The sequence below is a fragment of the Streptomyces sp. NPDC004327 genome, assembly GCF_042873935.1.
Taxonomy (GTDB): Bacteria; Actinomycetota; Actinomycetes; order Streptomycetales; family Streptomycetaceae; genus Streptomyces.
Genome location: NZ_JBIAME010000012.1, coordinates 56146 through 168639 on the forward strand (window position 1 = coordinate 56146; position 112494 = coordinate 168639).

The following is a 112494-nucleotide window of genomic DNA, read 5'->3' on the forward strand; positions in this document are numbered from 1 at the left end:
CCGGCTTGTTCGTCGCCGCGGGGCCGGTGTTCATGGTGAGAGATCTTCCCTTCGGCTTCAGCCGCGCACGGCGGCGATCGAGTCGGCGAGGGCCCTCGCCACGTCCGGCACGAAGGCGTGCGCCCCGTCCCGGACGATCTGGCGCCCGCCCACGACCGTGTGCCGCACGTCCGCGGCCGACGCTGCGAATACCGCCGTCTCGGCTGCCAGACGCGGCACCGGCCCCGCTGTCCTGACGGAGTCGAGCGCGATCGTCGTGAAGTCGGCGAGCGCGCCCGCTTCCAGGCGGCCGGCGTCGGCCCAGCCGAGGGCCGCGTGGCCGTCGGCGGTGGCGGCGCGCAGCAGGGCGGCGGCGGTCCAGTGGCCGCGGGTGCGGGTGCGGAGGCGTTCGTCGAGCTCCATGGCCCGCGCCTCTTCCAGGAGGTCGATGACGGCGTGGCTGTCGCTGCCGAGCGAGAGGGGGGAGCCGGCGCGCTGGAGGGCGACGGCGGGGCCGATCCCGTCGGCGAGGTCGCGTTCGGTGGTCGGGCACATGCAGGTGCCGGTGGACGTGGAGCCGATGAGCGCGATGTCGGCGTCCGTCATGTGGGTGTTGTGGACGCCCACGGTCCGCGCGCCGAGCACGCCGTGGTCGGCGAGCAGCTGGGTCGGGGTGCGGCCGTGCGCCGCGAGACAGGCGTCGTTCTCCGCGGTCTGCTCGGAGAGGTGGACGTGGAGCGGGGCCCGGCGGGCCTCGGCCCACCGGGCCACGGTCGCCAGCTGCTCGGCCGGGACGGCGCGCACGGAGTGGATGGCCGCGCCGAGCCGCACGCCCTCGCGCTCCTTGAGCGCCGACACGCGCTCCGCCCAGGCGTCGGCCGTGCCGTCGCTGAAGCGCAGCTGGTGCTGTTCGGGGGCGGCGCCGAAGCCGGAGGAGAGGTAGGCGGTGTCGAGGAGGGTGATGCGGATGCCGGCCTCGGCGGCGGCCGCGATCAGGGCCTCGCCCATCGCGTTGGGGTCGGCGTAGGGGGTGCCGCCGGGCGCGTGGTGGAGGTAGTGGAATTCGCCGACGGAGGTGATGCCGGCGAGCGCCATCTCCGCGTAGACGGCCCGGGCGAGTGCGAAGTAGCTGTCGGGGGTGAGCTTCTGGGCGACCGTGTACATGACCTCGCGCCAGGTCCAGAAGGTGCCGGAGCCGACCTGGACGGTGCCGCGCAGGGCGCGGTGGAAGGCGTGCGAGTGGGCGTTGGCCAGGCCCGGGATCGTGAAGCCGCGCAGCACGACGGCGCCGGGCGGGGGCGCCTCGGCCCCGGTGCGGACCGCGGTGATGCGGCCGTCGGACGTTTCGAGCAGCACGCCCGGCTCGACGTTCGTGTCGAGCCAGGCATGCTCCAGCCAGTACGTCACCTGCACGCCAGGCCCTCCAGTACGTCGGCGAGTGCGCGGACCCCGGCCAGGCAGTCGTCCTCGGCGGCGAACTCGGCCGGGGAGTGCGAGACGCCCGTGGGGTTGCGTACGAACAGCATGGCGGTCGGGATCGAGGCGGACAAAATACCCGCGTCGTGTCCGGCGCCGGTGCCGAGCACCGGGACCTTGTCGCCGGTCGCCTCGCCGAGCAGCCGGCTCATCTCGTCGCGCAGGGCGTGCCCGAACTCGACGACCGGGGTGAAGGACTCGCGGACGACGGCGAGGTCGACGCCCTGGCGGACGGCGTGCTCGCGGGCCGCGGCCTCGATGCCGGCGACGACGGTGTCCAGGGACTCCTGGTCGGCGGCGCGGGCGTCGAGCCAGCCGCGGACGAGCGAGGGGATGGCGTTGACGCCGTTGGGCTCGACGGCGATCTTGCCGAAGGTGGCGACGGCGCCGGCGAGCTCGGCCTCCTTGCGCGCCGAGAGGACGGTCTCGGCGTACGGGAGCATCGGGTCGCGGCGGTCGACGAGCCGGGTGGTGCCCGCGTGGTTGGCCTCGCCGTGGAAGTCGTACCGCCAGCGGCCGTGCGGCCAGATGGCGGAGGCGATGCCGACGGGGTCGCCGGACAGGTCGAGGGCGCGGCCCTGCTCGACGTGGAGCTCGACGAAGGCGCCGATGCGGGCGAGCCGCTCCGGGTCCGGGCCGATCGCCGACGGGTCGTAGCCGGCCGCCTCCATGGCCTGCGGGAGGCTGATGCCGTCGGCGTCGCGCAGTTCGTACGCCTTCTCCTTGGTCAGCTGGCCGGAGGTGAGCCGGGAGCCGACGCAGGCGAGGCCGAAGCGGGCGCCTTCCTCGTCGCCGAAGTTGACGATGGCGAGGGGGCGCTTGAAGGAGACGCCGCGGGCGCGGAGCTCGTCGAGCGCGGCGAAGGCGGACACCACGCCGAGCGGGCCGTCGAAGGCGCCGCCGTCGGGCACGGAGTCCAGGTGGGAGCCGGTGACGACGGCGTCGCCGGCGGTGCGGTCGCCGAGCCAGGCCCACTGGTTGCCGTTGCGGTCGGTCTCGACGTCGAGGCGGCGGGCCTCCGCCTGCATCCGGAACCAGAGCCGGCAGTCGGCGTCGGCTCCGGTCCAGGCGTAGCGGCGGTAGCCGCCCGAGGCGTCGCTGCGGCCGATGGGCCGCAGCGACGTCCACATGGCGTGGAAGCTCTGGCTCACGCGGAGGCCTCGTCCTCGGAGCCCTCGCGCATCGGGATGCGGACACCGCGCTCGTCGGCGACCGACTCGGCGATGTCGTAGCCGGCGTCGACGTGGCGGATGACGCCCATGCCGGGGTCGTTGGTGAGCACGCGGCGGACCTTCTCGCCGGCGAGCTTGGTGCCGTCGGCGACGGTGACCTGGCCGGCGTGGATGGAGCGGCCCATGCCGACGCCGCCGCCGTGGTGGATGGAGACCCAGGAGGCGCCGGAGGCGACGTTGACCATGGCGTTGAGCAGCGGCCAGTCGGCGATGGCGTCGGAGCCGTCGAGCATGGCCTCGGTCTCGCGGTACGGGGAGGCGACGGAGCCGCAGTCGAGGTGGTCGCGGCCGATGGCGAGCGGGGCGGCGAGCTCGCCGGAGGCGACCATGTCGTTGAAGCGCTCGCCGGCCTTGTCGCGCTCGCCGTAGCCGAGCCAGCAGATGCGGGCGGGCAGGCCCTGGAAGTGGACGCGCTCGCCGGCCATCTTGATCCAGCGGTGCAGGGACTCGTTCTCCGGGAAGAGCTCCAGGATCGCCTTGTCGGTCTTGGCGATGTCGGAGGCCTCGCCGGACAGCGCGGCCCAGCGGAACGGGCCCTTGCCCTCGCAGAACAGCGGGCGGATGTAGGCGGGGACGAAGCCGGGGAAGGCGAAGGCGCGGTCGTAGCCGGCCAGCTGGGCCTCGCCGCGGATGGAGTTGCCGTAGTCGAAGACCTCGGCGCCGGCGTCCATGAAGCCGACCATGGCCTCGACGTGCTTGGCCATCGACTCGCGGGAGCGGGTGGTGAAGCCGGCCGGGTCCTTGGCGGCGGCGTCGGCCATGTCCTCGAAGGCCATGCCGACGGGCAGGTAGGCCAGCGGGTCGTGGGCGGAGGTCTGGTCCGTCACGATGTCGATGGGCGCGCCCTCGGCGAGCATCTGCGGGAGCAGCTCGGCGGCGTTGCCGAGGAGGCCGATGGAGAGCGGGCGGCGGGCGTCGCGGGCCTCGGTGGCGAGCTGGAGGGCGTGGGCCAGGTTGTCGGCCTTGACGTCCAGGTAGCGGTGCTCGATGCGGCGCTCGATGGCGCGCGGGTCGCAGTCGATGCAGATGGCGACGCCGTCGTTCATGGTGACGGCGAGCGGCTGGGCGCCGCCCATGCCGCCGAGGCCGGCGGTGAGGGTGATCGTGCCGGCGAGGGTGCCGTTGAACTTCTTCGCGGCGACGGCGGCGAAGGTCTCGTAGGTGCCCTGGAGGATGCCCTGGGTGCCGATGTAGATCCAGGAGCCGGCGGTCATCTGGCCGTACATGGTGAGGCCGAGGGCCTCCAGACGGCGGAACTCCTCCCAGTTGGCCCAGTCGCCGACCAGGTTGGAGTTGGCGAGGAGGACGCGCGGCGCCCACTCGTGGGTCTGCATGACGCCGACCGGGCGGCCGGACTGGACCAGCATGGTCTCGTCCTGCTTGAGGGTGCGCAGGGTGCGCTGCATGGCGTCGAAGGAGCGCCAGTCGCGGGCGGCCTTGCCGGTGCCGCCGTAGACGACGAGCTTGTCGGGGTGCTCGGCGACCTCGGGGTCGAGGTTGTTCTGCAGCATCCGGAGGGCGGCCTCCTGCTGCCATCCCAGGGCGCTGAGTTCCGTACCGCGCGCGGCCCGTACGGGGCGGGGTCCTGACATGGCGTTGCCTCCTCGGAGTGGGGATCGGACACACGACACGGCATGTGGTCCAGATATTCACATCCTGACCGGCTGAATAGAGTTAGTCAACAGGTGCGCGGCCGCTGCGTCCGCGCCGCACTCGGTGGTGCCATGGATCCATGACCGCGACCCTCCGGGAACACACCCGCGACCAGGCCGTCCGCGCCGCCGTCGAACAAGGGCTCCTCACCGCCGCCGAACCCGTCGTCGCCCTCCTCGACACCGCCGGCATCCGCGCCTCCGCCGCCGCCCTGACCAGCGCCTTCTCCGCCGTCACCGACGCGCCCGTGCTGCACGCCTTCGCCGTGAAGGCGTGCCCGCTGGTGCCCGTGCTCCGCCTCCTGCACGACTGCGGGCTCGGCGCCGAGGTCGCGAGCCCCGGCGAGCTGGCCCTCGCCCGCGCCGCCGGCGTGCCCGCGGCCCGTACCGTCCTCGACTCCCCCGCCAAGACCACCGCCGAGCTGCGCCAGGCCCTCGCGCTGGGCGTCGCCGTCAACGCCGACAACCTCCGGGAACTGGAGAGGATCGACGCCCTGACGCGCGAGGCTCCCACCTCCTCGCCCCTCGGCCTCCGGGTGAATCCGCAGGTCGGAGCCGGTTCCATCGGCGCGCTCTCCACGGCGACCGCCACCTCCAAGTTCGGCGTCGCGCTGCGCGACGAAGGCGCCCGCGAGGCCGTCGTCCAGGCGTACCTGGACCGCCCACGGCTCACCCGGCTGCACACCCACACCGGCTCGCAGGGCGTGCCGCTCGCGCTGATGGCCGAGGGCGTCGGGGCGGCGTACGCGCTGGCCGAGGAGATCAACGCCAAGGCCGGGCGGCAGCAGATCGACACCCTCGACATCGGCGGCGGCCTGCCGGTGAACTTCGACTCCGACGAGGACACCCCCGGCTTCGCCGACTACGCGCGGCTGCTCGCCGCGACCGTGCCCGGGCTGTTCGACGGGCGGTACGCGCTGGTCACCGAGTTCGGCCGGTCGCTCCTGGCCAAGCACGGCACGGTGCTCACCCTCGTCGAGTACGCCAAGACCTCCGGCGGACGCCCGATCGCCGTCACCCACGCCGGCGTCCAGCTCGCCGCCCGGACCGTCTACGCGCCCGCGTCCTGGCCGCTGCGGATCCTCGCCTACGACTCCCGGGGCCGCCCCCGCACCGGCGAACCGGCCGTCATCCAGGACGTCGCCGGGCCCGCCTGCTTCGCCGGCGACCTGCTCGCCGCCGGCCGGGCGCTGCCGCTGCTGCGGCCGGGCGACGTGGTGGCCGTGCCGGACACCGGCGCGTACTACTTCGCCCACCACTACGCGTACAACAGCCTGCCCCGGCCCGCCGTGTACGGATTCACCCGGGCGGAGGACGGCGGGACCGCCTTCCGGGCCGTGCGCCGGGCCCAGACCCTCGACGAGATCGTCGCGGAATCGGGCGGCGACCGCCCCGACGCGCTGCTGCGCCCGCCCGCGACAGGTGCTCCCATGGAGCCATGACAGAAACCTCGGTGGTCGTGGAGCGCAAGGTCGCCGCCTCCCCCGGCCGGGTCTGGGAGTCGATCACGGACCTGCGCGACCTGCCCCGGGTGCTCTCCTCCGTCGAGAAGGTCGAGGTGCTGACCCAGGGCGGTTTCGGCGTGGGCACCCGCTGGCGCGAGACCCGCCGGATGATGGGCCGCGCGGCCACCGAGGAGATGACGGTGACCGTCTGCGAACCGGCCGAGCGGTACGTCACCGTCGCCGACTCGCACGGCATGCACTACGTCTCCGAGCTCTCCCTCGCTCCCGACGGCCCGGCCCTCAGCGCCCGCACCACCACCCTGCGGATGACCTTCACCGCCCGCCCCTCCTACGACCGCCGGCCCGGCGCGCTGACCCGCCTGCTCAGCAGGCTCGGCGCCCGGGCCGTCGCCCGGGCGCTCACGAAGGACCTGAACGAGATCGCCCGGGCGGTGGAGCGGCGCGGGTAGCGGCGGGGCAGCGGCGCGGGCGGATCCGGGCGCGCGGGAGCGGGAGCGGACCCGGGCGCGCCACGGCGGGCCGGAGCGATCCGATCGCGTTCGGCCGGATCCGCACCTCCCCGCGTCAAATTCCCTTGGAAAATGCCAGAACTCCTGCCCGGGCAGGCGACGTTGAGTAGCGTCACCGTTACTGCCGTACGTCCGCACGCCGCGCTCGGGAGGGGATGACGCGTGCCCGGAATCGACGAGTGTCTGCTGGAGGCGATGAGCCTGCCGGGGGCACGCGGAGCCTGGCTGGTCGACTGGACCAGCGGGCTGGCCCTCGGGGCAGCGGGCGAGTCGCCGTCCGGCGACCACGAGACGACGGCCGCGGAGAGCGCCGAACTGGCGCGCGCGGCGGCCGAGTTCGAGTCGCCGGACCCGACCGGCGCCCTGGGCGGCCCGCCCGCCGAGGACCTGATCGTCACCAACCGCGGCGGCTACCACGTGATCCGCTTCGTCGAGACGGCCTTCGACAGCAGCGTCTTCCTCCACCTCTGGCTCGACCGCTCGGCCGGCAACCTCGCCCTCGCCCGCATCCGCCTCGCCGACCTCGCCGAGAGGCTGGTCCTCGGATGACCCCGATACCGGCCCCGCCCCCGCCCACCCCCGTCTCCCCCATGCTGGTCCGCCTCGCCGCCGAGAAGGCCACCGGCGCCCTGCTCCGCGACCACGGCACGCTCTACCTCGTCGACGGCCGGGTCGTGCACGCCGAGAGCCCCAGCGCCCCCGGCGTCGACGTCCTCCTCACCACCGGCGGACGGCTGCCCCGCGAGGGCTGGGACGAGGCCGTGGACCGGGCCGGGGCGCGGGGAGCCGTCGGACGCTTCCTGGTCGACAGCGGCCGGCTGCACGACGGCGAGCTGGAGATATGCCACCTCGGCGCCGTCTTCGACGCGGCCTTCTTCGCCCTCGCGCCCGCTTCCGGCCCGACCCGCTTCCGGTACGGGGTCGCGCACTGGTTCGGCGCGTTACGGCCGGTCGACATCAGGGCCGTCGAGCGCGAGACCCGGCGCCGCCGCGAGCTCCTCGACTCCGTCTGGCCCTACCCGGCCATCGACACCGCGCCCGTCGTGGCCCGCCCCGCCGCCCCCGGCCGGCCCGTCGGCACCCGGCAGCGGGCGCTGCTCGCGGCGGCCGACGGCGTACGGACCCCGGCGGACCTGGCCCGGGTGCTCGGGCGGCCCGCCTTCCACACCCTGCTCGACGTACGGCGCCTCGCCGCGGCCGGCCTGGTCGAGAACCCGTACGAGGCCCCGCCGCCCGCACCGCCGCCCGTACCGGCCTGGGTCGGCGCGGCGGCCGCCACGTCCGACCCCGACGTCGCCCTGCTCCGCCGGCTCCGTGACGCCCTGGAGGCAACCCTGTGATGAGGCGTGCCCTGCGCCTGCGCGCCGAGAGGAGACAACTGATGACCGCAGAAGCCGAGGTGCTCGGCGAGCTCAGACGGCTGCGGGCCCGGCTGCCGCAGCTCACCGGGGCGCTCGCGGCCAGCGCAGACGGCCTGGTGCTCGCCCAGGACGCCGTGGACGGCGAGGCGGAGGGCGTGGCCGCGCTGACGGCGGCCGCGCTCGGTGTCGGACAGCGGCTCGCCGACACCACCGGCCAGGGCGGCTTCCGCGAACTGCTCGTACGCGGCGAGCAGGGCTATGTGGCGACCTACGCGGCAGGTGCCTCGGTCGTCCTCACCCTGCTCGCCGAGCCCCGCATCAACGTCGGCCGGCTCCACCTGGAGGCCCGCCGTTCCAGCGCCCGGATAGCCGAGCTGGTCGACGGTGCCCTGGGCCGCAGCAACCCGAACTGACCCCATCGAGAAGAAGGAAGAACCATGGCGAACACCGAGACCTCCCTCAAGGAAGCCGCCCAGATCGAAGGCGCGATCGGCGCCGCGATCGTCGACTACGGCAGCGGCATGGCCCTCGGCACCATCGGCGGCGGCAAGGAGCTCGACCTGAACGTGGCCGCGGCCGGCAACACGGACGTGGTCCGCGCCAAGGTCCGCGCGATGGAGATGCTGGGCATCAACGACGAGATCGAGGACATCCTGATCACCCTGGGCAGCCAGTACCACCTGATCCGGCTGCTCAGGGCCCGCGGCGGGGCCGGTCTCTTCTTCTACCTGGCCCTGGACCGGAACCGGGCGAACCTGGCGATGGCCCGCCACCAGCTGAAGAAGATCGAGTCCGAGCTGGAGATCTGAGGGGCCGGCTCAGTCCACGAAGAGGCCCCGCGTCGCCGCCTTGGTGTCGAACTCCTCCAGGCGTGCCTGCGCGTCCGGCAGTTCGTCCGCCATCGCCTCGAGGAGCACTCGCCCGAGCAGCATCGGCGCGCACGCCGTGTCGAAGGCGAGGCCGGTGCCGACGGCGGCCGGGATGAGCAGGTCGCTGTGGGCGGCGACCGGGGCGAAGGCCGACTCGGCGACGGTGACCACGGTGAGCCCGGCCCGGCGGGCATAGGCGAGGGCGTCCACGACCTCGCGCGGGTGCCGGGGCAGCGCGAAGCAGAGCAGCGCCGTCGCCCCGGCCCGCACGGCCGCGTCGATGCGGTCGTCGAGCATCGTGCCGCCCTCGTCGAGCAGCCGGACGTCCGGGTGGACCTTGCCGGCGAAGTAGGCGAAGCCGCGGGCCTGTGAGGACGCGGCGCGCAGACCGAGCACGGGCAGCGGGCGGGACGCGGCGAGGAGCCGGCCGGCGCGCTCGACGGGGGCGGGGTCGGCGAGGAGCTCGGCGAGGTGCCGGAGGTTCTCGATCTCGCCGAGCACGGCCTGCTGGTACTCGTTGTACGCGGCGGCCTCCTCGGCCGCCGCGGGCATGCTCTCGCGCAGGTGCCGGCGCAGCGCCGGATAGCCGTCGAAGCCGAGCGCGACGGCGAAGCGGGTGACGGAGGGCTGGCTCACGCCGGCCAGCTCGGCCAGCTCCACGCTGGACAGGAAGGGCACGTCGGCGGCGCGCCGCACCATGCAGTGCGCGATGCGCCGCTGCGTCGGCGTGAGCCGCTGCCCTTCGAGGAGTGCCTGCAGCCGTCCGGCCGGACTGTCGTTCATGCCTGCCGTCCCCCTTCCACCTCACACCACCGGCTATTCATCAACCGGGAACTCTGCATGAGCATATGCAGCCAGGCAAGGGGCGGGCGAGAGGAAGCCCCGGGGAAAGATTGCGCGGGGACCGCCGCACCCCCGTTTCCGGGGGGCGGGACGACGGCGGTCCCCGCGGGGGACACGGGCCCGGGTCAGGGCCGGTCCGCGTCCAACGGCGTGGCCTGGAGGTCCGGGAGCCGCTCCGGAGGTCCGTGACGCCGACGTGGACTACTCTGCCGCCGCCTTGTTAAGGGGGTGCTGCGGGTACGTGTCGCGCGCGTACCGTTTGCGCGAACGTACCCGCGCACCACCCGGCGGTCAGTGCTGCTTGGCGCTGCCGCTCGCGGCCAGGAAGGCGAGCAGGTCCTGGCGGCTGACGACGCCGGTCGGCTTGCCCTCGACCAGGACGATCGCCGCGTCCGCCTCGCCGAGCACCGACATCAGGTCGGCGACCGGCTCGCCCGAGCCGACCTGCGGCAGCGGGGCGGACATGTGGTCCTCCAGCGGGTCCTCCAGGGCCGCCTTCTGGGTGAAGAGCGCGCCGAGGAGCTCGCGCTCCACGACCGAGCCGATGACCTCGGCGGCCATGACGTCGGGGTGGCCGGCGCCCGGCTTCACGATCGGCATCTGGGAGACGCCGTACTCGCGCAGCACCTCGATGGCCTGGCCGACCGTCTCGTCCGGGTGCATGTGGACGAGCGAGGGCACGTCGCCCGACTTGTGGGTGAGGACGTCCGCGACGGTGGCGGAGGTGGTGTCCTCCAGGAAGCCGTAGTCGGCCATCCACTCGTCGTTGAAGATCTTGGACAGGTAGCCGCGGCCGGAGTCCGGCAGCAGCACGACCACGACGTCGTCCGGACCGAGCTCCTTGGCGACCTCCAGCGCGGCGACGACCGCCATGCCGCAGGAGCCGCCGACGAGCAGGCCCTCCTCCTTGGCGAGGCGGCGGGTCATCTGGAAGGAGTCCTTGTCGGAGACCGCGACGATGCGGTCGGCGACGTTCTGGTCGTAGGCGGTCGGCCAGAAGTCCTCGCCGACGCCCTCGACCAGGTACGGGCGGCCGGAGCCGCCGGAGTAGACGGAGCCCTCCGGGTCGGCGCCGATGACCTGGACCTTGCCCTTGGAGGCGTCCTTCAGGTAGTTGCCGGTGCCGGAGATGGTGCCGCCGGTGCCGACGCCCGCGACGAAGTGGGTGATCTTCCCCTCCGTCTGCTCCCACAGCTCGGGACCGGTGGTCTCGTAGTGCGAGCGCGGGTTGTTCGGGTTGGAGTACTGGTCGGGCTTCCAGGCGCCCGGCGTCTCACGGACGAGGCGGTCCGAGACGTTGTAGTACGAGTCCGGGTGCTCCGGGTCGACGGCCGTCGGGCAGACGACGACCTCGGCGCCGTACGCGCGCAGCACGTTGATCTTGTCGGTGGACACCTTGTCCGGGCAGACGAAGATGCACTTGTAGCCCTTCTGCTGGGCCACGATCGCCAGGCCGACGCCGGTGTTGCCGGACGTGGGCTCGACGATGGTGCCGCCGGGCTTGAGCGCGCCGCTCTCCTCGGCCGCCTCGATCATGCGCAGGGCGATGCGGTCCTTGACCGAGCCGCCGGGGTTGAAGTACTCGACCTTGGCGAGGACGGTCGCCTGAATGCCGGCCGTGACGCTGTTGAGCTTCACCAGCGGGGTGTTGCCGACGAGGCTGATCATCGAGTCGTGGAATTGCACCGTAATCTCCGGGGTCTCCGTAATGGTGCTGCCAGCGTATTCCGTGGAATGCGTAGGCGGTGCCGCTTACGGGGCAGTAGACGGCAAGACGGCTTGTTACACCGCTTGGGTGCGACGTACGGGAGGTGACCGCTACCGATGTCCAGGGCGAGGGTGGCGCGGCGGATCGCGGCGGGTGCGGCGTACGGCGGCGGGAGCATCGGACTGCTGGGGGTCGCCGGCGTCGGGGTGCTGCTCGCCGAGGTGGCGCTCGCCAGGAGGTCGGTGGGCGGCGGGGTGGCACCGCTGCCGCCGGGCGCGGACGGGCGCTACGGGCGCGAGTACGGCCCGGAGGAGCCGCTGCGGCTGGCCCTTCTGGGTGATTCCACGGCGGCCGGCCAGGGCGTGCGCCGCACCGGGCAGACCCCGGGCGCGCTGATCGCCTCGGGCCTGGCGGCGGTGGCCGAGCGCCCGGTGGACCTGCGGAACGTGGCGCTGCCCGGGGCGCGCTCCGACGACCTCGACCGGCAGGTGTCGCTGCTGCTCGCCGGCCCGTCCGGCGCGCCCGACGTCTGCGTGATCATGATCGGCGCGAACGACGTCACCCACCGGATGCCCGCCACCCAGTCCGTGCGCTGCCTGACGGCGGCGGTCCGGCGGCTGCGCACGGCGGGCGCGGAGGTGGTGGTCGGCACCTGCCCGGACCTCGGCACCATCGAGCCGGTCTACCAGCCGCTGCGCTGGCTGGCCCGGCGGGCCTCGCGGCAGCTCGCCGCGGCGCAGACGATCGTGGTGGTGGAGCAGGGCGGGCGGACGGTGTCGCTCGGCGACCTGCTCGGTCCCGAGTTCGCGGCCAATCCGCGCGAGATGTTCGGCGTGGACAACTTCCATCCGTCGGCCGAGGGCTACGCGACGGCCGCGATGGCGATCCTGCCGACGGTCTGCGCCGTGCTCGGCGTCTGGCCGGAGCCGGACCGGATCGACGTGGCGCGCAACGAGAACTGGCTGCCGGTGGCGAAGGCGGCGGCCGAGGCGGCCCGGGAGGCCGGTACGGAGGTCACCGCGGCCCGGGCGCCCTGGGCGCTGCTCAAGCACCGCAGGCGGCGCCGGCTGCCCGTCCCCGGGATCTCCCACGTACGGCAGGACGCGGAGGACGATGGGGAGAGGGACGCCACCGCCCCGCTCACCCAGGAGTGACCCGCTCCTGAGCGAGCGCTTAGAAAAGAGGTCCGCATCACACACCGTGGCCGGTGACCCACGCGGTACGTACGGGTAACTTCCCTTTCAGTCCGCCCACTCCGCACCCTTCTGGAGCCGTGATGCCCGAAGCCGTCATCGTCTCGACCGCCCGCTCGCCGATCGGCCGGGCCTTCAAGGGCTCCCTGAAGGACCTGCGGCCCGACGACCTGACCGCCACGATCATCCAGGCCGCGCTCGCCAAGGTCCCCGAGCTGGACCCGCGCGACATCGACGACCTGATGCTCGGCTGCGGTCTGCCCGGCGGCGAGCAGGGCAACAACCTGGGCCGCATCGTGGCCGTGCAGATGGGCATGGACCACCTGCCGGGCTGCACCGTCACCCGCTACTGCTCCTCCTCGCTGCAGACCTCCCGCATGGCCATGCACGCGATCAAGGCGGGCGAGGGCGACGTCTTCATCTCGGCCGGTGTCGAGATGGTGTCGCGCTTCGTGAAGGGCAACTCCGACTCGCTGCCGGACACGCACAACCCGCTCTTCGCCGAGGCCGAGGCCCGTACCGCCGCCGTCGCCGAGTCCGAGGGCTCCACCTGGCACGACCCGCGCGAGGACGGCCTGGTCCCCGACGCGTACATCGCCATGGGCCAGACCGCGGAGAACCTGGCGCGCTGGAAGGGCGTCACCCGCCAGGACATGGACGAGTTCGGCGTCCGCTCGCAGAACCTCGCCGAGCAGGCCATCAAGAACGGCTTCTGGGCGCGCGAGATCACCCCGGTCACGCTGCCCGACGGCACGGTCGTCTCGCAGGACGACGGCCCGCGCGCCGGCGTCACCCTGGAGGGCGTCTCCGGCCTCAAGCCGGTCTTCCGCCCCGACGGCCTGGTCACCGCCGGCAACTGCTGCCCGCTGAACGACGGCGCCGCCGCGCTCGTGATCATGTCCGACACCAAGGCGCGCGAGCTGGGCCTGACCCCGCTGGCCCGGATCGTCTCCACCGGCGTCTCCGGCCTCTCCCCCGAGATCATGGGCCTCGGCCCGGTCGAGGCGTCGAAGCAGGCCCTCAAGCGCGCCGGCCTCACCACCTCCGACATCGACCTGGTCGAGATCAACGAGGCGTTCGCCGCGCAGGTCATCCCGTCCTACCGCGACCTGGGCTTCGACCTGGACAAGGTCAACGTCAACGGTGGCGCCATCGCCGTCGGCCACCCCTTCGGCATGACGGGCGCCCGCATCACCGGCACCCTGATCAACAGCCTCCAGTTCCACGACAAGCAGTTCGGCCTGGAGACCATGTGCGTGGGCGGCGGCCAGGGCATGGCGATGGTCATCGAGCGGCTGAGCTAACCGCCCCGCGTCCAAGCCGTGACCGAATCTCCCCCAGGATGTGACATACATCCCGGGGGAGAGTCGTTTTCGCAGGTCACAGGGGTTTCGGGACTAAACACCCGGCCGAAATACCTGTCCATTTCGTGACGTAATGCACTGACAGGCGGTGCGCCCCCACGACAAGCTGATGTAGGAAGTCGGGGGATCGACTCGGAATCGGGAGTACGTCAGTGAGCGCACTGTCCATTGCCCTGCTGGTGAGCACGGCCGCTGCCACGGTCGTGGGCGCCGCCGCCCTGCACGCTGCCCACGGTCTCCGCAAGCAGGTCACCGCGCTGCGTGGCGAGCTCGCCTCCGCGCACGGCCTCACCGTCCCCCCGGCCCGGCAGGAGTCTCCGGCCGCCGAGATACGGGCCGCTGTCGCCGAGGCCCTGGCCGAGGAGCGGGAGCGCGAGCTCGCCGAGGCGCGCGCCTTCTGGGCGGCGCAGGAGGCGCGGGACGCGGCCGACGCGCCGTCGCTGCTCGGCGGCCTGGCCGGCCCGGCCGAGGAGGGCCCGTACTTCGTGCCGCGCCAGTCCGACTTCGTGGGCCTGGAGGCGATGGCCCTGGAGGCCATGGAGGCGGAGGCCGCCGCGCTGGAGAACCGCGAGTCGCGCGAGGCCCTGGACGTGCCGGGCGCCGTCGACCCGCTGGACATGTTCGACAGCTTCGACACGTTCGAGGACTTCCCGGAGCCGGCCGCAGCCGGCGACTACCCGGAGGACTCCCCCGAGCTGGCCGCGGCCCGCCGCCGCCACCCCTCGCACCCGGACTTCGTGCCGGTCCAGACGCCGGTGGTGACCGACCACGAGCGCACGGTGTCCCGCCTGGAGGAGCTGGCCGACACGCAGACCGCGCTGACCGACGTGCGGCCCGGCCCGCTGGGCACGCTCGACGTGTACGTGTTCGCCGACGGCACCACGCTCTGTATGACCCCCGGCCACCGCGAGACCGCCGAGCGCCTCGCGGACGCCCTGCGCTCGGGCCGCACCCCGGTGCTGCTCGGCGGCTCGGGCGTGTCCGGCGCCTACGCGCTGACGTTCTCCTGCGGCGAGGCCGCCGAGGACAACGTGTACATCCTTGCGGACCGGGTGATCGCCAGCCTGTAGTCCCTCCCCGGCTCCAGGGCCGGGAGCGGCGGCCGCGGGCCGCCGCGGCGCCTGAAAGCCCGCGAGGCCCCCAGGGGCCTGACGGTGCGGCAGGCGCGGTCAGAGTCCGGCGCGGGCCTCCGCCTCCCGTACCAGCCTCACGGCCTCGTGCAGCGCCCCCTCGGTCCCCGGGGCGTCCGCCGGGGCCGTTCGCAGTGTTTCGGCCAGATCCGTGGCGGCGACGGCGAGTTGGTCGGCGACCGCGAAGAGCCCCGCGTCCGGCATGGTCAGCGGCTCCCGGCCGGGGAACTCCCGGCGCTGCGCCCGGGCGGCCAACTCCCTGGCCAGCGCCAGGCCCTCGGCGGCGGCGCCGCGCTGGAGGCGGCTCTGCGGGGCGGCCCGCAGCCGGTCGGCGAAGCGCTCGGCGGCGGCGGTCAGTTCAGTCGTATCAAGCACTCCGCGACCCTATGCGTCGGCCGGGGAGCATTGCCAACGGGCGAACCCTCGGGCACGGTGACGTGAAGGAGCACACGGCACAACGCGTCCGGAGGCGCCGATGTCCCACGTTTTCTCCGAAGAGACCCACCGCAACCTCCTCGCCCGCATCCCCCGCTGCACCGGTCGTGAGATCGCCGACTGGCTGAAAGTCGTGGAGGAGGGGCCCTCCCTGGTCCGTCTGGAGGAGAGGGTCAGCTGGCTGCGCGGCGAGCACGGTCTCGCGTACGGCCACGCCAAGGCGATCGTCCACGAGTACAACCTCCGGCGGGCCGCCCGCCGGATGCTCTGACCGCCGGCCCGCGACGCCCGCCTCCCGGGCCCCGCGGGCCTCACCCGACGTGCCGGCCGAGGAGGTCGCGGACCCGCTCCGCGGTCTCCTCGCCGTGCGTCTCCGGGGCGACGTGCCCGGCGTCGAGCCGGCCGGTGGCCGCACCCGCCGAGCAGGAGAGAACGACCGTTCTCCCCGGGGTGTCGGTAGAGTGGGAGAACGATGGTTCTCCCCGCGGGGGCGCTCTTCGAGGAGTGATCGGTGATGGACGCGGAAACCGCTGAGCTCAAGCTCCTGGAGACGGCCGAGACCCTCTTCGACGAGAAGGGCGTCCAGGCCGTCGGCATGGACGCGATCCGCAGCGGCTCCGGCGTCTCCCTCAAGCGGCTCTACCAGCTCTACCCGTCCAAGGACCATCTGGTCTGGGCGGTCCTCAAGCGCCGCGACGAGGCCGTGCGCTCCGCCATCGCCGCGCACGGCGCCACCCACGCCACCACCCCGTACCAGCGCTGCCTGGCGGTCTTCGACTACCTCGGCGGCTGGTTCGCCGACCCCGGCTTCCGCGGCTGCGCCTTCATCAACACCTTCGGCGAGATGGGCGGCATCTCGCCGGACGTCGCCGAGATCGCCCGCGGCCACAAGCAGGCCCTGCGCGACTACTTCGCCGAGCAGACCGACGCCATGAACGCCCCGTCCTCCCTCGCCGACCAGCTGGCCCTGCTCGCCAACGGCGCCATGGCCGTCGCCGGCATCAGCGGCACCTCGGAGCCGGCCGCGCAGGCGAAGGACGCGGCGCGCATCCTCCTGGACACGTTCGTCTCGTCGTCCGTGTCGTGAACGCGCGAGGGCCCGCCCGGCTGCTGCCGGACGGGCCCTCGCACTGTCAGGGGCCGTGTCAGTCGTCGCCCTGGAGGATCGACAGGAGGCGCAGCGCCTCCAGGTAGATCCACACCAGCGTCATCGTCAGACCGAAGGCCGCCAGCCAGGCCTCCTCGCGCGGGACACCGTAGGTGATGCCGTCCTCGACCTGCTTGAAGTCGAGGGCCAGGAAGCAGGCGCCGATGACGATGCCGACGACGCCGAAGGCGATGCCGAGGCCGCCGGTGCGGAAGCCGAGGCCGTCGCCGCCGCCGAAGACCGAGAACAGCAGGTTGACGGCCATCAGCAGGACGAAGCCGATCGCGGCCGCCATCACGAAGCCGTAGAAGCGGCGGGTGACGCGGATCCAGCGCATCTTGTACGCGATGAGCACGCCGGCGAAGACCGCCATGGTGCCGAGCACGGCCTGGGCGACCACGCCGTCGGCGATGTACGTCGAGACGGCGGCCGACAGCACGCCGAGGAAGACGCCCTCGAAGGCCGCGTAGCCCAGGATCAGCGCCGGGGTCGGCCGGCGCTTGAAGGACTGGATCAGCGACAGGACCATCGCGACCAGACCGGCGCCGACGGCGATGCCGTACGACTTGCCGAGGTTGGCCGGGTCCACGGGCAGCAGCAGCCAGGACAGGACCGCGGTGACGACGACCGTGCCGAGCGTGATGGCCGTGCGGCTCACCACGTCGTCGATCGTCATCGTGCCGGCCTGGACCTGCTGCGGGGCGCCGTACTGCGCGTCCTGCGTCGCGTAGGGGTTGGTCGCGTACGGGTTGCCGGTCGCGTACGGGTTCGCTCCGACGGCGGGGCCCCCGGCCTGCGGCTGCTGCGCGTTGAAGCCCGCGTAGCCGTTGTCGCGGCTGAACCCCCGTCGCGAGAAGACCGGGTTGCTGCTCCTCATCTCACTCCTCCATGGACGGCCGCACTGGCGCGGCCTCGCGTCAAGAGTAATGCGAGGGCAAAAGAAACTCCCTCGTGCGCAAGGAGGATCCTTTATAACGATCAGGTGAGCTGCGGGGAGGAGGCCCGAGGGCTCGGTGCGGCTGGTGCCCGGAGCCGGATTCGAACCGGCACGGCCCGAAGGCCAGCGAGGTTTAAGCTCGCCGTGTCTGCATTCCACCATCCGGGCGTTGCGCGAAGCTCCGCGTTGGCACAGGAGCCTATCGGTGCCCGTTCGCCCGATCAGTCGAACGCTGGCCCGATGTTGTCTTATTTTATTGACACCTGAGGGTGTGTCAGTGCAGGTGAGAGGCCCTGGGGCGAAGTGTGACGGGGATCGCGGCAGCAAAGCCCCCGGCCCCGGATTGACGGAAACTCGCCGCCGGATCGGGTGCAGGTCCGTCACCTCGCCGCCACCCGGCCACCACCGCCCGCACCAGGAATCTCCTCAGGGTCGCCGTCATACCTCAGGATGACGGCCCGCGTTCCTGGTCCGCCTCGAGTCGGCCCCGGGAACGGGCACGTGGACGGACGTTCCGCGCCCTAACGTTCGACACGATGGAGTGGTTCCCGAACAGCCGTAGTACTCAGCAGTGACAGGAGTCCCCTCGTGACCACCTACTCCACCGTGCCCCGCACCACCGCCGCGGTGGCCGCCCGCGCCACCGACCTCTCCAAGGTCTACGGACAGGGCGAGACCCAGGTGGTCGCCCTCGACCGGGTCAGCGTGGACTTCCGGCAGGGCGAGTTCACCGCGATCATGGGCCCGTCCGGCTCCGGCAAGTCGACCCTGATGCACTGCGTCGCCGGCCTCGACTCCTTCAGCTCCGGCTCCGTCCGGATCGGCGAGACCGAGCTCGGCACCCTGAAGGACAAGCAGCTCACCCAGCTGCGCCGGGACAAGATCGGCTTCATCTTCCAGGCGTTCAACCTGCTGCCGACGCTGACCGCCCTGGAGAACATCACGCTGCCGATGGACATCGCGGGCCGCAAGCCCGACAAGCAGTGGGTGCAGCAGGTCATCGACATGATCGGCCTGTCCGGCCGGCTCTCCCACCGCCCCTCGCAGCTCTCCGGCGGCCAGCAGCAGCGCGTCGCCGTGGCCCGCGCGCTCGCCTCCAAGCCGGAGATCATCTTCGGTGACGAGCCGACCGGAAACCTCGACTCGCGCTCCGGCGCCGAGGTCCTCGGCTTCCTGCGCAACTCGGTGCGCGAGCTGGGCCAGACCGTGGTGATGGTGACCCACGACCCGGTCGCCGCCTCCTACGCGGACCGTGTCGTCTTCCTCGCGGACGGCCGGATCGTCGACGAGATGCTCCACCCGACGGCGGACGGCGTGCTCGACCGCATGAAGGCGTTCGACGCCAAGGGCCGCACGAGCTGAGCCGTACGAGCTGAGCCGCACGAGCTGAGCCGCACGAGCTGAGCCTCCCGGAACCCGCGCGGGCTCCGCCCGGCCCCCGGCCCCGTCCTTTCGTCCCACCTTCTCCAGGACCTCCCATGTTCCGTACCGCCCTGCGCAATGTGCTCGCGCACAAGGCCAGGCTGCTGATGACCGTGCTCGCCGTCATGCTCGGCGTGGCCTTCGTCTCCGGCACCCTCGTCTTCACCGACACCCTCTCCAACGCCTTCCGCGGCCAGTCCGCCAAGAGCTACGACGACGTCGCCGTGGCCGTCACGGCCGCGCCGAACCAGCAGGACCCGAACGCCACTCCGGGCCTGTCCGAGCAGACCCGGCAGAAGATCGCCGCTCTCGACGGCGTCGCCTCCGCCACCGGCCGTGTGAACGGCTTCGCGGGCGTGCCGGACAAGGACGGCAAGCTGATCGGCTCCGGCTGGTCCAACAAGGGCACCAACTTCTCGCCCGGCGCCGACGGCAAGGACTCCGCCTACTCCTTCGCCTCCGGCACCGGCCCGGTGAAGGACGACGAGATCGCGCTCGACAAGGAGACCGCCGGCAAGGGCGGCTACCAGGTCGGCGACCAGGTCCGCGTGGCCACCAACGGCCCCGTCGAGACGTACACCCTGACCGGCGTCTTCACCACCGAGGACGGCGCCGTGAACGCCGGCGGCAGCCTGGTGCTGTTCGACACCGAGGTCGCGCAGAAGCTGTTCCTGAAGCCGGGTCACTTCCTCGACATCACCGTGACCGCCAAGCCGGGCGCGGACGCCGACAAGATCCTCGCCGCCGTGAAGCCCGTCGTCGGTGACACCGCGGACGCGCAGACCGGCCAGGAGCTGGCCGACCAGCAGGCCAAGGACATCGAGAACGGCATGAGCGCCGTCAACCAGATGCTGCTCGGCTTCGCCGGCATCGCGCTCTTCGTCGGCATCTTCCTGATCTCCAACACCTTCACCATGCTGGTCGCGCAGCGCACCAAGGAGCTGGCGCTGATGCGCGCCGTCGGCGCCTCGCGCAAGCAGATCACCCGCTCCGTGCTCGCGGAGGCCGGTCTGGTCGGTCTGGTCGCCTCAGTGATCGGCTTCGGGCTCGGCATCGGGCTCGCGGTCGCGCTGCGCTCCGCGATGAGCACCTTCGGTCTGAAGGTCCCGGCCGGCGAACTGGTCGTCACCTCCACCCCGCTGCTCTCGGCGCTCGCCGTCGGTGTCCTCGTCACCATGCTGGCCGCCTGGCTGCCGGGCCGCCGCGCCGCCAAGATCCCGCCGGTCGCCGCGATGAGCAGCGTCCACGCGGTCGCCAGCACCAAGTCGCTGGTCGTGCGCAACTCCATCGGCGCGGTCATCACCGCCCTCGGCGCGGTCGCGATCGCGGGCGGCGCCTCGAAGGGCGGCGACACCGGCCGGATGCTGATCGCGGGCGGCGCGTTCTTCGCCCTCATCGGTGTGATCGTGCTGATCCCGCTGCTGTCCCGCCCGGTCATCGCGCTGGCCCGGCCGCTGCTCAAGCCCTTCGGTGTGGCGGGCGCGCTCGCCGGCCAGAACGCGGTCCGCAACCCGCGCCGCACCGGCGCCACCGCCTCCGCGCTCGCCATCGGCCTCACCCTGGTCACGGGTCTGTCGGTGCTCGGCGCCACGGTCGGCTCGGCCGTGGACCGGATGACGACGGACCAGATCAAGGCCGACTACATGATCACCATGGCGAGCGGCCAGGGCCTCAACCAGGCCGCGCTGGACGCCGTGGCGAAGACCCCGGGCGCGACGGCGGTCTCCCCGCAGCAGTCCGGCTACGTCGACGTGAAGGGCCCGGGCTTCAAGTCCGTCTCCGGTGTCACCCCGGGTGACGTCGACAAGGTCCTCAAGCTCAAGGTCGTGGACGGTTCGCTCGGCTCGCTCGCCGGCGGCGAGGTCGCGGTCGGCGAGGAGACGGCGAAGTCGAACCACTGGAAGGTCGGCTCGACGCTGTCGGTGACCTACGCGGACAAGAAGAAGGGCGAGCTGAAGGTCGGCGCGCTCTTCGAGGAGAGCACCTTCGTCTCGGGGCTCGTGGTGGACGCCAAGGTCCTCAACGCGCACGACCCCAAGCCGTACATCCCGCAGATCTTCGTGAAGATGGACGGCGGCCCGTCGGCGGCGGCCGAGAAGGCGATCCAGAAGTCGCTCGGTGACAACCCGGCGATGACGGTCATGGACCACAAGGCCATCCGCGACGCCCAGGGCGGCGTCATCAACATGATGCTGAACATCATGTACGGCCTGCTCGCGATGGCCCTGCTCATCGCGATCCTCGGTGTCGTCAACACCCTCGCCATGTCGGTGTTCGAGCGGCAGCAGGAGATCGGCATGCTGCGGGCGATCGGTCTCGACCGGCGCCGGGTGAAGCGGATGGTCCGTCTGGAGGCCGTGGTCATCTCGGTCTTCGGCGCGGTGGTCGGCATCGGCCTCGGCTCGTTCCTGGGCTGGGCGATCGGCGAGACGCTGAGGAACAGCCTGCCGGACTACTCCCTCGTCCTGCCGTGGGGCCGCATCGGGCTCTTCCTGGTGCTCGCCGGACTGGTCGGCGTGCTGGCCTCGCTGTGGCCGGCGCGCAGCGCGGCGAAGCTGAACATGCTCCAGGCGATCAAGGCCGAGTAGTCCCTGAAGGGACGAGCGGTGAGGGCCGGACTCCCCCGGGGGAGTCCGGCCCTCTCGTCGTGTGCGGCTACGGGTCAGCTGCCCGCGCAGTACGTCATCAGCTGGTCGTGGTTGGCCCGGTACTGGTCGTAGAGCGCCGCGTCGTCGATCTTCAGCAGCGTCTCGTCGCCGGAGCGCAGCGCCGGGTAGGTGTAGTTGTGGCTGCCGGTGAACACCAGCTTCCTGCCGGCCGCTCCGGCGTACGTGCCCTCCACGAGCAGGTACTTGGAGTGCAGCCCCACCTTGGCGACGCCGGCGCCCCGGTCCTCGTAGCACTGCACGCGCTTGGTGAGCCTGCCGTAGAGGATCGACTCGACGTCCGTGCTCATCGAGCCGGGAGCGCCGTCGTGGGCGAGGATCACCGTGCAGCCGGCGTTCTTCAGCTCGACGAGCCTGGTGGCGACCTCGCGGCGGGTGAAGAGGTTGGCGGCCATCCGGACCTGGGTGGCGCCGCCGGCGCAGTCGACGTTGTCGAGGATCAGCTTGACGGTGTCGGTGCCCGCGTCGGCGTCGTAGGCGGTGCCGGCGGTCTCCTTGCGCGGGAAGAAGTACGCCTTGTACGGGCCGCTGGACGGCGTCCTGTAGTAGTGGTCCAGGCCGGTGGCGGACGTGCCGTAGGCGAGCAGGTCGGTGAAGTAGCTCTGGTAGATGCCGTAGAGGCCGGTGTCGACGATCGTCACGGCGTTGTTGAAGAGGTCGGTGCGCTGGAGGCCGGTCAGGTTGGCCGAGGTCTGCACGACGACGTCCTTCGCCCCGCCGGTGGCGGAGAAGAGGAAGAACTTGTTGTGGTTGATGGCGCCGTCGGCGTCGCCGGGCAGCTGCCGGGTGCCGATGCAGCCGCGGCCGGCCGGGCAGGCGTAGACCCAGGAGCCCTGGGTGCGGTCGGTGCCGAGGTCGCGGACGAGGTTGTCGTACTCGTTGCCGGGGGTGGTGAGGGTGGTGTGGTCGAGGATCACCCGGACGTTCACGCCGCGGGCCCTGGCGGCGGCGAGAGCGGCGGCGACGGTGTCGTCGGTGAAGTTGTAGACGCTGGCCGTGATGGTGGAGCCGGTCTCGGCGCGGCCGATCAGGTCGGCGATGTGGTCGCGGATCCGGTTCTGGGCGGTGGCGTCGCCCGAGGGGTCGTTGAAGGTGGCCGTGGTGGTCACGGGAGCGGGTGCGGCGCCGGCGGGGGCCGGGGCGGCGGTGAGGAGGCCGGCGGCGGCGGCCAGGGCGAGCAGGGGGCGGGCGATGCGGCGGGCGATGCGGCTGCGCGGGCGCAAGGGTTCTCCTCCGGGTCGTAGCGGATCGCCATATGCATGACAATCAGGACACAAGGAAGAACGGGGTGCCGGTTCGCACCGGCACCCCGTTCCGCTCCGCGAACCCTATGCGGACTCGGTCCACGCCCGCGGCCGCAGCGGCAGCCCCGAGCCGCCTCCGGCCGGCGTCTTCACCGCCAGGAACTGGTTCACGCCGATCCGGTTGCGCTCGAACGACACCGCCGAGGCCGCCATGTACAGCCGCCAGATCCTTGCGCGGCCGGGCGAGGTGGCGCGCACCGCCCGGTCCCACTCCCGCTCCAGGTTGTCCACCCAGCGGCGCAGCGTCAGCGCGTAGTGCTCGCGGATCGACTCGACGTCCCGCACCTCGAAGCCCGCTTCCTCAAGGGTCGTCAGGGTGCTGCCCATCGGCGACAGTTCGCCGTCCGGGAAGACGTACGCGTCGATGAAGGCGTCCACCTGGTAGGCGTCCTCGTCGGCCTCCGGGCGGCGGGCGATCTGGTGGTTGAGCAGCCGCCCGCCCGGCTTCAGGAGCCGGTACAGGATGTCGGCGTACTCCCGGTACTGCACGGCGCCGACGTGCTCGGCCATGCCGATCGACGAGATGGCGTCGAACGGGCCGTCCACGACGTCCCGGTAGTCCTGCACCCGGATCTCGATCCGGTCCGTCAGACCCTCCTCGGCGATGCGCTTGCGGGCGAACGCGGCCTGCTCGCGCGAGAGCGTGATGCCGACGACCCGGGCCCCGTACTCCTTGGCCGCGTGGATGGCCATCGAGCCCCAGCCGCAGCCGACGTCGAGCAGCCGGTCGCCCTCCTTGAGGCGCAGCTTGCGGGCGATCAGGTCCAGCTTGTCGCGCTGGGCGTCCTCCAGGGTGCCGCCCTCGGTCCAGTACGCGCACGAGTAGACCATCGACGGGCCGAGCACCAGCTCGTAGAAGTCGTTGCCCACGTCGTAGTGATGGCTGATCGCCTGCTTGTCCCGGCGCCGGGAGTGCCGGGCGCCGCTGCGGCCGCGGATCTCCTCGACCGGCGGCTTCGGCGGCGGGAGGGGGCCGGCCAGCCTGAGCAGCGCCTTGGCCGCCGCCCGCACCTTCGGGTCGCGCACGGTCTCCAGGGCGCCGCGCGACTCCTCCCCGCGCTCCCAGATGAAGCCGGCGAGCTTGTCCAGGACCTCGTACAGATCGCCCTCGACGTCGATCTCGCCGGCCACCCAGGCCCGCGCGAGGCCCAGCTCGCCCGGCTTCCACAGGAGTCGGCGCAGGGCGCGGCGGTCGCGCACGACGAGGACGGGGCCGCCCGCAGGACCTGCTTCACTGCCGTCCCAGGCCCGCAGCCGCACCGGGATCGAAGCTCCCAGCACGTCCTCGGCCAGCGCGGTCAGCCGCGACGCGGCGTCGGCCATGGTGCAACACCTCCGTGATCTCGAAGCCCCAGAAATGCTTGTCACCAAGGGAACACCGTCAGTGGCCGATCCAGTCCCGCCACGTGGAAATCCGTCCGGAAAAACACGCGAAGGGCCGTCCGCACCACGGATGGCGGACGGCCCTTGCGGGGGTACTGCGGGTACTGCGGATACTGCGGGCACTGCCGCGGGGTCAGGCCTTGGCCTTCTCCTGCGCCGGGGCGGCCGGCGCCGGGGCGGGCTTGGCCGCCTCGTAGAACTCCTCGCGCGGCGTCTCCATGGCACCGAGGGAGACGACCTCACGCTTGAGGAACATGCCCAGGGTCCAGTCGGCGAAGACGCGGATCTTGCGGTTGAAGGTCGGCATCGCCATGCCGTGGTAGCCACGGTGCATGTACCAGGCGAGACGGCCCTTGAGCTTGATCTTCGTCTTGCCCAGGACGATCATCGCGACGCCCTTGTGCAGGCCGAGACCCGCGACGGCGCCCTTGTTGGCGTGCGAGTAGTCCTTCTGCGGGAAGCCGCGCATGCCGGACACGACGTTGTCGCCGAGGACCTTGGCCTGACGCAGGGCGTGCTGCGCGTTCGGCGGGCACCAGGCGCGCTCGCGCGGGGTGCCGGCCTTCATCGCGGCCAGGTCCGGGACCTGGGCGTTGTCGCCCGCGGCCCACACGTAGTCGAGGCCGTTGACCTGGAGCTTCTCGTTGCAGTCCACGTGGCCGCGCGGGCCGAGCGGCAGACCGAAGCGGGCGAGGGCCGGGTTCGGCTTGACGCCGGCGGTCCACACGATCGTGTTGGCGTCGACCTCGAGGCCGTTCTTCAGCACGACGTGGCCGTCGACGCAGGAGTCCATCGACGTCTCGAGGTAGATCTCGATGCCGCGGCTCTCCAGGTGCTCCTTGCCGTACAGGCCGAGCTTGGGGCCGACCTCGGGAAGGATCTTGTCGGCGGCGTCGACCAGGACGAAGCGCATGTCCTCGCGCTTGACGTTCTGGTAGTACTTCGCCGCGTCGCGGACCATGTCCTCGACCTCGCCGATGGTCTCCGCGCCGGCGAAGCCGCCGCCCACGAAGACGAAGGTCAGCGCCTTGCGGCGGACCTCCTCGTCGGTCGTCGAGTCGGCCTTGTCGAGCTGCTCGAGGACGTGGTTGCGCAGGCCGATGGCCTCCTCGATGCCCTTCATGCCGATGCCCTGCTCGGCGAGGCCGGGGATCGGGAAGGTGCGGGAGACGGCACCCATCGCGATGACCAGGTAGTCGAACGGCAGCTCGTACGCCTCGCCGACGAGCGGCGCGATCGTGGCGACCTTGCGGTCCTGGTCGATGGTGGTGACCCGGCCGGTGAGCACCTCGGCTCCGCGCACGACGCGTCGCAGCGGGACGACGACGTGGCGCGGCGAGATGCTGCCGGCGGCGGCTTCGGGGAGGAAGGGCTGGTAGGTCATGTACGACCGCGGGTCGACGACCGTGACGGTCGCCTCGCCAAAGCGCATCTTCTTGAGGATGCGCCGAGCTGCGTACAGTCCTACGTACCCACCGCCTACTACGAGGATCCTGGGACGCTCCGTGGTGCTCATGCATCCGAGTATCCACCCCCTCGGAGGGGGTGGCTCGTGCGCCCCTTCACAAGGTTGTGGGGGACCTCTGCTACACTCCGCCGCCCACGTGACCCACGTCATGTTCCAGCAAAGGAACCAAGGGGTCTGCGCGAACGTTGTTCACCCCTTGTGAACTGGCCTGGAGAGCCTTCCTCGACGCCGAACCGCAGGGCACGTTCACACGATGGAAACTTCGAGCGAAGTCGCCCCCGCGCCTGCGAAAGGGCCCTGAGGAGCCCCTCGGAGGGACTAAAGGCCCTCCAGGAGCCTCCGCAGGGCCCATTCTCTTGTGAAGAACTTCACGAAGCTTTTCGACGCGCCGCCCCGAAAGGCACCCCGGAGGGGTATCGGAGGATCCTCAGAGGCCGCTCATCGGGGGTTATAGGCACGCACTATGCGACGGATAGCGCGATGCCATCGAGGATGTCGTGCTCGCTGACGACGACCTCGGCGGCGCCGGTCCGCTCCATGATCTCGACGAGGACGAGCGCGCCCGCGACGATCACGTCGACCCGCCCGGGGTGGATCACCGGGATCGCGGCCCGCTCGTCGTGGGTGGAGGCGAGCAGCCGGGCCACCACCGCGTCGACCTCGGCGCGGGAGATCCGGGAGTGGTGGACGCGCTCGGAGTCGTACTCGGGCAGCCCGAGCGCGATCGCGGCGACCGTGGTGACCGAGCCGGCCAGGCCGACCAGCGTCTCGGCCTCGGTGACCGGCACGGTCTCGGCGGCCAGGTCCAGGGCGGCGCGCACGTCGGCGCGGATCGCGGCGACCTCCTCGGCGGTCGGCGGGTCGTGCCGCACGTGCCGCTCGGTCAGGCGCACGCAGCCGATGTCGACGGACCGGGCGGCCTCGACGTGCCGGTTGCCGACGACGAACTCGGTCGAGCCGCCGCCGATGTCGACGACCAGCCGGCGGTCGTCGCCGTGCAGTTCGCCGGTGGCGCCGGTGAAGGAGAACTCGGCCTCCTGCTCGCCGGTGATGACCTCGGGCTCGACGCCCAGGATCCCGACGACTCCCTTGACGAAGTCCTCGCGGTTCTCGGCGTCGCGGGAGGCGGAGGTGGCGACGAAGCGCAGCCGGTCGGCGCCGACGCCGAACTCCTCGATGACCCGGGCGTACTCGCGGCAGGCGGCGAAGGTGCGCTCCAGCGCCTCGGGCGCGAGCCGGCCCGTCTTGTCGACGCCCTGGCCGAGCCGGACGATCGTCATCCGCCGGTCCAGCTCGATCAGCTCACCGGTCCCGGGGTCGACGTCGGCGACGAGGAGGCGGATGGAGTTCGTGCCGCAGTCGATTCCGGCGACCCGGGTCACTGGCCGTCCTCGCTCTTCTCCGCGCACGGCGTGACGCAGGGGCCCTTCGCCCACCACTCGGGCAGCATCGCGAGCGCCTCGTCGCCGAACGGGTTCACGCCCGGTCCCGCGACCAGCGAGTGGCCGACGAGCACGTGCAGGCACTTGACCCGGTCCGGCATGCCGCCGGCGCTCGGGAAGCCCTCCAGGACCTCGATGGCGTCGCGGCGCGCGATGTAGTCCTCGTGCGCGGCCCGGTAGGCGGCGGCGAGCTCCGGGTCGGTGGCGAGCCGGGCCTGCATCTCCTTCATGACCCCGTTGGCCTCCAGGGTGCCGATGGCGGAGGCGGCACGCGGGCAGGTCAGGTAGTACGTGGTCGGGAACGGCGTGCCGTCGGGCAGCCGGGGCGCGGTCTCGACGACGTCCGGGTTGCCGCACGGGCAGCGGTGCGCGATGGCGCGCAGGCCGCGCGGCGGCCGGCCGAGCTGGGCCTCGAACGCGGCGACGTCGGCGTCGGTGGGCTCGGTGCGTGCGGTCTGCGGAGGGGGCGTTTCCATGTCTGCCTTGCTCGTCGGTGGTTCGGGTGGGTCAGCGTCGGTCGGCGCTGTCGACGCCGTCCCACAGGTTGTCGTACCAGGGGCGGTCGGTGCCGCCCTGGTCGGTGCGCGGCCGGGTCCGCGCGTCGGGGTCGTTCACGGTGAAGCCGGTCTCGCCGGGCAGCACGTAGTGCAGGTGCTCGCGGGCGAGCCGGCGGACGTAGGCCGGGTCCTGGAGGCGGGCCTTCTCGTCGCGCAGTTCCTCGACCCGCTTCGCCGCGTCGGCGGCCTTGCGTTCCTGGTCGGCGATCTCGCCCTGCTGGGAGACGTACTGCCGCATCGGGTAGGCGAGCGCCACCACGAGCGAGCAGACGACGAGCGCGAGGAAGGCCGCGCGGCCGGTGAGCCGGGAGCGGCGGGCCTGGCGGCGGGTCTGGGAGCGGTAGACACGGGCGGCGGTCTGCTCGCCGAGCAGCCTGATCCGGGTCGCGGTCGAGAACCGGTCCCGGTCCTTCACGGCCATGTCCTGCGGCTCCCCTGTGTCGCGTGTCCGGTGCAAACGTGCGTCCCCGCACACGGTACGGGACCGAGTGCGGGGACGTCCGTAACTACAGCGTCAGGGCAGGTCAGCCCTTGTCGCTCAGCCCTTGAAGCGCGGGAAGGCGCTGCGGCCGGCGTAGACCGCGGCGTCGTCGAGGATCTCCTCGATGCGCAGCAGCTGGTTGTACTTGGCGACGCGGTCCGAGCGGGCCGGGGCGCCGGTCTTGATCTGACCGCAGTTCACGGCGACGGCGAGGTCGGCGATGGTGACGTCCTCGGTCTCGCCGGAGCGGTGCGACATCATGCACTTGAAGCCGTTGCGCTGGGCCATCTCGACGGCGTCGAGGGTCTCGGTCAGCGAGCCGATCTGGTTGACCTTGACCAGGAGGGCGTTGGCGCTGCCCTCCTCGATGCCGCGGGCGAGGCGCTCCGGGTTGGTGACGAAGAGGTCGTCGCCGACGATCTGGACCTTGGCGCCGAGGCGGTCGGTGACGACCTTCCAGCCGGCCCAGTCGTCCTCGAACAGCGGGTCCTCGATGGAGACGAGCGGGTACGAGGCGACGAGCTCCTCGTAGTACTCGGTCATCTCGGCGGCCGAGCGGGACTGGCCCTCGAACTGGTACTTGCCGTCCTTGTAGAACTCGGACGCGGCGACGTCGAGCGCGAGCGCGATGTCCTTGCCCGGGGTGTAGCCGGCCTGCTTGATGGCCTCGACGATGAGGTCGAGCGCGGCGCGGTTGGACTCCAGGTTCGGGGCGAAGCCGCCCTCGTCGCCCAGGCCGGTGGACAGGCCCTTGGCGTGCAGGACCTTCTTGAGGGTGTGGTAGACCTCGGCGCCCCAGCGCAGGGCCTCGGAGAAGGACTCCGCGCCGATCGGGGCGATCATGAACTCCTGGATGTCCACGTTGGAGTCGGCGTGCGAGCCGCCGTTCAGGATGTTCATCATCGGAACGGGCAGCAGGTGCGCGTTCGGGCCGCCCAGGTAGCGGAAGAGCGGGAGGTCGGAGGCCTCGGAGGCGGCGTGCGCGACGGCGAGCGAGACGCCGAGGATGGCGTTGGCGCCGAGCGAGCCCTTGTTCTCGGTGGCGTCCAGGTCGAACATCGCCTGGTCGATCAGGCGCTGCTCGGTGGCGTCGTAGCCGACGAGCTCCGGGCCGATCTGCTCGATGACGGCGAGGACGGCCTTCTCGACGCCCTTGCCGAGGTAACGGTTGGGGTCCCCGTCGCGGAGCTCAATGGCCTCGAACGCACCAGTGGAGGCACCGGAGGGAACGGCAGCACGGCCGGTGCTGCCGTCGTCGAGGCCGACCTCGACCTCGACGGTGGGGTTGCCTCGGGAGTCCAGGATTTCCCGGGCTACGACGACGTCGATGGACGGCACGAGCATCTCCTTCTGGGATGTGACGCTGGTTGTGACGCATGCGGCAAGGTCTCGTTCGCCTTGCGACAAGAGCCTAACCGGCTCGGGGGCTCCGGCCAGCCGGGCGCCCGCCCCCTGGGACGAAAAAGGACCCAAGGGCATGCACAAGAGGACGAAAGACCTGGTTACCGATTAGTACGAAACGGCGACGAGACCGGCCCGGGGCGTAGTGCTCCGGGCCGGTCTCTCGTTCACCGCGGGGGGACAGCCGTCATGCTCACTTGAGGTGGAGCTGCTGGCCCGGGTAGATCAGGTCGGCGTCCTGGACGATGTCCTTGTTCAGCTGGAACAGCTTCTGCCAGCCGCCCTTGACGTGGTGCGCCTGGGCGATCTTGCTCAGCGTGTCGCCGGCCACGACCTTGTACTCGCCGTCGCCCTTCTTGACCTTCTTGCCGGTCGGGGTGGTGACGGTCTTGGCCGCGGGCTTCGGCGCGGTGCGCTTCTCGCTGCGGGTGGTCGGCTGCTCGGCGACGCGCTTGGGGGCCGGGGCGGCGGTCTTCGGCGCGGCCGGCTTCGGGGTGGAGACCTCGGCGGAGCCGCCGTCGTAGGAGGCGCCGGACAGGCCCACGCCACAGCTCGGCCAGGCGCCCTTGCCCTGACCCGCGAGGACCTTCTCGGCGACGGAGATCTGCTGCGACTTGGAGGCCAGGTCGGCGCGGGAGGCGTAGGCGGTGCCGCCGTACGCGGCCCAGGTGGAGTTGGTGAACTGCAGGCCGCCGTAGAAGCCGTTGCCCGTGTTGATGGACCAGTTGCCGCCGGACTCGCACTGGGCGACGGCGTCCCACTCGGAGGCGGTGGCGGCCGAGGCGGTGCCCGCGGTCATCAGCGGGGCGGCGACGGCGACGCCGGCGACACCGGCGAGCGTGACGACGCGGGTGGCCTTGGAGGGGCGGCGGTGTTTGCCCTTGCCGGAAAGCAGCATGGAAGTTCTCCTCACCGACGCCTGCGAGGTGAGCTGTCGGGTTCGGGCGAGTGAGTTGCCCGGCCGCGTGTCCTTGCACGCGGCTTCACCCCAAGCCGGTCGTCGGCCGTCTGTCTCAACGGCCGGGGCCGGCACTTACCTTGGGTCCCCCGCTCCTGCCTTCGGCGCTTGCGCGACGACTGTTCCCGGCGTCCGGCGGCAGGATTCGGCGTACCGGTCGGCGGGGCCCGCGGTGGCGAGCGGTCACGACCGTAGACACACGTCCGGGGGAAGTTCAAAGCCCATCAACCCGGAAAAATCGCCCCTACTTGCACTCCGTCAGGTGACGTTTGCGCAGGTGAGGGGCGACTTCAGCAAAGTGTGCGGACGCAATACCGCCGTTCGGCAAGAGAGACTCATGTCTCACTTGCGCATAAACGGACATTCAGGAGCTAATTACCCCTCAGGCGGAGCCTGGGCCGCCGGCGTCCCGAGGTCCAACTCAAGGCTCTGACCAGGCAGGATGAGGTTCGGGTCGGTGCCGACCGTCTTCTTGTTGGCGTCGTAGAGCGCGGTCCAGCCGCCGGGCAGGGCGTTCTGCTGTGCAATGTCCGACAGGCTGTCACCCGGCTTGACGGTGTATTCGTCCCCGTTGCCCGCCTTGTCCGACTCGTCCACCTTGCCGGTGGCGGCGTCACCGGTCGCCCCGTCGGCCGGAGCGGCGTGGCGCCCGGATTCGCGCGCGGTGTCCGTGTTGCCCGCTTCGTCTGTCGCGGCGTCACCGCGGTGCTTGCCCTTGCCCGAAGCGGGCGAGGTGGACGTATCGGGTGTTTCCGGCGTTACGGAGGTGTCGGGCGTGGCGGGAGTGGTGGGCGCGCCGGGAGTCGCCGGGGTCGTCGCCGGGGTCGTCGGCGTGGCCGAGTTCGAGGGGGACGAGGTCGACGGGGAGGCCGGGGCCGACGGGGAGGCCGGCGGCTCGGTGGCCTTCGTGCCCGACTCGGTGGGCAGCCCCTCCGTGCGGTTCGACTCGTGGACGGGGGTCGTGGACTGCTTGGGCGCTCCACCCGGTCCCGGGTCGACGGCGGGCTTCCTGCCGTCGTTCGTCAGGCCGGCGATGGGCGCGCAGGTGGCCCACTGGGTGTCGCCGGCGGCGAGGGCCTTGTCGGCGATCGCGATCTGCTGGGCGCGGCTGGCGAGGTCGGCGCTGGGCGCGTAGGCGAGGCCGCCGTGCCGCTCCCAGCTGTCCTGGGTGAACTGGAGGCCCCCGTAGAGCCCGTTGCCGAAGTTGGCGCTCCAGGCGCCGCCCGACTCGCACTCGGCGACCCGGTCCCAGGTGGGCGCGTCGGCGGCGGAGGCGGAGCCGGTGGCGAGCAGCGGCAGCGCCATGGCCGAGCCGGTGACTCCCGCGGCGACGACGATCGCGGGGGCCTGGCGGGGTCTGCGGTGACGTCCGTTCCCGGAGCGCATGCGGAGTGCCTTTCGCGTGACTGCTGAGACTGCGGGTGAACGTAGCGGCATTCGAACGCACGTCACAAGTCGATGCAGCGGAGATCACGCGAACATCACATTATTGACGCTCCGTCAGTTTCGCGCGGCTTTGTGGGAAGCGCTGAACTCCACCGGAAGCGTGCGCAGGCCACGCATGATGAGCCCGCCGCGCCACCGGAGTTCCGCCGGATCGGCCCCAAGTCGCAGGTCCGGCAGGCGAGTCAGGAGCGTCGCCAGCGCCGTCTGCCCCTCCAGGCGCGCCAGCGGAGCCCCGAGGCAGTAGTGGATGCCGTGCCCGTAGCCCAGGTGCTGGTTGTCGCGGCGCGCCAGATCGAGAGTGTCCGGCTCGTCGAACCGCGCCGGGTCGCGGTCCGCGGCCGCGAGGACCACCAGGACCGGGTCGCCGGCCGGGATCTCCTGCCCGCCGATGGTCAGCGCCTCGGTGGCGAACCTCCAGGTGGCCAGCTCGACCGGCCCGTCGTACCGCAGCAGCTCCTCGATCCCGGTCTCCAGCAGGCCCGTCTCGCCCGCCGCGATCGACTCCTGGAGCCGTGCGCGCTGCCCGGGGTTGCGCAGCAGGGCGTAGACCCCGTTCCCGATCAGGTTGACCGTCGTCTCGAAGCCCGCGAAGAGAAGGATGAAGGCCATCGCGGCGGCCTCGTTCTCGGTGAGGTGCTCGCCGTGGTCGGACGCCTTGATCAGCCCGGAGATCAGGTCGTCGCCCGGCTCCTCGCGCTTGCGGTGGATGAGCTCGGCCAGATAGCCGCGCATCTTCTTCACCGACCGCGCCACGCCGCCGCGCGGCCCGCCGCCGTGCCGGATCATCATCCCGGCCCAGTCGCGGAAGTCGTCCTGGTCCTCGCGGGGCACGCCGAGCATGTCGCAGATCGCGTAGATCGGCAGCGGGAACGCGAACTCGTGGATGAGGTCCGCGCTCCCCTTCTCTCCGTGCTGTTTCGCGATGATGTCGTCGATGAGCCGGTCGGTCAGCTCCTGCACCCGCGGCGCGAACTCCGCGACCCGGCGCGGCGTGAACGCCTTCGACACCAGCCGGCGCAGCCGGGTGTGGTCCGGCGGGTCGATGTTGAGCAGGTGCGTCATCAGCTCGGCCTTGCGCTCGCCCGGGATCCCCGTCTTGCCCTTGGCGTGCGCCGGCTCGTCGTGGTGCGCCGGGTTCTTCGAGAGCCGCTGGTCCGCCAGCGCCTGGCGCGCGTCCGCGTACCGCGTCACCAACCACGCCTCGACCCCGCTCGGCAGCGTGGCCTTGTGCACGGGCGCGTGCTCGCGCAGCCAGGCGTACGCCGGGTACGGATCGGTGGCGAACTCCCAGGTGAAGAGCTCGGGGGCCGGCGGCGGGACGGGGGGTACGGAGGGGGTGGCGCTCACCCTCCGACGGTACAAGGCCGGGGATTGTCAGACCCAACCCGTAGGGTCTTCGGCAAGATCGCAGTCGAGGGGTAAGGGATCTGCCATGACCACGTCCACGACCGAGTCCACGGGCTTCGACACGGTGACCTCCGCCGACGGCACCGTCATCGCCTTCGAGCGGCACGGCTCCGGCGCCGGCCCCACCGTCGTCCTCGTCGGCGGCGCCTTCATGACCCGCGCCGCGTCCGCCGAGCTGGCCGCGCTGCTCGCCGAGCACGTCACCGTGATCACCTACGACCGCCGGGGCCGCGGCGACAGCGGCGACGTCTCCGGTCTCGCCGGGTACGAGGTGCAGCGCGAGGTCGAGGACCTGGACGCGCTGATCCAGGGCCCGGCCGGCGGCTCGGCGATGCTGTTCGGCATGTCGTCCGGCGCGGTCCTCGCCCTGGAGGCCACGGCCCGCGGCAGCGCCGTCTCCCGGCTCGCGCTCTACGAGCCGCCGTTCGTCACGGACGACAGCCGCCCGCCGCTGCCCGACGACTACGTGGCGCACCTGAAGGAGCTGATCGCGAAGGGAGCTCCCGGGGACGCGGCCGCCTACTTCATGACGGCCGCCGTCGGCATGCCCGAGGAGATGGTCGCGGGCATGCGCCAGGCGCCCTTCTGGTCGGGCATGGAGGCCGTCGCCCACACCCTGCCCTACGACGGCACGGTCATGGGCGAGTCCATGTCCGGCCGCCCGCTGCCCCTCGCCCGCTGGGCGTCGGTCACCGTGCCCGTCCTCGTCGGCAGCGGCGACGCCGGCGCGCCGCACATGCTGGCCGGCGCGCGCGAGCTGGCGGAGTCGGGCGACAACTACACGCTCCGGGTCTTCCCGGGCGAGGAGCACACCATCGCCCCGCAGGTCCTGGCCCCGGCCCTCGTCGCCTTCCTCACCGCCGAGGCGTGAGGCTGCGGGCATGAGCACGAAGGCATGAGGCACATGCGCGGTCCCCGCGTGGCCGACTCGTCGAAGGTCGCCCATGCGAAGGACCGCGTCGCCTAGATTCACGGGCGTGGATGCCCAGTTGCCCCCGTTGCTCCGAAGCACGTTCGCGGTCGTCGAGAGACGCGCGGAGCACGCCGTCGCCTTCTTCTACTCGCACCTCTTCTGGCACAACCCGGGCATGCGCGCGCTGTTCCCCGAGAACCTGCGCCCCCAGCGCGACCGGCTGTTCGCCGCGCTCACCCATGTGGTGACCCATCTGGAGGACCCGGACCTGACGGGGTATCTGGGCCGGCTGGGCCGCGACCACCGCAAGTTCCTGGCCACGCCGGCGCTCTACGCTGCGGTCGGCACCAGCCTGCTCGCCGCGTTCGCGCACACGGCGGGCGCGGCCTGGACGATCGAGGCGGAGAAGGCGTGGGCGGAGGCGTACGCGGTCGTCGCCGAGGCGATGCGGGCGGGCGCCGAGGAGTCGGTGCGCGAAGGGCAGCCCGCCTGGTGGGACGCGGACGTGGTCGGGCACGAGCGGTACGGGGACGACCTGACGCTGATCACCCTGCGGCCGCGCCGGCCCTACCCCTATCTCCCCGGGCAGTACGTGAGCGTCAGCACCCTGCACGTCGCCCGGGTCTGGCGCACCTACTCGCTGGCCAACGCGCCGCGCGCCGACGGCACGGTCGAGCTGCACGTCAGCCGCGTCGAGGGCGGTCTGATGAGCACCGCGCTCACCGAGCGGCTCCGGGTCGGCGAGACGGTGCGGCTGTCCACTCCGGGCGGCGGCCTCACCGCCCGTACCCCGCCCGGCAAGCCCCGCACCTACATCGCCGCGGGCACCGGCTGGGCGCCGGTCAGGGCGCTGCTGGAGGAGGCGGCGGCGGACGAGCCGGAGCTGGAGGGGCGGCTCTTCCTGGTGGCCCGCGCGAAGGAGTACCTGTACGGGCGGGCCGACGCCGAACGCTTCCGAGAACGGATACCCGGCCTGCACGTCACCTTCATCACCGCGGCCCCGCGCCGCCCCCGCGACCAGGCCACCGAACGCCTGGTGCAGGCCCTGCGGGCCTCGGTGAACTGGCCGGCCCACGACGTCTACCTCGCCGGACCGCCGGGCTTCCTCGCCGAGGTCGCCGAGGAGCTGGAGGAGCTGGGCGCCGACCCGGCCCGCGTCTTCCACGACCGGCTGCCGGCCGTGGGCCGCTTCACCACCCGCCCCGGCTCCCGCGCCGAGTGGCTGATCGAACCGCCCCCGCTGCACTGGCACGACCCCGAGGCCCGCGCCCCGCGCGCGTACTAGCCGGGACCGGGTGCCTGGACCGGGCGGGGCGCACGGCCCCGACGCCGCTCCGGGCGCGCACCACCCTCTTCTCCTACGCGGACGTGTCGAGCCCCTCCGCCGCGCGGATCGCGTCCCGGTAGATCCGGCCCGCGGCGCGCAGCGCCGCCTCCGGGTCGATGCCGGCGGCCTCCGCCCGTACGGCCAGGGCGAGCAGTTCGTAGCCGATGCCGTCACCGGCCGGCGGCGCCACGTCGAGCCCGGCCGTCCGCACCCGGCCCGCGAGCTTGGCGGCGAGCGCGAGGCCCGGCTGGCCGAGCGGCACGCCGTCCGTCACCGAATCGCGCTGCTTCTCCGCGGCCTTGGTCCGCAGCCAGTGCGCCTTGACGTCCTCGGGCGTCTCGGCGGTCGCGTCGCCGAAGACGTGCGGGTGGCGGTGGACGAGCTTCTCGACGATGGTGGCGGCGACGTCGTCCACGGAGAACGGCTCCTCGGCGTCCTCCTCCGCGATCCGGGCGTGGAAGACGACCTGGAGCAGCACGTCGCCCAGCTCCTCGCGCAGCGCCTCGCGATCGTCCTCCTCGATGGCCTCGACGAGTTCGTACGCCTCCTCGATGCCGTACTTGGCGAGGCCCTTGTGGGTCTGCTGCGAGGTCCACGGGCACTCGCGGCGGATCCGGTCCATGACCTGGACGAGGTCGAGCAGGCGCGCGCCGGGCAGGTCGTAGGAGCCGGGCAGCAGCTCCAGGTCGGGCATGGCGAAGCGGCCGGAGCCGGCCATCCGCGCGAGCCCGTCGGTCAGCGCCCGGTCGCCCTCGCCGGACGGCAGCACGACCACCGTGCGGCCGCCGGCGCACGCCTCGACCAGCTCGTCGGCGGCGGGCCGCAGGATCTCGACGGCGACGCCGGCCTCGCGCAGATAGGGCAGCTGCGGGTGGGCGGCGTCGGGGCTGAGGACCCGGTCGGCCGCGTGCAGCGCCTGCCAGGCGGGCCAGGACAGCAGTCCGGGCGCCACGCGATGGCTGGCGGTGAGCAGGACGATACGACCGGGGTTCTCAGCGTTCACCCCTCGAACCTACCTCGGCCTACGCTCCGGCCTCGGGGGTGGACCGGCTGATCTGCCGCACCCACGGCGGGGTGTAGGCGGCGAGCTGGATCTTGCTGTCGTCCCAGGCACCGAAGCGCGGGTTGACGTCGATCTTCAGCTCCTTGGACGCCCGGCCGAAGGCCTCCTGGAGCTTCTTCTGGCCCTCGGGGGTGTTGGTGACGCCGAGCTTGGCCGCGATCTTGTTCATGAGGACGGCCCGGCGGGCGACGTCGTCGATCTGGTCGGGCGCCACGCTCTGCTGCTGGAGCAGCACGGACGCCATCTGCGCCTCGCCGCCGCTCTGCCGGGCGAACTCCTCGCGGGTCTGCTGGATCTCGGCGCGGCTGGCGCCGACCCCGTTGTTCTCGGCGACCCGGTCGACGACCCGGTCGAAGATCATGCCGTGCAGCTTCTGCCGGCTGAGGTCGCCGGTCTCCTTGACCATGTTCGCGCCCTGCGGTGACGCGGCCTGGGCCGCCCGTACGTCCTTGACCTGCGCCTGCAGGCTGGACACCTCGATCCGCCGGCCGCCGACGACGGCGGCCGCCCCCGGGTGGGCGTCGCTGCCGCAGGCGGTGAGGAGCGGGGTCGCGGCGAGCAGGGCAGCGGCGGCGGAGACGGAGAGCGCAGTGCGGCGGTGCAAAGGAGCCTCCCGGCGTGGGTCGTGCGTCAGTGGGACGACCGTGCGGTGATCGATGTTAGGCAGTCACCGTGGCGCGGGCCACTACTTGGCGGCGACTGTCTCGGTTGATTCCGATGTTTCGGTCAACGACTCACGCGTTCGGGTGGTGTCGGGTCCCAGCATGATCGTCCGGGAGAGGACGAAGGTGATCGGGATCGCGGCCGCGGCGGCGATCAGCGGCGCGTACGTGCTGTCGACGCCCATGAGGTCGACGAGGACGTACACGCCGGCGGTGGTGATGACGAAGTTCGCCGCGTTGGTGAGCGGGAAGAGCAGGAACTTCTTCCAGGTGGGGCGGGTGCGGTAGGTGAAGTACGAGGTGAGGAAGAAGGAGCCGACCATCGACAGCGCGAACGCGAGGACGTGCGCGACGATGTACGGCACCCACTGCCCGAAGAGCAGGTAGAGCCCGAAGTACGTACCGGTGTTGACGACGCCGACCAGGCCGAAACGCACCACCTGCCAGGTCGTCCTCATCGGCGCAGGAGCTCCTTGTCACTGCCGTTGTCACTGCTGCTGCGGGGCCTGGGGACGGCCGCGTTGGTGGCCTTCACCAGGTAGTGCGGCCGCCGCTTCACCTCGTAGTAGATACGGCCGACGTACTCGCCGACCAGTCCCAGCATCACCATCTGCACGCCGGCGAGCGCCGTGACCGTCACGAGCAGCGTGACATATCCGGGCGTCTTCACACCGTTCACCAGGGCGTCACCCACGATCCAGGCGGCGTACGCGAATGCCACGCCGACCAGGATCATTCCGAGATAGACGGCGGCCCTGAGCGGCTTGTTGTTGAAGGAGAGAAGGCCGTCGAGGCCGTAGTTGAGGAGCTTTCCGAACGTCCATTTCGAACGTCCCTCCTCTCGCACCGCATTCTCGTACTCGAAGGTCGTCGTCTTGAATCCGACCCAGGCGAAGATGCCCTTGGAGAAGCGGTTGTATTCGGTCAGTTCGAGAATCGAGTCGACCGTGCGCCGGGAAAGCAGCCGGAAGTCGCCGACGCCGTCGACCAGCTCGACGTCCACCAGGCGGTTGATCGCCCAGTAGTAGGCGCGGGCGGTGACGGTCCGGGTGACCCGGTCGCCGGCGCGGGTGCGCCGGGCGATGACCTGGTCGTATCCCTCGGCGTGCAGGGCGAGCATGCGGTGCACGAGCTCCGGCGGGTGCTGGAGGTCGGCGTCCATGATCACGACGGCGTCGCCGGTCGCGTGCTGGAGTCCGGCCAGCATGCCGGCCTCCTTGCCGAAGTTGCGGCTGAAGGAGACATAGCGCGCCCGGGGATCCTTTTCGGCGATCTCCTCCAGGAGCGGCAGGGTTCGGTCATGGCTTCCGTCGTCCACGTAGACGATCTCGAATTCTCCGTCGATGCGGGAGAGTTCCTTCGTCACATGGTCGTGGAAGCGACCGATGATCTCTTCTTCGTTGAAGCACGGGACCACGATCGAGAGCAGCACGCACGACACGACAACGGCTGCGGATGTCGGTGCCGGATTCGCCTGGTGAAGGGCAGGCGACCATTGCGTGAACTGCCCAACCGGGGACCGTGTTTCGCCATTCTTCCTGTCATATTCGACCCGAGATGAAGACCAGGACCAGATGAAGACCAGGATCACCAGGATCGTGCCCGCCGCGGGCCGGGCGCCCGCCCTGGCGGCGCTGCTCGTCGCCCTCGCCGTGTGCGCCGGGGACGCCGTCGCGACCACCTTCCCGTTCGGGCACCACCGGCGCAGCGTCAACGACCTGGGCAACCAGTTCCTGCCGTTCCACGCCCGGTTGTGGGACCTGCTGCACGGCCGCGCCGACGGCGGGCTGCTGCTCAACTGGCAGTCGGGCTTCGGCACCAGCTTCCTGCCCGACCTGGGCACGTATCTGACCAGCCCGTTCGCGCCGCTGGTCGCGCTGTTCCCGCGCGGCGACCTGGACGGTGCGCTGTACGTCGTCACGATCCTGAAGATGGCGGCCGCGGCGGCCGCGATGGCCTTCGTGCTGCCGAGGCTCCGGCCCGCCGCCGACGCCCGGATGTGGTGGGGCGCGGGGCTGCTCGGCGCCGCGTACGGGCTGTGCGGCTGGGCGATCCTGGAGGCCGTCTACAACCCGATGTGGCTGGACGGCCTGATCGCCTTCCCGCTGCTGTGCCTGGTGGGCGTGTGGGTGCGGGAGGGCCGGCGGCCGCTGCTCGGCCCGCTGGTCGTCGCGGTCTGCTGGATCGCCAACTTCTACACCGCGTACATGGCGACGCTCGGCGCCGCGCTCGTCCTGATCGTGACGGTGCGCCGGTGGCGGGTGGTGCTGCGCGGCGCGGTGACCGTGCTGCTCGGCGTCGGCCTCGCGGCGCCGCTGCTCGTGCCGCTCTTCCTGGGCACCCGGTACGCCTACCCGGGCGTCGTCCGCGACTTCGTGCCGGCGGGCGGGGCGGACCTCGCGGCCCGGCTGATGCCGGCGACGTACGGCTTCTCGACGCCGGCGCTGTTCGTGGCGACGGCGGTGCCGGTGCTCGCGGCCTCGCTGCTCTTCCGGCGGCAGTGGCTGTGGCCGTGCGTGGTGGCGGGCGTGGCGCTGTCGTTCCAGTTCACGCCGACGCACCTGGTGTGGCACATCTTCGCGACGCCGAACGGCAGCCCGTACCGCCAGACCTTCGTCCTCACCGGCGTCATGGTCATCGCCGCGTGGACGGCGATCGCGGACGGCCTGCCCGGCCCGCGCCCGCTCCTCGGCGGCGCGGGCCTGGTGGCCGTGCTCGGCCTGTTCGCGCTGGGCAGCGGGGAGGCGACGCCGGTGGGCTGGGCGCTGTTCGGCGCGGGCCTGGTGGCGGTCCTCCTCGTCGCCTCCTCCCGCCGCGGAGCCGTCCTCGTCCTGGCGGGCGTCCTGGTGGCCCAGGCCGCGGCGACGACGGCCTGGGGCGACAAGGAACGACTGGCGCGCCTCGACGACTATCCGGCCTGGAGCGCCGCCGACACCCGCAAGGCGGCCGCGCTCGCGAAGGCCGACGGCTGGCCGGCGTACCGCACGGACTCCGGCCGCCCGCAGGTCACCGGCAACGAGCCGATGTACATCGGCGGCCAGGGCGGCTCGTACTACAGCAGTCTCACGCCCGACGTCCTCACGCACACCATGGCCGCGCTCGGCGTCGGCTGGACCTCGCGCGGCCGCAACCTCCAGAGCCTCGACAACCCCGTCACCGACGCCCTCTTCGCCGTCGGCGCGCGCTGGCGCGACGGCAAGGTGGTGCGCACGGCCCAGCCGCTGCCCCTGCTGACGGTCCGCCGCCCGGGCCCGGCCCCGGTCTACGGCCCCTCCCCCTTCCGCAACCAGGAACTCCTCCTGGGCGCCCGCGTCTACGAGCCCCCGGCCGCCGACGGCGCCTGCCGCCTCGGCACCGAGGTCTTCTTCTGGTCGCCCGACTACACGGGCAAGGTCCGCTTCGGAGACCGCGCGGTGAAGATGCGCGGCCAGCTGTTGAAGTGGCGCGCCACCCTCACGTCCCTGGGCGTGCAGAAGGTCCCGGGCCTGCGCCCCGCGCTCCCGCCGAAGGGCGAGCTGGCCTGCCTGGACCACACCCGGCTGAGGAAGGCGGTGGACGCCCTGCGCGCACTCGCGCCCACCTCGATCCACGTCACGGACACGGGCGTACGGGCCACCCTGCGGCCGGGCACCACGGGCACGGTCGTCCTCTCCGCCCCGAGGATCCCCGGCTGGACCTGCGACGGCCGGCCGGCCTCCTCGTACGGCGGCCTGGTCGCGACCGAGGTCACGAGTGGACAGCGGGAGGTCGGCTGCTCCTTCCGCCCGCTGGGCCTGAAGGCGGGCCTGGGCGGCGGCGGGGCGGCGGCGCTGCTCCTCGCGCTGTGGGTGGCCCTCGACGTACGGCGCCGGCGGCGCGGCCCGGCGGCGCCCGACGCGCCGGAGCTCCCGGCCCGCACGCTGGTGGCGGCGAACCGGGAGCGGGGCGGGACCGCCTAGCGGTCCGGCGGGGTCAGACCATGCGCCAGTCGAAGTACTGCGAGGGGCTGCCGTTGCAGGTGAAGAGCTGCAGCTTCGTCCCGGAGGCGATGATCCCGTCGGTCACGTCCAGGCACATGTTCGTGCCCAGGTTGCGCAGCCTGTTTCCGGTGCCCTCGTGGACCCAGCGCTGCGCGACCGTGCCGTTGCAGCCGTACACCTGGATCCTGGTGCGCTCGACGGCGACGCCGCCGGCCACGTCGAGGCACTGGCCCAGGGCCCGGAGCTCGAACCCGTCCAGGGAGTCGTCGATGGGCACCCGGCGCCATGCCTGCGAGTTGGACCAGTTGCACCCGTAGAGCTGGACGCGGGTGCCGTCCGCGATGCGGCCGCCTTCGACGTCGAGGCACAGGTTGGTGCTCGCGACGTTCCAGTCGACGGCCCGGTTGGTGTCGTTGACGAAGCGCTCGGCGTCACGGTTGCCGCCGTCGCCGATCCAGTCGGTGGAGATCATGTTCGGCATCCGGCCGAGCGTCTTCGGCTCGCACGCCTTCACCGAGCGGTAGAAGTCGTCGTACGAGCGGGCGTCGAAGTTGTTGTTGAAGAACAGCTTCTGGAACGCGCGGGCGTTGGTGTTGGCGTGGCTGTTGGCGCCTTCGCCCGTGGCCCAGGACGCCTTGCCCAGCTGGGTGGAGATCCCGTCACCCAGGCGGTCGTTACAGGCGCCGACGCCGTCCTTGTAGGTGTTCTGGACGGTCCACTCCTTCATGGGGAAGACGTTCAGGTCCTGCTTGTCGTACCTCCCCGAGAACATCAGCAGGCGCTTGTTCGCGGCCACCATGTCCTCGACCTTCGGCCAGCCCTTGTTCCAGACGTCCCACGCGTTGGGGTTGAAGGCCAGGTCCTGCAGGCCCGGCACCATGTCGAACTCGCTCCGGAGCTGCCCGTTGTCCGTGTAGTCCTCGAAGGTGAGGACGAAGACCTCGTGCGGGTTGTTGCGGAGGAAGTCCACGATGGTCTGCATGTGCAGGAACAGCCGCTTGCCCCCGCTCCAGTCGCCGCCGTGCTGGACCCAGACCCCGTTGCCGCCGTAGATGTCGAGCTCCGTCGCCCGCACGTTCAGGTTGTTGAGCTGATCGCGCAGGGAGAAGCCCTGGTTCCGCCCGATGTTGACGCTGTCGGCGCCGTTGGCGAAGCCGTTGTGGCTGCCGAGCAGCGTGATCTCGTCGAGATGGCGGTTGTTCCAGCCGTCCGGCGGAGCGGCCTGCGCGGGTGTGGGGGCCAGTACGGCCCCGAAGGCGAGCAGGAACGCCACCATGGCCAGCGCCAGGGCCGGCAGCCCCCGCCTTTGCGTCGTCTGCATGTGATGCGACTCCTTGTCCCCCCTCGTCCGCCCTGTTCGGCCGCTGGTGCGGCGTGGGCGGCAAGGACTCGACGAGCTTGCAAAGCGGACGTCAATCTTCAGTAAACGGACGCATGCCGGACCGCGCGGCCCGCGCGCCGCAAGGGCGCCACCCGCGCCAGACCGGGCGCAAAACCATGCGGCGGCGAACGCGGCGACGCTGCATGCTCGGTGATCGGTGATCGGTGATCGGCTGATCAGTGGGACGAGCGGCTGGGGGGACGCGATGTGGTCCGTGGTGTCGTCGGGAGGGTTACCGCCGAGGGAGCGGTTCGAGTGGTTCTCGGACCTCCTCTCGCGGGAGGTGATCCCCACCGCGCTCAGCACCCCGCGCCCCGCCGACTTCGAGGCGGAGGCCGCCGTGCTGGAGCTGGGGGACGTCCGGGTGGCGAGGTTCGCGTTCTCGTCGCTGCGGTCGCGGCGCACACCGGCCCTGATCCGGCAGGGCGACCCCGAGCAGTACCAGCTCGGGCTGATCCGCGCGGGCACGGCGACCTTCTCCCAGCACCGCAACGACTGCGGCGTGGCGGCCGGGGACCTCGTGTTCTGGGACACCTCCCGGCCCTCCGACGCGGAGATACCCGCGCACGCCCGCTCGATGGAGCTGCTCATGCTGCAACTCCCCCGTCACGCTCTCCCGTTGGGCGAGAACCACGCCGACCGCCTGCTCGCCCGCCGCATTCCGGCCGACCGGGGAACGACGGCGGTCCTGGCCGGCTTCCTGCGGTCCCTCGAAGCGCACGCCGCCCAGTGCGCGTCGCGGCGGGAGCTGGAGCGGCTCGGCTCGATCGCCGTCGACCTGCTGGCCGCCGGCCTCGCGCAGCACCTGGACGTCGAGGAACGGCTCCCCGCCGAGGTGCGCAGGCAGGCGCTCCTGCGGCGCGTCCACGCCTTCGTCGACGACCACCTCGGCGATCCCGACCTGACGCCCGCCACGATCGCGGCCGGGCACAACATCTCGGTGCGGACACTCCACCAGCTCTTCCGGGGAACGGGCGAGACCGTCCACGCCCGCATCCGGCGACGCCGTCTGGAGCGCTGCCGGGCCGACCTCGGCAGAGCCGATCTCCACGGGCGTCCGATCGCCGCGATCGCCGCCCGCTGGGGGTTCAGCGGTCCGGCCGTGTTCAGCCGTTCCTTCCGGGAGGCGTACGGGATGAGCCCGACCGAGTTCCGCGCGCCGCGCACCCGGGAGCGGGGCCCCGAGTGAGGAGCGGCCCGGCGGCCAAGGGTCCCGGGCGGCTCCGGCGGGTCCAGGCGGATCCGATGGGCCGCAGGCGGATCCAGGGAAGGGAAGTCCGAAAGGGAAGTCCGAGCCGGGCAGGCCAGTCGCTGACCAGCCACCGCTCACCGGCCTGGCGGCGGGGATATCGGCGAGGGTGGACCGGATGGTGTGAGGGCAGGCGGCCCGGCCCCGCTCGGACTTCGTGAAGGAGCCTAGGCGCCAGCGGAGTGCGGCCGTGTGCACAGCGCGCGACGCTTCTTGACGATGCGTGCGACCGCGCCCGCGGCGGCCCCGGCTCACAGCAGCACGACGCAGCCCCGGCGCTCCAGCTCCGCCACCAACTCCTCCTGCGGCTCGCACCAGTTCCAGCGCAGGTCCAGCTTCTCCAGCGACGGCAGCCCGTCCAGCACCCATTCCGGGAGCCGCGCGATCCGGTTGCCGCGCAGGTCGAGTCCGCGCAGCAGCGGCAGCCCGGCGAGGGCGGCGGGCACGGCGGTCAGGGCGTTCTCGCGGAGTTCGAGGATCCGCAGCTCGCGCAGTCCGGCCACGGAGGCCGGGAGGCCGGTGAGCGCGTTGCCGCGCAGCCACAGCTCGCGCAGCCGCGCGAGCCGGCCGACCGAGTCGGGCAGCGCCGTCAACCGGTTGTTCTGCGCCCGCAGTTCGACGAGCGAGGCCATGTCCCCGAGCGCGTCCGGCAGCGCCGTCAGCCGGTTGTCCCCGACGTTGAGGTACCGCAGCCGGGCGAGCCGGCCCAGCGCCTCGGGCAGCTCGGTCAGCGCGTTGTCGTGCACGTAGAGGTAGGCGTCGAGCCCGGTCAGCTCGCCCAGTTCCTCGGGGAGCGAACCCAGCCGGTTGTGCCCGAGGTCCAGCGTCGACAGCCCGCGCAGCCGCCCGATCCCGGCCGGCAGCTCGGCGATCCCGGTGTCGGCGAGGATCAGCACCCGCAGCTCCGCGCCCCGCTCCCACACCGACTCCGGTACGGCGTCCAGAGGCCGCCGCCACAGGTTCAGTACGCCGTCGGTCACGTCGCCCGTCACGCCGCCCGTCACGTCGTCGGTCACGTCGCCCGTCACGTCGTCGGTCATTCCGCCGCGGCCCTCGCCAGCGTCACGAGCACCTCGCCGAGCGCCCGCTTCACGTCCCCGTCCGCCGGCACCCGCACGCACGCCTCGTCCACGATCCGCGCGCCGGTGTAGCCGAGCACCGTCCGCAGCGTGGCCCCCGCGCCCTCGCCGCGCCCCGGCGCCGCCGCGTTCACCCAGGCCGTCGGCTTGTCACTGATCTCGACGCCGCCGACCGTCCAGTCGAGCAGGTTCTTGAAGGATCCCGGCAGCGTGCCCGCGTACTCCGGCGTGCAGATGAGAATGCCGTCCGCCTTCTCGATCGCCGTACGGAGGGTGGCGACGGCGGGCGGCAGCGGGTCGCGGTCGTCGTCGGGGTTGAAGTGCGGGAGGCCGGCCAGGCCGTCGTAGCGCACGGCCTCCACACCGACGGTCGGCGCCACGTCGTACGCGGTGCGGAGAACGGCTTCGTTGGTGGATGCGGCCCGCAGGCTGCCGGAGAGCAGGAGGATCACCGGTCGCGTCGTCGTCATGCCGACAACGTACGCGACCGAACGCGTGACGCAGGTCACTCCCGGCGACGTCACAACTCGGCGGGCTGCGCCGTCGTACGGGTGAAAGCGAACGGCCCGCACAACACAGAGGAGCCCGCCATGGAAGCCCGCCTCAACCCCTTCGGCAACCCGCTCACCGGCAAGATCTTCAAGCACTTCGCCGCCGCGGGCATGGCCCTGACGGAGACCACCCTGCCCATGGCGACGCAGGAACTGGTCAGGATCCGCGCCAGCCAGATCAACGGCTGCGCCGGCTGCCTCGACATGCACACCAAGGAGGCCGCGGCCGCCGGCGAGACCGCCGTCCGCCTCGCCCTCGTCGCCACCTGGCGCGAGGCCACCGTCTACACCGACGCCGAGCGCGCGGCCCTCGCCCTCACCGAGCACGGCACCCGCCTCGCCGACGGCTACGGCGTGCCGGACGAGGTCTGGGAGAACGCCGCCAAGCACTACGACGAGGACCAGCTCCTCGCCCTCACCTCGCTGATCGCCCTCATCAACGCGTTCAACCGCCTGAACGTCATCCTCCAGACGCCGGCGGGCAACTACGAGGTCGGCCAGTACAAGCACCTCTGACAGCTCACCCCGGCACCACCTCCCTCTCCTTCCCCCCTTCGACGTGCTCCTCCGCCAGATGACGGCGGAGGAGCACGTTCGCGTCGGTCTCCGCGCTGAAGTCGTACGCGAGCCGCGCGGCCCGGCGGCGATCCGCGAGCCCGTCACACTCCGCACACCCGGGTACGGGCACGGGCGGCGCCGGCACCTCCACGTCGAGAAACGCGACGGCCGCGGCGCGCGCCCGCTCGTTGACGGCGCGGATGCCGGCGCTGAGCCGCTCGTCCTGCGTGGCGGGGCGCAGGTGTGCGGGATCGGCCTGCCACTCGCGCCCGCCTCCGAGAGGCCGGAGCATGGCGTACGGCCCGGCGAGGCCGCGGAACTCCCCTACCACACAAGCCACTTCGTCGTACGCAAAATCGCCGCGCTCCATGACAACCCTTCCTGCCGTTGGCTACCCTCCGTGAGGGGGCATGTCGAATATGGACCCGGGGCAGGTAGGGACAGCCGGATTCGCGGTGGTAGTTCCCGTGCTCGTTCCGGTAGTTCCACACGTTCCACGAAGGAGTGTGCGTTGCCACCGAGACGAGTGATCACGGGCCGCAGCCAGGAACCGCGGAAGCGATACGCGGAGGAGCTGAAGCGGTTACGGCTGGAACGGAGGCTGAGCTACCGGGCGCTGGGAGCGGTGGCGGGATGGGACGGCTCGCTGTTCTCGAAGATGGAGAAGGGCGAGACGCTGGGCGGGCCGGAGGTGGTCCAGGCGCTGGAGACGTATTACGGCGTACAGAAGGACATGCTGGTGGCGCTGTGGGAGCTGGCGGCGGGCGACCACACGCAGTTCCGGGCGAAGTACCGCAAGTACTTCGAGCTGGAGGCCGAGGCGGTCAGCGTCTGGCATCACGCGGCCGGCGTGATGCCGGGCCTGTTCCAGACCAAGAACTACGCGCGCACGCTGATGGAAACGGGCCTACTTGAGGGCGACGCGCTTGCCCGCCAGGTCAAGGCGCGCCTGGGGCGTAAGGAGCGGCTGACAGGAGCCAATCCATTTGGCTACCGTGCGGTCCTGTCGGAGGCCGTGCTACGCCGGCCGATGCCGAATCACGCGCATTGGCAGGAGCAGCTGGAGCACCTGCTGGAGATGGGCGACCGCCGGAACGTCACCATCCAGGTGGTGCCGTACTCCGCCGGGCTGTACGCGCTGAGCAGTACCGATGTGACGTTCCTGAGGCTGAAGGACGGCCGCGTGGCGGTCTGGCTGGAGACCAGCTTTTCGGGCAGCCTCATCGAAGGAACGACCGACGTGGACCTCTTGCAGCTCCGATACGATCGAGCTCGCGATCTCGCCCTTTCCCCGGAGGATTCACGGGAGTTCATCATGCGCCTGTTGGAGGAAGCGAAGTGCGAACCGTCGACCTGAGCACCATCACCTGGCGCAAGAGCTCATACAGCAACGACGAGGCGGGCGCCTGCCTGGAGGTCGCCGACAACCTCCCCCTCGTCCCCGTCCGCGACAGCAAGAACCCCACCGGCCCCGCCCTCCTCTTCGCCGCCACCGCCTGGTCCGCGTTCGTCGCCGGGGTCAAGCGCGAGGGCTGAGCCGGGACGTATCTCGCCGGTCCACCTCTCGTTGGGCACGCCGTACCAGTCGTGTCTCTCGGAAGGTGGACCCATGAAGCCCAAGTCCAAGATCGTCAGCGGCGTGCTGTTGGCCGGAGCCATGGCCCTCGGCGCCGCCGGAGCGGCCTCGGCCGCCACGCCCCGGCCGGAGGTCGCGCCGACGCCGACGTCGGCGCAGGGCGTGCCCGGGCTCGACGGGCTGCCGCTGTCGGGCAACCAGCTCTCGCCGCTCGGCACGCTGCTCGGCGCCTGAGCGGACTCGTCGGCGTCAGCCGAAGATCGCGGTGGGGTCGCCGGTGTACCAGGTGTTCTCGATGCGCAGGCGCCGGATGACCCACCGCTCACCGTCCTCGCCGTCCCGCACCAGCTCCACGTCGTAGGGGTTCTTCAGGAGCGCGTGGGTGGCGTGGTCGGCGGTGAGGAGGTGCTGGGCCTCGACCAGGGCGGTGGCGTGGGCGGTGTCGCCGTCGAGGGTGACGCGGATGTTGGTGACCTGGTGGGTGGTGTCCACGCGGCCGGCGAAGAGGGCCAGGATGGTCGTGACGATGGTGTCGCGGCCGACCATGAGCGGCGGTTCGGCGCCCCATTTGGCGGCGGCGGGGCGGAAGTCGAGTTCGGCGTCGGGGGCGAAGGCCGAGGCGAAGAGGTCCTTGTCCTTGATGTCCTGGCCGAGGCCGAAGCGGTAGAGGGCGTCGGCGATCTCGGCGCGGTCCTTGAGTTCGGCGACGAGGGCGGCGACGGCGGCGATGTCGGTCATGATGGCTCCTGTGCGGGTCAGTTGGGGGCTTTCGGTGTCTCCGATCCTGCTGCGGGGCGCACCGCGCATCAACGCGCACCTGCGCAACGATCGTTAAGCGTCGGTTGACGATGGGGGCGGGCCGGGATGCTGGAGCGGCACGAGCTGGAGGCGTTCCTGACGCTCGCCGAGGAGCTGCACTTCGGCCGCACCGCCGAACGCCTGCACGTCTCCACGGCCCGGGTCAGCCAGACGATCGCGAAGCTGGAGCGCCGTATCGGCACCGCGCTCTTCCACCGCACCAGCCGCCGCGTCGAACTGTCACCGCTGGGACGGCAGTTGTACGACGAGGTCCGGCCGGCCTGGTCGCGGATCACCGACGCGGTCGAGCGGGCCGTCGACGCCGGGCGGGGCGTGACGGGGCTGCTGCGGGTGGCGTTCACGGGGCCTGCGGCCGGGCAGTTGCTGATCGGCGCCACGCAGGCGTTCCGGGCCCGGCACCCCGAGTGCGAGGTGCAGATCAGGGAGGCGCGGCCGTCGGACGTGCTGCCGTGGCTGCGCGCGGGCGAGGTGGACCTGGCGCTGGCCGGGCACCCGGTGGGCGAGGCGGACATGGCGACGGGCCCGGTGCTCGTACGGGAGGCCCGGATGCTCGCCGTACCGACCGGACATCCCTTCACCCGCCGCCGTACGCCCCTCTCCGTCGGCGACCTCGCGCGCGTGACGGTGCTGCAGGCTCCGGAGACGGCGTACGGCCCGTCGGCCCGCACGTACAACGAGGTCCTGACGCTCGTCGGCGCCGGCGAGGGCGTCTGCGTCGTCGGCGCCCACGTACGGCGCTACTTCGCGCGCCCCGACGTTGAGTACGTGCTCATCGAAGACGCCGAGCCGGTGGAGTGGGGCCTGCTCTGGCCGGCGGACGGGGCGACGGCGCGGGTGCGGGCGTTCGGGGAGGCGGCGCTCGGCCTGGTGGCCTGATCTCGGCTCACTCGTTCAGGTGCCGCGCCGGGCGTACCCGCGCAATCGGCCGCCCGGCCCACAAGGCTCTCCGTCGGAAGTGCCCTGCATGCACAGATGACGGAGGTATCCCCATGAGTGGCGAGACGTACGAGTCCCTGAACCTCGAACCCAAGCCGATCCGTGCGCACGTCCTCGGCGCCGCGTCCGTGGTCGTCGGCGACGACTACTACAACGGGCGCCGGGAGACGATCACGTTCTCCGGGTTCACCCAGATCAACAAGTGGCCCATGCCGGGCTTCGAGCACCGCGTCGACGACAACGGGTTCGCGTCGTTCGAGACCGAGCTGATCTCCGCGCCCGAGGTCGGGATCAAGGGCTACAGCTATGAGCTGGCGGACCGCGTCCAGCTGCTGACGAACCCGTTCCTGCCGAACACGGGGCACATCAGGCAGATCGCGCCCGGCAGGAACTTCCCGGCCGAGTTCCGCCTCCGCCGGTTCGGGATCCTGGAGACCAGCACGCTGCGGCTGACCCACCGGGGCGTCATCGAGACCGTCGGCGTGGTGGACGGCGTGCCGCCGTTCGCGAAGCCGCAGGCCGGTCTCCCGCTGGGCGTTCCGCGCGGAGCGGCGACGGAGGCCGTGCCGGCACCCGGCGTGCTGCGCGCCACCGGCCTGCCCGAAGCCTGGTACCCGGCGAGCGACGAGAACGAGCCGATCGGCATCACGCCGTCGCTGTTCTTCGGGTCGGGCGCGAGCCCGTTCATGACCATGCTGCTCGACCCGTCGATGATCGTGCAGGCCACGATCGAGGGCTCGCTGACCCTCGCGGTCAACGGCAAGACCGTGAAGGTCGAGCTGAAGGGCGAGCGCAGCCTGGCCGCCGGTGCGGAGATCCTGCTCTTCGGGCCGGAGAAGCACGACGACGGCGCGGGCGTGCGGGCCCGGCTGTCCCGGCTGGCCGTGGTCGGCGAGTGCGCCGAGCTCGGCGGTCGCGTGATGCTGCGGGCGAGCTGGGCGCGGCCCTCGGCCGGCACCTTCGGCAAGGGCGACGAGGACGCCCTCAGCCGCCTGCGCTACCCCGCCGACCTGCACCTCGACGCGCACCTCGAACTGGCCACGCCGCACGGCATCCTCTACGCCACCGCGTCCGCCCCGCTCTCCGGCCGGGCCACCGACCTGGAGGCCAACGGCACGGAGCTGCGCGCCGAGAGCGACGTGCCGCTGGTCGCGGAGGACGGCACGACCAAGGCGCGGCTGACCGACGTCAAGCTGGTCCTGCGCGACACGCAGGTCGGCGAGCAGGCGCCGGTCAGCGACTGACCCGGCTGCGCGCACCTCGTACGCGTGTGCCCTCTCCGGCCGGAGGGGGCATACGCGCGGTCAAGTATTTGACCTTCAGGTCAAGTTGTCATTACCGTGACGACGTGGGAAGACCGAAGAGCTTCGAGCCGGACGTCGTCGTCGCGCAGGCGATGGAGACGTTCTGGACCAAGGGGTACGCCGACACCTCCCCCGCCGACCTGGCCGAGGCCACCGGGGTGGGCAAGGGCAGCCTGTACCACTCCTTCGGTTCCAAGCGGGAGTTGTTCGGCAAGGCGTTGGACCTCTACTGCCGGACCGGGTCGGCCGCGATCGAGGAGTTCCTCGCGCAGCCGGGCACCGCCAGGGAGCGCATCCACGCGTACTTCGTGATGCTCGTGGACACGGACCTGGACGGTCCGGTCCGGCGCGGATGCCTGGTGCAGAACACGGTCGAGGAACTTGCCGGGCGGGACGCCGAGGCGACGCGCGTGGCGCACCGCATGGAGGAGCACCTGATCGGGCTGTTCGCCGCCCGCATCGAGCAGGGCCAGCGGGACGGCGACGTCGACCGGGACCTCGACGCCAAGGCGTGGGCGCTGCTGCTCCAGACCACCCTCGCGGGGCTGCGGGTCATGTCCAAGACGTTCGACCGGCCGGTCCTGTACCGGATCATCGACACGGCCCTGGCGGGTCTCTGAGTCACGACGCCTCCGGCGCCGGCTTTTCTGTACCCACGTTTTAGACCTTCAGTTCAAGAATCCGTCTTCAGGAATGCAGGAATGGGGAGATCATGGACCTCGGCATCAGCGGAAAGACCGCTCTGGTCACCGGCGCGAGTCGCGGCATCGGCCTCGCGATCGCTCGGACCCTCGCCGCGGAGGGGGTCAGGGTGGTCGGTGCCGCCCGGACCGTCACGCCCGAGCTGGAGAAGGTCGCCGCCGCCTCCGTGTCCGTCGACCTGAGCACCCGCGACGGGGCGCGGGCCGTCGTCGCCGAGGCGCTCGCCTCGGTCGGCGGCATCGACTTCCTCGTCAACAACGTCGGCGCGGCCGACCCGGACTGGCTGTCCCTCGGCGGGTTCCTCGACACCGACGACGAGCAGTGGCAGCGGATGTTCGACCTCAACCTGTTCAGCGCGGTGTGGACCACCAAGGCGGCACTGCCGAGCATTCTGGAGCGCTCGGGCGCGATCGTGAACATCTCCTCGATCAACGCCCGCATGCCCGTCGGCTCGCCGGTCGGCTACGGGGAGGCCAAGGCGGCGCTGAGCCAGTTCGGGAAGCGGCTCAGCGAGGAACTGGCGCCGCGCGGCGTCCGCGTGAACACCGTCACCCCGGGCGTCACCGCCACTCCCGCGTGGACCGACCCGAACGGCTTCGGCGGCATGGTGGCCGCCGCGTCCGGAGTGGACCACGGCGACCTCCTCGCGGCCCTGCCCGGGCGGTTCGCCATGGCCTCGGGGCGTCTCACCGAACCGGAGGAGGTGGCCGACCTGGTCGCCTTCCTGCTGTCCGAACGCGCCGGCAACATCCACGGCGCCGACCACGTCATCGACGGCGGCACCCTCAAGACCGCCTGACCGGCCACAGCGCCGGCCGCCGGGCCGCCGGGCCGGCGCGCCGCTCACGCGACGAGCTGCCCCGTCGCGCGGCGGCACGGGTTGCACAGGCCCGGCACGGGTGCGCGGAAGGCGTGGTCGCAGCGGTCGCAGTTCTGGAGCGGGTCGGGCCTCGGCGGCGCCGCCGGCCGCTCCGGTTCACGTTGCGGCGGGAGGATGCCGTCCAGGCGGCTGGCGAGGAGGCCGGCCGGGTACTTCACCTCGGCCGGGAGGCCGTTGGTGAGGCGGCTGCGGACGAAGTCGGGCGCGGCGCCCTGGGCGAGCAGCTCGTCCACGCACGGGGCCAGGCGGTGCACCTCGCGGGACGACAGGGCGAGTCGGGGATCGGTGGCGCCGAGACTGCGGAGGAGGTTGGCGGCGGGGCCCGTCGGCGGCGCCACCGGGGCAGACCGCCGCGGGGCTTCCCGTACGGGCGCGGGTGCGCCGCCGCCCTTCGGCGGGTCGGGGTCCGGGTCCGGCTCCGGGTCGGGGTCGGGGTCGGGGTCGGGGTCGGGCTCCGGGTCGGGCTGCGGGGCCGGGGCCTCAAGGGCCCTGGGCTCCGGCTCCGGCTCCGGCTCCGGCCGCTGTCCCTGCTGCCGCTCCCGCTCCTGCCCCTGCCCCTGCTCCTGCCCCTGCTCCTGCCCCTGTTCCTGAGGTAGGGCCTTCGCCTCCGGGCAGTTGAAGGAGTACGTGTGGGTGACGAGGGGACCGCCGGGGAGTTTGACCTTCAGCCGCGCGAGGTAGCCGTTCGCCTCCAGTTCGCGCAGGGCGGCCGCGATGCGGATCTCGCCCTCGGGGAAGCGGGCGGCGAGGCCCCTGATGGTGATGTCGGTGCCCTCGGGGACGGACTGGATGTGGGCGGCGAGGCCGATGGCGGCGAGCGACAACTTCTCGTGCTGGAGAAGGTGGTTGCCGACGACGGTGAAGCGGCTGGTGTGGCTCACGTTCTGGTGACGGACACCGGAATGGGTGGTGTCGGCCCCGGGAGTCCCGGGCAGGACGCGGCGACGCGCGCTAGGGTGCTGGATATCCATCGGGAAGGTCTTCGCTTCCTCGTTGGTCAGGCCCTCGATCGGGATTGCCGTCCCGGCCGGGGGCCGAACTGTTTTCGGTTGGTCGCCGCGAGCATATGCCAGGCAACCCGGGCCGAATCCAGCCCAGTTGAGATAGTTCGCTCGTGTGGGTGACGGCCCGTGACGCGCCTCGCGCGCGCCCACCCTCGCCCGCCCGTCCGCACACGCGAGGGGTGGGTGGGTGGGTTGGTTCTTTCCCTGGGTACTTATCTTGATCGCGGGCCTCACCATCGAGCTCCCACCCGGCTCGCGCCCTCCCACGACCCGGCGCCCCGGCAGCGGGGCTGCTCCCCGCCCTCCTGACATGTGGAAGGGGCCGGCCCCATCGGGCCGGCCCCTTCCACGCGTCTCGCTGCGAAGAGTTACTTCGCGTTGACGTCCGCGAGGCACAGGACGAACTTGTCCATGTCGTACTGCTGCGACAGCGCCGAGTACTTGTTCTGGTCGCACTTGTTCAGGTCGGTGGTGTCGTCGAACACCTGGGCGACCTTGTACAGGTCCTTCTTGCCCGAGCCGCAGTCCTGGGTGTCGACCTTCGGGTCGTTCTCCGGGCCGCTGACGGTGACGCAGTCGCCGACCGAGGCGTGGACCGGGGTGTCACCGGCGAGGAAGTCGAAGCCGTAGCGGACGCCGTACTTCACGGCGCCGACGACCACGAGGAGCACGACGAAGCCGATGATCGCCTTGAACTTGCCACCCTTCTTCGGGGCGGGCGCGGGCGCGGGCTGCATCGGGGCACCCGGAGCGGCGGCGAACGGGTCGGACGGCGGAGGCGTGGTCATCTCGGAATCCTTGAGCGGCGTGGACACGATCAAACGCGCACGTTACACAGCGCAAAACGACCAAAAAGGATCTCTTCTATCCGTTGCCCAATCAGATGCCGAGTCGTGACTCTGGCGCCACGTCAGACGGAGGGCCCGACGGCCCCTCCAGGAGGGCCGAACGGCCCTCCCCACCTGGGACTTCCGTGCGATTGCCTGATCCGATGACCGGTCACCGCGACGACTACCACGCCCTGCTCGCCCGCCGCGAGGCGATGCGGCTCCGGGACAACCTCCTGCGGCCCGCCCGTACGACCAGAGCCCCCGTGGCGTCGTACGACGGCGCCGCCGGAACCGCCGACCAGGAGACCATCACCCGGCACCTCGCCGCCGTCACGCCCTTCGCCGACCTCATCGACCGCCTCTACGCCGTCATGTTCGGCCGCCACCCCTACCTCCGGCAGCTCTTCCCCGACGCCATGGAGTTCCAGCAGGCGCATCTGGAGCGGGCGTTCTGGTTCATGATCGACGGCCTCGACCGGCCCGACGAGCTCGCCGAGTCCTTCGCCAGGCTCGGCCGCGACCACCGCCGTCTCGGCGTCCTGCCCGTGCACTACGAGGTGTTCGAGGCGTCGCTCGTGGAGGCGCTGCGCGGCCTCGCGGGAGGCGCCTGGAGCACGGAGGCCGAGCGGGCCTGGGTGCGGATGGTGCGGCACGTGTCCGCCGCGATGGTCGACGGCGCCCAACGGGCCGTCGGCGAGCCGGTGTCCTGGCCCGCCACGGTGACCGCGCACGAACGTCGCGGCGCCGACCTCGCCGTCGTACGGGTGCGGCCGGCCGAGCCGTACCCGTATCGCGCCGGGCAGTACGCGCGCGTGGAGTCACCGCTGCTGCCGCACACCTGGCGGCCGTACACGCCCGCCTGCGTGCCCGGCGAGGAGCTGGAGTTCCACGTCCGGCGCACCGCGCCCGGCGGGGTCGCCGACGCGCTCGTCGCGCACACGCGGGTCGGCGACGAGCTGCGGCTCGGCCCGGCACAGGGGCGGACCACGCTCGACGAGGAGCCCACCAGGGACCTGCTCGTCGTCGCTGGCGGAACCGGCTGGGCCACCGCCAAGGCGCTGCTCCAGGAGCTCTCCCACCGCCGCCCGCCCGGCCTCTCGGCCCACCTCTTCCTGGGCGCGCGCACGGCCGGGGACTGGTACGACGGGCCGGGTCTCGAACGGCTGACGGACCGCTGCCCGTGGCTGCGCGTGAGCCTCGTCTTCGGTGACGGCCTCCTCGACGCCGTCCTCGACGCCCGGACGGACTGGACCGGGCACACGGCGTACGTCAGCGGGCCGGCCGGGCTCGTCACCTCCGCCGTCTGGCACCTGGGCGAGGTGGGCATCCCGGCGGAGCGGGTGCGGCACGATCCCCTGCCGGTCACCGCGACCCGCGAACTCGCCTTGCCCCAGCGGTAGGCGGCCCTAGTCAGTCGTATGCGGCCGTCGTCAGTCGTATGCGGCCGTAGTCGGTCGCCGGCAGCCGTTGAAGGGCGCGCGCCGTCACGCCATGATTCCCGGGGGGGCGGAGTCGACCGTGGAGGAAGCGCCGGTGCGAGACCAACTCATGGGAGGCCGTTACCGGTTGGTGCGGCAGCTCGGCGAAGGCGGCATGGGGCAGGTGTGGGAGGCACGCGACGAATCGCTCGACCGGCCCGTCGCGGTCAAGGTGATCTCCCTGCTCGCGGGCGGCGGCAGCCACGGCGGCGAGGCGCGCGCCCGGTTCCTGCGCGAGGCGCGGATCACCGCCCGGCTGCAGCACCCCGGCATCGTGACCATCCACGACCTCGGGGAGACCGGCGACGCGGCCGACCGGGCGCCGTTCCTGGTGATGGAGCTGATCAGGGGCGAGGGCCTGGACGCGATACGGAGCCGGGGCCCCGTCCCGCTGCCCGACGCGGCGCACTGGGGCGCGCAGATCTGCGACGCGCTCGCCGACGCGCACGAGTCCGGCATCCTGCACCGGGACATCAAGCCGTCCAACATCTTCGTCACGCCGTCCGGCACGGTGAAGGTCCTCGACTTCGGCATCGCACGGGCCGCCGACCCGTACGCGACGGCGGACCGCCTGACCCAGACCGGCTTCATCGTCGGCACACCGCCCTACATGGCCCCCGAGCAGGCCCGCGGCTTCCCGGAGCCCCGCAGCGACCTGTACGCGGTCGGCTGCGTCCTCTTCGAGCTGATCACGGGCCGGCTGCCGTTCCAGGCGCCGGACACCGTGGGCTACCTGTCGGCGCACCTCACGCAGGACCCGCCCGCGCCCAGCACCGTGGCCCCGGGCATCCCGCCCGCCTGGGACGAGCTCGTCCTCACGCTGCTGAGCAAGGACCCCGCCCGGCGGCACCCGGACGCGGCCGCGCTCGCCCGGGCACTGCGGCGGCTCGTCCCCGCGGACGGGCCCACGACCGCCGGGCCGGAGCGTGTCCCCTCGGAGGCGGAGACGCGCGCCGAACTCCTCGCCCGGCTCGCCGCCGCGATGCGCGCCGTGCACGACGCCGCCGCGTCCCGTACCCCCGTGGCACGTGCCGCCGCGCCCGCTTCGCGCCCCGCGCCCCGTCCGTCGCCCGTCTCCCCTCCCGTGGCCGCCACGAAGCCGCTCCGGCCGGCGGCTCCCGCGTCCGCTCCCTCCGCACCCTCGAAGGGCCCCGACCGGACGGCGGTCCGCTTCGCCCTCCCGGCGGCCTTGTTCGTGTTCCTCGTCCTGGCGTACCAGCCGCTGTCCGGCCTGGGCGCGCTGAGCTACTGCCTCCTCCAGGCCGTGACCCTGGCGCTCGCGGCGGCCCTCACGCGCCGCTCCGGAAGCGGGGCGCGCGGGGCCGGGTACGCGGCCGCGGCGCTCGACACCCTCGGCACCCTGATCCTGCTGCTCGTGCCCGGGTCCCGCTTCACGTCCTCCGGCACCCCGATGTGGCCCTACGCGCTGATGTCCGCCGCGGTCGTGGCGACGTACCTCTACCGCGAGACCAGCACCCGGACCCGGAAGAGGGCCCTGACCGGCCCCTAAGGGCCCCAGCCGTACGCCCCCTGGGAGCTGCGCGGGTCCATCCGGCCCTGGTGGTCGAGCGCGCGGCGCAGGTCGGCGGCGAGCGGGTGGTACGGGCCGTGGGCGCGCTCCACGTCGAAGAGCAGCGCCCGCAACTCGGCCTGGCCCGCCGCGTGGTCGCCCATCGCGAGCAGCAGCAGGCCGATCCGGTGCCGGATGTCGAAGGCCCGCGAGCCCGGCTCGCCGGACTGCTGGAAGGGCAGCAGCGCGCGGTACTCGGCGAGCGCCGCCGCCGGGTCGCCGAGCTGCTCCAGGCACTGGGCCGCGTCGAAGCGGAACTGCAGCGTCTGCGGGTCCGCCGGGCCCGCCTCCGCCGCGCGGTCGGCCGCGAGCCGGCGCAGCTCGGGCAGCGCGCGGCGGTACTGGCCGTCGTCCATCAGCGTGCTCGCGTACTGCTTGCGCAGGATGCGGACGACCGGCGAGTGCTCGCCGTGCTCGGCGGCGGCCGCGGGCAGGATGCCGCCGAGGATGTCCACGGCCCGGGTGATCGAGCCCTCGCCGAGCAGCCGCTTCACCTCGTCGACGGCCGCCGCCACGTCCGGCTTGGCGGGCGCGGGCGCGGGCGGGGCCACCGGCGGCGGCTGCGACCCGGTCCGCTCCGGCCAGGGCGCGTGCGGGCGGCGGAAGGGGCGGGTCGGGTCGAGCGGACCGGCCGGTCCCGGAGCGCCGCGCGGCGGCAGGAGCGGCAGCAGCTCCTCGTACACCTCCGCCGCGCCCGACGGCCGGGCCTGCGGGTCCTTCGCCAGCAGGCGCAGCACCAGCGACTCCAGGGCCTCGGGCACCTCGGGCCGCAGCCGGCGCACGGGCGCGGGCGGCTCGTACAGGTGGCGGTGGAGCACGCCGAGCGCCGTGGAGCCGGCGAAGGGCACGTCGCCGCTGAGCAGTTCGTGCAGCAGCACGCCGAGCGCGTACAGGTCGGTGTACGGGCCGACGGCGCCGCCCATCGCCTGCTCGGGCGCCATGTAGGCCGGGGTGCCGATCTGCGAGCCGGTGTGCGTGAGGCGGGTGGTGTCGGTGTCGAGGACGGAGGCCACGCCGAGGTCGAGCACGGTGACCGTGCCGTCGGGGCGGACCATCACGTTCCGCGGCTTGAGGTCGCGGTGCACGATCGGCACGGCGTGCACGGCGGCCAGCACCGCGCACAGCTGCGCGGCGACGGACACCGCCCACGGCCACGGGTACGGGTCGTGCTCGGCCAGGTGGTCGGCGAGGTCGGCGCCCTGCACGTACTGCATGACCAGGTACAGCTCGTCGCCGTCGCTGCCCGCGTCGTGCACCGTGACCAGGCCGGGGTGGTCGACCTGCGCCGTCACCCGGCACTCGCGCACGAAGCGGCGGCGCAGCTCCTCGGCGGCCGTCGCCGGACCGGTGAGCCCGGCGGGCCGGAGCAGCTTGACCGCCACGCGCCGGTCGAGCCGGCCGTCGTAGGCCGTCCAGACCTGGCCCATGCCGCCCTGGCCGATGACGGTGGAGAGCTCGTAGCGCCCGCCGACGATCCGGCCGTTCACCGGCCGCCTTCCCGGGGGACCCGGGGATCCCGGGGGTCCCGGGCGTCCTGGCGCAGGAGGTCGCTGAGCTCGTCGAGCTCGGCGCGGACCTGGTGGATGCGCGGGTTCGGGGGCGCCACGGGCTGGGGCCGGGGCTGCGGCCGGGGCTGCGCGGTGGGCGGCGCCACGGGCTGCGGGGCGGGCTGGACCGGCGGGTAGCCGTAGCCGTGGTGGTGCGACGGGACCGTGGCCGCGTACGGGTTGTACGGGGACAAGGCGGGCGCCGGAGCGGCGGGCGCGCGGTCGTGGCGTATGTCCGTCACCAGGAAGTACACCGTGAACGCCACCGCGTTGAGCAGGATCATCCCGACGACCCAGTCGCCGTCGGGCGCGTCCGGGTCGTCCGGCATCAGCACCAGGCCCGCGAAGACCACCGCGACCGAGACCACGAGCAGCAGCCAGTCCCAGACCTTGCGGGTCAGCAGCGCGATGCGCAGCGCCGTCGCCCAGGTGAGGAAGCCGATGCTGAGCAGCGGCAGCACCGCGAACAGCACGCGCAGCACGACGACGGACGCCGGCACCGCGCGCTGCTGCTGCGGCGGCTGCGGCAGGGGCGGCGGATAGCCCTGGCCGTACATTCCTGCTCCCGGGTCACGCTGATCGAACCGACTGTCGGAGACGAGCGTATACACCGACTCCGACAGCCACCCAGGGGTTGTACGGAACGCGGAATCACACGGTCAGGGCGCGACCGTCCCGTCCGCCAGGCCGTCGTACATCCCCTGCACCAGCTGTTCGCCGAGCCGGCCCGCGAGCCGCAGCGCCTCCTCGAACTCCGCGAGGGCGCGGAAGCGGTCCCCGTAGCGCCGCTGTTCGGCGAGCGGCAGCCGGGGCAGCTGGAGGCGGCGGACGTCGAGCCGGGTGGCGGTGGAGGCGTACGAGCTGGCCTGGCGGTTGTTGGCGGTGGCGCGCAGGAAGCCGGCCAGGAACCAGGGGTCGAGGGCCGCCGGGTCGGGGCGGAGCAGGTGGACGTTTCGGCCGAGGGCGGCGCCGACGGTGTGGTGGTCGGCCGCGTCGACGACGCGGGCGACGGAGCCGCCGCCGAGGACCGGGACGACGACGTCGCCAGCGGCGAGCAGCGCCGCCTCCTCGGCGGGTTCGCCGGGCGCGGCCTCGGGCAGCGTGCCGGACGGCGGCTGGGCGGCGAGCACGTCGGTGTCGGTGAGGACGGCGACCGGGGCGGCCCCGGCGGCGGTCGTGCCGGTGCCGCCGGCGCGCAGCGTGAGGGCGCCGGCGCGGGCCAGCTCGCCGACCGTCGTGACGGGCCGGCGGCCGGCCGGCCCGCCGGTGTCGGCGGCGGGCGGCGGGGCCAGCTCCATGGTGCGGCGCAGGGCGGCCGTCAGCCGGTCGCGCACGCCGTCGAGCTGGGCCGCGCCCTCGGCCGCGGCGGGCGGCGGGAGGTGGCGGGCCGGGGCCAGGTCGACGTCGTCGTCGAGGAGTTCGATGACGGGGACGCTGCGGCTCTCGCCGGGCGTCTCGGCGAGCGTGCCGTCGCGGTCGAAGGGGCGCCAGGCGTCGAGGACGGCGGTCTCGACGGCGGGCCAGTCGAGCCGGTCGCGGCCGGTGCCGGTGCCTGCGGCGGCGCTCGTCTCGGTCGCCGTGTCGACGAGGAGCAGCTCGGCGGGCGGCCGTTCGCCGGGGACGGGCCTGCGCAGCACCCACAGGTGCAGCGGGATGCCGTACGGGGGTGCCGCGCCGGCCGGGAGCGCGACGACGGCCCGCAGCGCGCCGCGGCGCAGCAGGTCGGCGCGGATGCGGCGGCCGGAGCGGCGGGAGGCGGCGGCGGGCGGCATGAGCAGGACGGCCGTGCCGCCGGGGCGCAGCCGGGCCAGGGCGTGCTGGACCCAGGCCAGCTCGGACTCCGTGCGGGCCGGGAAGCCGTACTCCCAGCGCGGGTCGTAGGCGAGCTCGTCGTGGCCCCAGTTGCGCTCGTTGAAGGGCGGGTGGCAGACGACGGCGTCGGCGGCGAGGGCGGGGAAGGCGTCGGCGCGCAGGGTGTCGCCGGGCAGGACGCCGACCGCGGGGCCCTTGGCCGTCCGGCCGGCGTCCCCGGCGAGGGCGAGGCGCAGGGAGGTGAGGGCGGCGAGGTCGCGGTCGGCGTCCTGGCCGTACAGGGCGGTGGCGCCGGTGGCCGCGCGCAGGAGGGCACCGGTGCCGCAGGCCGGGTCGAGGACGCGGGCGGCGGGGCCGGCGAGGGCGGCCATGAGGGCGGCGGGGCCGGGCGGGGTGAGCGTGTACTGGCGCGGGTTGGCGTCCAGATGACGGCCGAGCAGGAACTCGAAGGCGTCGGCGGGGCTCGTCTCGGCGGCCAGCTCGGCGGCGGCGCGCAGCAGGGGCACGGACGGGACGAGCTCGTGCGCGGCCGGGGTGCGGACGGACCGGGGGACGCCGAGGCGCTCGGTCAGCGTCTCCTCCAGCGGCACCGGCAGCAGGCCGGCGAGCCGCTCGTCGGGCGCCGCGGCCAGCGCGGGCCAGGCGCCGGCCCGGTCCCGTACGAGGAGGAGGGCGCAGCCCGCGTGCACGAGGGCGGTGACGGGGCCCGCGGGGTGGGCGGCGATCTGCTGCCAGACGCGCTCGCGGAGCGGCACCTCGGCGAGCTTGCCCTGGGCGCGCAGCCACTCCTCGACGTCGGCGAGATCGAAGGACGGGCTGGTCTCGGTGCCGCCGACCGGCTTGGGGAAGTCGGCGTGACGGCGGCGCCAGTTGCTCACGGCCGCCCGGCCGACACCCGCGAGACGGGCGATGCCCGCGGCGGTCACCTCGGCCGCGGTCCCCCCAGCTGCGCTCTCCGGCATGTGCCGCTCCCCTCGTGCCCGTCGTGCCCTCGTGCCTCGTGTGTGACCCCGATCTTACTGACGAACCCTCGCGACACCACTTCACAGCGTGAGCTGACCCAAATTTTGTAAACCGTGTTGACTCGGTTCACAGGCTCTGCTGTGATTGACCCATCGCAAACGGAGTTCACAGCAGCCCCGGAAGGTGCCTAGCCATGTCTCGGAACACGAACGGTCAGCAGCAGGATCAGCGCAACTGGTTCGCCCGCCACAAGGTGCTCACCGCCGTCGGCGCGGTCGTCGCCGTCGTCGTGATCGGCTCGGCGGTGGGCGCCGGCGGCGGCAACGACGACAGCGGCTCCCCGAAGGCCGGCGCCCAGGAGCCGGCGAAGAAGGGCACGGACAAGAAGAGCGGCACCCAGGGCGACGCCGGGAAGGCCGCGGAGAAGAAGGCCGCCACGATCGACGGCGACGGCGACTTCGAGGTCGGCAAGGACGTGAAGCCCGGCCTCTACCGCTCCACCGGGAACGGCGACGACGCCGGCTGCTACTGGGAGCGCGCCAAGGACTCCTCGGGCGACACCGACTCGATCCTCGCCAACGACAACGTGACCGGCACCAGCTACGTCCAGGTGACGGCCAAGGACAAGATCTTCAAGTCCTCCGGCTGCCAGTCCTGGGAGGCCGTGGACGCCAAGGCCACCGGCACCCCGAAGAACGAGCTCAAGGGCCACGGCGGCATGTTCAAGGTGGGCGTCGACATCGCCCCCGGCACGTACAAGTCGACCGGCAACAAGGACGACGCCTGCTACTGGGAGCGGGCGAAGGACGCCAGCCACAGCACGGATGCGATCCTGGCGAACGCCAACGTCACGGGCACGGCGATCGTGAAGGTCTCCGCCTCCGACGCCTACTTCAAGTCCACGGGCTGCGGCGACTGGGTCAAGACCGGCTGACCCGGCCCTCCCCCGGCCCCAGCGCCCCCGCACCCGGCGGGGGCCGCCGCCCACCCGGCGGACCGCCCCGTAACCCCCGTAACTCCCGCAAGCCCATGTAACTCCCGAAACCCATGCATTCCCCGCAACCCCGCACCCCCGCGTACCGCCCCGATCCCCCTCGGAGAACCACCATGCTCGCCACCGCCCGCCCGCGCCGCGCCGCCCTCGCCGCCGCCCTGTGCGCCGCCACCCTCGCCCTCGGCGCGACCGCCTGCGGTCCCTTCTCCGCCTCGGACCCGGGCGCGGACAAGCCGAAGGCCACCGGCCCGTTCGCGGAGCTGACCGGGTCCCAGGTCGCGGACAAGGCGATGAGCACGACGCAGGCCGCCACGTCGCTCAGCCTCGACGTCGACGCCAAGACCACCGACGGCCCGATGAAGGCGTACGTCTCGGCCGACCGCAAGGGCCTGTGCGCCGGCACGATGTCCATCGGCGCCACCGGCACCGCGGAACTCGTCCGCCCCGCCGACAAGGCCGTCTACCTCCGCCTCGACAAGGCGCTCCTGAAGGAGCAGACCAAGGACGAGACGCCCGAGGTCCAGCGCGAGGTCATCAAGCAGCTCAAGGGCCGCTGGATCAAGACCGACGCCAAGGACCCGGACGCCAAGGACATGCTCGACCTGTGCGACCTGAAGTCCCTGCTCAGCGACTTCGAGGGGCCCTACGCGGGCGTGAAGAAGGGCACGGTCACCACGATCGAGGGGCAGAAGGTCCTCCCGCTGACCCAGACGGTCCGCGGCGAGAAGACCACGATCTACGTCGCCACCGAGGGCACTCCGTACGTCCTGCGGCTCGTGACGACGGGCGGCAAGGAGCCCGGCACGATGACCCTCTCCAACTTCGGCAAGCCGGTGGACGCGAAGACGCCGCCGAAGAAGGACGTGCTGGACGAGAAGGACTTCGGCTGACGAGCCGCTGCGCACGCGAAAGGCGTGAGGGCCTCCGGAGGGGGGTGGCCGTCACGCCTTTCGCGTTCTTTGCGCTGTCGTCCGCGCCGGGGGCTCAGAGGCGGTGGCGGACCCAGATGTTGGGCTCGACGTAGACCGCGTAGCCGCGGGACGTGTCGCAGTGGACCGGGACCAGGGCGCCCGGAACCTCGACCGGTCCGTCGGTGTCGAAGGGCAGCCCGGTCCAGGAGCGCCACTGCGCCACCGAGCCGCCGATCGTCATCGACGCCGGCGCCACCTTCTCCACGACGCCCCCGGCCCGCACGTGCACGCGCAGCCACGGGTCGTGCGGCAGGCCGTCCGACTCGCGGGTGCGCCGGGCGTACTCGTGGATGGACGAAGCGGCCTCCAGGTGCTTGCCGTTCGGCCGCAGCGGCGCCACCAGGTCGGAGACACCGAGCCGGCGGGCGTTGTCGCGCATCGCGGCCAGCATGCGGTGCGAGACGCCGTTGCCGAGCGCGCTCGTGTCCACGGTGATCTCGATCGCGCTGACGGTGTCGGGCGTCCGCCCGTGCCGCAGGTCGGAGAACGCCCAGAGCAGGACCTGGTCCCACCCGGTGTCGGGCAGCTCCCCGCGACCCTCCGCCCGCAGCTGGAACGGCACGCTGAAGCCGCGCGCCACGACGTCCTCGCCGTCGGGCCCGTCGGTCGCGACCAGCACGTACTCCGGGAACTCGGCCACGATGCGCCCGATGTGGCTCCACCCGACCGGGTCGTACATCATGAACTCCGGCCAGAGGTCCTTCATCTGCCACAGCTTCCCGGCGAGTGCGGGGCGTTCGGCGAGCGTCGTGATGTGCAGGTCCATGATCGCGAGGCTAGCGGCGGCAGGGCGGCACGGCGAAACGATTTTCCGCAGGCGGGAGCCCGGGTGACGGACTCCCGGACGGGCCTCACACCTTGCCGATGCCCAGCGTGTTCTCCGCCGGCAGCAGGCCCGAGCCCACGATCGTCAGCCACGGGCCGCCCAGCAGCTCGTCGAGCCGCGCCGTCGCCTCGGCGCCCAGCGCGACCCACGGCGCCGCGGCGAGTTCGTCCGTGCGGAGTTCGACCTCGGCGCGCAGGGCGCGGCCGGCGTCGGTCGCCGTGCCGTCGGGGTGGACGAGGCCACGGGCGGCGAGGCGGGCACGGGCGGCCGACCAGTCGGCGGCGGACCAGCCGCGGGTCTCGAAGGTGGCCTCGGCGGCGGCGCCCACCGCGGCGAAGGAGACCAGGGACTCGACGGGATCGAGACCGGCGGTAATAAGGGCGGCGAGGTGGCCGTCGCCGCGGTGTTCGCGCAGGATCGTCGCGGCCTGCCAGAGGACGAGGTGCGGGACCTCGGGCCAGTCGAGTTCGGCGTGGGCGGCGGCCATGGGACGCCCGGCCATCGGGGCGGCCGTGGCGGCGCGGCGGGCGAGGCCGGCGGCCTCGGCGAGCTGGGGGCTCGCGAGGACGTCGTCGCCGAGGAGCGTGCGGTACGCGCGGTCGACGGCACGCAGCCGGGCCGCGAGCACGTCGGCGGGCGCGGCGACCGTCCAGGCGGCGGGGACGTGCCGGGCGACCTTCTCGGGGCTGAACGTGTAGAAGGCGGACGCGACGCGCTCGGCGCCGACGGGACCGAGGGCGGCGGCGCGCCAGGCGAAGTAGCCGGGCCAGCGGTCGGAGACGTCGTAGCCGAGGGCGGCGGCCTCGTCGAAGGCCTCGGGGGCGTAGTAGAGCACCGAGTGCAGGGGCTCCATCAGGTGCCACATCTGGCGGACGCGGGCGGGTTCCACGGCCGTGGCCGTGGCCGAAGTCGCTTCCGCGGCTGCGGACACAGTCGCCCGCGCAGCCGTTCCCGTGGTCGCTTCCGCAGCCGTTCCCGTGGTCGCTTCCGTGGTCTTCTCCTCGGTCATGACGACGTCCCTTCCTCGACCCGCCCACTCATCTTGTCACTGCCTAGATTGCGCCCCTCCGGCAAACTTGTCAACGACTAGATTCCGCGTAACCTGCTGCCATGACCCCAGACAGCCCCCGGCGCACCTACCACCACGGCGATCTCCGACAGGCCGTCCTCGCCGCCGCCCTCGACGTCATCGCGACCGAGGGCCCCGGCGCGCTCAGCCTGCGCGACCTCGCGCGCCGCGCGGGCGTCTCGCACGCCGCGCCCGCGCACCACTTCAAGGACCGCACGGGCCTGCTCACCGCGATCGCCGCCCAGGGATACGACCTGCTCGCCGAGGCCCTCGCGGGCGCGCCCGGCCTGCGGGAGCGCGGAGTGCGGTACGTGCGGTTCGCGGCCGCGCACCCCGCGCACTTCCAGGTCATGTTCCAGCCCGACCTGTACCGGGACCGGGCCGACGACGCCGAGCTGCTCGCCGCGAAGGCGCGCGCCTCCGCCGAGCTCCGCGCCGGCGCCGCCACGCTCGCGCCGGACCCGTCCGCCGCCCGGGACGCCGGCATCGCCGCCTGGTCCCTCGCACACGGTTTCTCGACCCTGCTGCTCACCCACAACCTGGACGACCCGCTGGGCGGGCGGGATCCGGGCGAGGTGTTCCGGACGCTGACCGGACTGCTCGGTTCCGGTCAACTCCCCGCAACGGAAGGGGAATAGCCGGAGTCGATCACGCCTTGTCCCTGTCACACGCAGTCACGCAGACACGCAGTCACGCAGACAACGGGGACCAGACATGATCAGCCGCACCACCTCCCGGCGCGCAGGGCTCGCCCTGCTCGCCGCCCTCACCCTCACCACCCTGCCCGCCACCGCCGCCACCGCGGCCGCGCCGGCCGCCCCCGCCGCCGCGCAGCCCGCCTGGCACGGCGCCTGGGCCGCTTCCCCGCAGTCCCCCACGGCCCCCTTCGGCCCCAACTGGTCCACGTCGGGCTTCGACGACCAGAGCGTGCGCCAGACCGTGCGGGTCACCACGGGCGGCACGAAGGCCCGCATCGAGCTCACCAACCGTTACGGCTCCACGCCGCTGCGGGTCACGGGCGCCACGGTGGCCCGCACGGCCAAGGGCGGTGCCGTGCAGCCCGGTTCGGTGCGCACGCTCACCTTCGGCGGCGGCCGCACGTCCGTCACCGTGCCCGCCGGCGGCACCCTCGTCAGCGACGGCGTGCCCTTCCGCACCCACGCGCTGGAGTCGGTCACCGTCACGCTGTACCTCGCGGGCCCGACCGGACCGGCCACCTTCCACAACTTCGCCTCGGCCACCAGCTACCGCGCCTCCGGCGACCACCGCGCCGACGCGTCCGGCGCGGCGTTCACCGAGACCAGCACGTCCTGGTACTACCTCTCCGGCGTCGAGGTCTCCGGCGGCCCGGCCTCCGCGCAGGGGCACCGCCGCGACGGCATCGTCGCCTTCGGCGACTCCATCACCGACGGCGTCGGCTCCACCCTCGACGCGAACAACCGCTACCCCGACGAGCTGGCCGAGCGCCTCGCCGCCACCGGCCGCCCGCGCGCCGTCCTCGACCACGGCATCGGCGGCAACGAGGTCACCAACGACACCACCTGGGCGGGCGAGAAGGCCGTCGCCCGCTTCGAGAAGGACGTGCTGACGGAGAAGGGCGTCGGCACGGTCATCCTCCTGGAGGGCATCAACGACATCGGCGGCAGCGGTCCGAGCTTCCCCGGCGGCCCGACCCCCGAGGTCTCCGTCGACAAGCTCATCGAGGGCCACCGCACCCTCATCCGCCAGGCCCACGCCCACGGCCTCAAGGTCGTCGGCGCGACGCTCACCCCGATCAAGGGCTCCTTCTACTTCACCCCGGAGAACGAGGCGAAGCGCGAGGCGTTCAACGAGTGGGTGCGCACCTCCGGCGCGTACGACACCGTCGTCGACTTCGACCGCGCCGTCGCCGACCCGGCCGACCCCGACCGCATCCTCCCGGCGTACGACTCCGGCGACCACCTGCACCCGGGCGACGCCGGCTACCGGGCGATGGCCGAGGCGCTGGACACGGACGAGCTCTGACCCATGGCGCGGCACCCGGCGCCACGGCGCCGGGTGCCGCACGGGCCGGTCACGAACCCAGGATCTCCGCCAGGAACTCGCCCGTCCACGCCAGCAGTTCGCGGCCCACCACCGGCTTTCCGCCGATCTTCCCGGTCGTCGGGCGCGGCACCAGGATCTGGTGGACGGCCGGCTTGATGACCGTCTTCGGGTACAGCCGCTTGAGCCGCAGCTCCTGCGACTCGCGCAGCTCCACCGGCGCGAAGCGGATGTTGGGACCCTGCAGCACGATCTCGCCGACACCGCAGGCGCGCGCCAGCATGCGCAGGCCGGCGACGAGGAGCAGGTTCTCGACGGGCTCGGGCAGCTTGCCGTAGCGGTCGGTGAGCTCCTCGCGCACCGCCCTGATGTCCTCCTCCGAGTTGGCGGAGGCGATCGCCCGGTACGCCTGGAGGCGCAGGCGCTCGCCCGGCGCGTAGTCGTGCGGGACGTGCGCGTCGACCGGGAGCTCGATCTTGACCTCCAGCGGCGTCTCCTCCTCCTCGCCGCCCTCCATCTGCGCCCGGTAGTCGGCGACGGCCTCGCCGACCATGCGGACGTACAGGTCGAAGCCGACGCCCGCGATGTGGCCGGACTGCTCGCCGCCGAGCAGGTTGCCCGCGCCGCGGATCTCCAGGTCCTTCATGGCCACGTACATGCCCGCGCCCATCTCGGTGTGCTGGGCGATCGTCGCGAGGCGCTCGTGGGCGGTCTCGGTCAGCGGCTTCTCCGGCGGGTACAGGAAGTAGGCGTAGCCGCGCTCGCGGCCCCGGCCGACCCGGCCGCGCAGCTGGTGCAGCTGGGAGAGGCCGAAGTTGTCGCCGCGCTCGACGATGAGGGTGTTGGCGTTGGAGATGTCGATGCCGGACTCGACGATCGTCGTCGAGACGAGCACGTCGAACTTCTTCTCCCAGAAGTCGACGACGACCTGCTCCAGGGCCTGCTCCGACATCTGCCCGTGCGCGGTCGCGATCCGCGCCTCGGGGACGATCTCGCGCAGCCGGGCCGCCGCGCGGTCGATGGACTCGACACGGTTGTGGATGTAGAACACCTGGCCCTCGCGCAGCAGTTCGCGTCGGACGGCCGCACCGATCTGCTTCTCCTCGTACGGGCCGACGAAGGTGAGGACCGGGTGCCGCTCCTCGGGCGGCGTCGTGATCGTCGACATCTCGCGGATGCCGGTGACCGCCATCTCCAGGGTGCGCGGGATCGGCGTCGCCGACATCGTCAGCACGTCGACGTTGGCCCGGAGCTTCTTCAGCTGCTCCTTGTGCTCGACGCCGAAGCGCTGCTCCTCGTCGACGATGACGAGACCGAGGTCCTTGAACTTCGTCTCGGACGAGAACAGGCGGTGGGTGCCGATGACGACGTCGACGGAGCCCTCCTTCAGGCCCTCCATCGTCGCCTTCGACTCGGTGTCCGTCTGGAAGCGGGACAACGCCCGCACGTTGACGGGGAACTGGGAGTAGCGTTCGGAGAAGGTGCCGAAGTGCTGCTGCACGAGGAGCGTCGTCGGGACGAGGACGGCGACCTGCTTGCCGTCCTGGACGGCCTTGAAGGCGGCCCGCACGGCGATCTCGGTCTTGCCGTAGCCGACGTCGCCGCAGATCAGCCGGTCCATCGGGACCGTCTTCTCCATGTCCTCCTTCACCTCGGCGATCGTCGACAGCTGGTCGGGCGTCTCCGCGTACGGGAAGGCGTCCTCCAGCTCGCGCTGCCAGGGCGTGTCGGGTCCGAAGGCGTGGCCGGGCGCGGCCATCCGGGCGCTGTACAGCTTGATCAGGTCCGCGGCGATCTCCTTGACCGCCTTCTTCGCGCGCGCCTTCGTCTTCGTCCAGTCGGCGCCGCCGAGCCGGTGCAGCGTCGGGGCCTCGCCGCCGACGTACTTGGTGACCTGGTCCAGCTGGTCCGTCGGGATGTAGAGCCGGTCGCCGGGCTGGCCGCGCTTGGCGGGGGCGTACTCGACGAGCAGGTACTCGCGGGTCGCGCCCTGCACGGTCCGCTGCACCATCTCGATGTAGCGGCCGACGCCGTGCTGCTCGTGCACGATGTAGTCGCCGACCTCCAGGGTCAGCGGGTCGATCGTCTTGCGGCGCTTGGCCGGCATCCGCTGGCCGTCCTTGCCGGCGGCCTTCTGGCCCGACAGGTCGGTCTCCGTCAGGACGGCGAGCTTCAGCTCCGCGTCGACGAAGCCGTAGTCGATCGAGCCGCAGGCCACGTGCACGACGGACGGGGCGATCTCGGTGAGGTCGGCGTCGAGACGGGCCGCGATGCCCTCGCCGCCGAGCACCTCGACGGTGCGCGACGCCGGGCCGTGCGCCTCCGTCACGTACACCGTGCGCCAGCCGTCGGCCAGCCAGCCCTTGGTGTCGGCGAGCGCGCGGGCGGTGTCGCCGCGGTACGTCTCCGGGGCGTGCATGCCCAGCTTGAGCGTGTCCCCCGCCGTGTCGGCGGCGAAGGTCTCCGTCGCGGTCTCGTCGGCGGCGAACGGGGACACCGACCACCACATCACGCCGAGCTCGCGCGCCCGGTCGCGGACGTCCGCGATCCCCCACAGCGAGGCCGCGCCGACGTCGATCGGCGCCTCGCCACCGCCCGCCGTAGCCGCCCACGACGCCTGCAGGAACTCCTGCGACGTGGCCACCAGGTCCGCGGCCCGCGTCCGCACCCGCTCCGGGTCGCACACGACCGCCATCGAGCCCTTCGGCAGGACGTCGAGCAGCAGCTCCATGTCGTCGACGAGCACCGGAGCCAGCGACTCCATGCCCTCGACGGCGATGCCCTCGGCGATCTTGCCGAGCAGCTCGCCCAGCTCGGGGTGGGCTTCGGCGAGCGCGGCGGCCCGCTCCCGCACCTCGTCGGTCAGCAGCAGCTCACGGCACGGCGGGGCCCACAGGCCGTGCTCGGCGACCTCCAGGGACCGCTGGTCGGCGACCTTGAAGTACCGGATCTCCTCGACGTCGTCGCCCCAGAACTCGATCCGGAGCGGATGCTCCTCGGTCGGCGGGAAGACGTCCAGGATGCCGCCGCGGACCGCGAACTCGCCGCGCTTCTCGACCAGCTCCACACGGGAGTACGCGGCGGCCGCCAGGCCCTCGACGATCGCGTTCAGGTCCGCCGTCTGACCGGTCCGCAGCGCCACCGGCTCCAGGTCGCCCAGGCCCTTGACCTGCGGCTGGAGCACGGAACGCACCGGTGCGACGACCACGCTGACCGGGCCGGCCGCCGGGTCGTCCGGCGACGGGTGCGCGAGCCGGCGCAGCACGGCGAGCCGGCGGCCGACCGTGTCCGAGCGGGGCGAGAGGCGCTCGTGCGGCAGCGTCTCCCACGACGGGTAGTCCACCACCGTGTCCGGGTCGAGCAGCGAGCGCAGCGCCGCCGCCAGGTCCTCGGCCTCCCGGCCCGTCGCCGTGACCGCGAGCACCGGACGGCCCGCCTCCCGCGCCAGCGCCGCCACGGCGAACGGCCGGGCCGCCGGCGGCCCGACCAGGTCGACGTGCGTGCGGTTGCCGTCCCGCGCGGCCTTCACCGCCTCGGCAAGGGCCGCGTCTCGTACGACGACATCAAGCAGACCGTGCAGGCTCATGGGTCTTCCATCCCGGCAGAGGGCAACGCGAACCGCCCGACACGTCTCACGGGCCGGGGGCTCCAGCGTACGCCGAGGCGGGGCCGGTCGCCGCGCGGTTATGGGCGGGGCGGGGGGTGCGCGCCGCGCCCGGCCGCACCGCGTCCCCCGCCCCGCCCCTGCCGTCCCCCGCTCGCCCGCTACTCGCTCGCGATCGCGTTCAGCACGTTCATCCGGCCGGCCCTGAACGCCGGCACCAGCGCCGCGAACAGGCCCACGAACGCCGAGCCCACGAACACCGCGCCGATCGTCGGCCACGGGACGTCGAGGACGCCGAGGCCCTGGAGGGCCAGCAGCTTCTGGGCCGCGGCGCCCCAGCCCATGCCGAGGCCGAGGCCGAGGAGCGCGCCGAAGAGGGCGATGACGACGGACTCCAGGCGGATCATGCGGCGCAGCTGGCGGCGGGAGAGGCCGATGGCGCGCATGAGGCCGATCTCGCGGGTCCGCTCGACGACCGAGAGGGCGAGCGTGTTCACCACGCCGAGGACGGCGACGATGATCGCGAGGGCGAGGAGGCCGTAGACGATGTCGAGGAGCTGGCCGACCTGGTCCTTCAGCTGCCGCTTGTAGTCGGCCTGGTCGGCGACCTGGTACTGCGGGTAGGGCTTCAGGGCGGTCTTCAGCGCCGCGTACGCCGCGTCCGCGCGGCCGTCCCGGGCCGTGCCGAAGAGGAGGAAGCTCTTCGGCATCCGGTCGGCGGGCACGTACCGCTCCGCCGTCGCCAGGGCGAGGGACATCCGGCCCTTGTCCGTCTGTGTGGCGTCGGACGTGATCGCCGCGACCCGCAGCGTGGCCGGCCGGCCACCGGTGAAGGCGACGGTGAGCCGGTCGCCGACCCTGACGCCGTGCCGGCCGGCGTAGTCGCTGCCGACGGCCATCGCGCCCGGCCCGTACGCGTCCGCGAGCCGGCCCGCGGTGGTCTTGCGGCGCACGTCGCGCGCGTACGACGGGTCGGCGGCGACCAGGCCGGTCTTCTCGGCCTTCCCGCGCCCGTCCGTCACCGTGGCGTCGACCCACTTGTAGCGGGTCGTGTGGTCGAGCCCGGCGGCCTTCGCGACGGCCGCCTCGGCCTGCGGCACGATCGGCTGGCCGTTCGGCGACCGGACGATGAAGTCGGCGCCGACGGACCGGTCGAGCTCCTGTGTGGCGGAGGCGACCATCGACGAGCCGACGACCGACAGACAGGCGACGAGCGCGAGGCCGATCATCAGGGCGGCGCCGGTGGCTCCGGTACGCCGCGGGTTGCGCAGCGCGTTGCGTTCGGCCATGCGGCCGACGGGCCCGAAGACGCGGAGCACGACCGCGCCGAGGACGCGCACGACACCGCCCGCGAGGAGCGGGCCGACGACGACGAAGCCGAGGAGGGACAGGACGACGCCGGCGCCGAGCCACAGGGAGCCCGGGCCGGCCTCGTCGGCCCGGGTCGCGACCCACAGCGCTGCCGCGCCCGCGGCGGTCAGGAGCAGGCCGACTCCGGCGCGCACGGCGCCCGCCGCGCCGTCGGCGGGCGTGCCGGCGTCGCGCAGGGCGGCCATCGGCGAGACCTTGGCGGCCCGCCGGGCCGGCACGAAGGCGGCGACGACGGTGACGACGACCCCGAGGACGATGCCGGCGACGGGCGTGGTCCAGCGGACGGTGAGGTCCTCGGTCGACAGGTTCATGCCGGTCGCCGACATGAGCTTCATCAGCCCGACGGCGAGCCCCACGCCCGCCCCGACACCGGCGGCCGAGCCGACGACGCCGAGCAGCAGGGCCTCGACGAGCACGGAACGGTTGATCTGGCGGCGCGAGGAGCCGATGGCCCGCATCAGGCCGATCTCGCGGGTGCGCTGGGCGACCAGCATCGAGAAGGTGTTGACGATGAGGAAGATGCCGACGAGGAAGGCGATCCCGGCGAAGCCGAGCATCGCGTACTTCATGACGTCGAGGAAGCCCGCGACGTCCTCGCGGCCGGCGTCGGCGGTCTCGGCGGCGGTCTGCAGCCGGTAGCCCGCGCCGATCTCCTCCGCCACGGCCGCCCTCAGCCGCGTGTCGCTCACACCCGGCGCCGCGTCGGCCGTGACGTGCGTGAACACGCCTTCCCGGCCGAGGAGTTCGCGCTGCGCGGTGGCGGTGTCGAACCAGACGAGCGTGGCACCGGGGTTCGTCACCTTGAACGCGGCGATGCCGGAGATCCGCGCCCGGAAGTCACCGGTGACGGCGATCGTGCGCAGCTCGTCACCGATCTCCAGGTGGTGCTTGGCGGCCGTGCCCGCGTCGACGACGACCTCGGTCGGGCCGCGCGGCGGGTGGCCGGAGGCGATCTCGACCGAACGCAGCTCGTTCGGCGTCCAGTTGACGGCGATGGTCGGGGCGCCGGAGGTGGGTCCGACGTTCTCGTCGCGGGAGTCGACGACGGTGACGGCCGTCGAGGTGACCAGCCCCTGGACGTTACGGGCGCCGTCGACGGCCCTCACCCGCGCGACGAGCGAGCCGGGCAGCGCCTCGGGCCGGCCGGTCTGCGGCATCTCGCCGTTCCCGGCGGCGCCTTTCGGGCTGACCGTGACGTCGGACGCGGTGGTGGCGAAGAGCTTGTCGAAGGTGGTGTTCATGGTGTCGCTGAACACCAGGGTGCCGCAGACGAAGGCGACGGAGAGCAGGACGGCGACGGCGGACAGCGCCATCCGGCCCTTGTGCGCGAGGAAGTTGCGCATCGAGGTCCTGAGGACGGCTCCGCTCATGACGTACGCCCCCGCGCGTCGAAGTCCTTCATGCGGTCGAGGACCTGGTCGGCGGTCGGCGAGGTCATCTCGTCGACGATCCGGCCGTCGGCGAGGTAGAGGACGCGGTCGGCGTAGGAGGCGGCGACGGGGTCGTGGGTGACCATGACGATGGTCTGGCCGAGCTCGTCGACGGACTGCCGCAGGAAGCCGAGCACCTCCGCCCCGGCCCGCGAGTCCAGGTTTCCGGTCGGCTCGTCACCGAAGATGATCTCGGGCCGGGCGGCGAGCGCGCGGGCCACGGCGACGCGCTGCTGCTGGCCGCCGGAGAGCTGCGAGGGGCGGTGGGAGAGCCGGCCGGACAGGCCGACGGTCTCGACGACCCGCGCCAGCCACTCGGCGTCCGGCTTGCGGCCGGCGATGTCCATCGGCAGCGTGATGTTCTCCAGGGCGCTCAGCGTCGGCAGCAGGTTGAACGCCTGGAAGACGAACCCGATCCGGTCGCGCCGCAGTCGGGTGAGCTTCTTGTCCTTCAGGGCGGTGATCTCGGTCTCGTCGAGGAAGATCCGGCCGCCGCTGACGGTGTCGAGCCCGGCGAGGCAGTGCATCAGCGTGGACTTGCCGGAGCCCGAGGGCCCCATAATCGCGGTGAACTCGCCGCGGGCGATGTCCACGTCGACGTGGTCGAGCGCGACGACCCGGGTCTCCCCGGACCCGTACGCCTTGACGACCTGCCGCGCCCGCGCGGCGACGGCCGTACGCCCTCCGGTACCCCCGGGCCTGCGGATGGTCACAGCCGAAGTCACGGTGTGTCTCCCCATGTGTCGGTCGGAACGGATGTCCGGCCGGAACGGATGTCCCGGTCGGAACGGATGTCCGGGCGCGCGCTCGCCTCGTAAGAACAAGCTAAGGACGGCGGGCTCGCGGCTCGTCCTCCGCCGGTACGAGCGGGCCCTGGGCTGTATGGGGGAGGGCCCCCTAGGGGTTCCTCCGACCCAGGTACCGGTGAGAGGCTGCCCCGGGCGCACTTAGATGTACGAAGCATCCGCCGCGGCGGGGCGGGAAGAGGGGTGGGCCGGTGTCCGAGACCGGGGCGACCGCGAGACGGGCGACACGAGCGGCGCCGGGGGCCGGCACGACCCGGCGCGGGCCGGTCGTCGCCGCGCTGATGCTGAGCATGGCGCTGGTCTCGCTCGACAGCACGGTCGTCGCCACCGCCGTGCCGCAGATCGTCGGCGACCTCGGCGGACTGTCGGTCTTCTCCTGGCTGTTCTCGGGCTATCTGCTGGCCGTGACGGTCACCCTGCCGGTCTACGGCAAGCTCAGCGACACCTTCGGCCGCAAACCGGTCCTCGTGGCCGGCATCGTGCTCTTCCTCGCCGGCTCCGTCCTGTGCGCCTCCGCCTGGGACATGGGCTCGCTCATCGCCTTCCGCGTCGTGCAGGGCCTGGGCGGCGGCGCCCTCCAGGGCACGGTCCAGACGATCGCCGCCGACCTCTACCCGCTGAAGGAACGCCCCCGCATCCAGGCCCGGCTCTCCTCCGTCTGGGCGACCTCCGCCGTCGCGGGGCCGGCGGCGGGCGGACTGCTCGCCGGGTACGCGGACTGGCGCTGGATCTTCCTGGTCAACCTGCCGCTGGGCGGGGCGGCGCTGTGGCTGATCGGCCGCCACCTGGTGGAGCCCCGCAGATCTGCCCCGGGCGATCCCGTAGGGGACGGGGAACGGGGCAGGGACGGCATACGGGGCGGGGACGGCGTACGGGGCGGGGACGGCGTGCCGGTCGGGGCGCGGGCTCGGCGGCGGGTGAGCGTGGACTGGGCCGGGGCGCTGGCCGTCTTCGGCACCGGGACGCTGCTCCTGTCCGGGCTCGTCCAGGGCGGCGTGGCCTGGCCCTGGCTGTCGGCGCCGTCGCTCGGCCTGTTCGGCGGGGCGGCCGCGCTCGCCGCCCTGACCGTCGTCATCGAACGGCGGGCCGCCGAGCCGATCATCCCCGGCTGGGTCTGGCGCCGCCGCACCATCGCCGCCGTCAACCTGGCGCTCGGCGCGCTCGGCCTGGTGATGGTCGCGCCGACCGTCTTCCTCCCCACGTACGCCCAGGCCGTCCTCGGCCTCGGCCCGATCGCGGCCGGGTTCGTGCTGTCCGCGATGCCGCTCGGCTGGCCGGTCACCGCGGCCCTCGCCAACCGGCTCTACACCCGCATCGGCTTCCGGCAGACCGCGCTGCTCGGCATGACGCTGGCGCTGCTCGTCCTGCTCGCCTTCCCGCTGCTGCCCTTCCCCGGCGAGCCCTGGCAGCCGGCGCTGCTCATGCTGCTGCTCGGCGCGGCGCTCGGCTTCTTCCAGCTGCCGCTGGTGGTGGGCGTGCAGTCGACCGTGCCGTACGAGGAGCGGGGCACGACGACGGCGTCGGTGCTGTTCGTCCGGCAGATCGGGCAGAGCGTGGGCGCGGCCCTGTTCGGGGCCGTCGCCAACGGCGTGCTGGCCGCCCGGGTGGGCGGCGGGCACGAAAACGGACACGGGGACGGGAGCGGGAGCGGCGGCGGGGACCTGGACCGTCTCGTCCACGACCTGAACACGCCGGGCGTGCTGACCGAGGCGGCCGCCGACCGGCTGCGGCACGCGGTCGCCACCGCCGTCGACTCCGTCTACCTGGGCGCGGCGGTCGCGGCCGCCCTCGCCGTCGTGGTCCTGCTGACGATCGCCCCGCGCCGCTTCCCGGTCCTGAAGGAGGAGCCCGAGGCGGACGAGGGCGAGCCCGTGAACCCCTAGGGGACGGCCTCCGGCACCCGGACCGCGACCCGGACCGGGCCGACGACGGTGAACGGGATCCGCAGGTTCTCGCAGAGCCGGCGGGCCCGGCACAGCGCGCTCAGGCTGGCCGGGGACGGATCCGCGGTGGGGAGCTGGACGCGGACGAGGCGCGGCCGGTGGGAGTGGACGAGGGCTTCGGTCTCCAGGAAGGCGGCGCCGCGGCTGGTGACGTCGAGGTCGCGCAGGAGCGACACGTGCAGGACGCCGTCCTCGAAGGCGTGGTCAACGATCATCACGATCTCCTTCCCCCGCACGACGGGCCGGCGCGCACCGCGGGGTCCAGGAGGACGAGCGGGGCGGACGACGGCCCGCACAACGGCGGGCGGATCTCCGGCACGTGCCGCCGGGGGCGGCGGACGGGGCCGCGTCGCGACCACGTCCGGCCTGGCCGGGGAACCTCGCCGGGCTCGTACGGACCAGGCTAGGCGGACCTGCCCGTTGATCGCACCCGAAGGGCGGACACGGTCACGGCGAGCGGGACGACGGCGAGGAGTTCGCCGGTCGCGCCCGTCCACAGGGCCGCCCGCACGCCCAGGTGCTCGCCGATCAGCCCGCCCGCCAGGGCGCCCAGCGGCATGCAGCCCCACACCACGAACCGCACGGTCGCCGTCACCCGGCCCAGCAGGGCCGGCGGGCAGATCCGCTGCCGCAGCGCCACCGAACCGATCTTGAAGGGCATGAAGGCGGTCCAGCCGAGCCCCTGGAGCGCCACGGCGACCGCGAAACGCCAGTCCGCCTGGAAGAACGGCAGCGCCGCCAGCCACAGCACCCCGCTGAGGACCACCGAGGCCCCCATCGCCCGCAGCTCGCCGAACCGCTCGGACACCCGGGCCGTCAGCAGGCTGCCGAGGAGGCCGCCGATCGCCTCCGCCATGAAGACGAGCCCGCACAGGAACGGCGAGAGCCGCAGCTCCCCCGCGAGCAGCACGAGCAGCATGGACGCGCCGACCGTGCCGCACAGATTGGAGATCGCGGCGGTGAGGGTGAGCCCGCGCAGCACCGGCGTGCGGAACACGAACCGCAGCCCCTCGCCGATCTCGTCCCGCAGCCGCGCCTGTGCCGGCCGGGCCTCCGGGCGCGGATCGGGGCGCGAGATCCGGCCGAGGAGGAGGGCGGAGCCGAGGTAGGTGGCCGCGTTCACGACGATCGCGACCGGCGCCGTGACGGCCGCGATCAGCGCGCCGCCGAGCCCCGGGCCGCCGGCGGCGGTGATCGTACGGGTCGACTCCAGGGCCGCGTTGGCGGCCATCAGCCGCTCCTCGTCGACGAGTCGGGGCAGCAGGCTCTGGTACGCGATGTCGAAGAACGCGGTGCTGACGGAGAGCCCGAAGGCGACCGCGTACAGCTGCGGCAGGCCGAGCACGCCGAGCCAGGCGGCGACCGGCAGGGTCGCCAGGAGCAGGGCGCGGACCAGGTCGTTCACGATCATCACGCGGCGCCGGCGCATCCGGTCCACCCAGGCCCCGGCGGGCAGCCCGACCAGCAGGAAGCCCAGGTACTCGCACATGACGAGCAGCCCCGCCTGGAACGGGGAGGCGCCGAGCGGGCCGATCGCGACGAGCGGCAGCGCGAGGACGGTGACCGCCGTGCCGGCCTGGCTGACGGTGTCGCCGATCCACAGCCTGCGGAAGTCCGCGATCCGGTGCAGCCCGGGCGGGGAGGGGGTGAGGGTGGTCGTCATGCGGGGGACCTCATCACCCGGCGCGGCCCGCACCCATTGTTTTAGCCTGGGCTAAAAGGAAGCAGCGGGGGAAGAGGGGGCCGGGCGGTTGGGCGGCATACGGTTCGGGGCGGACGATCTCGCCCAGCTGAGGTTCGCGATCTCACCGCTGTGGGAGACGGTCGCCGCGCTGCGGGCGGTCGCCGACCCGGGCGGCCACGCCCTCCATCTGCCCTGGATCAAACGGGCGTTGGCGCTTCCCCGGCCGGCCCTCCCGGCCGGGCTCGCCGTCCCGGCGCCGCGATGTCCGCTCGCCGAGTTCGAGGAGGAGCTCTCGGCGCTGGACGGGCCGGGCGGCGAGGCGCTGCGCGCCTGGTGGGAGGCGGCCGTCCGGCCGCACTGGCCGCGCGTCCGGGCCGCACTGGAGGCCGATCTCGCCCACAGGACACGGCAGTTGGCCGAGGACGGCATCCAGGAGATGCTGACCCGGCTGCACCCGAACCTGCGCTGGACCGGCGAACGCCTTGAGTCCCCGGAGCTCGACCGAGGCGAACTCACCCTGGACGGCGGCGGGCTGACTCTCGCACCGAGCGCCTTCGCGGCTCGCTGCGTACTGCTGCCGGGCCGGCCCGGCACGCCGCCGTGCCTGGTGTACCCGGCCCGCGCGGTGGGGCTGCTGTGGGAACGCGGGGCCGCGGCCGGTGACGGGCTCGCCCGGCTCCTCGGCCGCACCAGGGCGGAGCTGCTGACCCGTACGACCACCCCGTCCACGACCACGGCCCTCGCCGCGCAGACCGGCCTGACGCCGGGCGCGGTCTCGCAGCATCTGGCGGTGCTGCGCGACACGGGCCTGGTGACCGGCCACCGCTACCGGCGCGAGGTGTACTACCGGGCGAGCGAGCTGGGCCGTTCGCTGCTCGCGGGCGCGGCCTGACCGTCCTCGGGGTCGGGCTCGGGGCCGGACGGGCGCTAGCCGGCCTCGGGGCCGGCCTCGGGGTCGGGCTCGGGGCCGGGCTCGGGGCCGGACGGGCGCTAGCCGTCCTCGGGGTCGGGGGCGTCGGTCCCGGCGACGCGGCCCGTCAGGGCCGCCAGCGAGGCGCGGATGTGTTCCATGTGGGAGTGGATCTCGTCGCGGGCCTCCTCGTGCTCGCGCAGCACCCGCTCCGTCTCGCGCTCGATCCGCTCCTGCTTCAGGCGCGCCTCGGCGAGCAGCGCCGCCGCCTTCGCCTCGGCGTCCTCCTGGCCGTGCCGGGCGGCCTCCTCGGTCTCGGCGAGGGCCCGCCGGTCCTCGTCGAGCGCGGCCTCGGCCAGCGCGGTCGACTCGTCGTGGCGGGCGGTCTGTTCGGCCACGCGCGCCGCTTCCTCGCGGTCGGCCGTCTCGCGCCGTGCCGACTGCTCCTCGTGCTGCCGCGCGAGCAGGGCGGCGGCCTCGCGCTCGACGGCCTCGAAGGCGGTACGGGCCTCGGCGCGCTGTTCGTCGGCGTCTCGCCGCGCGTCGGCGCGCAGTTCCTCGGCGCGCTCGCCGGCCGCCGCCAGGTGCGCGCGGGCCGCCGTCTCGGCCGCGGTCCGCACGCCCTGCGCGTACGCCCCGGCCGCGGCCGCCGCCTCCTGGCCGGCCTCTTCCGCCGCCGCCGCGAGCGACTGCGCCTCGGCCTCCGCGGCCCGTACGAGCGCGTCCTCCTCGGCCTCCGCGAGCTCCAGGATCCGCTGGGCGCGCTCGCCCAGGGACTCGTAACGCTGCGGCGCGAGCGCGGCGACGACCTCGCGGAGCCGGGCCGCCTCCGCCTCCGTCTCCTCGGCCAGGACGGTCAGTCGTGCCGCCCGCTCCCGGGCGGCGTCGCGCTCTGACAAGAGCGCGGCCACGTACCGGTCGACCTGCTCCGGGCGATAGCCGCGGCGGCCGAAGGATCCCGTGGAGAAGCTCATGTAATAAGAATGCGGCATCAGAACGGACAAAAGGCGCCCGACGTGAATACACGTCGAGCGCCTTTGGTCACATTGCACGAGGCCGCTCAGGGGCGAACCGAAACGGCCGGACCAGAGCCGCGGCCAGGCGCCGCGCCAGGCGTCGCGGCCCCGGCCATGATCCGCCGGACAGGCCCTAGAGCAGACCGTCCCACATCTGCTCCAGCAGGACCGACCACCAGTTCTCCGGCGACGACAGCGCCGCCGGGTCCAGCATCGCCAGCTGCGCCTGGAAGTCCACCGTCCAGCGGCCCGCCTGCTCCGGGTTGAGCCCGAAACGCAGCCGCCACATCCGGCCCAGCAGCGCCAGGCAGCGCACGAACTCCGGCAGCCCCGAGTTCACGAACTGCGGCGGCACCGACTGCCCGCCCGGACCCGCCTCCACCGGCACGGCCACGATGTTCGCCGTCCCGTACTGCACGCAGATCGCCCGGCCGAAGTCCGAACCCAGCACGAGGTACGAACTCGCGTCCGCCGCCGGCTGGACCTGCCGCTGGGCCGCCAGCTCCGCGAGCGTCGGGATCACCGGCATCGCCGGCTGCGCCCAGAAGAACGGTCCGAAGTCCGCCGGCAGCCCCGCCCACAGGAGCGTGACCGCCACCACCTCCGGCACGCCCTGCCGGGACACCGCACGCTGGTCGAAGCGCAGGAGCCCCGGCCCGAACGCCCCCGCCAGCTCCTGCGCGACCCCGTCCGGCGGCAGCGGCGGCGCCGGCTGCACCTGCGGCAGCGGCGCACGGACCGGAGCCGGACGCGCCGGACCGTCCGCGACCTGGTGCAGCTCGCCCTGGTGGGTGAGGAGTTGCCGCATGCCCTGCTGACGGCCCGCGTGATCACGGCCGTACGGCGCGATGTTGGTCACCCGCGCCTGCGGCCACGTCTCCCGGATCATCCGCGCGCAGTAACCGCCCGGCAGCTCGCACGACTCCAACTCCGTGTGCAGTTCCAGCACTTGCTGCGGCGGCACGTTCAGCGCGCGCAGCTCGTGCAGGATCTGCCACTCGGGGTGCGGCGTGCCCGGCGCGGAACGGCGGATGATCTGCTGCTCCGAACCGTCGGGCGCACGGTAGCGCAGCACGGCCTGGTAGCCCGGACCGACGGTCGGCTGACCGGTCGGCTGCGGCTGCGGATAGCCGTACGCGGGCGCCTGGCCCTGTACGGGCGCGGGCGCCGGCCCCGGCGGCGGAGGCGGCCCGGCCGGACCGGGCTGCGCCAGCATCGTCGCCGCGTGCGCGACCCCACCGGGCGGCGTGCCCGCCCCGGGCACACCCGGCGGCGGAGGCGGCGGCGGAGGCGCGCCGGGACCGCCCTGGTTCGGGTGCGCCAGCATCGTCGCCGCGTGCGCGACCCCGCCCGGCGGCGTCCCCGCGCCCGTGCCCGTGCCCGCCCCCGGCATGCCCGGCGGCGGAGGCGGGGGCGGCGGCGCGCCCGGACCGCCCTGGTTCGGATGCGCGAGCATCGTCGCCGCGTGGTGCACGGCGGGCGGCGGAGTCGGCGTCCCGGGAGGCCCGGGCGGCGCCGGCGGGCCGTCCGGCAGCTGCGACACCAACTGCGTGCGCACGTAGCCACCGGGCGGCGGCGGCGCCTTGCTCGTCGCGGCGGCCGCGATGTCCGCCGCCCCGGACGCCGGCGCCGGCGAGGAGGGCGCGGGCGGCGGAGTCGGCGCGGACGGCGGCGCGGACGGAGCATTCGGGGCCGACGGCGGCGCGGACGGCGGCATCGGCGCGGAGGGAGGAGCCGGCGGCGTGGCGGGCGCGCCCTGGCCGAACGTCCCGTCCGCGTTCATCCGCGGCGCGATCGCCGTCGCCGGCAGCGCGCTCCCGCCCTTCATCAGCGCGGTCGGCGCGTCCGCCCCCACCGCCGGCGGCGGCGTGTCCTCGTCGTCCGCCCCGGACAACGGCGGCGCGAACACCGTCGCGGGCAGCGGCACGGCTCCGTCGGCCCCGCCGGCACTGGCGTTGGCATCGGCCCAGGGGCTCGGGGCGGCGGCACCGGCCTCGGGAGCGGGCACGGGCGCGGGTGCGGGAACGGGCGCGGCCTCGGGAACGGGTGCGGGCGCGGGCGCGGGCGCGGGTGCGGGCGCGGCCTCGGGAACGGGTGCGGGTGCGGGCGCGGGCGCGGGAACGGCCCCGAGCACGGCGGTGGCCGCGGAGGCCCCGACGCCGGGCGTGCCGGCGGGCGCGGAGGGCGCCGCGTCGGCAGGGGCGGCGCCCGGCACGGGCGGAACGGCGTCCGCCGTGGCCGAAGCGGCCTCCGGCGCGGACGGCACGGCCGGAGCCGCGGCCCCGGATCCGGCCGCGTCGGCGGGCATGCCGCCCGGCGCCGACGGCGTACCGGCAGAGCCCGCACCCGCGTCCGCGTCCGCTTCCGTCTCGGCGGCGGACGAGTCGTTCTTCGCCGCGCCGGCGGCGACACCGGACTCCGCGGCGGAGCCCGTACCCGAAGCCTCGTCGGAGCCGACAGCGCCGGGGCCACCGGCGGACGCACCCGCGCCCTCGGACCCGGCCGAGCCGGAGCCCGCCGCCGAGGCGTCCGCCGGCGTGGCGTCCGCGGACGCCGCCCACGGCGACGCCGACCCCTCGGCCGAGGCATCCGGCGCACCGGCACCGGCACCGGCCGAAGCACCGGCACCAGCCGGGGCTCCCGCGCCCAGCCCCGTCGACGCCTCCGCGCCCGTCGACTCACCCGTCGCCTGCGACGCGTTCGACGACACCGGCGGCAGACCGATCTTGTCCGCGGCCTCCTGGAGCCATTCCGGAGGGCTCAACAGGAAGGACGTCTGATTGAGGTCGATACGGGGCGCCGCCTGGGCCGGAACCGACGGGGCCGACTCGGCGGCCGCGCCGTACTCCTCCTCGTAACGGCGGATGACCTCACCCACCGGAAGCCCCGGCCACAGCGTCGCCTCACCGCTGTCACGGGCGATGACGAGACGCAGCCGGTCGCCGTCCGGCGTCCGCGTCGCCTCCCGGTCCTCGGCCCACACCACGAAACCGAGCGCGAACTCGCGCACCCGCACCTCGCGGTGCAGATACGCCGGCACATCGCCGTTGATCCATTCCTCGGCGCGCTCCTGCGCCTGCGCGAAGGTCACCACAGCCAGTTCACTCCCCCACCGGGACCACGGGAACGGCGCGCGCGAAGCCGCCGTCCACCATCAGGTTCGCCACCGTCTCCAGCTCCGGCGGATTTCCCGCGAGACGCTGCAGGAACTCGTCGAAGTCCGCGCCACAGGGCAGCAGCAGACGCTCGACGCGCTCGTTCACGCTCCAGCCGGCCGCCGTCGCACCCGCGTCGCGCGCGTCGTCGTACGGGCAGAACCACACCGACCCGACCGCCTCGCCCCGCACCTTCACCGCGAGGATCCCGCCCTGCGCGAACGCCACGCCCAGGTAGTCCTTGGTGAGATGGTCGCGCAGACACTTGTTGACGTAGACGAGGTCATTGATCCCCGCCTCCTCGCGCACCGTGAAGAACGGCTGGTCGACCAGGAGCCCCAGCTCCGCGTCGAGCGCCGTGCCCACCGGGGCGCAGCCGCCCGCGGCCTTCAGGAAGGAGCGGTACGCGCCCGGAAGCCGGTAGCCGAGATCCTCCTCGAGCCCCTGCACCTGCTGCTCCGACACCGACACCACCCGCTTCGGCAGCCCGAAGTGCGCGGGACGGGTCTCCTGCAGCGGACGGGTGCCGCGCTTCGCCTGGTCGACGCCCACCGCCGTCGCGATGCCGCCGTGATGGCGCAGCAGCGCCTTCACCTCGACGGGCACGAGCTCCAGACGGCGCGAGTGCGCCGCGTGGTGCCACGTCCAGCCGTGCGGCGTCGCGACCGCCGGAATCGTGTCCCACAGCTCGTGGCCCGTCGCGGCGAGCGCCGCGTTCGCCGACACGTAATCCGTCAGGCGCAGTTCGTCGACGCCGAAACCCTCCGGCGGATCGGCGATCTCCGCCGCCGCGCGCGCGTACGGAGAGAAGTCCGGGTAGCCGCGCTCGTCCACCCGCACCCCTCGGGGGTGACGGGAGGCCCGGACCGGGTCCGGGAAGTGCACGACCTGCCCGGCGTACGCCGCGTTCGGCGGCGCGGTGTCCTGGCCGAGCCGACCTGTCGTCATGGCGGTTGCCCCCTGAGTGGCTGCTGCTGGCTGCGTCCGGCTTGCTTCTGCCCTGCGGCTTCTGCCCTGCGGCTTCCACCTTCTGGCTTCCGCCCTGCGGCTTCCGCCGACCGGTCCGCACAGCCTATGCGGTGCCACAAGGGCACGATCAGGTCCGCTCCGGCCACCGGTCACTTGGTGACCAACTGTCACGACGGCATGACAGAACCGCCATGGTTCCGACACGCCGATTGCACGTTTCCGCGCCCCAGCTTCCCCATCGGGCACGGCGTTTGGCAGGCTGTTCACGCAACTCGGGGGATTGCAGGAGGGGAAGAACAACACGATGCAAGCAACCGCAACACAGGCACCCATGCCCACTCAGGGTGACCCACGCCTCAGCTGGGGCAGCCACGCCGACACCCGCCGCGCCCCCTTACTGCGACACCGCCGCGACGGCATCCTGCCCACCGTCGGCGCCGCCCTCTCCGTCCGCGGCGAGACCCTCACCTGCACCGCCGCACGCGGCGACCTCGCGCCCGCGCTCCACCCGCTCGTGCAGGACTTCCTCGACACCCTCACCAGCGGCCAGCGCGAACGCTTCACCGGACGCTGCCCCGAGGCCATCCTGCTCTCGCGGCACCTCACCGCCACCGACAACGCCCGCTCCAAGCGCGCCCAGCGCAAGCCGCTCACCCACGGCGAGGCCCGCCGCTCCCTCAAGCACGCCAAACTCACCGCCCGCCGCATCCGCGAGGACGGCGACCCGCTGCACGGCAGCTACGCCGCGCCCTGCCGGTCCTGTACGGCGATGCTCGACCACTTCGGCGTACGCACGGTCGACCCGACCACCCCGACCGCCTCCCCGGAGGCCCCCGAAAACCACGAGAACAGCTGACGACCGCCCCATGACCGACCTCAACACCACCCGATTCCCGGTCAACGTCGACGCCGCCCTGCGCGAAGCCGGCTGGCAGCCAGGCCGCTGGGACATCAAGCTCGCCGAGGAGTGGGCCGACGCCCTGCGCGCCCACGTCTCCCCCGGCGGACACCGGCACGCCGTCTTCCCGGCCATCGTCGAGGCATGGGCCGAGTTCGGCGGCCTGCGGATCACCGCCCCCGGCCACGGCCGCCAGATAGCCCCCGCGACCGTCCGCGTCGACCCCCTCGCCGGCCTCCACCTCGCCCGCACCCTCGGCGACCTCGGCCGCGCCCTCGACACCGAGCTGGCCCCGCTCGGCGAGGAGGTCGAAGGCGGCGAACAGCGCGGCGTACTCGCCATGGACACCGAAGGCCGGGTGTACGGCATCGACCACACCGGCGACTGGTACCTGGGCGCGGACATGGACACGGCACTGGGCGCACTGATCACGGGAACGCAGCCGACGAGGCTGGTGGCGCAGCCGTAGAACCGGGCCGGGGCGGCAAGCCGGGCCGTCAGCCCGGCCGGAACCGTTAGCCCGGGCTGAGCCCATGAGCCTGGGCTGGGACCGTCAGCCCGGACCGGGACCTGAGCCCGGTCATGGACCACAAACCCGGCCGGGCCCGTCAACCTAAGCCGGGTCCGCCACCGGCAGCACCGCGCTGACCCGGAAACCGCCCGCGTCCGTCGGCCCCGACACGAACACGCCACCCAGCCGCGTCACCCGCTCCCGCATGCCGACCAGCCCGTTGCCGCCGCTCGGCAGATGGGCGTCGGCGGCGGTGGCGTCCGACGGGCCGTTCTCCACCTGCATCGCGACCTCCGCGTCACGATGCGCCAGACGTACGACGACCTGGGCGCCCGCCGCGTGCTTGTGCACGTTCGTCAGGGCCTCCTGGACCACGCGGTACGCCGTCCGCTCGACATCGGCACCGTACGGACGGGCGTCACCCATCACCACGAAGTCCACCGCCGCACCCGCCAGGCGCGACTGCTCCACCAGATCCGCCAACGCGTCCAGACACGGCCCGCCGTCCAGCGCGGCCGCCTCCGCGGCAGCCGCCGCGGCCCGGCCGACGGCCGCGAGCGGAACCGCAGGGGCGGCCGGAGCCGCCGGCGCATCCTCACGCAGCACGCCCAGCATCTCCCGCAGCTCCGTCAACGCCTGCCGGCCCATGTCACCGACCAGCGCCGCGTTCCTGACCGCCTTCTGCGGATCCTTCAACGCCACCGCCTGCAACGCCGCCGCGTGCACCACCATCAACGACACCCGGTGCGCCACCACGTCGTGCATCTCCCGAGCGATCCGCCGCCGCTCCTCCTGCCGCGCCCACTGCGCCCGCTGCTCCGCCCGGTCCGCGAGCAGCGACAGCTCCTGCTCCAGACTGTCCGCGCGCTCGCGCAGCGACTCCATGAGCCGGCGGCGGGCGCCTATGTAGAGGCCGAAGAGCAGCGGCGGGGCGTTGAGACCGAGCGTCATGAACAGCGAGACGACCGGCACGTACCAGCCACTCGGATCGAAGTCCGGCGACCCGGCATCGGCCTGCGCGACCTCCGCGCGCATCCGCACCACGGTGACGATGTAGACGGCGACCGTCGACATCCCGGCGAGAGCGGCCGTGAAACGGCGGGGCACGTCGGAAGCGGCCAGCGAGTACAGGCCGACGATCCCCATCAGATAGCCCATCTCGGCGGGCGTGGTCGCGATCGAGACGAGCACGACGGTGATCGGCCACCGCCGCCGCACCAGCAGCACCGACCCGACGACCAGCCCGAACAGCACCCCCACCGGCACCGGCAACGACGCCTGCTGCGCGAACCCGACCCCTTCGATGCCGCACTCCAGCGCGGACACCACGGCCAGCCCGACGTCCAGCACCACGCTGCGCCGTCTCCCCCACCACCACCAGGTACGCGGCACCACCGCGTCCTGGTCTGCCCCCATTGCGGTCATGCCTCCCACCCTACGGGCGCGAGCCACCGATTTTCCCGCCCCTCACCGGCCACCGAGCGGCACCCGTCAACACGCACGGACACCCGTCCTTCGAACGCATGAATCGACAGGGTTTTCGACCCGGACGTCCGCATTCCGGACGACGGTGTTCGCATGACATCCAGCACGAGCAAGTACGCGGACTTCGAGTCTCTGCGCGAGCAGGCGATCGCGTTACGCCGCGAGGGCCTCAGTCGCCGCCAGATCCGCGACCGCATCCACGTCGACAACAACGACCTCCTCAACCGCCTCCTCGAAGGCGAGCCACCGCCCGAGTGGACCCGTCGCCCCAACGCCAAGGACAACCTGCGGGCCCGCGCCCGCGAGCTGCGCCTGGAGGGCAGGACGTACGACCAGATCCAGGTGGAGCTCGGCTGCTCGAAGAGCTCGATCTCGCTCTGGGTACGGGACCTCCCGAAGCCGGAGCGCAAGCGCACCCGGGAGGAGGCGTCGGCACTCGCCCGCAAGGGCTGGGAGACGACGCTGCGCATCCGCGACGAGGAGCGGCAGCAGACCAAGGAGGCCGCGGCACGCGCGGTGGGACCACTCACCGACCGTGAGCTCTTCCTGGTCGGGGTGGCCCTCTACTGGGCCGAGGGCACCAAGGACAAGCCGTACGAGCGCCGCGAGCGGGTCACCTTCGTGAACAGCGACCCGGGAATGATCCGGACCTTCCTCGCCTGGCTCGACCTCATCGGCGTCGACCGGGCACGGCACACGTACCACCTGATGATCCACGAGAGCGCGGACGTCGCCGCCGCCGAGCGCTACTGGGCCGACGTCACCGGCGCCGGCGCCGGCAGATTCGGGAAGACAAGCCTCAAGCGCCACATCTCCACGACCACACGCAAGAACGTCACGGACGCCTACCGGGGCTGCCTGGCCGTACGGGTTCGCGGAAGCGCCGACCTGTACCGTCGCATCGAGGGGGCCTGGTGCGGCATAGTAGGGGCTGCCTCAGCGGCGGTCCGAGAGAATCGGACATAACGCCCATCCCGGGTCGTCTAAGGGCAAGACGTCAGATTTTGGTTCTGATCATGGGGGTTCGAGTCCTCCCCCGGGAGCACGCATGCTCGGTTCGGGTCCCGACCTCCCAGGTCGGGGCCCTTCCTCATACCCCGCCCAGTACCCCCCGGTATCCTTCGGAAGTCCACCACCCGAAGCCGAAGGGCATTCCCGTGAGCGCCAACCGCCCGGCCGCCGTCGTCGTCCTCGCAGCGGGTGAGGGCACCCGCATGAAGTCCAAGACCCCCAAGGTGCTGCACGAGATCGCCGGGCGGTCGCTCGTCGGGCACGTCGTGGCCGCCGCGCGCGAGCTGGAGCCCGAGGACCTGGTCGTGGTCGTGGGGCATGCGCGTGAGCTGGTGACCGCGCACCTCGACGCGCACTGCGCGGGGACGCGGACCGCCGTGCAGGAGCAGCAGAACGGGACCGGGCACGCGGTGCGGATCGCGCTCGAATCGCTGGGGCGGGAGCCCGAGGGGACCGTGGTCGTGGTGTGCGGCGACACGCCGCTGCTGGCCGGCCAGACGCTGAAGGCGCTGGCGGCGACGCACGCGGCGGACGGCAACGCCGTCACCGTGCTGACGGCCGAGGTGCCGGACTCCACCGGCTACGGCCGGATCGTGCGCGACCCGGCGACGGGTGCCGTGACGGAGATCGTGGAGCACAAGGACGCCTCCGACGAGCAGCGGGCGATCAGGGAGATCAACTCCGGCGTCTTCGCGTTCGACGGGAAGCTGCTGGCCGAGGCGCTCGGGCAGGTGCGGACGGACAACAGTCAGGGCGAGGAGTACCTGACGGACGTCCTCGGCATCCTGCGTGGGGCGGGTCACCGGGTGGGTGCCTCCGTGGCCGCCGATCACCGGGAGATCCTGGGGATCAACAACCGGGTGCAGCTGGCCGAGGCCCGTACGCTCCTGAACCGGCGCCTGCTGGAGCGGGCGATGCTCGCGGGCGTGACGGTGGTCGACCCGGCGTCGACGTTCGTGGACGTGACGGTGACGTTCGAGGCGGACGCGACGGTCCTGCCGAACACGATGCTGCTGGGCGCGACGCACGTCGCGGAGGACGCGGTGGTGGGTCCGAACTCGCGGCTGAGGGACACCACGGTGGCCCGGGGCGCGCGGGTGGACAACACGGTGGCGGACTCGGCGCGGGTGGGCGAGGGTGCGAGCGTGGGCCCGTACGCGTACCTGCGTCCGGGGACGGACCTGGGTGCGAAGTCCAAGGCGGGTACGTACGTCGAGATGAAGAACGCGACGATCGGCGAGGGCACGAAGGTTCCCCATCTGTCGTACGTGGGCGACGCGACGATCGGTGAGTACTCGAACATCGGGGCGGCGAGCGTCTTCGTCAACTACGACGGCGAGGCGAAGCACCACACGACGATCGGCTCCCACTGCCGCACCGGTTCGGACAACATGTTTGTGGCACCCATCACGATCGGGGACGGCGCGTACACCGCTGCCGGCTCGGTGATCACGAAGGATGTGCCGCCCGGCTCGCTGGCCGTCGCCCGTGGCCAGCAGCGGAATATCGAGGGTTGGGTGGCCCGTAAGCGGCCCGGCAGTGCCGCTGCTCAGGCCGCCCAGGCCGCGTCCGAGACTTCCGCAGGCGAAAGCTGACCGGAAACGAGTACGTCGAAGTCGGCGTACCGTGATACGTGCACACAAATTCGGCTGGTTCGCACACGCGCACGGGAGCGCGGGGAAGCGCGGCCAGATAACCGTCGAGGAGACAGTGCTGTGACCGGGATCAAGACGACCGGCGAGAAGAAGCTGATGCTCTTCTCCGGCCGCGCCCACCCCGAGCTGGCCGAGGAGGTCGCGCACCAGCTGGGCGTCGGGATCGTTCCGACCAAGGCGTTCGACTTCGCCAACGGTGAGATCTACGTCCGCTTCCAGGAGTCCGCGCGTGGCGCGGACTGCTTCCTGATCCAGAGCCACACGGCTCCGATCAACAAGTGGATCATGGAGCAGCTGATCATGATCGATGCTCTGAAGCGGGCCTCGGCCCGGAGCATCACCGTGATCATCCCGTCGTACGGCTACGCCCGTCAGGACAAGAAGCACCGTGGCCGCGAGCCGATCTCGGCCCGTCTGGTCGCCGATCTGCTGAAGACGGCGGGTGCGGACCGGATCCTGACCGTGGACCTGCACACGGACCAGATCCAGGGCTTCTTCGACGGTCCGGTGGATCACCTGTCGGCGCTGCCGGTCCTGGCGGACTACGTGGGTGCCAAGGTCGACCGCGAGAAGCTGACGATCGTCTCTCCGGACGCCGGTCGCGTGCGTGTGGCGGACCGCTGGTGCGACCGTCTGGACGCGCCGCTGGCGATCGTCCACAAGCGCCGTGACAAGGACGTCGCCAATCAGGTGACGGTTCACGAGGTCGTCGGTGACGTGAAGGGCCGTGTCTGTGTCCTGGTGGACGACATGGTCGACACCGCGGGCACGATCTGCGCGGCTGCGGACGCGCTGTTCGCGCACGGCGCGGAGGACGTCATCGTGACGGCCACGCACGGCATCCTGTCGGGCCCGGCCGCGGACCGTCTGAAGAACTCGAAGGTCAGCGAGTTCGTGTTCACGGACACGCTGCCGGACCCGGGTGCGCTGGACCTGGACAAGATCACGGTGCTGTCGATCGCGCCGACGATCGCGCGCGCGGTGCGTGAGGTGTTCGAGGACGGTTCGGTGACGAGCCTCTTCGAGGAGCACTGAGTCATCCGGTAGAGGGGCCCGCCGGTTCCGTACTTCGTACGGGGCAGGCGGGTCCTTCCCGTTTCCGGGGCGTGATCCATTTGGGCGGGGTGCGGGCTGCCGCTAGACTGTCGTGGTTGCTCGGCGAGGGAGGCCGGATACCCGTTTCGGGTCCGGCGGTCCGTTATCGACGCGCTCTTCGTAGCAGGCCCACGCCAGTCGGGCCGGGTGACAGTCGCATCCGTCACCGCACCACACGAGGAGTGCACATGTCCGAGGTGAAGCTCACCGCGTCCGTCCGCACCGAGTTCGGCAAGGGCGCTGCCCGCCAGCTCCGTCGCGCCGCCCAGGTTCCGGCCGTCCTTTACGGTCACGGCACGGACCCGGTCCACCTGTCGCTGCCGGCCCACGAGACGGGCATGGCGCTGCGTACGCCGAACGTCCTGCTGTCCCTGGACATCGAGGGCAAGGGCTCCGAGCTCGCCATCCCGAAGGCCGTTCAGCGTGACGCGATCAAGGGCTTCCTTGAGCACGTCGACCTGCTTCTGGTCAAGCGTGGCGAGAAGGTCACCGTCGAGGTTCCGGTCGTCGCCGAGGGCGAGCTGGCCGCCGGTGGCAACCTGCTCGAGCACGTCCTGAACACCGTTTCGGTCGAGGCCGAGGCCACCCACCTGCCCGAGTCCGTGACGGTTTCCGTCGAGGGCCTGGAGGCCGGTGCCTCCGTCGCCGCGCAGGACCTGGTCCTGCCGGCCGGCGTGACCCTGGTGACCGAGGGCGACGCCGTCGTCCTGCAGGTCCTGGCCGCGCAGGCCGAGGAGCCGGCCGCCGAGGCCGAGACCGAGGCTGCCGAGGGCGCCGAGGCCTGAGCCGTAGGCTCTGCTTGACGTAGACGGGGTGACGGGCCACGGCCTGTCGCCCCGTTTCCGTCTGCCCGCGCACGGCCGCGCGGAGCATGCGGACGCATTTCGGACGCACACGCACACGTACGCATACGAGGAGACGAGACGCAGATGACGGACGACGCGAACGCCCCCTGGCTGATCGTCGGCCTCGGCAACCCGGGCCCGGAGTACGCGGGCAACCGGCACAACGTGGGCTTCATGGTGGTGGATCTGCTGGCCGAGCGGATCGGCGGCAAGTTCAAGCGGGCGCAGAAGGCGCAGGCGCAGGTGGTCGAGGGGCGGATGGGTCCGCCCGGGCCGGCGAACCGCCGGGTGGTGCTGGCCAAGCCGATGTCGTACATGAATCTCTCGGGCGGCCCGGTGACGGCGCTGCGCGACTTCTACAAGGTGCCGACGGCGCATGTCGTGGCGATCCATGACGAGCTGGACATCGACTACGGGGTGCTGCGTCTGAAGATCGGCGGCGGCGACAACGGGCACAACGGGCTGAAGTCGATGACGAAGTCGATGGGCGCGGAGTATCACCGGGTGCGGTTCGGGATCGGCCGGCCGCCGGGGCGGATGCAGGTGGCGGACTTCGTTCTGAAGGACTTCTCGTCGACGGAGCGCAAGGAGCTGGACTACTTCGTGGACCGGGCGGCGGACGCGGTGGAGTGTCTGGTGGAGGAGGGCCTGGAGCGGGCCCAGTCGGCGTACAACTCCTGACGCCGTCCCCTGGCCCGTTTCCCGTACGACTCCTGACGCCGTCCCCTGGCCCGTTTCCCGTACGACTGTACGATCGCGGGTCATGACGCATGTCCGTAACACCGCCGTGGCCCTCGTCGTCCTGTTCCTCGTCGTCGCGGGGGTGTGGGCGTCGTGGAACACGGCGCAGCACGTCCTGCTGTCGCAGGGGCGCGAGCACGGCACGCTGACGGTGACCGGCTGCAACGAGCAGACGTGCAGTGGGCGTTATGTGCCGGACGATCCGGCGGTGTCGAAGCACCGTGCGCTGTCGATCGCGCACTCGGTGGCGGCGGAGAAGGGCGAGACGCTGCCGGTGGTGGTGAAGCCGGGTACGCAGGAGGCGGTGCGTGCGGGCTGGGGTGGTGGGCTGCACGCGTGGCTGCCGCTGGGCGGGGCGCTGTTGCTGGCGGCGCCGCTGGTCGGGGGCGGGATGCGGATGGTGCGGACGGCGTGGTGGTTCGCGGGGGTGGGGGCGGCGGTGCTGCTGGCCGCGTTCTTCGCACTCTGATGCTTTCCGGACGTGATGGCGTGATCCGTTCGAATCGTTATCCACCCATGGTAAGGGTGACTTAAAGCGACGGATAGGCTGCCCCCGCCACCTCCCACGGCAATTTCTCATCTCTCATCAGATGGACAGCAGCCATATGCGACGCACCCTCATATCCGCAGCCACGGTCGTCAGCACCGTCACCGCTGCCTCCCTGCTGCTCGCCCCGGTCGCCTCTGCCAGCGGCAAGCCCCAGGGCGACAACGGCACCGTGAAGATCCACGATGCCAAGACGGGCGAAGAGCTCATGAAGAACGAGCCGCACGTCTGCATCTTCTACCTCGACGGTTTCAAGTTCGACGGCGCTCAGAAGGTCGACTGGACGATCGAGGGCCAGGCCCCGACCAAGGACCTGAAGGGCACCAAGGGTTCGCTGGTGCTCGACGGCACGGGCCACGAGCGCACGGCCGACCTCACCCTTCCGGAGGGCCACTACAAGCTCTTCTGGAAGTTCGACAACGAGAACGGCAAGGCCAAGCACAAGGTCTTCTGGGTCGACTGCGAGGGCAACGGTCCGGGCAAGCCCGGCGAGCCCACGCCGACCAAGCCCGGCACCGAGCCCACCACGCCCGGCACCGAGCCGACCACGCCGGGCACCGAGCCCACGACGCCCGGTACGGAGCCCACCACTCCGGGCACCGAGCCGACCAAGCCCGGTGAGACGCCCGGCTCCTCCGAGTCGCCCTCGCCGTCCGCCAGCACGCCGGCCGGCACCACCAACGGTGGCGCCAACAGCGGTTCGACCGGCGGCGACAAGGGCAACCTGGCCGAGACCGGTTCCAGCGCCCCCGTCGGCATCCTCGCCGGTGTCGCCGTGGCCCTCGCGGCCGCCGGCGCGTTCCTGGTGAGCCGCCGCCGCAAGGCGCAGCAGCACTGACCCAGCGCGACGGCATGACGGCATGACGACGGTGCCCCCGTGGAGAACCACGGGGGCACCGTCTTGTCGTACGGGCCGTCAGCCGGTGTTGCGCAGGCCCGCCGCCACGCCGTTCACGGTGAGCAGCAGGGCGCGCGCGAGCAGCGGGTCCGGCTCCTCGCCCCGCTCGGCGGCGGAGCGCTGGCGGGCGAGGAGGGCGACCTGGAGGTAGGAGATCGGGTCCAGGTAGGCGTCGCGGATGGCGAAGGTCTGCTGGAGGACCGGGTTGGAGTCGAGCAGCCGCTCGCCGCCGGTGACCTTGAGGACCTCGGCGACGGTGAGCGCGTGCTCGGCCTGGATGTCCTCGAAGACGTGCTTGAGCTCGTCGGGCACGAGCGTGTCGACGTAGTGGCCGGCGATCCGCAGGTCCGTCTTGGCCAGCGTCATCTCGACGTTGGAGAGGAAGTTGCGGAAGAAGCCCCAGCGTTCGTACATCTCGCCGAGGACGGCGTCGAGGCCGGCCTCGCGCAGCGCCTTCAGGCCGGAGCCGACGCCGAACCAGCCGGGGACGATCTGGCGGGACTGGGTCCAGCCGAACACCCACGGGATGGCGCGCAGTCCGTCGAGCCCGGCGCCGCTGTCGGGGCGGCGCGAGGGGCGCGAGCCGAGGTGCAGGTCGGCGAGCTGGTCGACGGGGGTGGAGGCGAAGAAGTAGGCGGGCAGGTCGGGGTCCTCGACCAGGCGCCGGTAGGCCGAGTGGGCGGCGTCGGAGACGGTGTCCATGGCCGCGTCCCAGCGGGCCAGGGCCTCGTCGGACTGGCGGGGCGCGGTGTGCAGCGCGGACGCCTGGAGGGTGGCCGCGACGGTGAGTTCGAGGTTCTCCCGGGCCAGCGACGGGATGAGGTACTTGTCGGAGATGACCTCGCCCTGCTCGGTCACCTTGATCTCGCCCTCCAGGGTGCCCCAGGGCTGGGCGAGGATGGCGTCGTGCGAGGGGCCGCCGCCGCGGCCGACGGTGCCGCCGCGGCCGTGGAAGAGGCGCAGCCGTACGCCGTGGCGGTGGGCGACGTCGCGCAGCCGGCGCTGTGCGCGGTGGATCTCCCACTGGGAGGTGGTGATGCCGCCGAACTTGGAGGAGTCGGAGTAGCCGAGCATGACCTCCTGGACGTCGCCGCGCAGCGAGACGAGGCGCCGGTAGGAGGGGTCGGCGAGCATGTCGTTGAGGATGACGTCGGCGGCCTTGAGCTCGTCGGTGGTCTCCAGGAGCGGCACGATGCCGATCCTGGCCCAGCCGGCGTGCAGGTCGATCAGGCCGGCCTCGCGGGCGAGGACGGTGGCGGCGAAGACGTCGTCGGCGCCCTGGCACATCGAGATGATGTAGGACTCGATGACCTCGGGGCCGAAGCGCTCGAAGGCTTCCTTGACGGTCCCGAAGACGCCGAGGGTCTTGGCGCCGGCGTCGTCGAGCGGCGCCGGGGTCGGGGCGAGCGGCCGCCGCGAGCGCAGTTCCTTGGCGAGCAGCTTCTGCCGGTACTCGCGCGGCATGTCGGCGTAGCGCCAGGACTCCTCGCCGAGCCGGTCGAAGAGCTGGCCGAGGGCGTGGTGGTGGGCGTCGGCGTGCTCGCGGACGTCCATGGTGGCGAGCTGGAGGCCGAAGGCGGCCAGGGTGCGGATGGTGGTGTCCATCCGGCCGTCGGCGAAGAGGCCGCCGCGGTGCTCGCGCAGCGAGGTCTGGATCAGGGTGAGGTCGCGGAGCAGCTCGGCGGTGCCGAGGTAGTCGCGGCCCTCCTGGTGGGGGGTGCCGGCCGCGAGGCGCTCGCGGGTGTTGAGGAGCTTCTGGCGGACGCAGGTGACCTTGAGCCGGTAGGGCTCCTCGGCGTTGAGGCGCTTGTAGCGGGGGCTGATCTCGGGCAGCCGCTCCAGGTCCAGCTGGAGGGAGTCGAGGAGTTCCTCGGTCGCGCCGGCGTAGCGGATGGAGTTGGACAGGAGGCTGCGGAGGAAGTCGACGAGCTCCAGGGCGTCGGTGATGCCGTGCTCGTGCTGGAGGATCAGGACGTCCCAGGTGACCTGCGGGGTGACGTTGGGGTTGCCGTCGCGGTCGCCGCCGATCCAGGTGCCGAAGGTGAGCGGGCGGGTGCCGGCGGGCAGCTCGTAGCCGACGCGCTCCAGTTCGGCGGCGAGGTCCTCCAGGACGTCGCCGACGGCGTTCGCGTGCAGCTCGTCGAGGTAGTAGATGGCGTTGCGGGCCTCGTCGGCGGGCTCGGGCCGGACGACGCGGAGTTCGTCGGTCTGCCAGATCAGGTCGATGTTCTCGGCGAGCCGCAGGTCGTGGCGGCGCCGGTCGGCCTCGATGACCGGGGTCTCCAGGAGGGCGGCGATCCGGCGGAGCTTGTTGAGGACGGAGCGCCGGGCGGCCTCGGTGGGGTGGGCGGTGAAGACCGGCCGTACGTTGAGGTTCCTGATCGTCTCGCGGACGTGGGCGGGGTCGCCGTCCTTGAGCATGTCGGCGGTGCGGGCGAGCAGGCCGCCCTCGGCGGCGCGCTTCTCGCGCATCTCGCGGCCGCGGTGGACCTGCTCGGTGACGTTCGCGAGGTGGAAGTAGGTGGAGAACGCCCGGACGAGCCGGGCGGCGGTCTCCAGCTCGACGCCGCGCAGCAGCTCGGCCGCGGCCTCACCGTCCTCGCGGGTGAGGTGGCGGACCTTCTCGACGAGCTCCAGGAGCTCGGGGCCCTCCTGGCGGACGAGCGTCTCGCCGAGGAGATCGCCCAGTCGGCGGATGTCGGAGCGCAGCTCGGCGCTGGCGGTGGAGGTCTGGTCGGCACTGCTCACAGGTGCGGCTCCTTGCAGTGTTTGAGCACGTCTGGAGGGGTACTGGAGGCTTGCGGACCGCGCTGTCCGACGCACCCAGGATAGGTGTCCGGCTTCGCGGCGCGGGCCACGCCCCGGCTTTGGCGCTCTTGCCGCGGGCCGGGGCGCTGCCATACTTACGTCGCCGTAGGTTACGGAAGCGTAGCCAAGGGCCTCCTTTCCGTTACGCACCCTCGCCCTCACCCCCCAGGGGACACCCATGACCACAAGCCCCGAGGTGACCTCGGAGTCCGCGCGACCCGAGGTGCTCGACACCCCCGGCACCCCCGGCACCCAGGCGATGCCCTCCGCCACCCTCGGCGGTGACAACAAGCGTTCGATCGAGCAGATCACGCTGCTGCTGTTCATCACGGTGCCCTTCCTGGCGCTGGTCGCGGCGGTGCCGCTGGCCTGGGGCTGGGGGGTGAGCTGGCTGGATCTGGGGCTGATGACGGCGATGTACTACATCGGCTGCCACGGGATCACGATCGGCTTCCACCGCTACTTCACGCACGGCTCGTTCAAGGCGAAGCGTCCGCTGCGGATCGCGCTGGCGGTCATGGGGTCGCTGGCGGTCGAGGGGCCGCTGGTGCGCTGGGTGGCGGACCACCGCAAGCACCACAAGTTCTCCGACGCCGAGGGCGACCCGCACTCTCCGTGGCGGTTCGGCGAGACGGTGCCGGCCCTGATGAAGGGGCTGTGGTGGGCGCACATCGGCTGGATGTTCGACGAGGAGCAGACGCCGCAGCACAAGTACGCGCCCGATCTGATCAAGGACCCGGCGATCCGGGCGATCTCCCGCCAGTTCGTGCTGTGGACGGTCGTCTCGCTGGCGATCCCGCCGGTCGTGGGCGGTCTGGTGACGATGTCGTGGTGGGGCGCGTTCACCGCGTTCTTCTGGGGCTCGCTGGTCCGGGTGGCGCTGCTGCACCACGTGACGTGGTCGATCAACTCGATCTGTCACGCGGTCGGCAAGCGCCCCTTCAAGTCGCGTGACCGCTCCGGCAACGTGTGGTGGCTGGCGGTGCTGTCCTGCGGCGAGTCCTGGCACAACCTGCACCACGCGGACCCGACGTCGGCCCGGCACGGGGTGCTGCGCGGCCAGGTCGACTCCAGCGCCCGTCTGATCCGCTGGTTCGAGCAGCTGGGCTGGGCGTCCGACGTGCGCTGGCCGGGCAAGGAGCGGATCGACGCCCGGCGCCGGGATGTCGCCGCCGACGCGGCATGATGGAAGACGTGGCGATCGACGGCATTTCCAGCAGCACGAGCGAGCAGAAGCCCCGGCGTGGCCGCCGGGTGAGGATGACGGGCGCGCAGCGCCGAGAACAGCTCCTCGACATCGGTCGCACGCTCTTCGCGGAGAAGGGCTTCGAAGGCACGTCCGTGGAGGAGATCGCGGCGAAGGCCGGGGTGTCCAAGCCGGTGGTGTACGAGCACTTCGGCGGCAAGGAGGGCCTGTACGCGGTCGTGGTCGACCGGGAGATGCGCCAGCTGCTCGACATGGTGACGGGCGCGCTGACCGCGGGCCATCCGCGCGAGCTCCTGGAGCAGGCGGCCTTCGCGCTCCTCGACTACATCGAGCGCTACACGGACGGTTTCCGGATCCTGGTCCGGGATTCGCCGGTCGCCCAGTCGACGGGCACGTTCGCGTCGCTGATCAGCGACATCGCCACGCAGGTGGAGGACATCCTGGGCCTGGAGTTCAAGGCCCGGGGCTTCGACCCGAAGCTGGCGCCGCTGTACGCGCAGGCGCTGGTCGGCAGCGTGGCGCTGACCGGGCAGTGGTGGCTGGACGTCCGCAAGCCGAAGAAGGCGGAGGTGGCCGCGCATCTGGTGAACCTGGCGTGGCACGGCCTGGACGGTCTGGAGCAGAAGCCGCGCCTGATAGGCCACCGCAAGAACTGAGGCCGCGAGAACCGAGCCGGCAAGAACCGAGGCCGCGGGCTCCGGGGCCGGGGACGGGGGCGTCGCACGAAGACCGTGCGGCGCCCCCGTCCCCGTATCACTCCTCGGGCTCCACGGGCTCCACCGGCTCCAGGAACTCCAGCCGGTTGCCGACGGGATCCTCGGAGTAGAACCGCCGGTGGCCCGGCAGGTTGTCGTCCCAGACGACGGCGCCGCCGGCCCTCGCCACGCGCGCGGCGAACGCGTCGATCCCCCGTACCCGCAGCCCGGGATGCGCCTTCCGGGCGGGCCGGAAGTCGGCTTCCACGCCCACGTGGAGCTGCACGGCCCCGGCGGCGAACCAGCAGCCGCCTCTGGCGGCGAGCACCGGGGGTTTGGGTATCTCGGTCATGCCGAGCACGCCGCCGTAGTACGAGCGCAGCAGCGGTTCGCTGCCGACGGGGGCGGCGAGCTGGACGTGGTCGACGGCTACTAACATCAGGCGGCCTTCCTGGCGACGGCGAAGATGCGGCGGAACGGGAACACGGTGCCGTGCGGGCCCTGCGGGTAGTACTCGCGCAGGCGCTCGCGGTACTGGGCGAGGAACCGCTCGACGGCCGCCCGGTCGTGCCGGAGCGCGGTGAGCACGGGCCGCAGGGCGGTGCCCTTGACCCAGTCGAGGACCGGGTCCTCGCCCTGGAGCAGCTGGTGGTACGTGGTCTCCCAGACGTCGGTCGCGCAGCCGAGGTCGGTGAGCCGCTGGAGGTACTCGGCGGGTTCGAGGATGTGGACGAAGCGCCGGCCCTGGTCGCCGACGCGGTCGCGCCACTCGGGCGCGGCGCACAGCTCGCCGAGCAGGGCGTGGCTGGGCGAGGTGAAGTTGCCGGGGACCTGGAAGGCGAGGGTGCCGCCGGGCCGCAGGCCGTCGATCCAGGGCGCGAAGGACTCGGGGTGGTTGGGCACCCACTGGAGGGCGGCGTTGGAGACGATCAGGTCGTAGGCGTCGTCGGGCGTCCAGTGGGCCGCGTCGGCCGACCGGAAGTCGAGCCAGCCGCCGCCCCTGGTGGTGCCGGCCCAGTCCTTCTCGGCCCGCTCCAGCATCTCGGGGGAGAGGTCGAATCCGGTGATGTGGGCGTCGGGCCAGCGGTCGGCCAGCAGGACGGTGACGTTGCCGGGGCCGCAGCCGAGGTCGGCGATGCGGGCGGGCCGGTCCTGGGCGGGGAGTTGCGCTATTCGGGCGAGCAGGTCGAGGAACGGCCGGGTGCGGTGTTCCGAGTGACGCAGGTACTGCTGTGGGTCCCACGTTGGTGCCGGCGAGTCCACGGAATGCATGTTCGAAGCCCCCTTGCTGGAACGAGTTGCCGAAGCGGAACGGAGTTCCGGCCCGGTCCCTTCCCCATAGTCAAGAAGACTATATCTCGACATCAAGACTCTTGACCACGAGCTTCTTGACACCAAGAGACTTTACGTCAACAGACCCTCTACACTGATCGTCATGGAGGACGAGGTCGACCGACTGGTCGCTGCATGGCGCCGCGAGCGCCCGGACCTCGACGTGGAACCGCTCGAGGTGCTCAGCCGTGTCTCACGCCTGGCCCGGCACCTCGACCGCGCCCGTCGGCTCGCGTTCTCCGAGCACCAGCTGGAGCCCTGGGAGTTCGACGTCCTGACCTCCCTGCGCCGGGCCGGCGCGCCCTACCAGCTCTCCCCCGGCCAGCTGCTCACGCAGACCCTGGTCACCTCGGGCACGATGACCAACCGGATCGACCGGCTCACCAAGAAGGGCCTGGTCGAGCGGCTGCCCGACCCCAGCGACCGGCGCGGCGTGCTCGTCCGGCTCACGCCCGAGGGCCGCGACCGCGCCGACCAGGCGCTGGCCGGCCTGCTCGCGCAGGAGCGGGCCATCCTCTCCAGGCTCAGCCACACCCAGCGCGGCGAACTGGCGGACCTGCTACGCCAGTTGACCGCCCCGTTCGACAACATCCCCGGCTAGGGCCGGTCCGGCGGATCAGGGTCGGACAGGCCGCGGCGTCTGGTGCGGTGCACGGCAAGGCGCCGGAGTGCCCCAAGGAGCTATTCCGGCATTTCGGCAACGCGGCCGGGCGCCGTGCCAGGCGTCGCGGCCCCGGCCATGATCCGCCGGCCAGGCCCTGGCGCGTCCACCGGCCCGACCCCGGCCCGCCGGGCCAGGGCGACGGCGGCCAGCGTCGAGTGGACCCCGAGCTTCCCCAGCACGTTCTGCATGTGCGTCCGCACGGTGTGCGGCGAGAGGAACAGCCGCTCGGCGACCGCCTTCCGCCCCAGCCCGGCCACCATGCAGCGCAGCACCTCGCGCTCCCGCGGCGTCAGCGACTCCACGAGCCGCTCGCTCTCCGTACGGTGCCGCCGCGCCTCCGTCAGCTCCCGCAGCACCCCGGTCAGCAGCGCGGGCGGCAGATGCGTCTCGTCCCGCAGCACCCCGCGCACGACGGCGAGCAGCCGCTGCAGCGAGCAGTCCTTGGCGACCCAGCCCCAGGCGCCGGCCTGCAGGGCGAGCGCGGCCCGGTGGGCGTCGTCCTTCTCGGCGACGACGACGATCCGCAGCTGCGGCCGCCCCTCCCTCAGCTCGGCCACCAGCGGGACGCCGTCGCCGTCCCCCAGGTCACCGTCGAGGAGCACGACGTCGAAGCGCCGACCCTCGCCCGCCGCACGGTCCAGGCAGCGCAGGGCGGCGGCACCACTGCCCGCCGCGGCGACCTCGACATCGGGCTCGGCGGCCAGGGCGGCGGCGAGCGACTCGGCGAAGACACGGTGGTCGTCCACCACCAGGACCCGGATACGGGCCACGGACACCCCCAACTGTTCGAGGAACGGCCCGGCGCGGGCACGACGCCAGGGGCAGGAACCGTCGGTTCACGGCCGCCGCCGTGCAAGGACAGTTACCCCGCCCCGGGCGCCGTACCCGGCGGGTCTCGATACCCCTGATCAGCACCGGCCCCCACCGGTGCTGCGACCAGAGTAGGGGCGGCCGGGCGCCGAGGAGGGGAAAACGCGGATCTCCACCGGCAGTCGGCGTGAACCGAACGGCGGCGGGAGCCGTGCGGGGGCGTCAGCCCAGCCGCCGCGCCCCGCCCGACGGTACGGCGGTGAAGACGCCCGGCTCCGCGTGACCGGCCTCGCGGAAGGCGGCCCGCACCGCACCGGCAACCGCGTCCGCCGCGTCCGCGTCGACCAGCACCACCGCGGACCCCCCGAAGCCGCCCCCGGTCATCCGCGCCCCCAGCGCCCCCGCCCCGACCGCCGCCGCGACCGCGAGGTCCAGCTCGGGGCAGGAGACCCGCAGGTCGTCCCGCAGGGAGGCGTGGCCCTCGACGAGCACGGCGCCCACGGCCCGTACGTCCCCGGCGTCGAGCAGCGCGATGGTCCGCGCCACCCGGTCGTTGTCCGAAACGACGTGCCGGACATAGCGGCGAACCGTTTCGTCGCTCAAACGCCCGAGCGCATCGGACAGTTGCGCGGCATCCACCTCGCGCAGCGCGCGCACCCCGAGCGCCCGCGCACCGGCCTCGCACCCGGCGCGCCGCTCCGCGTACGCGCCGTCCCCGAGCGCGTGCTTCACCCGGGTGTCGACGACGAGGAGCCGCAGCCCGACGGCGGCCAGGTCGAAGGGCACCTGGCGGTACGACAGGTCGCGCGTGTCGAGGAAGAGGGCGTGCCCGTCCTCGGCGCACGCGGAGGCCATCTGGTCCATCACGCCGCACGGCACGCCGACGAAGGCGTTCTCGGCGCGCTGGGCCAGCAGCGCCAGCCGCGGCCGGGTCAGCCCGAGCCCGTACAGGTCGTTCAGGGCGAGGGCCGTGACGACCTCGAGCGCGGCCGACGAGGAGAGCCCGGCGCCGGTGGGCACGGTGGAGGCCAGGTGGACGTCGGCGCCGCCGACCGCGTGCCCGGCCTCGCGCAGTGCCCAGACCACGCCGGCGGGGTACGCGGCCCAGCCGTCGACGCCCCCGGGCTTCAGGGCGTCCGCGCCGAGCTCGACGACCGGACCGTCGACGTCGCGGGAGTGCAGCCGCAGGATCCCGTCGTCGCGGCGGGACACCGCGGCGACGGCGGTGTGCGGCAGGGCCAGCGGGAGCACGAAGCCCTCGTTGAAGTCGGTGTACTCGCCGATCAGGTTGACCCGTCCGGGAGCGGCCCAGACCCCGTCGGGAGCGTGCCCGTACAGCTCGCCGAACTCCGCCGCGACACCACTCATCGTCGTTACTTCTCCTCTTCCCTCTTGCGGGCGAAGGCCCAGGCGTCCGAGACGATGTCGGCCAGGTCGGGCCGGGACGGCGTCCAGCCGAGCCGCTCGCGGGCGGCGTCGGCGGAGGCGACGAGGACGGCGGGGTCGCCGGCGCGGCGCTCCGCCATGACCTCGGGGACGGGGTGGCCGGTGACCTTGCGGACGGTCTCGACGACCTCGCGGACGGAGAAGCCGTTGCCGTTGCCGAGGTTGCAGATCAGGTGCTCGCCCGGGGTCATGGCGTCGAGGGCGCGCAGGTGGGCCTCGGCGAGGTCGGCGACGTGGATGTAGTCGCGGACGCAGGTGCCGTCGGGCGTCGGGTAGTCGTCGCCGTAGACGTTGATGGCCTCGCGCTGTCCGAGGGCGACCTGCAGGACCAGCGGGATGAGGTGCGACTCGGGGTCGTGGCGCTCGCCGCACTCCTTGTAGGCGCCGGCGACGTTGAAGTAGCGCAGCGAGACGGCGGCGAGGCCGTGGGCGGCGCACTCGCCGGTGATCATGTGGTCGACGGCGAGCTTGGTGGCGCCGTAGGGGTTGGTCGGCGCGGTGGGCGCGGACTCGGTGATCGGCACGGTCTCGGGCTCGCCGTAGGTGGCGGCGGTCGACGAGAAGACGAGGCGGCGGACACCGGCGTCGCGCATGGCGGCGATGAGCGCCATCGTGCCGGCGACGTTGTTGTCCCAGTACTTCTCGGGCTTGGCGACGGACTCGCCGACCTGAGAGAAGGCGGCGAAGTGCAGGACGCCGTCGTAGGAGGAGTCCAGCCACTTCGCGGCGTCCTGGATGCGGCCCTCGATGAAGGCGGCACCGGCGGGGACGCCCGCGCGGAAGCCGGTGGAGAGGTCGTCGAGGACGGTGACCTCGTGCCCCGCCTCGATGAGGTGGGCGGCGACCGTGCTGCCCACGTAGCCGGCTCCACCCGTCACCAGGTACTTGGACGTGCCTGCCTTGCTCAACTGCTTGCCACCTCTCGGAGTCTGTCGGCCGCGGACTCCGGCGAGACGTCGTTCATGAACGCGCCCATGCCGGATTCGGTGCCCGCGAGGTACTTCAGCTTGCCAGAGGCCCGCCGGACGGTGAAAAGCTCCAGGTGCAGCGCGAACTCGTCACGGTCCTCGGCGGCGCCGGAGCGGGCCGTGGGCGCCTGGTGCCAGGCGGCGATGTACGGGGTGGGCGGGGCGTCCGGGCCGAAGAGGCGGTCGAAGCGGCGCAGCAGCTCCAGGTAGAGCCGGGGGAACTCGGCGCGGGCGTCGTCGTCGAGCGCGGTGAGGTCGGCGACCCGCCGGTGCGGGTACAGGTGGACCTCGTACGGCCAGCGGGCGGCGTACGGCACGAAGGCGGTCCAGTGCTCGCCGGCGAGGACCACCCGCTCGTCCTTGCGCTCGCGCTCGACGAGGTCGTCGAAGAGGTTGCGCCGGGTGTGGGCGCGGTGCGCGGCGGCGTTGCGGAGCATGGTCGCGGTGCGGGGCGCGGTGAAGGGGAAGGCGTAGATCTGCCCGTGGGGGTGGGCGAGGGTGACGCCGATCTCGGCGCCGCGGTTCTCGAAGCAGTAGACCTGCTCGACGCCCGGGAGCGCGGAGAGCTCGGCGGTGCGGTCGGTCCAGGCGGCGAGGACGAGGGCGGCGCGCTCCTCGGTGAGGTCGGCGAAGGACGCGGTGTGGTCGGAGGTGAAGCAGACGACCTCGCAGCGGCCGTGCTCGCCTTCGAGCGAGGGGAAGCGGTTCTCGAAGACGGCGACCTCGTAGGAGGTGGCCGGGATCTCGCTCTGCCAGTCGTCGGTGGAGGGGCAGAGCGGGCAGCTGTCGGCCGGTGGGTGGTAGATGCGGCCCTGCCGGTGGGAGGCGATGGCGACGTACTCGTCGAGCAGCGCGTCGTAGCGGATCTCCGAGGCGGAGACGACGGGGTCGAGGGGTCGCCGGTCGACGGCGGCGCGGTCTTCGTCGTGCGCGTCGAAGTAGACGAGCTCACGCCCGTCGGCGAGACGGGTGACGGTCTTCCTCACGGCGGGCTTCCTCACGGCGGGCTTCCTCACGGGATGGACCCAACAGAACCACCCACAAAAAACCACAACCAAACATCGATGCGCAAGAGTCGACCTTGGCCGACCACCCGAAAGCAGCACCCGCTACATGCGCGGCCGCGGCACCCGATCCAGCAGCCCCGTCCGCGCCGCCAGCGCCGCCGCCTCCAGGCGCGAGCCCACGCCCAGCTTCATCAGCACCCGCTGCACATGCGTCCGGGCCGTGCTGGGCGCGATCGCCATGCCCACCGCGATCACCCGGGTGTCCTCGCCCTCGGCGACCCGCACCAGGACCTCCGCCTCGCGCGGCGTGAGCAGCCGCAGCAGCCGCTGCCCCTCGTCGTCGGGCTGCGCGGCCGGGTTGAGCAGCTCCGCGAAGGCGCCCTGGATGAGCTGCGGCGCCACGGCCGCCTCACCGGCCCTGGCCTTCACCAGGGCCCGCTCGACGCCCTCGATGCGCTCGTCGTGGCGCACGTAGCCGGACGCCCCGGCGGCGAACGCGGCGGCGATGCCGCGCGGCGAGGGGACCGGGCCGAGCACGACGACGGCGATCTGCGGGCGCTCCCGCTTGATCCGTACGACGGGGTCGAAGACGCCCGGCTCGGCGGGCGCCGACGTCCCCAGGAGGCAGACCTCCGGTGCCCGGCTCACCACCAGCTCCGCGGCCCCGGCCACCGGCGCGGCCGCGGCGAGCACCCGGTGCCCGCGCAGCTTCAGCGCCGAGGCCAGTGCCTCCGCGTGCAGTCGGTGGTCGTCGACCACCATGAGCCGAACCCCCATCTGTCCTCCCCCTCCCGGGCCAGGCCGTCCCCCGACCCGCACCCTGCCCCGGCAAGCTACACACTCCCCCGCGCCGCTTTGCCCCAATCGCGCAAAACACCGAGGGCCCCTCCATCCCGGAGGGGCCCTCGGCGGCGTCGCGTTGACGCCTGAGCGGCGATCAGCGGCCGTCAGCCGGCGGTGGCGAAGCCGACCGCGAGGTACTGCTTGCCGTACGCGGACGTGCTCTTGCTGACCAGGGTGTCGGCGACGAAGAAGTGGCCGTTGCCGAAGAGGTACTCGGCGCCGGTCGAGCTGAAGCTCGTCTCCGCGTCGCGGGTCGGCTTGTCGGCCGGGTTCTCCATCAGGAGCGTCGGCTTCATCGTGCCGCCGTTGAGGGAGACGATCTGCCCGCCCTTGTCGTACGGCGGGATCTTGTACGCGATGAGGTCGCCGCCGTCCATGCGCAGCGGGACCAGCGTGTACCTGTCGCCCGCGTCGGCCTTCGCCGGCAGCGACTGACCGGTGTTCAGGTCGAAGGCGATGATCTCGTTGGTCTCGTCGCCGTACTCGCCGGTGCTGCCCTCGTGCTCCTCGGTGGGCACGTACAGCCGGTTGTTGCCGACCGCCAGCATCGTGCAGGCCTCGACGTGGGTCGAGCGGCAGCGGCCGGCGTAGTGGTCCGCGTCCGCCGTGATCTTGGCCTTGAGCTTGCCGGTCTTCTCGTCGATGGAGAAGAAGTCCGAGATGCCGCTGCCGTCACCGGCCGCGTCGTTCACGTCGGCCGCGACGACCAGCGGCTTGGTGGAGACGACCGACGCGAAGTCGACGCCCGTGGGCATCTTGTACTGCGAGATCGGCGCACCGGTCATCGGGTCGAGGTTCTGGATGGTGACCGACGGGTCGTTGTACGAACCGCACTTGCGCACCGCGACGAGGCCGTCGCCGCCGCCGTAACCGAGGTCCTCGCAGTCGTTGGCGTTGGCCTGCGGCTTCCAGCGCGGGTTGCCGTTGGCCACGTCGAAGGCGGCGCCGCCGTCCATGCCGCCGGCCGCGACGGTCCGGCCGGAGAGGGTGACCTCGGCGAAGGTCGCCTTCTTGTCGCCCGCCGTACCGCCGGTGACCGACGTCGTCCACACCATCTTGCCGGTGACGAGGTCGACCAGGCCGACCTCGGTGCACGGCTGGTAGTAGCGCGGCGCGACCCGCTTGGTGGCCTCGAAGAGGACCGGCACCTTGAAGTCGGCCGTCATGTGGCGCGAGGCGCCGCAGACCTGGCCGGTCAGCGGCAGGGTCCACAGGACCGTGCCCTTGTCGAGGTCGTAGCCGACCACCGAGTTGACGCCCGTCTTCACGTACGCCTTGTCGGTGATCCAGGAGCCGGAGACGTCGGTGACGTCCGGGACCTTCGGCAGCTGCACCTGGAAGGCCAGCTTGGACTTCGGGTCGGCCGGGGCCTTCTCCTTGCCGTCCCCGCCGATGCCGCCGTCCTGGCCGCCGTCCTTGCCGCCGCTCGCCGCGCCCGACGTGCCCTTGGCGTCATCGCCCTTGTCGCCGCCACCGGAGTTGGCGTACCACAGGCCGCCGCCGACGAGCAGCACGACCGCGACGACCGCCGCGATGACGATCTGCATCTGCGCGGACAGCTTCTTTCCGCCGGGACCGCCGGGTACGGGCGGGGGCGGCGGGGCGTAGCCGTACTGCTGCGCGGTCGGCGGCTGCTGGTACTGCTGCGGCTGCTGGTACTGCGGCTGCTGCGGCGGGTACTGCGGCTGCTGCTGCGGGTAGCCGTACGGCGGCTGGACCGGCTGCTGCGGCGGCGGCACGGGCGCGCCGAACCCTCCGGGCGGAGGGTCCTGCGGGGCCCCGAAGCCTCCCGGGGGAGGCCCCGGGGGCTGGTTCGGCGGGGGTGGCGGCTGCGTCATGACATTCGTACCTCAGGGAAGGAGGGAAGGGGCGCGGTGCGTCACTTGCCGTAGGCCATCATCGTCTTCGTCTCCTTCTCCTCCTGGTCGTTGGCGGCGGAGACCCGGCCGGCCGCGATCACGAAGGTGCCGTTGGAGTACGCGTACCGGGCGCTGTAGAAGGAGCTCTCGATCTCGGCCGTCGCGACCTGGTGCTGGAGCACCACCTTCGGCGCGCCGCCCGTCGGGGCGAGGGTCGCGACCGCGCCGCCCTTGTCGAACTTGGGCTCGACGTAGAGCAGCACGTCCGAGCCCTCCATGCGCAGCGGCGTCATCTGCTGCTCGGCGGGCGCCTTGGAACGCCACTTCTGCTTGCCGGTGTTGAGGTCGAAGGCGACGACCTCGTTGGACGTGCCGTAGGAGGTGTCCGTGGCCATGTAGAAGGTGTTCGCGTCGGCGGCGACACCGGTGCAGCCCTGGAGGTTCTGGCCGAAGATGACGAAGGTGCCGCCGCAGTGCGGGGCGTACTTGTCGTTGCCGCTGCCCTGGATCTGGGAGCGCAGCGAGCCGTTGGCGTTGAGCGCGAAGACGGACCACTTCTTCTCGTCGCGCTGGGTGGCGGAGACGACCAGCGGGTCGACCGAGTAGACCTTGTCGACCTCCCAGTTCGGCTTCAGGCTGAACTGCCACTTGGCCTTGCCGGTGACCGGGTCGAACTCGCTGACCGCCTGCTGCTCCTTGCTCGCGTCGCCGGAGGGGCACTTGACGGCGCCGATGAGCTTGGAGCCGCCGGCGAACGCGATGGGCTTGCACTTGCCGTTGGAGGCGCCGGCCGGGAAGCCGAAGAGCTGCTTGCCGTCGGCGAGCGAGTATCCGTAGGCGCTGCTGCTGCCCGCCGCGGTCACCGTGCTGCCGCTGATGGCGAGGGTGTTGTCGGAGAAGCCGAAGAAGCCGGCGCCCTTGGGGACGGACTGCTTCCAGCCGGCCTTGCCGCTGGTGGCGTCCACCTGCTGGAGCTCGGTGCACTTGGCACCGTCCTTGGCGTTCTCCTGGTAGGCGAAGACCATGGCGCCGTTGGCGGCGGGCTCCTGCGCGGCGGCGCACAGCTTGAACGGCACGTCGAGGTGCCACTTGGCGGAGCCGTCGGCGAGGCTGTAGCCGTCGATGCCCTTGTACATGGCCTTGACGACGGTGTCGCCGACGATCCACGGGCCGAAGACGTCGGCGCCGTTGCGCGGCAGGTCGACGTTGTTCTTCAGGAGCCAGTCGACCTTCGCCTCGCCGGGCTTGCGGCCGGAGTTCAGGTCGTTGTCGTCCTCGCCGCCGTCGCCCTTGCCGTCGCCCTTGTCGACGGAGTCGGTCGGCTTGGGCACGGTGCTGGAGGAGTTGCTGGGCTTGGCGACCGGGTTGTCGTCGCCACCGCCGCTCAGCGCGAACCAGGTGCCGCCGCCGATGACGAGCAGCGCGGCGGCCGCCGCGGCGACGATGACGCCGGGCTTGCCCTTGAACGGGTTGTTCCCGCCGCCGGAGCCGGGCGCGGGGGCGCCGGGCATCGGGGCGGTCGGGTAACCGCCGTAAGGATTCGGCTGCTGGCCGTAGGGGCCGGGCTGCTGGCCGTACGGACCGGGCTGCGGCTGCTGCGGGTAGCCGTACGGGCCGGACTGCGGCTGCTGCGGGTAGCCGTACGGGCCGGGCTGGGCCGGCGGCTGCACCGGCGGGGCCTGCGGCACGGTCGGCGGCATCGGCGGCGCGGCCGGGGCCTGCGGCGGCATCGGCGGCGCGGCGGGCGCCTGCGGCGGGACCGGCGGCGCGGCCGGGACCTGCGGCGGAACGTTCTGGCCCAGGCGCGGATCCTGGGGCGGATCCTGGCGCGGGTCCGGGTCGGGTGCGCCGAATCCCTGCGGCGGCGGCTGGTTGCTCGGCGGCTGGGTCATCAGCGCGTTCCCCCTTGAAAGTGAGCGGGTTTTCTTTCTACCACTCACCTGATGGCGCAAAAGTGACCGGTCCGTCCCTTGTACCCAAGGGAGGACCGGCCCGTGATGCCCTCGTTACTCGTCTTCTACGACATCTCTACGCGTCGGGGGCGCGGCGCGCGTGCGACGCGCGCACGACGCGGGTCCGCTACGCGTCCTCGGCGAGCTCCAGCCACCGCATCTCCAATTCCTCGCGCTCCCCCGCGAGTTCCCGGAGCTCGGCGTCCAGCTTGGCCACCTTCTCGAAGTCCGTGGCGTTCTCGGCGATCTGAGCGTGCAGCCTGGACTCCTTCTCGGAGACCTTGTCGAGCTGCCGCTCGACCTTCTGCAGCTCCTTCTTCGCGGCGCGCGCGTCGGCGGCCGACACCCCGGACTTGGGCGCCGCGGCGGGCGCGGGGGCCGGGGTGGCGGCCTCGATCATCTTCTGCCGCCGCTCCAGGTATTCGTCGATGCCACGCGGCAGCATCCGCAGCGTCTTGTCGCCGAGCAGCGCCAGGACGCGGTCGGTGGTGCGCTCGATGAAGAAGCGGTCGTGGGAGATGACGATCATCGAGCCGGGCCAGCCGTCGAGCAGGTCCTCCAGCTGGGTGAGCGTCTCGATGTCGAGGTCGTTGGTGGGCTCGTCGAGGAAGAGGACGTTGGGCTCGTCCATGAGGAGCCGGAGCAGCTGGAGCCGGCGCCGCTCGCCGCCGGAGAGGTCGCCGACCGGCGTCCACTGCTTGTCCTTGCCGAAGCCGAACTGCTCGCACAGCTGCCCGGCGCTCAGCTCCCGGCCCTTGCCGAGGTCCACGCGGTCGCGGATCTGCTGCACGGCCTCCAGGACGCGCAGCTCGGCGGGGAGTTCGGTGACGTCCTGGGAGAGGTAGGCGAGCCGCACGGTCTTGCCGACGACGATCTTCCCCTCGGCCGGCTGCTGCTCGCCCTCGGAGACGGCGGCGTCGGCGAGGGCGCGGAGCAGCGAGGTCTTGCCGGCGCCGTTGACGCCGACGAGGCCGATGCGGTCGCCGGGGCCGAGCTGCCAGGTGAGGTGCTTGAGGAGGGTCTTCGGGCCGGCGGTGACGGCGACGTTCTCCAGGTCGAAGACGGTCTTGCCGAGCCGGGCGTTGGCGAACTTCATCAGCTCGCTGGTGTCACGGGGCTCCGGGACGTCGGCGATCAGCGCGTTCGCCGCCTCGATCCGGAACCGCGGCTTCGACGTGCGGGCGGGGGCGCCGCGCCGCAGCCAGGCCAGCTCCTTGCGGACCAGGTTCTGCCGCTTGACCTCCTCGGTCGCGGCGATCCGCTCCCGCTCGGCGCGCGCGAAGACGTAGTCGGAGTAGCCGCCCTCGTACTCGTAGACCGCGCCGCGCTGCACGTCCCACATGCGGGTGCAGACCTGGTCGAGGAACCACCGGTCGTGGGTGACGCAGACCAGCGCCGAGCGGCGGTTGCGCAGGTGCTCGGCGAGCCAGGCGATGCCCTCGACGTCGAGGTGGTTGGTGGGCTCGTCGAGGACGATCAGGTCCGGGTCCTCGATGAGCAGCTTGGCGAGCGCGATCCGCCGCCGCTCGCCACCGGACAGCGGCCCGATGACCGTGTCGAGCCCCTTCTCGAACCCCGGCAGGTCGAGCCCGCCGAAGAGCCCGGTCAGCACGTCCCGGATCCTGGCGCTGCCGGCCCACTCGTGGTCGGCCATCACGCCGATCACCTCGTGCCGGATCGTCGCCGCCGGGTCGAGCGAGTCGTGCTGCGTCAGCACGCCGAGCCGCAGCCCGCCGCTGTGCGTGACGCGCCCGGTGTCGGCCTCCTCCAGCTTGGCGAGCATCCGGATCAGGGTGGTCTTGCCGTCGCCGTTGCGCCCGACGACCCCGATCCGGTCCCCTTCGGAGACGCCGAGGGACACCCCGTCGAGCAGTGCACGGGTGCCGTACACCTTGCTGACGGACTCGACATTGACCAGATTGACGGCCATTTCACTCCTGTACCGGGGGATCGATCGACATCCAGGGTAGACGGCGACACCAAACGGGCGGCGCGCTCACCCTGAGTGACGAACGGATCGGCGGCGACGGGCGCCGGGACCGGCGGCGGGCGGATGTCGGTCCCGCCGGCGGTGTGCCAACCGGGGCCATGCCGTCGGCCACGCGAGCGATCTCCCGGCCGGGGCTGCCGCCGGGCCGGGCCGGCGGGTCGTCATGTTCTTCTCGTGCCGCTCCCGGCATCTCACGACCGCCCAAGGAGAGCCCGATGCCCCGCCTCCCCCATCGCCCTCGTCTCCCCCGTCTCCTCCGTCTCCCCCGTCTCGTCGTGTTCGCCGCCGGCACCGCCGCGCTCGGCGTGCTCGCCGCCGGACCCGCGCCCGCCGCGGCCGGCAAGCCGGGCGGTGATCCGACGGTGTCGGATCCGAGCGTCCTGGCCCACTTCGACTTCGGCGCCGGTCAGACGCCCGAGAACATCGCCCTGGAGCCCGACGGCTCCGCCGACGTGACCTGGGCCTTCGCACGGCAGATCGCCCGCGTCGACCCGGAGGGTCACACGGAGGTCCTCGCCGAACTGCCCGCCGTCACGGACCCGCAGACGCCCAACATCGGCGCGGCGATCGTCACGGGCATCGCCCGTGCGCACGACGGCGTGCTGTACGTCGCCTACGCCACCGGCACGGCCGAGACCGGCATCTGGCGCGTCGCCCCGGACGGCGGCGAGCCCGAGCAGATCGCCCAACTGCCGGCGAACGGCTTCCCGAACGGCATCGCGATCGACGAGGAGTGCGGCACGCTCTACGCCGCCGACTCGGTGCTCGGCCGGGTCTGGAGCGTGCAGCTCGACGACCCGAAGCCGCGGGTGTGGGCGTCGGGCAACGCGCTGCTGCCCGCCGCCGCGGGCGGCTTCGGGGCCAACGGGCTGAAGCTGCACGACGGGGCGGTGTGGGTGACCAACAGCGACCGGGGCACGCTGCTCCGCATCCCGGTCGGACCCGACCCGGACCGGGCCGCCGGGCCGGTCGAGACGCGGGCGACCGGCCTGGACGGCGTGGACGACTTCGCCTTCACCGGTCACGGCGACACCGTGCTCGCCGCGCGGATCCTGAAG

General features: G+C 72.6%; 100 protein-coding genes, 2 tRNA genes and 1 riboswitch (2 of these 103 cut by a window edge). Of the genes, 47 read left to right on the top strand and 55 right to left on the bottom strand.

The window, feature by feature from the left end; translation table 11 throughout:
- The 4 genes in view from hutI to hutU are tightly spaced (at most 23 nt apart) and all read right to left on the bottom strand, a layout consistent with a single transcriptional unit that may run on beyond the window.
- On the bottom strand, window positions 1-34 hold the 5' portion of the coding sequence (gene hutI / locus ACFYU9_RS33605) for an imidazolonepropionase (protein ID WP_389215898.1). 1214 nt of this gene lie to the left of the window's left edge; 34 of the gene's 1248 nt are visible here — the first part of the coding sequence; it begins with the start codon at window positions 32-34; its stop codon lies beyond the left edge, outside the window.
- 23 nt (window positions 35-57) lie between these two features.
- The gene (locus ACFYU9_RS33610) at window positions 58-1392 is read right to left on the bottom strand and encodes a formimidoylglutamate deiminase (protein WP_389347338.1); all 1335 of its coding nucleotides are present in this window, start codon (window positions 1390-1392) and stop codon (window positions 58-60) included.
- On the bottom strand, window positions 1383-2585 hold the full coding sequence (locus tag ACFYU9_RS33615) for an allantoate amidohydrolase (protein ID WP_389216063.1): 1203 nt from the start codon (window positions 2583-2585) through the stop codon (window positions 1383-1385). The genes ACFYU9_RS33610 and ACFYU9_RS33615 overlap by 10 nt, the downstream gene beginning before the upstream one ends.
- Window positions 2586-2602: 17 nt before the next feature.
- Complete coding sequence (hutU, locus tag ACFYU9_RS33620; RefSeq protein WP_389215892.1) at window positions 2603-4279, bottom strand: urocanate hydratase; 1677 nt, start codon at window positions 4277-4279, stop codon at window positions 2603-2605.
- A gap of 140 nt (window positions 4280-4419) precedes the next feature.
- On the opposite strand from hutU, the gene ACFYU9_RS33625 reads away from it, so the two are divergent.
- The 6 genes from ACFYU9_RS33625 (at window position 4420) to ACFYU9_RS33650 (ending at window position 8484) form a co-directional block, all read left to right on the top strand.
- Window positions 4420-5781, top strand: coding sequence for a diaminopimelate decarboxylase (locus ACFYU9_RS33625; protein WP_389215889.1), 1362 nt, complete (start codon window positions 4420-4422; stop codon window positions 5779-5781).
- Window positions 5778-6254, top strand: coding sequence for an SRPBCC family protein (locus ACFYU9_RS33630; protein WP_389215886.1), 477 nt, complete (start codon window positions 5778-5780; stop codon window positions 6252-6254). Before ACFYU9_RS33625 ends, ACFYU9_RS33630 begins: the two co-directional genes overlap by 4 nt.
- 222 nt (window positions 6255-6476) lie before the next feature.
- Window positions 6477-6863: a hypothetical protein gene (locus ACFYU9_RS33635; protein ID WP_389215883.1), complete on the top strand. Its 387-nt coding sequence runs from the start codon at window positions 6477-6479 to the stop codon at window positions 6861-6863.
- Window positions 6860-7654 carry a transcriptional regulator gene (locus ACFYU9_RS33640; protein ID WP_389215880.1) on the top strand — a complete coding sequence of 265 codons (795 nt, stop codon included), beginning with the start codon at window positions 6860-6862 and terminating at the stop codon, window positions 7652-7654. Before ACFYU9_RS33635 ends, ACFYU9_RS33640 begins: the two co-directional genes overlap by 4 nt.
- Window positions 7655-7695: 41 nt before the next feature.
- Window positions 7696-8088 carry a roadblock/LC7 domain-containing protein gene (locus ACFYU9_RS33645; protein ID WP_389347340.1) on the top strand — a complete coding sequence of 131 codons (393 nt, stop codon included), beginning with the start codon at window positions 7696-7698 and terminating at the stop codon, window positions 8086-8088.
- Between the two features lie 24 nt (window positions 8089-8112).
- Window positions 8113-8484, top strand: a complete 372-nt coding sequence (locus ACFYU9_RS33650; protein ID WP_389215874.1) for a hypothetical protein — start codon at window positions 8113-8115, stop codon at window positions 8482-8484.
- A gap of 9 nt (window positions 8485-8493) precedes the next feature.
- On the opposite strand, the gene ACFYU9_RS33655 is transcribed toward ACFYU9_RS33650, so the two are convergent.
- The gene (locus ACFYU9_RS33655; RefSeq protein WP_389215871.1) at window positions 8494-9327 is read right to left on the bottom strand and encodes a MurR/RpiR family transcriptional regulator; all 834 of its coding nucleotides are present in this window, start codon (window positions 9325-9327) and stop codon (window positions 8494-8496) included.
- Between the two features lie 351 nt (window positions 9328-9678).
- A complete protein-coding gene (locus ACFYU9_RS33660) occupies window positions 9679-11073 on the bottom strand; it encodes a cystathionine beta-synthase (protein ID WP_389215868.1) in 1395 nt (464 codons plus the stop codon).
- 138 nt (window positions 11074-11211) lie between these two features.
- On the opposite strand from ACFYU9_RS33660, the gene ACFYU9_RS33665 reads away from it, so the two are divergent.
- From ACFYU9_RS33665 to ACFYU9_RS33675, 3 genes are all read left to right on the top strand, one after another.
- The gene (locus ACFYU9_RS33665) at window positions 11212-12249 is read left to right on the top strand and encodes an SGNH/GDSL hydrolase family protein (RefSeq protein ID WP_389215865.1); all 1038 of its coding nucleotides are present in this window, start codon (window positions 11212-11214) and stop codon (window positions 12247-12249) included.
- Window positions 12250-12371: 122 nt separating this feature from the next.
- A complete protein-coding gene (locus ACFYU9_RS33670; protein ID WP_389215862.1) occupies window positions 12372-13592 on the top strand; it encodes an acetyl-CoA C-acetyltransferase in 1221 nt (406 codons plus the stop codon).
- Between the two features lie 212 nt (window positions 13593-13804).
- Window positions 13805-14722: a hypothetical protein gene (locus tag ACFYU9_RS33675; RefSeq protein ID WP_389215860.1), complete on the top strand. Its 918-nt coding sequence runs from the start codon at window positions 13805-13807 to the stop codon at window positions 14720-14722.
- 99 nt (window positions 14723-14821) lie between these two features.
- On the opposite strand, the gene ACFYU9_RS33680 is transcribed toward ACFYU9_RS33675, so the two are convergent.
- Entirely contained in the window at window positions 14822-15157 is a 336-nt protein-coding gene (locus ACFYU9_RS33680) for a hypothetical protein (protein WP_389215857.1), read from the bottom strand.
- Window positions 15158-15257: 100 nt separating this feature from the next.
- Here ACFYU9_RS33680 and ACFYU9_RS33685 point away from each other — a divergent pair, with 100 nt between their 5' ends.
- Window positions 15258-15488, top strand: a complete 231-nt coding sequence (locus ACFYU9_RS33685; RefSeq protein ID WP_389215854.1) for a DUF4287 domain-containing protein — start codon at window positions 15258-15260, stop codon at window positions 15486-15488.
- 243 nt (window positions 15489-15731) lie between these two features.
- Window positions 15732-16304, top strand: a complete 573-nt coding sequence (locus tag ACFYU9_RS33690) for a TetR/AcrR family transcriptional regulator (protein ID WP_389215851.1) — start codon at window positions 15732-15734, stop codon at window positions 16302-16304.
- Window positions 16305-16362: 58 nt separating this feature from the next.
- Here ACFYU9_RS33690 and ACFYU9_RS33695 read toward each other — a convergent pair whose 3' ends face one another.
- Together ACFYU9_RS33695 and ACFYU9_RS33700 are read right to left on the bottom strand one after the other, a co-directional pair.
- Entirely contained in the window at window positions 16363-17241 is an 879-nt protein-coding gene (locus ACFYU9_RS33695; RefSeq protein ID WP_389347343.1) for a Bax inhibitor-1/YccA family protein, read from the bottom strand.
- Between the two features lie 143 nt (window positions 17242-17384).
- Window positions 17385-17469, bottom strand: a tRNA-Leu gene (locus tag ACFYU9_RS33700).
- A 420-nt stretch (window positions 17470-17889) separates the two neighbouring features.
- Here ACFYU9_RS33700 and ACFYU9_RS33705 point away from each other — a divergent pair.
- Both ACFYU9_RS33705 and ACFYU9_RS33710 read left to right on the top strand, forming a co-directional pair.
- The gene (locus tag ACFYU9_RS33705) at window positions 17890-18663 is read left to right on the top strand and encodes an ABC transporter ATP-binding protein (RefSeq protein WP_389215845.1); all 774 of its coding nucleotides are present in this window, start codon (window positions 17890-17892) and stop codon (window positions 18661-18663) included.
- 116 nt (window positions 18664-18779) lie between these two features.
- Complete coding sequence (locus ACFYU9_RS33710) at window positions 18780-21311, top strand: ABC transporter permease (protein ID WP_389215842.1); 2532 nt, start codon at window positions 18780-18782, stop codon at window positions 21309-21311.
- A gap of 74 nt (window positions 21312-21385) precedes the next feature.
- Here the strand turns inward: ACFYU9_RS33710 and ACFYU9_RS33715 are convergent, their stop codons facing one another.
- From ACFYU9_RS33715 to ACFYU9_RS33760, 10 genes are all read right to left on the bottom strand, one after another.
- Window positions 21386-22612 (bottom strand): phospholipase D-like domain-containing protein, encoded by a 1227-nt coding sequence (locus ACFYU9_RS33715; protein ID WP_389347345.1) that lies wholly within the window; start codon window positions 22610-22612, stop codon window positions 21386-21388.
- A 105-nt stretch (window positions 22613-22717) separates the two neighbouring features.
- Window positions 22718-24016 (bottom strand): class I SAM-dependent methyltransferase, encoded by a 1299-nt coding sequence (locus ACFYU9_RS33720; RefSeq protein ID WP_389347348.1) that lies wholly within the window; start codon window positions 24014-24016, stop codon window positions 22718-22720.
- Window positions 24017-24209: 193 nt separating this feature from the next.
- Window positions 24210-25592, bottom strand: coding sequence for an NAD(P)/FAD-dependent oxidoreductase (locus tag ACFYU9_RS33725; RefSeq protein WP_389215833.1), 1383 nt, complete (start codon window positions 25590-25592; stop codon window positions 24210-24212).
- A gap of 413 nt (window positions 25593-26005) precedes the next feature.
- Window positions 26006-26926 carry an exopolyphosphatase gene (locus ACFYU9_RS33730; RefSeq protein WP_389215830.1) on the bottom strand — a complete coding sequence of 307 codons (921 nt, stop codon included), beginning with the start codon at window positions 26924-26926 and terminating at the stop codon, window positions 26006-26008.
- A complete protein-coding gene (locus ACFYU9_RS33735) occupies window positions 26923-27462 on the bottom strand; it encodes a DUF501 domain-containing protein (RefSeq protein ID WP_389215827.1) in 540 nt (179 codons plus the stop codon). Before ACFYU9_RS33735 ends, ACFYU9_RS33730 begins: the two co-directional genes overlap by 4 nt.
- Window positions 27463-27493: 31 nt before the next feature.
- Entirely contained in the window at window positions 27494-27964 is a 471-nt protein-coding gene (locus tag ACFYU9_RS33740) for a septum formation initiator family protein (RefSeq protein WP_389215824.1), read from the bottom strand.
- A 117-nt stretch (window positions 27965-28081) separates the two neighbouring features.
- A complete protein-coding gene (gene eno, locus ACFYU9_RS33745) occupies window positions 28082-29368 on the bottom strand; it encodes a phosphopyruvate hydratase (RefSeq protein ID WP_389215821.1) in 1287 nt (428 codons plus the stop codon).
- A 250-nt stretch (window positions 29369-29618) separates the two neighbouring features.
- On the bottom strand, window positions 29619-30323 hold the full coding sequence (locus tag ACFYU9_RS33750; protein ID WP_389215818.1) for a transglycosylase family protein: 705 nt from the start codon (window positions 30321-30323) through the stop codon (window positions 29619-29621).
- Window positions 30324-30326: 3 nt separating this feature from the next.
- A riboswitch (cyclic di-AMP (ydaO/yuaA leader) is annotated at window positions 30327-30500 on the bottom strand.
- 258 nt (window positions 30501-30758) lie between these two features.
- Window positions 30759-31769 (bottom strand): transglycosylase family protein, encoded by a 1011-nt coding sequence (locus tag ACFYU9_RS33755; RefSeq protein ID WP_389347350.1) that lies wholly within the window; start codon window positions 31767-31769, stop codon window positions 30759-30761.
- 114 nt (window positions 31770-31883) lie between these two features.
- Window positions 31884-33176 (bottom strand): cytochrome P450, encoded by a 1293-nt coding sequence (locus tag ACFYU9_RS33760; protein ID WP_389215812.1) that lies wholly within the window; start codon window positions 33174-33176, stop codon window positions 31884-31886.
- A gap of 85 nt (window positions 33177-33261) precedes the next feature.
- Between ACFYU9_RS33760 and ACFYU9_RS33765 the strand changes: the two genes are divergently transcribed.
- The gene (locus tag ACFYU9_RS33765; protein WP_389215809.1) at window positions 33262-34107 is read left to right on the top strand and encodes an alpha/beta fold hydrolase; all 846 of its coding nucleotides are present in this window, start codon (window positions 33262-33264) and stop codon (window positions 34105-34107) included.
- Between the two features lie 127 nt (window positions 34108-34234).
- The gene (locus ACFYU9_RS33770) at window positions 34235-35434 is read left to right on the top strand and encodes a globin domain-containing protein (RefSeq protein ID WP_389347352.1); all 1200 of its coding nucleotides are present in this window, start codon (window positions 34235-34237) and stop codon (window positions 35432-35434) included.
- A gap of 73 nt (window positions 35435-35507) precedes the next feature.
- Here the strand turns inward: ACFYU9_RS33770 and ACFYU9_RS33775 are convergent, their stop codons facing one another.
- From ACFYU9_RS33775 to ACFYU9_RS33790, 4 genes are all read right to left on the bottom strand, one after another.
- Complete coding sequence (locus ACFYU9_RS33775) at window positions 35508-36479, bottom strand: nucleoside triphosphate pyrophosphohydrolase (RefSeq protein ID WP_389215803.1); 972 nt, start codon at window positions 36477-36479, stop codon at window positions 35508-35510.
- Between the two features lie 19 nt (window positions 36480-36498).
- Window positions 36499-37143, bottom strand: a complete 645-nt coding sequence (locus ACFYU9_RS33780) for a SurA N-terminal domain-containing protein (RefSeq protein ID WP_389215800.1) — start codon at window positions 37141-37143, stop codon at window positions 36499-36501.
- A gap of 81 nt (window positions 37144-37224) precedes the next feature.
- Window positions 37225-37659 (bottom strand): GtrA family protein, encoded by a 435-nt coding sequence (locus tag ACFYU9_RS33785; protein WP_389215798.1) that lies wholly within the window; start codon window positions 37657-37659, stop codon window positions 37225-37227.
- Entirely contained in the window at window positions 37656-38633 is a 978-nt protein-coding gene (locus ACFYU9_RS33790; RefSeq protein WP_389215795.1) for a glycosyltransferase family 2 protein, read from the bottom strand. Before ACFYU9_RS33790 ends, ACFYU9_RS33785 begins: the two co-directional genes overlap by 4 nt.
- Window positions 38634-38775: 142 nt before the next feature.
- On the opposite strand from ACFYU9_RS33790, the gene ACFYU9_RS33795 reads away from it, so the two are divergent.
- On the top strand, window positions 38776-41139 hold the full coding sequence (locus ACFYU9_RS33795) for a YfhO family protein (protein WP_389347354.1): 2364 nt from the start codon (window positions 38776-38778) through the stop codon (window positions 41137-41139).
- 13 nt (window positions 41140-41152) lie between these two features.
- On the opposite strand, the gene ACFYU9_RS33800 is transcribed toward ACFYU9_RS33795, so the two are convergent.
- The gene (locus tag ACFYU9_RS33800) at window positions 41153-42481 is read right to left on the bottom strand and encodes a ricin-type beta-trefoil lectin domain protein (RefSeq protein ID WP_389215789.1); all 1329 of its coding nucleotides are present in this window, start codon (window positions 42479-42481) and stop codon (window positions 41153-41155) included.
- A 265-nt stretch (window positions 42482-42746) separates the two neighbouring features.
- Between ACFYU9_RS33800 and ACFYU9_RS33805 the strand changes: the two genes are divergently transcribed.
- A complete protein-coding gene (locus tag ACFYU9_RS33805; RefSeq protein WP_389347572.1) occupies window positions 42747-43730 on the top strand; it encodes a helix-turn-helix domain-containing protein in 984 nt (327 codons plus the stop codon).
- A gap of 311 nt (window positions 43731-44041) precedes the next feature.
- Here the strand turns inward: ACFYU9_RS33805 and ACFYU9_RS33810 are convergent, their stop codons facing one another.
- Entirely contained in the window at window positions 44042-44830 is a 789-nt protein-coding gene (locus ACFYU9_RS33810; RefSeq protein WP_389347356.1) for a leucine-rich repeat domain-containing protein, read from the bottom strand.
- Window positions 44827-45339, bottom strand: a complete 513-nt coding sequence (locus ACFYU9_RS33815) for an NADPH-dependent FMN reductase (protein WP_389347358.1) — start codon at window positions 45337-45339, stop codon at window positions 44827-44829. Before ACFYU9_RS33815 ends, ACFYU9_RS33810 begins: the two co-directional genes overlap by 4 nt.
- 120 nt (window positions 45340-45459) lie before the next feature.
- Between ACFYU9_RS33815 and ACFYU9_RS33820 the strand changes: the two genes are divergently transcribed.
- On the top strand, window positions 45460-45936 hold the full coding sequence (locus ACFYU9_RS33820) for a carboxymuconolactone decarboxylase family protein (protein WP_389347360.1): 477 nt from the start codon (window positions 45460-45462) through the stop codon (window positions 45934-45936).
- Between the two features lie 4 nt (window positions 45937-45940).
- On the opposite strand, the gene ACFYU9_RS33825 is transcribed toward ACFYU9_RS33820, so the two are convergent.
- Window positions 45941-46348 carry a hypothetical protein gene (locus ACFYU9_RS33825; RefSeq protein WP_389215775.1) on the bottom strand — a complete coding sequence of 136 codons (408 nt, stop codon included), beginning with the start codon at window positions 46346-46348 and terminating at the stop codon, window positions 45941-45943.
- Window positions 46349-46489: 141 nt separating this feature from the next.
- Between ACFYU9_RS33825 and ACFYU9_RS33830 the strand changes: the two genes are divergently transcribed.
- The 3 genes from ACFYU9_RS33830 to ACFYU9_RS33840 all read left to right on the top strand — a co-directional run bounded on the left by ACFYU9_RS33830 (window position 46490) and on the right by ACFYU9_RS33840 (window position 47788).
- On the top strand, window positions 46490-47335 hold the full coding sequence (locus ACFYU9_RS33830) for a DUF5753 domain-containing protein (protein WP_389347362.1): 846 nt from the start codon (window positions 46490-46492) through the stop codon (window positions 47333-47335).
- A complete protein-coding gene (locus ACFYU9_RS33835) occupies window positions 47317-47514 on the top strand; it encodes a DUF397 domain-containing protein (RefSeq protein WP_389347364.1) in 198 nt (65 codons plus the stop codon). The genes ACFYU9_RS33830 and ACFYU9_RS33835 overlap by 19 nt, the downstream gene beginning before the upstream one ends.
- A 73-nt stretch (window positions 47515-47587) precedes the next feature.
- On the top strand, window positions 47588-47788 hold the full coding sequence (locus ACFYU9_RS33840) for a hypothetical protein (RefSeq protein ID WP_389347367.1): 201 nt from the start codon (window positions 47588-47590) through the stop codon (window positions 47786-47788).
- A gap of 15 nt (window positions 47789-47803) precedes the next feature.
- On the opposite strand, the gene ACFYU9_RS33845 is transcribed toward ACFYU9_RS33840, so the two are convergent.
- A complete protein-coding gene (locus ACFYU9_RS33845; RefSeq protein WP_389215764.1) occupies window positions 47804-48292 on the bottom strand; it encodes a nuclear transport factor 2 family protein in 489 nt (162 codons plus the stop codon).
- Between the two features lie 126 nt (window positions 48293-48418).
- On the opposite strand from ACFYU9_RS33845, the gene ACFYU9_RS33850 reads away from it, so the two are divergent.
- From ACFYU9_RS33850 to ACFYU9_RS33865, 4 genes are all read left to right on the top strand, one after another.
- Complete coding sequence (locus ACFYU9_RS33850) at window positions 48419-49249, top strand: LysR family transcriptional regulator (protein ID WP_389347369.1); 831 nt, start codon at window positions 48419-48421, stop codon at window positions 49247-49249.
- A gap of 113 nt (window positions 49250-49362) precedes the next feature.
- The gene (locus ACFYU9_RS33855; protein WP_389347371.1) at window positions 49363-50553 is read left to right on the top strand and encodes a DUF6004 family protein; all 1191 of its coding nucleotides are present in this window, start codon (window positions 49363-49365) and stop codon (window positions 50551-50553) included.
- A 104-nt stretch (window positions 50554-50657) separates the two neighbouring features.
- A complete protein-coding gene (locus ACFYU9_RS33860) occupies window positions 50658-51233 on the top strand; it encodes a TetR/AcrR family transcriptional regulator (protein ID WP_389215758.1) in 576 nt (191 codons plus the stop codon).
- A 92-nt stretch (window positions 51234-51325) separates the two neighbouring features.
- Entirely contained in the window at window positions 51326-52114 is a 789-nt protein-coding gene (locus ACFYU9_RS33865) for an SDR family oxidoreductase (RefSeq protein ID WP_389347374.1), read from the top strand.
- A 44-nt stretch (window positions 52115-52158) separates the two neighbouring features.
- Here the strand turns inward: ACFYU9_RS33865 and ACFYU9_RS33870 are convergent, their stop codons facing one another.
- Window positions 52159-53076: a helix-turn-helix domain-containing protein gene (locus ACFYU9_RS33870; protein WP_389347376.1), complete on the bottom strand. Its 918-nt coding sequence runs from the start codon at window positions 53074-53076 to the stop codon at window positions 52159-52161.
- A gap of 491 nt (window positions 53077-53567) precedes the next feature.
- Complete coding sequence (locus ACFYU9_RS33875; RefSeq protein ID WP_389215749.1) at window positions 53568-53987, bottom strand: hypothetical protein; 420 nt, start codon at window positions 53985-53987, stop codon at window positions 53568-53570.
- A 203-nt stretch (window positions 53988-54190) separates the two neighbouring features.
- Here ACFYU9_RS33875 and ACFYU9_RS33880 point away from each other — a divergent pair, with 203 nt between their 5' ends.
- Together ACFYU9_RS33880 and ACFYU9_RS33885 are read left to right on the top strand one after the other, a co-directional pair.
- The gene (locus ACFYU9_RS33880) at window positions 54191-55429 is read left to right on the top strand and encodes a globin domain-containing protein (protein WP_389215746.1); all 1239 of its coding nucleotides are present in this window, start codon (window positions 54191-54193) and stop codon (window positions 55427-55429) included.
- Between the two features lie 133 nt (window positions 55430-55562).
- Window positions 55563-57017 (top strand): serine/threonine-protein kinase, encoded by a 1455-nt coding sequence (locus ACFYU9_RS33885; RefSeq protein WP_389215743.1) that lies wholly within the window; start codon window positions 55563-55565, stop codon window positions 57015-57017.
- On the opposite strand, the gene ACFYU9_RS33890 is transcribed toward ACFYU9_RS33885, so the two are convergent.
- From ACFYU9_RS33890 to ACFYU9_RS33900, 3 genes are all read right to left on the bottom strand, one after another.
- On the bottom strand, window positions 57014-58564 hold the full coding sequence (locus ACFYU9_RS33890) for a protein kinase (RefSeq protein WP_389347378.1): 1551 nt from the start codon (window positions 58562-58564) through the stop codon (window positions 57014-57016). The two genes, ACFYU9_RS33885 and ACFYU9_RS33890, sit on opposite strands and share 4 nt — an antisense overlap.
- Window positions 58561-59181: a hypothetical protein gene (locus ACFYU9_RS33895; RefSeq protein WP_389347380.1), complete on the bottom strand. Its 621-nt coding sequence runs from the start codon at window positions 59179-59181 to the stop codon at window positions 58561-58563. The genes ACFYU9_RS33890 and ACFYU9_RS33895 overlap by 4 nt, the downstream gene beginning before the upstream one ends.
- A 102-nt stretch (window positions 59182-59283) precedes the next feature.
- Entirely contained in the window at window positions 59284-61398 is a 2115-nt protein-coding gene (locus ACFYU9_RS33900) for an N-6 DNA methylase (protein WP_389347382.1), read from the bottom strand.
- 194 nt (window positions 61399-61592) lie between these two features.
- Between ACFYU9_RS33900 and ACFYU9_RS33905 the strand changes: the two genes are divergently transcribed.
- Both ACFYU9_RS33905 and ACFYU9_RS33910 read left to right on the top strand, forming a co-directional pair.
- Window positions 61593-62333: a hypothetical protein gene (locus tag ACFYU9_RS33905; RefSeq protein ID WP_389215731.1), complete on the top strand. Its 741-nt coding sequence runs from the start codon at window positions 61593-61595 to the stop codon at window positions 62331-62333.
- A 173-nt stretch (window positions 62334-62506) separates the two neighbouring features.
- Window positions 62507-63283 (top strand): hypothetical protein, encoded by a 777-nt coding sequence (locus ACFYU9_RS33910; RefSeq protein ID WP_389215728.1) that lies wholly within the window; start codon window positions 62507-62509, stop codon window positions 63281-63283.
- A gap of 94 nt (window positions 63284-63377) precedes the next feature.
- Here ACFYU9_RS33910 and ACFYU9_RS33915 read toward each other — a convergent pair whose 3' ends face one another.
- Together ACFYU9_RS33915 and ACFYU9_RS33920 are read right to left on the bottom strand one after the other, a co-directional pair.
- Window positions 63378-64130 (bottom strand): N-acetyltransferase, encoded by a 753-nt coding sequence (locus ACFYU9_RS33915; protein ID WP_389215725.1) that lies wholly within the window; start codon window positions 64128-64130, stop codon window positions 63378-63380.
- An 85-nt stretch (window positions 64131-64215) separates the two neighbouring features.
- Window positions 64216-65055 carry a hypothetical protein gene (locus tag ACFYU9_RS33920; protein ID WP_389216060.1) on the bottom strand — a complete coding sequence of 280 codons (840 nt, stop codon included), beginning with the start codon at window positions 65053-65055 and terminating at the stop codon, window positions 64216-64218.
- A gap of 245 nt (window positions 65056-65300) precedes the next feature.
- Between ACFYU9_RS33920 and ACFYU9_RS33925 the strand changes: the two genes are divergently transcribed.
- Both ACFYU9_RS33925 and ACFYU9_RS33930 read left to right on the top strand, forming a co-directional pair.
- Window positions 65301-65897: a TetR/AcrR family transcriptional regulator gene (locus ACFYU9_RS33925; RefSeq protein ID WP_389347384.1), complete on the top strand. Its 597-nt coding sequence runs from the start codon at window positions 65301-65303 to the stop codon at window positions 65895-65897.
- A gap of 76 nt (window positions 65898-65973) precedes the next feature.
- Window positions 65974-67263 (top strand): SGNH/GDSL hydrolase family protein, encoded by a 1290-nt coding sequence (locus ACFYU9_RS33930; protein ID WP_389215719.1) that lies wholly within the window; start codon window positions 65974-65976, stop codon window positions 67261-67263.
- A 49-nt stretch (window positions 67264-67312) separates the two neighbouring features.
- Here the strand turns inward: ACFYU9_RS33930 and mfd are convergent, their stop codons facing one another.
- The 3 genes from mfd to ACFYU9_RS33945 all read right to left on the bottom strand — a co-directional run bounded on the left by mfd (window position 67313) and on the right by ACFYU9_RS33945 (window position 74411).
- A complete protein-coding gene (gene mfd, locus ACFYU9_RS33935) occupies window positions 67313-70867 on the bottom strand; it encodes a transcription-repair coupling factor (protein ID WP_389347386.1) in 3555 nt (1184 codons plus the stop codon).
- 179 nt (window positions 70868-71046) lie between these two features.
- The gene (locus ACFYU9_RS33940; RefSeq protein WP_389347388.1) at window positions 71047-73626 is read right to left on the bottom strand and encodes an ABC transporter permease; all 2580 of its coding nucleotides are present in this window, start codon (window positions 73624-73626) and stop codon (window positions 71047-71049) included.
- Window positions 73623-74411: an ABC transporter ATP-binding protein gene (locus tag ACFYU9_RS33945; RefSeq protein WP_389215710.1), complete on the bottom strand. Its 789-nt coding sequence runs from the start codon at window positions 74409-74411 to the stop codon at window positions 73623-73625. The genes ACFYU9_RS33940 and ACFYU9_RS33945 overlap by 4 nt, the downstream gene beginning before the upstream one ends.
- A 272-nt stretch (window positions 74412-74683) precedes the next feature.
- On the opposite strand from ACFYU9_RS33945, the gene ACFYU9_RS33950 reads away from it, so the two are divergent.
- Window positions 74684-76375: an MFS transporter gene (locus ACFYU9_RS33950; protein WP_389347390.1), complete on the top strand. Its 1692-nt coding sequence runs from the start codon at window positions 74684-74686 to the stop codon at window positions 76373-76375.
- Here ACFYU9_RS33950 and ACFYU9_RS33955 read toward each other — a convergent pair.
- Both ACFYU9_RS33955 and ACFYU9_RS33960 read right to left on the bottom strand, forming a co-directional pair.
- On the bottom strand, window positions 76372-76650 hold the full coding sequence (locus ACFYU9_RS33955) for a hypothetical protein (protein ID WP_389215704.1): 279 nt from the start codon (window positions 76648-76650) through the stop codon (window positions 76372-76374). The two genes, ACFYU9_RS33950 and ACFYU9_RS33955, sit on opposite strands and share 4 nt — an antisense overlap.
- A 188-nt stretch (window positions 76651-76838) precedes the next feature.
- Window positions 76839-78098, bottom strand: coding sequence for an MFS transporter (locus ACFYU9_RS33960; RefSeq protein ID WP_389347392.1), 1260 nt, complete (start codon window positions 78096-78098; stop codon window positions 76839-76841).
- Between the two features lie 88 nt (window positions 78099-78186).
- Here ACFYU9_RS33960 and ACFYU9_RS33965 point away from each other — a divergent pair, with 88 nt between their 5' ends.
- Window positions 78187-79011 (top strand): DUF5937 family protein, encoded by an 825-nt coding sequence (locus tag ACFYU9_RS33965; RefSeq protein WP_389347394.1) that lies wholly within the window; start codon window positions 78187-78189, stop codon window positions 79009-79011.
- A 98-nt stretch (window positions 79012-79109) separates the two neighbouring features.
- Here the strand turns inward: ACFYU9_RS33965 and ACFYU9_RS33970 are convergent, their stop codons facing one another.
- The 3 genes from ACFYU9_RS33970 to ACFYU9_RS33980 all read right to left on the bottom strand — a co-directional run bounded on the left by ACFYU9_RS33970 (window position 79110) and on the right by ACFYU9_RS33980 (window position 84148).
- The gene (locus ACFYU9_RS33970) at window positions 79110-80003 is read right to left on the bottom strand and encodes a cellulose-binding protein (RefSeq protein WP_389215695.1); all 894 of its coding nucleotides are present in this window, start codon (window positions 80001-80003) and stop codon (window positions 79110-79112) included.
- A gap of 175 nt (window positions 80004-80178) precedes the next feature.
- Window positions 80179-83139, bottom strand: a complete 2961-nt coding sequence (locus ACFYU9_RS33975) for an SUKH-4 family immunity protein (protein ID WP_389347396.1) — start codon at window positions 83137-83139, stop codon at window positions 80179-80181.
- A 7-nt stretch (window positions 83140-83146) separates the two neighbouring features.
- The gene (locus ACFYU9_RS33980; protein ID WP_389215690.1) at window positions 83147-84148 is read right to left on the bottom strand and encodes an HNH endonuclease; all 1002 of its coding nucleotides are present in this window, start codon (window positions 84146-84148) and stop codon (window positions 83147-83149) included.
- Between the two features lie 352 nt (window positions 84149-84500).
- Here ACFYU9_RS33980 and ACFYU9_RS33985 point away from each other — a divergent pair, with 352 nt between their 5' ends.
- Together ACFYU9_RS33985 and ACFYU9_RS33990 are read left to right on the top strand one after the other, a co-directional pair.
- Window positions 84501-85025, top strand: a complete 525-nt coding sequence (locus ACFYU9_RS33985; protein WP_389347398.1) for a YwqJ-related putative deaminase — start codon at window positions 84501-84503, stop codon at window positions 85023-85025.
- Window positions 85026-85035: 10 nt separating this feature from the next.
- The gene (locus ACFYU9_RS33990) at window positions 85036-85536 is read left to right on the top strand and encodes an SUKH-3 domain-containing protein (RefSeq protein WP_389347400.1); all 501 of its coding nucleotides are present in this window, start codon (window positions 85036-85038) and stop codon (window positions 85534-85536) included.
- A gap of 144 nt (window positions 85537-85680) precedes the next feature.
- Here the strand turns inward: ACFYU9_RS33990 and ACFYU9_RS33995 are convergent, their stop codons facing one another.
- Window positions 85681-87003, bottom strand: coding sequence for a sensor histidine kinase (locus tag ACFYU9_RS33995; protein WP_389215681.1), 1323 nt, complete (start codon window positions 87001-87003; stop codon window positions 85681-85683).
- A 153-nt stretch (window positions 87004-87156) separates the two neighbouring features.
- Here ACFYU9_RS33995 and ACFYU9_RS34000 point away from each other — a divergent pair, with 153 nt between their 5' ends.
- The 8 genes from ACFYU9_RS34000 (at window position 87157) to ACFYU9_RS34035 (ending at window position 93795) form a co-directional block, all read left to right on the top strand.
- Complete coding sequence (locus tag ACFYU9_RS34000; protein ID WP_389347402.1) at window positions 87157-88029, top strand: hypothetical protein; 873 nt, start codon at window positions 87157-87159, stop codon at window positions 88027-88029.
- Between the two features lie 6 nt (window positions 88030-88035).
- Window positions 88036-88106: transfer RNA gene (locus ACFYU9_RS34005), tRNA-Gln, on the top strand.
- Window positions 88107-88220: 114 nt separating this feature from the next.
- Window positions 88221-89669 (top strand): bifunctional UDP-N-acetylglucosamine diphosphorylase/glucosamine-1-phosphate N-acetyltransferase GlmU, encoded by a 1449-nt coding sequence (gene glmU / locus ACFYU9_RS34010; RefSeq protein ID WP_389215675.1) that lies wholly within the window; start codon window positions 88221-88223, stop codon window positions 89667-89669.
- 120 nt (window positions 89670-89789) lie between these two features.
- Window positions 89790-90764 (top strand): ribose-phosphate diphosphokinase, encoded by a 975-nt coding sequence (locus ACFYU9_RS34015; RefSeq protein ID WP_389215672.1) that lies wholly within the window; start codon window positions 89790-89792, stop codon window positions 90762-90764.
- A gap of 248 nt (window positions 90765-91012) precedes the next feature.
- Window positions 91013-91609 (top strand): 50S ribosomal protein L25/general stress protein Ctc, encoded by a 597-nt coding sequence (locus ACFYU9_RS34020; protein ID WP_389215669.1) that lies wholly within the window; start codon window positions 91013-91015, stop codon window positions 91607-91609.
- A 144-nt stretch (window positions 91610-91753) separates the two neighbouring features.
- A complete protein-coding gene (gene pth / locus ACFYU9_RS34025; RefSeq protein ID WP_389215666.1) occupies window positions 91754-92350 on the top strand; it encodes an aminoacyl-tRNA hydrolase in 597 nt (198 codons plus the stop codon).
- A gap of 82 nt (window positions 92351-92432) precedes the next feature.
- Window positions 92433-92879, top strand: a complete 447-nt coding sequence (locus tag ACFYU9_RS34030) for a hypothetical protein (RefSeq protein ID WP_389215663.1) — start codon at window positions 92433-92435, stop codon at window positions 92877-92879.
- A 136-nt stretch (window positions 92880-93015) separates the two neighbouring features.
- Window positions 93016-93795, top strand: coding sequence for an LPXTG cell wall anchor domain-containing protein (locus tag ACFYU9_RS34035; protein ID WP_389347404.1), 780 nt, complete (start codon window positions 93016-93018; stop codon window positions 93793-93795).
- Between the two features lie 78 nt (window positions 93796-93873).
- On the opposite strand, the gene ppc is transcribed toward ACFYU9_RS34035, so the two are convergent.
- Window positions 93874-96603, bottom strand: a complete 2730-nt coding sequence (ppc, locus tag ACFYU9_RS34040; protein WP_389347406.1) for a phosphoenolpyruvate carboxylase — start codon at window positions 96601-96603, stop codon at window positions 93874-93876.
- Window positions 96604-96841: 238 nt separating this feature from the next.
- Between ppc and ACFYU9_RS34045 the strand changes: the two genes are divergently transcribed.
- Both ACFYU9_RS34045 and ACFYU9_RS34050 read left to right on the top strand, forming a co-directional pair.
- Window positions 96842-97849, top strand: a complete 1008-nt coding sequence (locus ACFYU9_RS34045) for an acyl-CoA desaturase (RefSeq protein ID WP_389215654.1) — start codon at window positions 96842-96844, stop codon at window positions 97847-97849.
- Window positions 97849-98526 (top strand): TetR/AcrR family transcriptional regulator, encoded by a 678-nt coding sequence (locus tag ACFYU9_RS34050; RefSeq protein ID WP_389216057.1) that lies wholly within the window; start codon window positions 97849-97851, stop codon window positions 98524-98526. Before ACFYU9_RS34045 ends, ACFYU9_RS34050 begins: the two co-directional genes overlap by 1 nt.
- Window positions 98527-98623: 97 nt before the next feature.
- Here ACFYU9_RS34050 and ACFYU9_RS34055 read toward each other — a convergent pair whose 3' ends face one another.
- Both ACFYU9_RS34055 and ACFYU9_RS34060 read right to left on the bottom strand, forming a co-directional pair.
- On the bottom strand, window positions 98624-99004 hold the full coding sequence (locus ACFYU9_RS34055) for a glyoxalase (protein WP_389347408.1): 381 nt from the start codon (window positions 99002-99004) through the stop codon (window positions 98624-98626).
- Window positions 99004-99837, bottom strand: a complete 834-nt coding sequence (locus ACFYU9_RS34060; RefSeq protein WP_389215648.1) for a trans-aconitate 2-methyltransferase — start codon at window positions 99835-99837, stop codon at window positions 99004-99006. The genes ACFYU9_RS34055 and ACFYU9_RS34060 overlap by 1 nt, the downstream gene beginning before the upstream one ends.
- 163 nt (window positions 99838-100000) lie before the next feature.
- On the opposite strand from ACFYU9_RS34060, the gene ACFYU9_RS34065 reads away from it, so the two are divergent.
- A complete protein-coding gene (locus tag ACFYU9_RS34065; protein ID WP_389215645.1) occupies window positions 100001-100498 on the top strand; it encodes a MarR family winged helix-turn-helix transcriptional regulator in 498 nt (165 codons plus the stop codon).
- 80 nt (window positions 100499-100578) lie between these two features.
- Here ACFYU9_RS34065 and ACFYU9_RS34070 read toward each other — a convergent pair whose 3' ends face one another.
- From ACFYU9_RS34070 to ACFYU9_RS34105, 8 genes are all read right to left on the bottom strand, one after another.
- Entirely contained in the window at window positions 100579-101343 is a 765-nt protein-coding gene (locus ACFYU9_RS34070; protein WP_389215642.1) for a response regulator, read from the bottom strand.
- A 250-nt stretch (window positions 101344-101593) separates the two neighbouring features.
- A complete protein-coding gene (gene galK / locus ACFYU9_RS34075; RefSeq protein WP_389347410.1) occupies window positions 101594-102739 on the bottom strand; it encodes a galactokinase in 1146 nt (381 codons plus the stop codon).
- 5 nt (window positions 102740-102744) lie between these two features.
- Window positions 102745-103725, bottom strand: a complete 981-nt coding sequence (gene galE / locus ACFYU9_RS34080; RefSeq protein ID WP_389215636.1) for a UDP-glucose 4-epimerase GalE — start codon at window positions 103723-103725, stop codon at window positions 102745-102747.
- Window positions 103722-104771: a galactose-1-phosphate uridylyltransferase gene (galT, locus tag ACFYU9_RS34085; RefSeq protein ID WP_389347412.1), complete on the bottom strand. Its 1050-nt coding sequence runs from the start codon at window positions 104769-104771 to the stop codon at window positions 103722-103724. The genes galE and galT overlap by 4 nt, the downstream gene beginning before the upstream one ends.
- 123 nt (window positions 104772-104894) lie before the next feature.
- Window positions 104895-105569, bottom strand: a complete 675-nt coding sequence (locus ACFYU9_RS34090) for a LuxR C-terminal-related transcriptional regulator (RefSeq protein ID WP_389215630.1) — start codon at window positions 105567-105569, stop codon at window positions 104895-104897.
- A gap of 170 nt (window positions 105570-105739) precedes the next feature.
- Entirely contained in the window at window positions 105740-107473 is a 1734-nt protein-coding gene (locus ACFYU9_RS34095; protein WP_389215627.1) for a PQQ-binding-like beta-propeller repeat protein, read from the bottom strand.
- A 41-nt stretch (window positions 107474-107514) separates the two neighbouring features.
- The gene (locus ACFYU9_RS34100; protein WP_389215624.1) at window positions 107515-109386 is read right to left on the bottom strand and encodes a PQQ-binding-like beta-propeller repeat protein; all 1872 of its coding nucleotides are present in this window, start codon (window positions 109384-109386) and stop codon (window positions 107515-107517) included.
- 187 nt (window positions 109387-109573) lie between these two features.
- Entirely contained in the window at window positions 109574-111376 is a 1803-nt protein-coding gene (locus ACFYU9_RS34105) for an ABC-F family ATP-binding cassette domain-containing protein (RefSeq protein ID WP_389215621.1), read from the bottom strand.
- A gap of 275 nt (window positions 111377-111651) precedes the next feature.
- On the opposite strand from ACFYU9_RS34105, the gene ACFYU9_RS34110 reads away from it, so the two are divergent.
- A protein-coding gene (locus ACFYU9_RS34110) for a hypothetical protein (RefSeq protein WP_389347413.1) crosses the window boundary here: on the top strand, window positions 111652-112494 show its 5' portion. The gene runs 186 nt beyond the window's last position; only the first 843 of its 1029 coding nucleotides appear in the window; it begins with the start codon at window positions 111652-111654; its stop codon lies beyond the right edge, outside the window.

Excerpts from the sequence above, each read along its gene's own strand:
- ACFYU9_RS33615 (WP_389216063.1), bottom strand. The coding sequence starts at position 2,585 with ATGTGGACGTCGCTGCGGCCCATCGGCCGCAGCGACGCCTCGGGCGGC.
- hutU (WP_389215892.1), bottom strand. The coding sequence starts at position 4,279 with ATGTCAGGACCCCGCCCCGTACGGGCCGCGCGCGGTACGGAACTCAGC.
- ACFYU9_RS33625 (WP_389215889.1), top strand. The coding sequence starts at position 4,420 with ATGACCGCGACCCTCCGGGAACACACCCGCGACCAGGCCGTCCGCGCC.
- ACFYU9_RS33630 (WP_389215886.1), top strand. The coding sequence starts at position 5,778 with ATGACAGAAACCTCGGTGGTCGTGGAGCGCAAGGTCGCCGCCTCCCCC.
- ACFYU9_RS33640 (WP_389215880.1), top strand. The coding sequence starts at position 6,860 with ATGACCCCGATACCGGCCCCGCCCCCGCCCACCCCCGTCTCCCCCATG.
- ACFYU9_RS33645 (WP_389347340.1), top strand. The coding sequence starts at position 7,696 with ATGACCGCAGAAGCCGAGGTGCTCGGCGAGCTCAGACGGCTGCGGGCC.
- ACFYU9_RS33650 (WP_389215874.1), top strand. The coding sequence starts at position 8,113 with ATGGCGAACACCGAGACCTCCCTCAAGGAAGCCGCCCAGATCGAAGGC.
- ACFYU9_RS33655 (WP_389215871.1), bottom strand. The coding sequence starts at position 9,327 with ATGAACGACAGTCCGGCCGGACGGCTGCAGGCACTCCTCGAAGGGCAG.
- ACFYU9_RS33665 (WP_389215865.1), top strand. The coding sequence starts at position 11,212 with ATGTCCAGGGCGAGGGTGGCGCGGCGGATCGCGGCGGGTGCGGCGTAC.
- ACFYU9_RS33670 (WP_389215862.1), top strand. The coding sequence starts at position 12,372 with ATGCCCGAAGCCGTCATCGTCTCGACCGCCCGCTCGCCGATCGGCCGG.
- ACFYU9_RS33685 (WP_389215854.1), top strand. The coding sequence starts at position 15,258 with ATGTCCCACGTTTTCTCCGAAGAGACCCACCGCAACCTCCTCGCCCGC.
- ACFYU9_RS33690 (WP_389215851.1), top strand. The coding sequence starts at position 15,732 with ATGGACGCGGAAACCGCTGAGCTCAAGCTCCTGGAGACGGCCGAGACC.
- ACFYU9_RS33695 (WP_389347343.1), bottom strand. The coding sequence starts at position 17,241 with ATGAGGAGCAGCAACCCGGTCTTCTCGCGACGGGGGTTCAGCCGCGAC.
- ACFYU9_RS33710 (WP_389215842.1), top strand. The coding sequence starts at position 18,780 with ATGTTCCGTACCGCCCTGCGCAATGTGCTCGCGCACAAGGCCAGGCTG.
- ACFYU9_RS33720 (WP_389347348.1), bottom strand. The coding sequence starts at position 24,016 with ATGGCCGACGCCGCGTCGCGGCTGACCGCGCTGGCCGAGGACGTGCTG.
- ACFYU9_RS33725 (WP_389215833.1), bottom strand. The coding sequence starts at position 25,592 with ATGAGCACCACGGAGCGTCCCAGGATCCTCGTAGTAGGCGGTGGGTAC.
- ACFYU9_RS33735 (WP_389215827.1), bottom strand. The coding sequence starts at position 27,462 with ATGGAAACGCCCCCTCCGCAGACCGCACGCACCGAGCCCACCGACGCC.
- ACFYU9_RS33740 (WP_389215824.1), bottom strand. The coding sequence starts at position 27,964 with ATGGCCGTGAAGGACCGGGACCGGTTCTCGACCGCGACCCGGATCAGG.
- eno (WP_389215821.1), bottom strand. The coding sequence starts at position 29,368 with ATGCTCGTGCCGTCCATCGACGTCGTCGTAGCCCGGGAAATCCTGGAC.
- ACFYU9_RS33750 (WP_389215818.1), bottom strand. The coding sequence starts at position 30,323 with ATGCTGCTTTCCGGCAAGGGCAAACACCGCCGCCCCTCCAAGGCCACC.
- ACFYU9_RS33755 (WP_389347350.1), bottom strand. The coding sequence starts at position 31,769 with ATGCGCTCCGGGAACGGACGTCACCGCAGACCCCGCCAGGCCCCCGCG.
- ACFYU9_RS33765 (WP_389215809.1), top strand. The coding sequence starts at position 33,262 with ATGACCACGTCCACGACCGAGTCCACGGGCTTCGACACGGTGACCTCC.
- ACFYU9_RS33785 (WP_389215798.1), bottom strand. The coding sequence starts at position 37,659 with ATGAGGACGACCTGGCAGGTGGTGCGTTTCGGCCTGGTCGGCGTCGTC.
- ACFYU9_RS33795 (WP_389347354.1), top strand. The coding sequence starts at position 38,776 with ATGAAGACCAGGATCACCAGGATCGTGCCCGCCGCGGGCCGGGCGCCC.
- ACFYU9_RS33800 (WP_389215789.1), bottom strand. The coding sequence starts at position 42,481 with ATGCAGACGACGCAAAGGCGGGGGCTGCCGGCCCTGGCGCTGGCCATG.
- ACFYU9_RS33805 (WP_389347572.1), top strand. The coding sequence starts at position 42,747 with ATGTGGTCCGTGGTGTCGTCGGGAGGGTTACCGCCGAGGGAGCGGTTC.
- ACFYU9_RS33810 (WP_389347356.1), bottom strand. The coding sequence starts at position 44,830 with ATGACCGACGACGTGACGGGCGACGTGACCGACGACGTGACGGGCGGC.
- ACFYU9_RS33815 (WP_389347358.1), bottom strand. The coding sequence starts at position 45,339 with ATGACGACGACGCGACCGGTGATCCTCCTGCTCTCCGGCAGCCTGCGG.
- ACFYU9_RS33820 (WP_389347360.1), top strand. The coding sequence starts at position 45,460 with ATGGAAGCCCGCCTCAACCCCTTCGGCAACCCGCTCACCGGCAAGATC.
- ACFYU9_RS33825 (WP_389215775.1), bottom strand. The coding sequence starts at position 46,348 with ATGGAGCGCGGCGATTTTGCGTACGACGAAGTGGCTTGTGTGGTAGGG.
- ACFYU9_RS33840 (WP_389347367.1), top strand. The coding sequence starts at position 47,588 with ATGAAGCCCAAGTCCAAGATCGTCAGCGGCGTGCTGTTGGCCGGAGCC.
- ACFYU9_RS33845 (WP_389215764.1), bottom strand. The coding sequence starts at position 48,292 with ATGACCGACATCGCCGCCGTCGCCGCCCTCGTCGCCGAACTCAAGGAC.
- ACFYU9_RS33850 (WP_389347369.1), top strand. The coding sequence starts at position 48,419 with ATGCTGGAGCGGCACGAGCTGGAGGCGTTCCTGACGCTCGCCGAGGAG.
- ACFYU9_RS33855 (WP_389347371.1), top strand. The coding sequence starts at position 49,363 with ATGAGTGGCGAGACGTACGAGTCCCTGAACCTCGAACCCAAGCCGATC.
- ACFYU9_RS33865 (WP_389347374.1), top strand. The coding sequence starts at position 51,326 with ATGGACCTCGGCATCAGCGGAAAGACCGCTCTGGTCACCGGCGCGAGT.
- ACFYU9_RS33875 (WP_389215749.1), bottom strand. The coding sequence starts at position 53,987 with ATGACCACGCCTCCGCCGTCCGACCCGTTCGCCGCCGCTCCGGGTGCC.
- ACFYU9_RS33880 (WP_389215746.1), top strand. The coding sequence starts at position 54,191 with ATGACCGGTCACCGCGACGACTACCACGCCCTGCTCGCCCGCCGCGAG.
- ACFYU9_RS33895 (WP_389347380.1), bottom strand. The coding sequence starts at position 59,181 with ATGTACGGCCAGGGCTATCCGCCGCCCCTGCCGCAGCCGCCGCAGCAG.
- ACFYU9_RS33900 (WP_389347382.1), bottom strand. The coding sequence starts at position 61,398 with ATGCCGGAGAGCGCAGCTGGGGGGACCGCGGCCGAGGTGACCGCCGCG.
- ACFYU9_RS33905 (WP_389215731.1), top strand. The coding sequence starts at position 61,593 with ATGTCTCGGAACACGAACGGTCAGCAGCAGGATCAGCGCAACTGGTTC.
- ACFYU9_RS33910 (WP_389215728.1), top strand. The coding sequence starts at position 62,507 with ATGCTCGCCACCGCCCGCCCGCGCCGCGCCGCCCTCGCCGCCGCCCTG.
- ACFYU9_RS33915 (WP_389215725.1), bottom strand. The coding sequence starts at position 64,130 with ATGGACCTGCACATCACGACGCTCGCCGAACGCCCCGCACTCGCCGGG.
- ACFYU9_RS33920 (WP_389216060.1), bottom strand. The coding sequence starts at position 65,055 with ATGTGGCACCTGATGGAGCCCCTGCACTCGGTGCTCTACTACGCCCCC.
- ACFYU9_RS33925 (WP_389347384.1), top strand. The coding sequence starts at position 65,301 with ATGACCCCAGACAGCCCCCGGCGCACCTACCACCACGGCGATCTCCGA.
- ACFYU9_RS33930 (WP_389215719.1), top strand. The coding sequence starts at position 65,974 with ATGATCAGCCGCACCACCTCCCGGCGCGCAGGGCTCGCCCTGCTCGCC.
- mfd (WP_389347386.1), bottom strand. The coding sequence starts at position 70,867 with ATGAGCCTGCACGGTCTGCTTGATGTCGTCGTACGAGACGCGGCCCTT.
- ACFYU9_RS33940 (WP_389347388.1), bottom strand. The coding sequence starts at position 73,626 with ATGAGCGGAGCCGTCCTCAGGACCTCGATGCGCAACTTCCTCGCGCAC.
- ACFYU9_RS33955 (WP_389215704.1), bottom strand. The coding sequence starts at position 76,650 with ATGATCGTTGACCACGCCTTCGAGGACGGCGTCCTGCACGTGTCGCTC.
- ACFYU9_RS33960 (WP_389347392.1), bottom strand. The coding sequence starts at position 78,098 with ATGACGACCACCCTCACCCCCTCCCCGCCCGGGCTGCACCGGATCGCG.
- ACFYU9_RS33970 (WP_389215695.1), bottom strand. The coding sequence starts at position 80,003 with ATGAGCTTCTCCACGGGATCCTTCGGCCGCCGCGGCTATCGCCCGGAG.
- ACFYU9_RS33980 (WP_389215690.1), bottom strand. The coding sequence starts at position 84,148 with ATGACGACAGGTCGGCTCGGCCAGGACACCGCGCCGCCGAACGCGGCG.
- ACFYU9_RS33985 (WP_389347398.1), top strand. The coding sequence starts at position 84,501 with ATGCCCACTCAGGGTGACCCACGCCTCAGCTGGGGCAGCCACGCCGAC.
- ACFYU9_RS33990 (WP_389347400.1), top strand. The coding sequence starts at position 85,036 with ATGACCGACCTCAACACCACCCGATTCCCGGTCAACGTCGACGCCGCC.
- ACFYU9_RS33995 (WP_389215681.1), bottom strand. The coding sequence starts at position 87,003 with ATGACCGCAATGGGGGCAGACCAGGACGCGGTGGTGCCGCGTACCTGG.
- ACFYU9_RS34000 (WP_389347402.1), top strand. The coding sequence starts at position 87,157 with ATGACATCCAGCACGAGCAAGTACGCGGACTTCGAGTCTCTGCGCGAG.
- ACFYU9_RS34020 (WP_389215669.1), top strand. The coding sequence starts at position 91,013 with ATGTCCGAGGTGAAGCTCACCGCGTCCGTCCGCACCGAGTTCGGCAAG.
- pth (WP_389215666.1), top strand. The coding sequence starts at position 91,754 with ATGACGGACGACGCGAACGCCCCCTGGCTGATCGTCGGCCTCGGCAAC.
- ACFYU9_RS34030 (WP_389215663.1), top strand. The coding sequence starts at position 92,433 with ATGACGCATGTCCGTAACACCGCCGTGGCCCTCGTCGTCCTGTTCCTC.
- ACFYU9_RS34035 (WP_389347404.1), top strand. The coding sequence starts at position 93,016 with ATGCGACGCACCCTCATATCCGCAGCCACGGTCGTCAGCACCGTCACC.
- ACFYU9_RS34045 (WP_389215654.1), top strand. The coding sequence starts at position 96,842 with ATGACCACAAGCCCCGAGGTGACCTCGGAGTCCGCGCGACCCGAGGTG.
- ACFYU9_RS34050 (WP_389216057.1), top strand. The coding sequence starts at position 97,849 with ATGGAAGACGTGGCGATCGACGGCATTTCCAGCAGCACGAGCGAGCAG.
- ACFYU9_RS34055 (WP_389347408.1), bottom strand. The coding sequence starts at position 99,004 with ATGTTAGTAGCCGTCGACCACGTCCAGCTCGCCGCCCCCGTCGGCAGC.
- ACFYU9_RS34060 (WP_389215648.1), bottom strand. The coding sequence starts at position 99,837 with ATGCATTCCGTGGACTCGCCGGCACCAACGTGGGACCCACAGCAGTAC.
- ACFYU9_RS34065 (WP_389215645.1), top strand. The coding sequence starts at position 100,001 with ATGGAGGACGAGGTCGACCGACTGGTCGCTGCATGGCGCCGCGAGCGC.
- galK (WP_389347410.1), bottom strand. The coding sequence starts at position 102,739 with ATGAGTGGTGTCGCGGCGGAGTTCGGCGAGCTGTACGGGCACGCTCCC.
- ACFYU9_RS34090 (WP_389215630.1), bottom strand. The coding sequence starts at position 105,569 with ATGGGGGTTCGGCTCATGGTGGTCGACGACCACCGACTGCACGCGGAG.
- ACFYU9_RS34095 (WP_389215627.1), bottom strand. The coding sequence starts at position 107,473 with ATGACGCAGCCGCCACCCCCGCCGAACCAGCCCCCGGGGCCTCCCCCG.
- ACFYU9_RS34100 (WP_389215624.1), bottom strand. The coding sequence starts at position 109,386 with ATGACCCAGCCGCCGAGCAACCAGCCGCCGCCGCAGGGATTCGGCGCA.
- ACFYU9_RS34105 (WP_389215621.1), bottom strand. The coding sequence starts at position 111,376 with ATGGCCGTCAATCTGGTCAATGTCGAGTCCGTCAGCAAGGTGTACGGC.